This is a genomic window from Vibrio sinus (assembly GCF_023634645.1).
GTDB lineage: Bacteria > Pseudomonadota > Gammaproteobacteria > Enterobacterales > Vibrionaceae > Vibrio > Vibrio sinus.
The window spans coordinates 113633-228975 of the sequence record NZ_JAMKMR010000004.1 but is presented as its reverse complement, the minus strand read 5'-3'; the positions used below and the strand labels follow the sequence as shown (position 1 = coordinate 228975).

General features: G+C 43.8%; 95 protein-coding genes and 8 tRNA genes (2 of these 103 running past the window's edge). 36 read left to right on the top strand and 67 right to left on the bottom strand.

Features of this window, described 5'->3' with window-relative positions; all coding sequences use genetic code 11:
• Positions 1-662, bottom strand: the 5' portion of a protein-coding gene (gene tyrS / locus M9194_RS06530; protein WP_250611813.1) for a tyrosine--tRNA ligase. 526 nt of this gene lie to the left of the window's left edge; the window shows 662 of its 1188 coding nt (coding positions 1-662); its start codon is at positions 660-662; the stop codon falls past the left edge of the window.
• Positions 663-791: 129 nt separating this feature from the next.
• Here tyrS and shyC point away from each other — a divergent pair, with 129 nt between their 5' ends.
• The 3 genes from shyC (at position 792) to M9194_RS06515 (ending at position 6332) form a co-directional block, all read left to right on the top strand.
• On the top strand, positions 792-2084 hold the full coding sequence (gene shyC / locus M9194_RS06525) for a peptidoglycan DD-endopeptidase ShyC (RefSeq protein WP_250611812.1): 1293 nt from the start codon (positions 792-794) through the stop codon (positions 2082-2084).
• A gap of 185 nt (positions 2085-2269) precedes the next feature.
• Entirely contained in the window at positions 2270-5194 is a 2925-nt protein-coding gene (locus M9194_RS06520) for a PAAR-like domain-containing protein (protein WP_250611811.1), read from the top strand.
• Positions 5187-6332, top strand: a complete 1146-nt coding sequence (locus M9194_RS06515) for a hypothetical protein (protein WP_250611810.1) — start codon at positions 5187-5189, stop codon at positions 6330-6332. The genes M9194_RS06520 and M9194_RS06515 overlap by 8 nt, the downstream gene beginning before the upstream one ends.
• Before the next feature lie 4 nt (positions 6333-6336).
• Here the strand turns inward: M9194_RS06515 and M9194_RS06510 are convergent, their stop codons facing one another.
• The 3 genes from M9194_RS06510 to erpA all read right to left on the bottom strand — a co-directional run bounded on the left by M9194_RS06510 (position 6337) and on the right by erpA (position 10995).
• The gene (locus M9194_RS06510) at positions 6337-9447 is read right to left on the bottom strand and encodes an efflux RND transporter permease subunit (RefSeq protein ID WP_250611809.1); all 3111 of its coding nucleotides are present in this window, start codon (positions 9445-9447) and stop codon (positions 6337-6339) included.
• A 15-nt stretch (positions 9448-9462) separates the two neighbouring features.
• The gene (locus M9194_RS06505) at positions 9463-10557 is read right to left on the bottom strand and encodes an efflux RND transporter periplasmic adaptor subunit (protein WP_250611872.1); all 1095 of its coding nucleotides are present in this window, start codon (positions 10555-10557) and stop codon (positions 9463-9465) included.
• Positions 10558-10653: 96 nt separating this feature from the next.
• Positions 10654-10995, bottom strand: a complete 342-nt coding sequence (gene erpA, locus M9194_RS06500) for an iron-sulfur cluster insertion protein ErpA (RefSeq protein WP_250611871.1) — start codon at positions 10993-10995, stop codon at positions 10654-10656.
• A 249-nt stretch (positions 10996-11244) separates the two neighbouring features.
• Between erpA and hemL the strand changes: the two genes are divergently transcribed.
• The 3 genes from hemL (at position 11245) to rsmC (ending at position 14978) form a co-directional block, all read left to right on the top strand.
• On the top strand, positions 11245-12540 hold the full coding sequence (gene hemL / locus M9194_RS06495) for a glutamate-1-semialdehyde 2,1-aminomutase (protein ID WP_250611808.1): 1296 nt from the start codon (positions 11245-11247) through the stop codon (positions 12538-12540).
• Between the two features lie 220 nt (positions 12541-12760).
• Complete coding sequence (locus M9194_RS06490; protein ID WP_250611807.1) at positions 12761-13846, top strand: AI-2E family transporter; 1086 nt, start codon at positions 12761-12763, stop codon at positions 13844-13846.
• Between the two features lie 106 nt (positions 13847-13952).
• Positions 13953-14978, top strand: coding sequence for a 16S rRNA (guanine(1207)-N(2))-methyltransferase RsmC (gene rsmC / locus M9194_RS06485; RefSeq protein ID WP_250611806.1), 1026 nt, complete (start codon positions 13953-13955; stop codon positions 14976-14978).
• Here the strand turns inward: rsmC and M9194_RS06480 are convergent.
• The 9 genes from M9194_RS06480 to hrpB all read right to left on the bottom strand — a co-directional run bounded on the left by M9194_RS06480 (position 14975) and on the right by hrpB (position 28814).
• A complete protein-coding gene (locus M9194_RS06480) occupies positions 14975-16018 on the bottom strand; it encodes an ABC transporter ATP-binding protein (protein WP_250611805.1) in 1044 nt (347 codons plus the stop codon). The genes rsmC and M9194_RS06480 overlap by 4 nt on opposite strands.
• Positions 16018-17649 carry an ABC transporter permease gene (locus M9194_RS06475; RefSeq protein WP_250611804.1) on the bottom strand — a complete coding sequence of 544 codons (1632 nt, stop codon included), beginning with the start codon at positions 17647-17649 and terminating at the stop codon, positions 16018-16020. The genes M9194_RS06480 and M9194_RS06475 overlap by 1 nt, the downstream gene beginning before the upstream one ends.
• 32 nt (positions 17650-17681) lie before the next feature.
• Positions 17682-18692, bottom strand: a complete 1011-nt coding sequence (locus M9194_RS06470; protein ID WP_250611803.1) for a Fe(3+) ABC transporter substrate-binding protein — start codon at positions 18690-18692, stop codon at positions 17682-17684.
• Positions 18693-18830: 138 nt separating this feature from the next.
• Positions 18831-20066: an ammonium transporter gene (locus M9194_RS06465; RefSeq protein ID WP_250611802.1), complete on the bottom strand. Its 1236-nt coding sequence runs from the start codon at positions 20064-20066 to the stop codon at positions 18831-18833.
• Positions 20067-20097: 31 nt separating this feature from the next.
• On the bottom strand, positions 20098-20436 hold the full coding sequence (locus tag M9194_RS06460) for a P-II family nitrogen regulator (protein WP_250611801.1): 339 nt from the start codon (positions 20434-20436) through the stop codon (positions 20098-20100).
• A gap of 187 nt (positions 20437-20623) precedes the next feature.
• Positions 20624-20983 carry a YacL family protein gene (locus M9194_RS06455; protein WP_250611800.1) on the bottom strand — a complete coding sequence of 120 codons (360 nt, stop codon included), beginning with the start codon at positions 20981-20983 and terminating at the stop codon, positions 20624-20626.
• A gap of 157 nt (positions 20984-21140) precedes the next feature.
• Positions 21141-23738 (bottom strand): bifunctional aconitate hydratase 2/2-methylisocitrate dehydratase, encoded by a 2598-nt coding sequence (gene acnB / locus M9194_RS06450; protein WP_250611799.1) that lies wholly within the window; start codon positions 23736-23738, stop codon positions 21141-21143.
• 265 nt (positions 23739-24003) lie between these two features.
• On the bottom strand, positions 24004-26376 hold the full coding sequence (gene mrcB / locus M9194_RS06445; protein WP_250611798.1) for a penicillin-binding protein 1B: 2373 nt from the start codon (positions 26374-26376) through the stop codon (positions 24004-24006).
• Entirely contained in the window at positions 26376-28814 is a 2439-nt protein-coding gene (gene hrpB, locus M9194_RS06440; RefSeq protein ID WP_250611870.1) for an ATP-dependent helicase HrpB, read from the bottom strand. The genes mrcB and hrpB overlap by 1 nt, the downstream gene beginning before the upstream one ends.
• Before the next feature lie 93 nt (positions 28815-28907).
• Between hrpB and sfsA the strand changes: the two genes are divergently transcribed.
• The 7 genes from sfsA to panC all read left to right on the top strand — a co-directional run bounded on the left by sfsA (position 28908) and on the right by panC (position 34843).
• On the top strand, positions 28908-29627 hold the full coding sequence (sfsA, locus tag M9194_RS06435; RefSeq protein WP_250611797.1) for a DNA/RNA nuclease SfsA: 720 nt from the start codon (positions 28908-28910) through the stop codon (positions 29625-29627).
• Positions 29628-29760: 133 nt separating this feature from the next.
• Complete coding sequence (gene dksA / locus M9194_RS06430; RefSeq protein WP_250611796.1) at positions 29761-30207, top strand: RNA polymerase-binding protein DksA; 447 nt, start codon at positions 29761-29763, stop codon at positions 30205-30207.
• Positions 30208-30298: 91 nt separating this feature from the next.
• Entirely contained in the window at positions 30299-31168 is an 870-nt protein-coding gene (gluQRS, locus tag M9194_RS06425) for a tRNA glutamyl-Q(34) synthetase GluQRS (protein ID WP_250611795.1), read from the top strand.
• Between the two features lie 99 nt (positions 31169-31267).
• Entirely contained in the window at positions 31268-32626 is a 1359-nt protein-coding gene (gene pcnB, locus M9194_RS06420; protein ID WP_250611794.1) for a polynucleotide adenylyltransferase PcnB, read from the top strand.
• Positions 32623-33108, top strand: a complete 486-nt coding sequence (gene folK, locus M9194_RS06415) for a 2-amino-4-hydroxy-6-hydroxymethyldihydropteridine diphosphokinase (RefSeq protein WP_250611793.1) — start codon at positions 32623-32625, stop codon at positions 33106-33108. Before pcnB ends, folK begins: the two co-directional genes overlap by 4 nt.
• A 23-nt stretch (positions 33109-33131) precedes the next feature.
• Positions 33132-33926, top strand: coding sequence for a 3-methyl-2-oxobutanoate hydroxymethyltransferase (gene panB, locus M9194_RS06410; RefSeq protein WP_250611792.1), 795 nt, complete (start codon positions 33132-33134; stop codon positions 33924-33926).
• A gap of 11 nt (positions 33927-33937) precedes the next feature.
• Positions 33938-34843 carry a pantoate--beta-alanine ligase gene (gene panC, locus M9194_RS06405; RefSeq protein WP_250611791.1) on the top strand — a complete coding sequence of 302 codons (906 nt, stop codon included), beginning with the start codon at positions 33938-33940 and terminating at the stop codon, positions 34841-34843.
• Positions 34844-34922: 79 nt separating this feature from the next.
• Here the strand turns inward: panC and M9194_RS06400 are convergent, their stop codons facing one another.
• Both M9194_RS06400 and M9194_RS06395 read right to left on the bottom strand, forming a co-directional pair.
• Positions 34923-35693, bottom strand: coding sequence for an ABC transporter permease (locus tag M9194_RS06400; protein WP_250611869.1), 771 nt, complete (start codon positions 35691-35693; stop codon positions 34923-34925).
• Positions 35693-36619: an ABC transporter ATP-binding protein gene (locus M9194_RS06395; protein WP_250611868.1), complete on the bottom strand. Its 927-nt coding sequence runs from the start codon at positions 36617-36619 to the stop codon at positions 35693-35695. The genes M9194_RS06400 and M9194_RS06395 overlap by 1 nt, the downstream gene beginning before the upstream one ends.
• Positions 36620-36919: 300 nt before the next feature.
• Here M9194_RS06395 and can point away from each other — a divergent pair, with 300 nt between their 5' ends.
• A complete protein-coding gene (can, locus tag M9194_RS06390; RefSeq protein ID WP_250611790.1) occupies positions 36920-37567 on the top strand; it encodes a carbonate dehydratase in 648 nt (215 codons plus the stop codon).
• Positions 37568-37647: 80 nt separating this feature from the next.
• Here the strand turns inward: can and hpt are convergent, their stop codons facing one another.
• Positions 37648-38178 (bottom strand): hypoxanthine phosphoribosyltransferase, encoded by a 531-nt coding sequence (gene hpt, locus M9194_RS06385; RefSeq protein WP_250611789.1) that lies wholly within the window; start codon positions 38176-38178, stop codon positions 37648-37650.
• Positions 38179-38506: 328 nt separating this feature from the next.
• Here hpt and M9194_RS06380 point away from each other — a divergent pair, with 328 nt between their 5' ends.
• Positions 38507-39112 (top strand): LuxR/HapR/OpaR family quorum-sensing transcriptional regulator, encoded by a 606-nt coding sequence (locus M9194_RS06380; protein WP_250611788.1) that lies wholly within the window; start codon positions 38507-38509, stop codon positions 39110-39112.
• A gap of 185 nt (positions 39113-39297) precedes the next feature.
• Here the strand turns inward: M9194_RS06380 and lpdA are convergent, their stop codons facing one another.
• The 7 genes from lpdA to xerD all read right to left on the bottom strand — a co-directional run bounded on the left by lpdA (position 39298) and on the right by xerD (position 50181).
• The gene (gene lpdA / locus M9194_RS06375; protein ID WP_250611787.1) at positions 39298-40722 is read right to left on the bottom strand and encodes a dihydrolipoyl dehydrogenase; all 1425 of its coding nucleotides are present in this window, start codon (positions 40720-40722) and stop codon (positions 39298-39300) included.
• A gap of 224 nt (positions 40723-40946) precedes the next feature.
• Positions 40947-42830, bottom strand: coding sequence for a pyruvate dehydrogenase complex dihydrolipoyllysine-residue acetyltransferase (gene aceF / locus M9194_RS06370; protein ID WP_250611786.1), 1884 nt, complete (start codon positions 42828-42830; stop codon positions 40947-40949).
• Positions 42831-42858: 28 nt separating this feature from the next.
• Complete coding sequence (gene aceE, locus M9194_RS06365) at positions 42859-45525, bottom strand: pyruvate dehydrogenase (acetyl-transferring), homodimeric type (protein ID WP_250611785.1); 2667 nt, start codon at positions 45523-45525, stop codon at positions 42859-42861.
• 54 nt (positions 45526-45579) lie between these two features.
• Positions 45580-46347: a pyruvate dehydrogenase complex transcriptional repressor PdhR gene (pdhR, locus tag M9194_RS06360; RefSeq protein ID WP_250611784.1), complete on the bottom strand. Its 768-nt coding sequence runs from the start codon at positions 46345-46347 to the stop codon at positions 45580-45582.
• Between the two features lie 357 nt (positions 46348-46704).
• Positions 46705-48444: a single-stranded-DNA-specific exonuclease RecJ gene (recJ, locus tag M9194_RS06355; protein ID WP_250611783.1), complete on the bottom strand. Its 1740-nt coding sequence runs from the start codon at positions 48442-48444 to the stop codon at positions 46705-46707.
• Positions 48445-48502: 58 nt separating this feature from the next.
• Positions 48503-49243 (bottom strand): bifunctional protein-disulfide isomerase/oxidoreductase DsbC, encoded by a 741-nt coding sequence (gene dsbC, locus M9194_RS06350; RefSeq protein WP_250611782.1) that lies wholly within the window; start codon positions 49241-49243, stop codon positions 48503-48505.
• Between the two features lie 29 nt (positions 49244-49272).
• Positions 49273-50181: a site-specific tyrosine recombinase XerD gene (gene xerD / locus M9194_RS06345; RefSeq protein ID WP_250611781.1), complete on the bottom strand. Its 909-nt coding sequence runs from the start codon at positions 50179-50181 to the stop codon at positions 49273-49275.
• Between the two features lie 228 nt (positions 50182-50409).
• On the opposite strand from xerD, the gene fldB reads away from it, so the two are divergent.
• Complete coding sequence (fldB, locus tag M9194_RS06340) at positions 50410-50928, top strand: flavodoxin FldB (protein WP_250611780.1); 519 nt, start codon at positions 50410-50412, stop codon at positions 50926-50928.
• A gap of 4 nt (positions 50929-50932) precedes the next feature.
• On the opposite strand, the gene ampD is transcribed toward fldB, so the two are convergent.
• The gene (gene ampD / locus M9194_RS06335; RefSeq protein ID WP_250611779.1) at positions 50933-51502 is read right to left on the bottom strand and encodes a 1,6-anhydro-N-acetylmuramyl-L-alanine amidase AmpD; all 570 of its coding nucleotides are present in this window, start codon (positions 51500-51502) and stop codon (positions 50933-50935) included.
• A 129-nt stretch (positions 51503-51631) separates the two neighbouring features.
• Between ampD and nadC the strand changes: the two genes are divergently transcribed.
• From nadC to yacG, 8 genes are all read left to right on the top strand, one after another.
• Entirely contained in the window at positions 51632-52519 is an 888-nt protein-coding gene (gene nadC, locus M9194_RS06330; RefSeq protein WP_250611778.1) for a carboxylating nicotinate-nucleotide diphosphorylase, read from the top strand.
• 266 nt (positions 52520-52785) lie between these two features.
• Positions 52786-53190, top strand: a complete 405-nt coding sequence (locus M9194_RS06325; RefSeq protein WP_250611777.1) for a pilin — start codon at positions 52786-52788, stop codon at positions 53188-53190.
• 22 nt (positions 53191-53212) lie between these two features.
• On the top strand, positions 53213-54469 hold the full coding sequence (locus M9194_RS06320; protein WP_250611776.1) for a GspE/PulE family protein: 1257 nt from the start codon (positions 53213-53215) through the stop codon (positions 54467-54469).
• Complete coding sequence (locus tag M9194_RS06315; RefSeq protein WP_250611775.1) at positions 54463-55668, top strand: type II secretion system F family protein; 1206 nt, start codon at positions 54463-54465, stop codon at positions 55666-55668. Before M9194_RS06320 ends, M9194_RS06315 begins: the two co-directional genes overlap by 7 nt.
• A 48-nt stretch (positions 55669-55716) precedes the next feature.
• Complete coding sequence (locus M9194_RS06310) at positions 55717-56583, top strand: prepilin peptidase (RefSeq protein WP_250611774.1); 867 nt, start codon at positions 55717-55719, stop codon at positions 56581-56583.
• A gap of 21 nt (positions 56584-56604) precedes the next feature.
• Positions 56605-57213, top strand: a complete 609-nt coding sequence (coaE, locus tag M9194_RS06305; RefSeq protein WP_250611773.1) for a dephospho-CoA kinase — start codon at positions 56605-56607, stop codon at positions 57211-57213.
• 32 nt (positions 57214-57245) lie between these two features.
• Positions 57246-57986: a cell division protein ZapD gene (zapD, locus tag M9194_RS06300; RefSeq protein WP_250611772.1), complete on the top strand. Its 741-nt coding sequence runs from the start codon at positions 57246-57248 to the stop codon at positions 57984-57986.
• Between the two features lie 71 nt (positions 57987-58057).
• Positions 58058-58255: a DNA gyrase inhibitor YacG gene (gene yacG, locus M9194_RS06295; RefSeq protein ID WP_250611771.1), complete on the top strand. Its 198-nt coding sequence runs from the start codon at positions 58058-58060 to the stop codon at positions 58253-58255.
• A gap of 91 nt (positions 58256-58346) precedes the next feature.
• Here the strand turns inward: yacG and rplS are convergent, their stop codons facing one another.
• The 5 genes from rplS to ffh form a co-directional block, all read right to left on the bottom strand.
• The gene (gene rplS, locus M9194_RS06290) at positions 58347-58700 is read right to left on the bottom strand and encodes a 50S ribosomal protein L19 (RefSeq protein ID WP_237360921.1); all 354 of its coding nucleotides are present in this window, start codon (positions 58698-58700) and stop codon (positions 58347-58349) included.
• Positions 58701-58742: 42 nt separating this feature from the next.
• Positions 58743-59486: a tRNA (guanosine(37)-N1)-methyltransferase TrmD gene (gene trmD, locus M9194_RS06285; RefSeq protein ID WP_250611770.1), complete on the bottom strand. Its 744-nt coding sequence runs from the start codon at positions 59484-59486 to the stop codon at positions 58743-58745.
• A 24-nt stretch (positions 59487-59510) separates the two neighbouring features.
• On the bottom strand, positions 59511-60065 hold the full coding sequence (gene rimM, locus M9194_RS06280; RefSeq protein WP_250611769.1) for a ribosome maturation factor RimM: 555 nt from the start codon (positions 60063-60065) through the stop codon (positions 59511-59513).
• Between the two features lie 19 nt (positions 60066-60084).
• Positions 60085-60333 (bottom strand): 30S ribosomal protein S16, encoded by a 249-nt coding sequence (gene rpsP, locus M9194_RS06275; RefSeq protein ID WP_117233716.1) that lies wholly within the window; start codon positions 60331-60333, stop codon positions 60085-60087.
• Between the two features lie 224 nt (positions 60334-60557).
• Positions 60558-61964: a signal recognition particle protein gene (ffh, locus tag M9194_RS06270; protein ID WP_250611768.1), complete on the bottom strand. Its 1407-nt coding sequence runs from the start codon at positions 61962-61964 to the stop codon at positions 60558-60560.
• 191 nt (positions 61965-62155) lie between these two features.
• Between ffh and M9194_RS06265 the strand changes: the two genes are divergently transcribed.
• The 3 genes from M9194_RS06265 to M9194_RS06255 all read left to right on the top strand — a co-directional run bounded on the left by M9194_RS06265 (position 62156) and on the right by M9194_RS06255 (position 66037).
• Positions 62156-62950, top strand: coding sequence for a cytochrome C assembly family protein (locus M9194_RS06265; RefSeq protein WP_250611767.1), 795 nt, complete (start codon positions 62156-62158; stop codon positions 62948-62950).
• A gap of 126 nt (positions 62951-63076) precedes the next feature.
• Positions 63077-64336, top strand: coding sequence for an HlyC/CorC family transporter (locus M9194_RS06260; protein WP_250611766.1), 1260 nt, complete (start codon positions 63077-63079; stop codon positions 64334-64336).
• A 318-nt stretch (positions 64337-64654) separates the two neighbouring features.
• Positions 64655-66037, top strand: coding sequence for an exonuclease/endonuclease/phosphatase family protein (locus M9194_RS06255; protein ID WP_250611765.1), 1383 nt, complete (start codon positions 64655-64657; stop codon positions 66035-66037).
• Between the two features lie 361 nt (positions 66038-66398).
• Here the strand turns inward: M9194_RS06255 and M9194_RS06250 are convergent, their stop codons facing one another.
• The 7 genes from M9194_RS06250 to tssB form a co-directional block, all read right to left on the bottom strand.
• Positions 66399-67199, bottom strand: a complete 801-nt coding sequence (locus M9194_RS06250) for a ribonuclease T2 family protein (protein ID WP_250611764.1) — start codon at positions 67197-67199, stop codon at positions 66399-66401.
• A 19-nt stretch (positions 67200-67218) separates the two neighbouring features.
• Positions 67219-67626, bottom strand: coding sequence for a hypothetical protein (locus M9194_RS06245; protein WP_250611763.1), 408 nt, complete (start codon positions 67624-67626; stop codon positions 67219-67221).
• 2 nt (positions 67627-67628) lie between these two features.
• Positions 67629-68399 (bottom strand): type VI secretion system baseplate protein IglJ, encoded by a 771-nt coding sequence (iglJ, locus tag M9194_RS06240; protein ID WP_250611762.1) that lies wholly within the window; start codon positions 68397-68399, stop codon positions 67629-67631.
• Between the two features lie 9 nt (positions 68400-68408).
• Positions 68409-69587, bottom strand: coding sequence for a type VI secretion system baseplate subunit TssK (tssK, locus tag M9194_RS06235; protein ID WP_250611761.1), 1179 nt, complete (start codon positions 69585-69587; stop codon positions 68409-68411).
• A 79-nt stretch (positions 69588-69666) separates the two neighbouring features.
• Complete coding sequence (iglC, locus tag M9194_RS06230) at positions 69667-70341, bottom strand: type VI secretion system tube protein IglC (protein WP_250611760.1); 675 nt, start codon at positions 70339-70341, stop codon at positions 69667-69669.
• Between the two features lie 20 nt (positions 70342-70361).
• On the bottom strand, positions 70362-71915 hold the full coding sequence (tssC, locus tag M9194_RS06225) for a type VI secretion system contractile sheath large subunit (protein ID WP_250611759.1): 1554 nt from the start codon (positions 71913-71915) through the stop codon (positions 70362-70364).
• A gap of 15 nt (positions 71916-71930) precedes the next feature.
• Complete coding sequence (tssB, locus tag M9194_RS06220; protein WP_250611758.1) at positions 71931-72524, bottom strand: type VI secretion system contractile sheath small subunit; 594 nt, start codon at positions 72522-72524, stop codon at positions 71931-71933.
• Positions 72525-72920: 396 nt separating this feature from the next.
• Between tssB and M9194_RS06215 the strand changes: the two genes are divergently transcribed.
• The 8 genes from M9194_RS06215 (at position 72921) to M9194_RS06180 (ending at position 86983) form a co-directional block, all read left to right on the top strand.
• Positions 72921-75470: a hypothetical protein gene (locus M9194_RS06215; protein WP_250611757.1), complete on the top strand. Its 2550-nt coding sequence runs from the start codon at positions 72921-72923 to the stop codon at positions 75468-75470.
• A 4-nt stretch (positions 75471-75474) separates the two neighbouring features.
• Positions 75475-78813 (top strand): hypothetical protein, encoded by a 3339-nt coding sequence (locus tag M9194_RS06210; RefSeq protein WP_250611756.1) that lies wholly within the window; start codon positions 75475-75477, stop codon positions 78811-78813.
• Between the two features lie 68 nt (positions 78814-78881).
• Positions 78882-79370 carry a type VI secretion system lipoprotein IglE gene (iglE, locus tag M9194_RS06205; protein WP_250611755.1) on the top strand — a complete coding sequence of 163 codons (489 nt, stop codon included), beginning with the start codon at positions 78882-78884 and terminating at the stop codon, positions 79368-79370.
• A gap of 5 nt (positions 79371-79375) precedes the next feature.
• The gene (gene tssI / locus M9194_RS06200; protein WP_250611754.1) at positions 79376-79870 is read left to right on the top strand and encodes a type VI secretion system tip protein TssI/VgrG; all 495 of its coding nucleotides are present in this window, start codon (positions 79376-79378) and stop codon (positions 79868-79870) included.
• Between the two features lie 21 nt (positions 79871-79891).
• Positions 79892-81364, top strand: coding sequence for a type VI secretion system baseplate subunit TssF/IglH (gene iglH, locus M9194_RS06195; RefSeq protein ID WP_250611753.1), 1473 nt, complete (start codon positions 79892-79894; stop codon positions 81362-81364).
• Between the two features lie 15 nt (positions 81365-81379).
• The gene (locus M9194_RS06190) at positions 81380-82012 is read left to right on the top strand and encodes a DotU family type IV/VI secretion system protein (protein WP_250611752.1); all 633 of its coding nucleotides are present in this window, start codon (positions 81380-81382) and stop codon (positions 82010-82012) included.
• Between the two features lie 8 nt (positions 82013-82020).
• Positions 82021-83202, top strand: a complete 1182-nt coding sequence (locus M9194_RS06185; protein WP_250611751.1) for a type VI secretion system protein IglI family protein — start codon at positions 82021-82023, stop codon at positions 83200-83202.
• A gap of 19 nt (positions 83203-83221) precedes the next feature.
• Entirely contained in the window at positions 83222-86983 is a 3762-nt protein-coding gene (locus tag M9194_RS06180; RefSeq protein ID WP_250611750.1) for a DUF4280 domain-containing protein, read from the top strand.
• A gap of 156 nt (positions 86984-87139) precedes the next feature.
• Here M9194_RS06180 and iglC (M9194_RS06175) read toward each other — a convergent pair whose 3' ends face one another.
• The 21 genes from iglC (M9194_RS06175) to M9194_RS06075 all read right to left on the bottom strand — a co-directional run bounded on the left by iglC (M9194_RS06175) (position 87140) and on the right by M9194_RS06075 (position 105411).
• Positions 87140-87808: a type VI secretion system tube protein IglC gene (gene iglC / locus M9194_RS06175; RefSeq protein WP_250611749.1), complete on the bottom strand. Its 669-nt coding sequence runs from the start codon at positions 87806-87808 to the stop codon at positions 87140-87142.
• A 1035-nt stretch (positions 87809-88843) separates the two neighbouring features.
• Positions 88844-89461, bottom strand: coding sequence for a transglycosylase SLT domain-containing protein (locus tag M9194_RS06170; protein ID WP_250611748.1), 618 nt, complete (start codon positions 89459-89461; stop codon positions 88844-88846).
• Between the two features lie 44 nt (positions 89462-89505).
• Positions 89506-91077, bottom strand: a complete 1572-nt coding sequence (gshA, locus tag M9194_RS06165) for a glutamate--cysteine ligase (RefSeq protein ID WP_250611747.1) — start codon at positions 91075-91077, stop codon at positions 89506-89508.
• Positions 91078-91310: 233 nt separating this feature from the next.
• Complete coding sequence (locus M9194_RS06160; protein WP_250611746.1) at positions 91311-94169, bottom strand: M16 family metallopeptidase; 2859 nt, start codon at positions 94167-94169, stop codon at positions 91311-91313.
• Positions 94170-94179: 10 nt separating this feature from the next.
• On the bottom strand, positions 94180-94641 hold the full coding sequence (locus tag M9194_RS06155; RefSeq protein ID WP_250611745.1) for a YqaA family protein: 462 nt from the start codon (positions 94639-94641) through the stop codon (positions 94180-94182).
• Positions 94635-95585 carry an NADP-dependent oxidoreductase gene (locus M9194_RS06150; RefSeq protein WP_250611744.1) on the bottom strand — a complete coding sequence of 317 codons (951 nt, stop codon included), beginning with the start codon at positions 95583-95585 and terminating at the stop codon, positions 94635-94637. Before M9194_RS06150 ends, M9194_RS06155 begins: the two co-directional genes overlap by 7 nt.
• Before the next feature lie 127 nt (positions 95586-95712).
• Positions 95713-96843 (bottom strand): sodium ion-translocating decarboxylase subunit beta, encoded by a 1131-nt coding sequence (locus M9194_RS06145; protein WP_250611743.1) that lies wholly within the window; start codon positions 96841-96843, stop codon positions 95713-95715.
• 13 nt (positions 96844-96856) lie between these two features.
• Positions 96857-98635 (bottom strand): sodium-extruding oxaloacetate decarboxylase subunit alpha, encoded by a 1779-nt coding sequence (gene oadA, locus M9194_RS06140; protein ID WP_250611742.1) that lies wholly within the window; start codon positions 98633-98635, stop codon positions 96857-96859.
• 30 nt (positions 98636-98665) lie between these two features.
• Positions 98666-98923 (bottom strand): oxaloacetate decarboxylase subunit gamma, encoded by a 258-nt coding sequence (locus M9194_RS06135; protein ID WP_250611741.1) that lies wholly within the window; start codon positions 98921-98923, stop codon positions 98666-98668.
• Positions 98924-99104: 181 nt separating this feature from the next.
• Positions 99105-99181 (bottom strand) — tRNA-Arg (locus M9194_RS06130).
• Positions 99182-99201: 20 nt separating this feature from the next.
• Positions 99202-99278: transfer RNA gene (locus M9194_RS06125), tRNA-Arg, on the bottom strand.
• Between the two features lie 33 nt (positions 99279-99311).
• Positions 99312-99388 (bottom strand) — tRNA-Arg (locus M9194_RS06120).
• Positions 99389-99409: 21 nt separating this feature from the next.
• Positions 99410-99486, bottom strand: a tRNA-Arg gene (locus M9194_RS06115).
• A gap of 33 nt (positions 99487-99519) precedes the next feature.
• Positions 99520-99596 (bottom strand) — tRNA-Arg (locus M9194_RS06110).
• A gap of 100 nt (positions 99597-99696) precedes the next feature.
• Positions 99697-99789: transfer RNA gene (locus tag M9194_RS06105), tRNA-Ser, on the bottom strand.
• A 31-nt stretch (positions 99790-99820) separates the two neighbouring features.
• Positions 99821-99897, bottom strand: a tRNA-Arg gene (locus M9194_RS06100).
• A gap of 27 nt (positions 99898-99924) precedes the next feature.
• Positions 99925-100017 (bottom strand) — tRNA-Ser (locus M9194_RS06095).
• Between the two features lie 195 nt (positions 100018-100212).
• Entirely contained in the window at positions 100213-100413 is a 201-nt protein-coding gene (csrA, locus tag M9194_RS06090) for a carbon storage regulator CsrA (protein ID WP_250611740.1), read from the bottom strand.
• Positions 100414-100512: 99 nt separating this feature from the next.
• On the bottom strand, positions 100513-101691 hold the full coding sequence (locus tag M9194_RS06085) for an aspartate kinase (RefSeq protein ID WP_250611739.1): 1179 nt from the start codon (positions 101689-101691) through the stop codon (positions 100513-100515).
• A 217-nt stretch (positions 101692-101908) separates the two neighbouring features.
• Positions 101909-104491 (bottom strand): alanine--tRNA ligase, encoded by a 2583-nt coding sequence (gene alaS, locus M9194_RS06080; RefSeq protein ID WP_250611738.1) that lies wholly within the window; start codon positions 104489-104491, stop codon positions 101909-101911.
• Positions 104492-104607: 116 nt separating this feature from the next.
• Positions 104608-105411: a DUF535 family protein gene (locus M9194_RS06075; RefSeq protein WP_250611867.1), complete on the bottom strand. Its 804-nt coding sequence runs from the start codon at positions 105409-105411 to the stop codon at positions 104608-104610.
• Between the two features lie 524 nt (positions 105412-105935).
• Here M9194_RS06075 and M9194_RS06070 point away from each other — a divergent pair.
• A complete protein-coding gene (locus tag M9194_RS06070; protein WP_250611737.1) occupies positions 105936-106463 on the top strand; it encodes an outer membrane beta-barrel protein in 528 nt (175 codons plus the stop codon).
• A gap of 233 nt (positions 106464-106696) precedes the next feature.
• Here the strand turns inward: M9194_RS06070 and M9194_RS06065 are convergent, their stop codons facing one another.
• The 10 genes from M9194_RS06065 to recA all read right to left on the bottom strand — a co-directional run.
• Positions 106697-107353, bottom strand: a complete 657-nt coding sequence (locus M9194_RS06065; RefSeq protein WP_431769395.1) for a DedA family protein — start codon at positions 107351-107353, stop codon at positions 106697-106699.
• A 161-nt stretch (positions 107354-107514) separates the two neighbouring features.
• Positions 107515-107790 carry a hypothetical protein gene (locus M9194_RS06060; protein ID WP_250611735.1) on the bottom strand — a complete coding sequence of 92 codons (276 nt, stop codon included), beginning with the start codon at positions 107788-107790 and terminating at the stop codon, positions 107515-107517.
• Between the two features lie 438 nt (positions 107791-108228).
• Positions 108229-109044, bottom strand: coding sequence for a phospholipase A (locus tag M9194_RS06055; protein WP_250611734.1), 816 nt, complete (start codon positions 109042-109044; stop codon positions 108229-108231).
• A gap of 44 nt (positions 109045-109088) precedes the next feature.
• On the bottom strand, positions 109089-110276 hold the full coding sequence (locus M9194_RS06050; RefSeq protein WP_250611733.1) for a hypothetical protein: 1188 nt from the start codon (positions 110274-110276) through the stop codon (positions 109089-109091).
• A gap of 241 nt (positions 110277-110517) precedes the next feature.
• Positions 110518-110856: a hypothetical protein gene (locus M9194_RS06045; protein ID WP_250611732.1), complete on the bottom strand. Its 339-nt coding sequence runs from the start codon at positions 110854-110856 to the stop codon at positions 110518-110520.
• Entirely contained in the window at positions 110849-111364 is a 516-nt protein-coding gene (locus M9194_RS06040; protein ID WP_250611731.1) for a hypothetical protein, read from the bottom strand. Before M9194_RS06040 ends, M9194_RS06045 begins: the two co-directional genes overlap by 8 nt.
• Before the next feature lie 206 nt (positions 111365-111570).
• Positions 111571-112890: an ATP-binding protein gene (locus tag M9194_RS06035; protein ID WP_250611730.1), complete on the bottom strand. Its 1320-nt coding sequence runs from the start codon at positions 112888-112890 to the stop codon at positions 111571-111573.
• Between the two features lie 24 nt (positions 112891-112914).
• Complete coding sequence (locus tag M9194_RS06030; protein WP_250611729.1) at positions 112915-113634, bottom strand: response regulator; 720 nt, start codon at positions 113632-113634, stop codon at positions 112915-112917.
• A gap of 341 nt (positions 113635-113975) precedes the next feature.
• Positions 113976-114443, bottom strand: a complete 468-nt coding sequence (gene recX / locus M9194_RS06025; protein ID WP_250611728.1) for a recombination regulator RecX — start codon at positions 114441-114443, stop codon at positions 113976-113978.
• A gap of 64 nt (positions 114444-114507) precedes the next feature.
• Positions 114508-115343: the 3' portion of a recombinase RecA gene (recA, locus tag M9194_RS06020; RefSeq protein WP_250611727.1), read on the bottom strand. The gene runs 208 nt beyond the window's last position; the window shows 836 of its 1044 coding nt (coding positions 209-1044); its start codon lies off the right edge, out of view — the gene reads right to left on this strand; the stop codon is at positions 114508-114510.

The window sequence follows — 115343 nt, the reverse complement described above, 5'->3', positions numbered from 1 at the left end:
AAACCCACCAGCAGAGGCATCATCAATACAACCTGAGGTTTTTGCCCATTGGCTTTTTGCAGCTCACGGCCCATTAGCAGGTTGAATTTTTGATCTGTACCACCAAGCTCTACGTCAGTCTCCATTGCCACAGAATCGTAACCTTGCAGAAGAGGATACATAAATTCGTGAATCGCGATTGGCTGACCACCCGCATAGCGCTTTTTGAAATCATCACGCTCAAGCATACGTGCCACGGTTTGATTAGCCGCTAGACGAATCATACCTTCCGCGCCAAGATCAGATAGCCACTCAGAGTTAAACTGAATTTTGGTTTTCGCAGGGTCTAGGATCTTGAACACTTGCTGCTTATACGTTTCAGCATTGCGCAGCACATCTTCACGCGTTAGAGGTGGACGAGTCGAGTTTTTACCAGTTGGATCGCCCACCATACCGGTGAAATCACCAATTAGGAAAGTCACATCATGGCCTAGCTCTTGAAACGCACGCAGCTTATTTAAGATCACAGTATGGCCAAGGTGGATATCTGGCGCTGTCGGATCCGCACCCAATTTAATACGTAATGGACGCCCTTCTTTTAGCTTTTCAATGAGCTCTTCTTCTGGAATTAGCTCGTCTACGCCGCGTTTTATCTCGGCTAGTGCATGTTCAATGCTCGCCATTCTTGTTCACTCCCACAGATTTGGCAAAATTTTGATGATGCACATCTTACTTGAATAGCGAAGCTTTTTGAAACAAGTTAGACTAAACAATAGGACTTATTTATTTGTGATACTCAGAACGAACTTCAGATGCTATCAATTTTCGCTCGTTTACCATGGATGCACCGAGCACTAATCGCACTCTTCAGCGCTGTGATAATCATTGCGTTATTTTTTATCCCCGATTCAAAAAAGCTCAAACAAGAAAGCAACCGCTACAAACTGGGCGAAAATTACCCGCTTGATATAGATACCAGTAACCTTGGCTCTGGCCTTACTGCACCTTCTTTAAATCTGATCCGCTGGGAAAAATACACCGTTGAATCAGGAGAAAGCGCCGCACTTTTGTTTCAACGCATCGGCCTTTCCGCTCGGCTACTGTATAACCTAACCTCTGCCAGCAAAGAGATAAAAAGACAACTGACGCGTTTAATGCCCGGCGATATCTTGGAGTTTGGCTTTGATGATAATAACGAGCTGGTTCAATTTAAACGCCAACTCACGCCTTACGAAACCTTCCGTATATCCAAAACGCCTGAAGGCTATATCTCAGAGCTAGACAAAAAAGAAGTGCTGTATCAATACAACTACGCGGAAGCCAATATCACCTCAAACTTTTGGAATGCCGGTGTTAATGCAGGACTCACTGCTAATCAAATTATGGAACTGGCTGGCATCTTTGGTTGGGACATTGACTTTGCTTTGGATATTCGCAAAAACGACTCATTTAAAATCTTATATGAAGAAAAAGTAGTGGAAGGCCAAGTGGTAGGCCGCGGCAAAATTATTGCGGCGGTGTTTACCAATCAAGGTGACACCTTTACCGCTGTTTTGGATGACGTCACTGGTCACTATTACGATGAAAACGGCCGCGCTATGCGCAAAGACTTCTTGCGATCTCCGGTGGACTTTCGCCGCGTCAGTTCTAACTTTAACCCTCGCAGGCTTCATCCAGTCACAGGCCGAGTCAGGCCACACAATGGCACGGATTATGTCGCACCTGTCGGCACACCCATTTGGGCGGCTGGCGATGGTGTGGTTATCAAATCCAGCTACGGCCAATACAATGGCAACTATGTGTTTATTAAACACAGCAATACCTACGTAACCAAATACCTTCACCTTAAACGGCGCAAAGTCAAAACGGGTCAGCGCGTCAAGCAAGGCCAAGTCATCGGTACACTTGGTAGCACAGGCCGAGTCACAGGTCCTCACCTTCACTATGAATTTTTAGTCCATGGCGTACACAAAAACCCTAGAACGGTGAAATTGCCGCAATCCAAATCGCTTACTGGCAATGCCAAAGTTAATTTTGTCACCAGTGCGAAAGAGCGGATTGCCAAGTTGGATCAATACAGTAATTTGCTATTTTCAAGTAACTAAAGCACCCTGAGCTAAACCAGATTAAATAACAATTGATAAAAGAATTAATTAAATAAGGCTAAATTTTGTCCATGCTCGAAAAACAATGCTGACGGTGTTTTTCACTATTGTTTTTGGCAAAACGTGAGTCTTTTTCCCTATACCATGTGGGGTTCGAGCACAATAAAAGTACATGGTAAAAGGAAATGCCAGTCAGCATAAATGCGAATGGATTGAGTATTGTTCACAAAGGTTCAGAAGGCGTTGCGAAATCAACCCAAGCCGATGTCTGCTGGACCACCATTGGACCCGTTGTCGTCCCATTGCCCTATGATAATGTTGCCAAGTCCAAACACCTAGATAAAGGTAGCGCGACCGTGTTCGCCGATGGCGGTAACAGCATTGCCATTGATGGCTGCAACTTTAGTAAAAGCAAGGGTGATGAAGACGGCGATGCCAAAGGCATCGATTCTGACACCATCGAAGGCAAAGCGGAGTTTATCAGCTGTTCTCCCACAGTACTTATTGAAGGCCAAGGCGTCTGCCGTTTGTCTGATCAGATGAAAATGAACAATGGCAATACCATGTGTATGGGCGGCGTGCAGAACCCTTCGGTAGAAGTTGAAGCGCTTGCAGAAGAACTGTATGAGCTAGGTATCCATTGCCACTACCCTGATCGCGAACCCTTGGTACAAGCTGAATTTGAAATGAAGTCATCTCGAGGCGAATGGCTAGCTTCAGGCAAGCTTGATGCGACAGGTTATGTCAGAGTACGCCAGCTGCCAAATGAGCAAGCTGTGATTAACTATCAAGAGGATGCTCGACCATACACTGTTCACCTTGTCGCCAGTAAAAATATTCACCAGCAAGATTATAAGCACGAGGATTTTTTTGCGCTCTGCGCTGAATCTAAACAACCATTTTGGCGACCAACACGAGTCGACTCAAGTGTCAAAAGCTGGGGGCAATTCTCCATACCCGCCAAACAAGATCCTCAGTTTTGCCATATGGTTAGCATGCAATGGCTTGCCCTCCTTCCGCTAAAAACCAGCCTACAAGAGTGTCAAACTTTAACTAACCGGCTGCTATCTTTCTTGGGGCTAGAAACAGGTCAAAACAAACTGAATCAAGAGCAGCAGCACGCACTACTTGGCCTAATTCATCAGGCAGCCCCTTTGATTACTCTTGAAGGCAAGGTGCTGTCTATTTATGCAGAAATCGCCCCAACTGAGTCTTACAACACACTGATGGCCGCGCTGCGAGATATTGGTTATGGCAACCCAGTCAAGTTAACGGAACAATTCGATTGGCAAGGAGAGCGACTTAAGATCACTCGTCATCTCAATCAACTACTAGATAAGCTCGAATCCCGGCTTACCAACTTGAAATCACGCGCATCGTCGATGGGTTATGCCGAGCTAGAAAAACGCTATAAACAGATCATGAATCAATTGGCTGAATTGAAAGCCCAACTGCCTAATTGGATCAAACAAGCCAGTCGCGATATAAAAGAAAAACTGCAATCTATTAAAGCTACCGATCCGAGCGTTCATGTCACTAGGCCATCAAGTGTCGGTTTTTCTACGGCGGCCGGTACTCTATACCAAACGGTATATACCACCAAGCACTACAAAAAACTGACCTTTGACGATCCGAAAGAAAAAATACTGCGAATCGGGGTATTTTTCGATGGCACCGGACAAAACAATCGCAACGATGAGTATAAAGAAAGGCGTGGCAATAAATCTCGTTCCAATATTGCTAGATTGTTCGAAGCGTATCCTGTAGTCCCTGGTGAGTCTGATGCCATTTATATTTCTGGTGTCGGAACTGTTGATAATGCCTATCTAACCCCAGAGGTTATCGACAAGGGGGAGGATGAAGTGGATCTGGTTCAAGCCTTTGGTATCGCCATCGAAGATCTTCCTGAGCCTAGCCAGCAGACCATTGAGAAAATCGAAAAAACAGGCGCTTTCTATAAATGGCAATCTTTAATTACTCAGCTCCATGAACTCTGCAATGATGAAGAAAATAACTATAGCTCTGTGACTAAAATCGAGTTCGATGTGTTTGGCTTCAGTCGAGGTGCCGCGTTGGCAAGACACTTTGTCAACACAACAGAAGTGGGCTTACCAGACTATGACAAGCCAAGGCAAGGTCGCGATGGTCTGGCAATTACGCCTAATTTGCTAGGCACCAACAAGGCTAAACGCTTCAATCCTTATTCTGGCTTTGAAATTGACAGTAAAAGAAAAGCCAGCGTTCGGTTTGTTGGCCTGTTTGATACCGTTGGCTCATTCTACTGGCCAGGTAACGATGATGAAGGTAACTTTCAACTTTCGCTAAAGCCAGATTGCGCTAAAGCTGTGCTTCAGCTATGTGCCTATCATGAATATCGTAAAAACTTTCCTCTCACTTCCCTTAAAACTAATGGCAGCTTACCTGATAACTTCTTTGAAGAGATGTTCCCTGGCGCACACTCGGATGTTGGAGGGGGTTATGCCGCATTTGAACAATATGCTCAAAAAGGGCTGCCCGAGCGTTATCAGGTTCCGACACTCGATACGTATAACCGCGAGTTAGTCAAAACCCTTTCCTTTGAAAAAGAGTATAAAAGAGAAAGAAGTAAAGAGCATAAGCAGACTCAAGGTCACCTTAGAGCACAACGAATGATGGAACATACACGACAAGAAATGGAGCAGCAATGGAACCAGCAGTGCTTAGAGCAGCACCAGCAATATGGCCAGGTGAAATGCCAACACTGGCACCTGCATTTCTATCGCTTACAACCAATTAGCAACGCTTTATCCGGGCTAGCGCAGGAACGAATGAAGCAACAAGCCACGTTATTTGGTGTGAAGTGGAAACAAGATCTGTACACCCAACCGCATAACTTCGCCAAGAATAAATCTCTATCCCAATATTCTGTTGAGCTCAATTCCCAACCTCTGGGAGGGATCACAGAGTCATCTTGGGCAAGTTATATCAAGCCCCAAACTAAGACCCTCGTTCATCGACCCCACGATGCGCTGATTAACCCTGGATATTACTCGTTTGTTCAATATATCGTCAATCGACCCACTTATGATGCACACGACAAACTACAAAGGCAGGTATTCGATAATGCATAAATGGAGATTAAATGTAATTTGCTTGCCTGCTTTTTTTCTATTGCTATCTTGCTCTGCGAGCTCAAAACAAGAAGATATCTACCAGCAAACCGTCGCCACAATTGGTAACTCGGGCAGCACAACAGGCCCACATGGTGTGGCAAGTATGTGGCTGCAAGATACCCGTGGTAGCGCATCAGATTTTGGTTATGGAGCAATTCACGGATATCCAAGTAAGAGTTCAGGTATTAATATTGGCGTCCCAAAACACGTGGAGGGATACTGGATAAAATTCGATGACAACGATGAGAATATCGTGGAGTATTATAGGATTTCAGCACCTATAGATTACCAATTGGCAGCAAAGAAAATTGACACACTCAATCACTATTATCAAAACTTTGAGCGTCAGGATGGCACCATGCAGGTTATTGTGGACGGTCCAAGGGTAAGGGTGTTCTTCACTAAAAAGTGTTTTCGATCTCGCGCAGACTGTACCCCAAATAACAATGCAGATCCGCAAGGATATATTGAACGTTCACCCACAAATAGTACAGATGTAGTAAAACTGTTTGATGGGATGGGTGAAGCCTCCAACATTCCATTTCCTAATTCCCCTTTTGATCAACGCCAGATTAGCCAAAAGTTTCAGTTGGGGAGATCGGCTGATAGATTGATTATCAAGGACACCGCAGGAAATATTGAAACCTATGGTTCAGGCATCACGAGCCCGACTCAAATCACCGCTTTTTGGCGAACATTAGGCCAGGATACAAGTGGTAATTTTACGGGAAAAAACAAATATTTTCGCCTTATCGCATCTATAGATGGAGAACAAAGCGAAAAAGCCATTCAAACGCTGAGGAATTACTATAAACATTTTTTTGGTAAAGTGGGGAGCATTTATGTATTTGCTAATAATGGCCAACTCTCAGTGATTTATAGCAATTTTTGTTTTGAAGGAGTAAAAGACTGTCGTCCCAAGCAAGGCGCAGACCCAAACCATCTAATAAAGTATTCCGATGTTTTAGGCACTAACTACGTTACTCTGTACCAAGGAAAAGCCGAGTCATCCAACACCCCTTTCCCTGACGGCCCTGATTATAATGGCGATCCTCGTTACTGGAATATGCCAGAACACGACAGTGTTAAACATTAAGCGCTTAACTTGTTTCGCTCACTGCCGCGCTGGAAGCTTTTTTCTCTCTGGCCAACATCAGTAAGCAGGGAGTCAATACAAGCGTTAGTAAGGTCGCAAACGCCAACCCACCAGCGACGGCAGTGGCGAGCTGCGACCACCATTGGGTGCTGGGCGCGCCAAACTCAATTTTTTGATTGATTAGGTCGATATTCATTTCGAGCACCATAGGCAACAAACCTAGAATCGTAGTGATGGTGGTCAATAACACTGGCCTTAGACGCTGAACCCCAGTTCTCAATATGGCCTCACGTTTTTCCAAGCCGCGTTTTATCAACTGATTATAGGTATCAATCAGTACGATATTGTTATTGACCACTATACCTGCCAAGGCAATCACGCCTATCCCAGACATAATAATGCCAAACGGCTTTTGGAAAATAAGTAAGCCGGCAAACACCCCAACGGTTGAAAACACCACCGCACTTAAAATCAGGAAGGCTTGATAAAAGCTATTAAATTGGGTGATCAGAATTAATGCCATCACCGCCAAGGCAACGACAAACGCTTTTTGTAAAAAGGCGGAAGAGTTTTGCTGCTCTTCGTTTTGCCCGCGAATATTAAACGCCACACCTTGAGGAAGCTTAAGCTGCAATAGCGCTTGCTCAATCTTGGGCAGCTCTAACGCTAAGTTGTAGCCATCTTTTATGTCAGCGACAATTTTGATGACTCTTTGACCATCTCGCCTCTTGATGGTTTGTTGTTTAGGCTTAGCGATAACTTGAGCAAAGTTGGTTATCGGCACCATGCCTTGAGGGGTTTTGATGCGAAGTTGATCGAAACGGCCAATATCGCGTTTATGTTCTGGATATCGTACCAAAATGTCCACTTCTTCATCGGCATCGTCGGGCAGATAATCGCCTAACCTTAATCCATTTGTCACGAACTGGACGGTATTACCCACCAATGTGGCATCAGCGGCAAAGCGAGAAGCATCGTCACGACGTATATCGACTTGCCAGTCAATACCGCCTTTATTCGAGGTATCACTGATATTGGCCAGCGCTGGGAAACCATCCGCCCAATGGCGCACCATTTTAGCCGCTCTATCCAAATTGTTTGCCACGGTAGAAGTCATCTCAATTTCGAGATCGTGCTCAACGGGAGGGCCAGCATCGGGGAACTTATATTCGATTTCAACGCCAGCAAACTTATCGGTGGTTTGTTTTAACTCTTCAATGATGTCTTTCACTTTACGGCGATATTGCCAATCTACTGGCGTGATTTGTATTTGCCCTATTCCATCGTCTCCGCCCGTTTTGGTATAGACGCTTTCAAATTCCTTATGATTAAACATCACTTGCTCTATATCTCGCATGATGGCGTCTTTTTCCTTGATTGATAAATCCCCATGCGATCGCACTTTCACCGTAAAGTATGGAGGATCCACTTCTGGAAAAAACTCTGCGCCCAGGCCTGCTTTCACATACGTGACACCCACTCCGATGGCAAGCAAGATTGCCGCAAACAGTATCTTCCAAGGGTGATCAATCGCCAACGATAGAATGCGGTAATAGAAACGAGTTAGCCCGGTAGCTTTAGAGAAATCACCATCGTGAAGCGCTACCATTCTTACGCGATTTTCAGCGCTGACATTTTGCGGACGGCCAATAATGCTACCCAACACAGGCACAAATAATAGCGCCATCATTAAAGAAGCGGTGAGCGTTGCGATTAAAGTAATCGGCAAGTATTTCATAAACTCGCCCGTGGTATCTGGCCAAAACATGAGAGGGGCAAACGCGGCAAGTGTCGTCGCGGTCGATGCACTGATCGGCCACGCCATGCGTTTGGCTGCATCTCGATACGCTTGTTTCTTCTCTACCCCTTCTTGCATGCGCCTGTCAGCAAACTCCGTGACGACAATCGCGCCATCCACCAGCATACCCACAGCCATAATGAGCGAAAATAGCACCACAATATTAACGGTTAACCCAAATACTGACAGTACAAGCAGCCCAGTTAAAAACGACCCCGGAATCGAAATCCCAACAAGCAGCGCGGTGCGCACGCCTAATATTGCGATGATCACAATGACAACCAAAATGATTGCCGACAAAATGTTATTTTGCAGATCGTTCAACATGGTTTTGACATCTTTTGACTGATCCCATGTGTATTTCACTTGCAAATTACTTGGCCAATCCGGCAGGGTTTGCGCTTGAGCTAATATCTGTTTGACGATATCCACGGTATCGATAATATTTTCGCCCGCTCGTTTTTTTATATCGAGCACAATCGCTGATCTACCGTCCATTCGCGCGTAACTGTCAGGATCGCGAAATGCCCGTCGAACGGTTGCCACATCGGAAAATGAGACCACTTGTTTGCCATCTACCTTGACTGGCAAATCCAGAAGATCGGTCAATGAATCAAATACAGAAGGGACTTTGACAGAAAAGCGCCCGTAGCCTGTGTCAACATAACCGGCTGGTACAACACGGTTATTTAAAGAAATAAGGTTAAAAATATCCGCCTGATCTAAGCCATAACTCTCCATTAGTAATGGTTCAACTAAGACTTCGAGGATGTCTTCTCTATCTCCGGCGATCTCCACTTCCAGTACTTGCCGATAACTTTCCAGCTTATCTCTTAATTTGCGAGCTATTTGCACTATGGTGCGCTCAGGCACTGCGCCATAAAGCACCACAGACAACACCGGTTCAACAGAAGCTAACGTTATCTCATTGACGGTCGGCTCATCAGTGTCATCGGGAAGTTTCGGTTTGGCCAGATCCACGGCGTCTCTCACATCCGCCATCGCTTGTGCCAAATCCACGCCAACAGAAAATTTTAAAGTGACCGAAGCGTGGCCTTCAGCCGCGCTAGCCGTCATTTCCTTCACGCCTTCAATCGATCGCAACTCTTGCTCTATTGGCCGAACAAGTAATCTTTCTGCATCTTCGGGAGAAATACCTTGGTGAGTAACCGATACATAGATGATGGGGATGGTAATGTCTGGGCTGGACTCTTTTGGAATGGTGAGATAAGTCATCACACCCGCAATTAAAATCAAGATTAACAGCGTGAGCATGGTGCGCGTTCGAGAAAGTGCTGCATCAATAAGTGAGTACATACTATCTCCTTTAGCCTATGGCTTAATGCTATCCGATTTCACTGCAATCACGGCATCACCAGCTCGAACAAAACCTTGCCCCACCGTGATGATATCGGCGCTTTGTCCTAACCCAGCAAGCCAAACACCATCTTGGCTCGCTTTAACAAGATCGATAGGAACAAATTCAACGCGCTGGTCTTTTAATACCTTCACCCCCAAATTGCCATCACCGTCTAGCGCGAGCATGGCAGGAGTAATTTTTATCGCTGGGGTTTGTTTTAAATTGAGAGATACTTCTGTACTAACACCAGCTGGGATTTGTCGAGTATCGTTACTCACTTCGATATCGATAGGAAATGTGTTAGTGCTGGTTGAAGAGACTTTGGAAACATATCGAACACGGCCAGTCGCTTGCTTGCCATCAATAAAAGTGACGCTGGCTTGTTGCCCTGCTTTAATGAACTGAATATACCGCTCACTGACGTCGGCTTCGATCACCAGTTTTTTGATGTCGATAAGATGAGCAATTTGCTCACCAACCGATACATAATCGCCAAGTTCGACGGGTAATCTATCGACAATACCAGCAAATGGTGCTCTGACTTCGGTATTAATCAGGTCTCTTTTCGCGCTTTCTACATCGGCTTTGGCATCCACTAACGCCGCTTCTGCGGTGAAAAATGCGACTTCCCCTTGCAGGCCTCGATTGCGCAGTGATTTAGATGCTTTAAATTCCTTTTCTCTCACCTTTAACATGGCTTTGGCCTTGTCTAACTGAACGGCAAGATCGGCTTGGTCAACTTGTGCAATCAACTGGCCTTTTTTAACTAGTTCGCCTTTTTTGACCTTAAGAGCCACGATGCTACCAGGATATTCAGCGGCTAAATTGGCTTGCTTATTTGGAGCGGTGCGTCCGTATAGTTCGAGGATTTTATAGGTTGGTTGGGCTTGAAAGGTTTGGTACACCACTTTTGCTAGAGGAGCTGTGGTTGAGGTGGCAGGGCTAGAGGTATCTTCCGCTGACTTTAACGTGCCGAGGCCAAGCCATACTGCTAAAAGGACAACGACTAACAGCGACACCAACCACGGTCGAGAAGATATAAAGCCACCAATTCGTGACGCAAACATAGACAGTCCCTCGGGTTGCGTTGCTGGCTGTGGTGCCATTTACCCTGCATGACATCCTTCTATGCAGGGTCGATTTTACTCAGTGTAGTCTATACATTAAACGCTAAATGATGCACCACAACCACATGTTGTGGTTGCATTCGGGTTATCGACAAAAAAGCGAGCCCCTTCTAAACCTTCGGTGTAGTCCACTTTCCCGCCAAGCAAATATTGTAAGCTCATTGGGTCAACGACAAGTGTTACACCACTGTTTTCGATTTTCGTGTCACCGTCATTGACTTTTTCATCAAAGGTAAAGCCGTACTGGAAGCCACTGCAGCCACCACCAGTAATATATACACGTAGCATCAATGCTGGATTTTCTTCCTCTGCAATCAGCGTTTTAACCCTTGATGCTGCCGCATCTGAAAAAGACAAGGGGATGTTTGCTTCACTCACGACGACCTCTCTCATTCGTGCTTTTCCTGGTAAGTATGCAATAGGCTTAACAGGTCTTCATTTCAATCTGGATGATGCGATTATCTAATACCTTACTAAAACGTTCAAGTATTCACCATGTATTCGCCATTTTATATAGGATTATTGGTTGAAATTTGCTGCTTTTGCGCTCTGAAATGTTTTTTGTTCGCAATTTGAAGAGTACAATGCTGACCAACTTGGTCCGAGCAATCAACAGAGGATATTTCCATGACCAAATCATCAGATTTATATCAAAAGGCTCAACAAACCATTCCTGGCGGTGTGAACTCACCAGTGAGAGCCTTCAACGGAGTTGGCGGTTCTCCTATTTTCATTGAACGTGCAGACGGTCCGTTGATTTTTGATGCTGATGGCAAAGCGTACATTGATTATGTCGGCTCTTGGGGCCCGATGATCTTAGGCCACAATCATGCCGCTATTCGCAATGCTGTGATTGAAGCGGCTCAGTGTGGGTTAAGTTTTGGCGCGCCAACTGAAGTGGAAATTAAAATGGCAGAGCTGGTTTCTGAGCTAGTGCCATCGATGGAGCAACTTCGAATGGTGAGCTCAGGCACTGAAGCCACCATGAGCGCAATCCGACTTGCTCGTGGTTACACCAACCGAGACAAGATAGTTAAATTCGAAGGCTGCTATCATGGTCACGCAGACAGCCTGCTGGTTAAAGCTGGTTCTGGCGCGCTAACTCTTGGTCAGCCTAGCTCCCCGGGTGTTCCTGCCGATTTTGCCAAGCATACCCTCACTGCAACATTTAACGACTTAGCGTCTGTGCGACAACTGTTCGAAGCCAATAAAGATCAGATTGCCTGTATTATCGTCGAACCTGTTGCGGGTAACATGAACTGCATCCCTCCGGTTGATGGTTTCTTGCAAGGCCTGCGTGCGATCTGTGACGAATTCGGTGCGCTACTTATTTTTGATGAAGTCATGACGGGTTTCCGTATCGCACTAGGCGGCGCACAAGCGCATTATGATGTTCAACCTGACTTAACTACACTGGGCAAAGTCATCGGCGGCGGAATGCCAGTGGGTGCATTTGGCGGTAAAAAAGCCGTGATGCAACACATTGCGCCAACTGGGCCTGTCTACCAAGCAGGAACCTTATCTGGCAACCCAGTAGCGATGGCGGCAGGTTACGCATGCTTGAATATTCTAAAAGATGAAGGTAATCACAAACGCCTGACTGCGAAAACAAAACAGCTTGCAGATGGCTTTAAATCTCTCGCAGACAAACATGGTGTGCCTATGTTGGTGAGCCAAGTAGGCGGTATGTTTGGCTTCTTCTTCACTGAACAAGACAAAGTAACTTGTTATGAAGAAGTGGCAAAATGCGACGTTGAACGTTTCAAGCGCTTCTTCCACCTAATGCTAGAGCGCGGCGTATATCTTGCTCCATCTGCGTTTGAAGCAAGCTTTACTTCGTTGGCGCACAGCTCAAAAGAAATCGAAGCCACACTGGAAGCTGCCGATCATTGTCTGGCCGTTATCGCAGCCGAAAGTGTATAGGGATTTACCCGAACTTTACCGATAGCATAAGGGCTGGTAGCAGCCCTTTTTTGATCCCAACCGCTGTGAATGCCAAGTCAAATTTTCAACCGTTTGCTATTTTTTTGTTATTCCCACGACTCCTACGCAGTCTCTGTATTGCGCACACCTTCGTTACCATTCATTATACGTTTGGGGTCTGTTATCCCCAACTCCACAAGACTTCACGATGGATCAGCCAATGTCAAAAAGAGTCACGATTTCCCCAAGCCAATGGGTCATTATCATAGCTTTACTTGCCGCGGCTTTCGCTTGCTATTTGCTTGTTAAGCCTTATATCAATGCGATTGTTATGGCCTTTATTATTTCGCTTCTCATCTCCCCGCTTCACGCCTGGATAGAAGGAAAGCTGCCTGCACACAAAAATTCATCTGCACTTCTGAGCTGCATCATTTTAACCTTCATTATCGTGTTACCACTTTCGTTGGTGTTCGTTTCCATTGTCAATCAAGGGTCGATCTTTTCGCAAAACGTCTACAAGTGGGGTACACACGGCGGGATTGAGTCGGTCATCAACCACCCATTAGTTCTTAAAACCGTTTCACTCGTTAACAGCTATTTGCCTTTTGACAAAATCAACCCTCAAGACATTGCGCAAAAGCTTGGTCAACTGGCCGCCTCGTTTGGCACAAACTTAGTGGGTATTAGTGCGAAAGTGGTGGGCGATGCGACCAACTTTTTAGTGAATTTCTTTTTGATGCTGTTTGTGCTGTTCTTTTTATTGCGCGATCACGACAAAATTATTTGTGCAATGAGACACATTATTCCGCTGTCTCGCTCCCAAGAAGACAAGCTACTTGATGAAATTGAGCAGGTCTCAAAGTCGGCAGTGATGGGCTCATTTCTTACCGCGCTTGCCCAAGGCGTCGCAGGTGGCCTTGGTATGTGGGCTGCAGGCTTCCCGGGATTGTTCTGGGGCACAATGCTTGCCTTCGCTTCATTTATTCCCGTAGTTGGTACCGCATTAATTTGGATTCCTGCGGCGATTTATTTGTATTTTACTGGCGATACTGGATGGGCGATTTTCTTAGTTGTGTGGAGTGTGGCCGTGGTTGGTTCCATTGATAACTTGCTGCGCCCGTTTCTCATGCAAGGCAATTCTGGCATGAACACTTTGCTGATGTTTTTCTCGCTACTTGGTGGGCTTCAGTTCTTTGGCTTAATCGGGTTAATCTATGGGCCGATCATCTTTGCCGTCACCATGGTGATGTTTAAAATTTATGAGGAAACCTTCCATCATTTCCTCGATGATCAAGATAACACCTAAGGGCTGTTAGCTTTTCGCGATCTTTCCAACCTAGGAAAATACTTCAAGCGGTGCGTGGTTTGTGCGAAAATCACGCCTCTTTTTACTCAACTCATGGCTCTCATTTATGTCCGCTTATACTGCTCCTAGTCAAATTGCCCAACGCCAACTTGAATACTTTCACGGAAAACATGTTCTCGTTGCGGGAGAAGCGGAAGACAAGTTTCCTATTGAGCTGGCAGAGCATTGTGAGTCAGTGTCGATATTTACCACAAATTATGGCTACCACCGCCAATTCAATGAATCGAATGCGGTAAAGAGTGACTTTGGCGCAGAGTTTAGCGCTGATAGTAAAGCCAATATGGTTTTACTCTACTGGCCAAAAGCGAAAGCCGAAGCCGAGTATTTACTCGCGATGCTGATGAGCAAGCTGGGTGAAGGTACGGAAATTGTCGTGGTGGGAGAAAACCGCTCTGGGGTAAAAAGCATTGAAAAAATGTTTAAGCCATACGGTATTATCAAGAAATATGACTCTGCACGTCGCAGCTCGTTTTACTGGGGAGTATGCTCAGAAAGTGCACCTACTTTTGATTTGCAACAGTGGTTTAAAAGCTATCCAGTGCAATATAAAGGCGTTGATCTTGAGATCAAAAGCCTGCCTGGGGTATTTAGTCATGGTGAATTTGATGTCGGTAGCCGACTGCTACTAGACAACCTAGGCCAGTTAAGTGGCAAAGCGCTCGACTTTGGTTGTGGCGCAGGTGTGATTGGTGCGGTGGTTGCTAAGCTTAATCCGAACGTTGAGATCCATATGTGTGATATTAGCGCTCTGGCAATTGAGTCTAGTAAAGCAACGCTGCAGGCCAACGGCTTGTCTGGTCATGTCTTTGCCTCTGACGTTTTCTCAGATACCGATAAAGATTATCAATATCTTATCAGTAACCCACCTTTTCACTCTGGCCTAGATACCAGCTATCAAGCAACAGAGACCCTATTAGCGGATGCGCCCACTCACCTCGCCCCATCAGGTGAGCTGTTTATTGTGGCCAATAGCTTTTTGAAGTATCCGCCAATTATCGACAAGGCATTTGGTCAATGTCAAACCATCGACAAGACATCAAAGTTTGCCATCTATTACGCTAAGAAAGCTTAAAACGCTAGCACACCTGTTGCGTCAACTTGAACATAGACATCTTGTCCGACGCTGAGTGCCTCGGAAGAGTTGGCTAACAACTTGTTATTTTTTGTCTGAATCACGTAGCGGCAGTGATCGCCCATGAACTGCTGCTCAACAACCCGGCTGTCCACTGTGGGGACGTTGTGTGCTTTAATCGAATGCACTTGGATGTGCTGCGGCCGAATTAACAACTCACATTGGCTATCAATCGCAATGTCTCGCTGCGCCCTCGCTTCGATAAGCCCCAATTCCGTTTCAAAACCAAGCTCTGAAATACGTTTGGCGAGCAAGTAGCTTCCACCACCTAAGAAATTGGCCACAAAGCGGCTTGATGGCTGGTAATACAGTTCAGAGGCTTTACCAAATTGCTCTATCACGCCATGGTTCATAACCGCTAGTTTGTCGGAGAATGCAAAGGCTTCTTCTCGGCTGTGAGTTACAAAAATCGCCGTCACTCCTTGCTGCTTAAATAGCTTACGAATTTCGATAATCAACTGATGACGGACTTGCGTATCTATGTTGGAAAAAGGCTCATCCAGTAGCAAAAGATCAGGCTTGTAAGCGAGCGAACGCGCAATAGCAACGCGTTGTTGTTGCCCTCCCGACAGTTGATGTGGGTAGCGCTGGCCAAACTCAGTGAGGTGCACAAGCTCGAGCATTTCATTGACGCGGTTTTGCTTTTCAATGTGCGGGAGTTCACGCAAGCCAAAAGCAATATTTTGCTCAACGGTTAAGTGAGGAAATAGCGCATAATCTTGAAAGATCATGCCAATATTACGCTTTTCTGGAGCCAAACTCTGCACGCCGTTATCGACCGTGCGACCTTTCAGAACCATTTTTCCAGCGCTTAATGGCAATAAACCCGCAATGGCTTTAAGCAATGTGGTTTTGCCGCAGCCACTTGCGCCCAGCAAGCAAATGATTTCGCCCGGCTCAACATTTAATGACAAGGCGTTCAATACATTCGATTTCTCGTACTGACAGCTGAGATCTTGGATTGATAATAAGTCTTCCATTAACGTGCTTGCTCCAAGGTTTTATTTACCACAATTAATGGCACCAAGCCGACCAACACTAATAGAACAGCGGGCATGGCCGCGAGCTCCAATTGCTCATCAGAGGCAAAGTTAAATACATAGGTCGCTAAGGTCTCAAAATTAAATGGACGCAGTAATAAAGAGGCATTGAGCTCTTTCATCGATTCAATGAACACCAACAACCCAGCAATGAGAACGCCGCGCCTTATCAAAGGTAAGTGTATTTTCTTTATCATCTGATTGGCCGTACAGCCCAAGGTACGAGACGCCATGTCTAAAGAAGGCGGTATTTTCTTCATACTGCTTTCCACACTGCCTATTGCCACCGCAGAAAAGCGCACCACCAAGGCAAACACCAAAGCAAAAATAGTCCCTGAAAACAAAAGGCCGGGGCGCTGCCAGTTCATCGCTACTGCCAAATCATTCACACCGTGATCAAGTGTCAGCACAAAAACCATGACACCTATCGCTAACACCGTCCCCGGTACTGCATAACCCATTGAGGCCATCTTCTTTACGCTTTCGCTACGTAAGCTGGGTAATAAGCGATGGCGAAAATTCACCGTCAAAGCAACCATAATCGCTATCAGGGCGGCTGAAATCGACACGGTTAAGCTATTGATGGAATACAGGCGAAATTGTTCGTTCCAACTTTGCTCAAAGTAATGATAGGCGAAAGAGAGTAATTGAATCGTAGGAAAAATAAAGGCAATACTGACCAAGCCCCAACACCATGTCAGTGCCAACCATTTTTTCCATCCGCTCAAGGTTAATTTGGCTGGATTAGAGCTGGTCATATTGGGCTGAAACAATTTTTGTTTTCTTCGGCTGTACCCTTCTAAGCCAATAAATAGAATGATAAAAAACAGCATAATCATGGATATTTTGGCGGCGGCGTTAAGACTAGAATAACCAAGCCAGGTATCATAAACCGCTGTTGTGAGGGTGTTGACTGAGAAATAACTGACTGTGCCATAATCGCCAATGGTTTCCATCGCCACGAGGGACAAGCTGATTGCGATGGCGGGGCGAGCAAGAGGGAGAGAAATGCGATAAAAGCTTTGCCAAGTATTGCATTTCATCAAGCGGGCCGATTGCGTAAGCGAAGCGCTTTGCTCTAGGAATGTGGCTCGGCATAACAGATACACATAAGGGTAGAGAACCAAAGCGAGCACAATGATGGCGCCATACAATGAGCGAACATCAGGGAACCAATAGTCTTTTGCCCCCCAGCCCATGAAATTTCGCAACGTGGACTGCACTGGACCGGCAAAATCAAACCAATCAGTAAAAATATACGCCACAATGTAGCCAGGCATGGCAAGAGGAAGTACCAGCATCCATTGCAACACTTTTTCGGTCGGCAATTTGCAAGATGCCATCAACCAAGCACTCGGTACACCGAGCAGTAAAGAGAGCAGCATTACGCCAAGAGTAAGCAGAACGGTATTGAAAATATAGGTAGGCATCACGGTGGACATTAAGTGCGCAAAAATGTCATCCGTTGAACCTATCGAGGTGTAGGCAATGGCGATAATAGGCAGAAAAAGAGCAGCGGTGAATACCGTACTGCTCCATGTCCATATAAGGCTTTTTCCTGTTGGCTTCATACTACTTTGCCAGGGGCTATTCGCCCGTTAGGTTACAGATCAAATTGCACTTCATCTAACAACATAACCGCTTGCTTATGATATGAAGCAATCTCATCAAGTGAAATTTGATCGGCTTTAAAGTCTCCCCATGACGCGACCAGATCAGAGCGCTTCACACCTGGCTTGACAGGGTATTCATAATTCACTTCCGCGTACATTTTTTGCGCTTTTTCACCGGATAAATATTCCATCAACTTAAGCGCATTGGCTTGATTAGGAGAGAATTTTGCCATGGCCATGCCACTCACATTAACATGAGTCCCTTCCGCATTTTGATTTGGGAAGTTGATGTAAACCGACTCCGCCCAAGCTTTTTGCTTATCATCATTGACCATTTTTCCAAGGTAGTAGCTGTTGCCAAGTGAGACATCACACAGACCTTCTTTGATCGCTTTAACTTGTGCTCGATCGTTACCTTGCGGCTTGCGAGCTAGGTTGGCTTTTACCCCTTCCAACCACTCTTTGGTCGCCTTTTCACCATTGTGCGCAATCATTGCTGAGACGAGTGAAACATTGTATGGATGTTTGCCACTGCGCGTACAAATTTTACCTTTGAACTCAGGGCTGGCGAGATCGGCATAAGTAAAGTCTTCACCGAGCTTACCAGCGCGGTCGCGTGAAGAGTATACAGAGCGAGTTCGCGTAGTTAATGCAAACCATTGGTTTTCTGAATCTTGATACTGGCTAGGGATGTTTTCTTCTAAGACCACACTTTCAACTGGCTGAACTAACCCTTTCTCAGTGAGCTCGCTTAGTCGGCTGATATCTACCGTAAGGATGACGTCCGCTGGGCTATACTCGCCTTCTTGGGACAACTTTTCTGCAATGCCAGATTTAGCAAAGATCACATTGACTTTAATACCCGTGTCTTTGGTGAACTCATTGAACATAGGCTCCACTAAAAAGGGCTGACGATAGCTATAAACATTGACTTCTTCAGCCGCAAAAGCGGGAAAGGTAACGGAGCTCGCTGCAAGGGCTCCCAAAATCCATTTTTTCATTGTTGTTATCCTTTAACATCAAATGATAATACTTATCAGTTAGATTTATTATAAGATCGATGAATGAATTATCAATAGCGAGAATAAAAAAACCTGCTGGAGCCAGCAGGTTTTTGAGCAGTCAATTGTAAATATTTACTACTTCAGTGAGACAAACTCAGGGTAGGCGCCGACGCCACAATCATGCATATCCATGCCTTCCAGCTCTTCATCTTCAGAAACCCGAATACCTACCGTCGCTTTAAGAATCGCCCATACCGCTAAGCTAGCACCAAATACCCACGCAAAAATAACGGCTGCACCTAATAACTGAGCACCAAATGTCGCATCAGCATTGGTCAATGGTACCACCATCAATCCAAACAAGCCGCACACGCCATGCACGGAAATCGCACCAACTGGATCGTCTATTTTCAGCTTATCGAGTAGGATTATACTAAATACAACAATCACACCAGCCACAGCGCCAATCGCTACAGAATACAGCGGTGATGGTGACAATGGATCGGCGGTGATCGCCACTAAACCTGCCAGCGCACCATTCAAAATCATGGTCAAGTCTGCTTTACCCCAAGTGGTTTTGCACACAAACAGGGCTGCAATTGCGCCTGCTGCTGCGGCTGCGTTGGTATTGAGGAAGATTTCTCCTACTGCGGTGGCATTTTCGAAATCGGAAATCATTAACTGTGAGCCCCCGTTAAAACCAAACCAGCCAAACCAAAGGATGAAGGTGCCTAAAGTTGCCAGTGGCATGTTGGAGCCTGGGATTGGATGGATTTCTCCGTTAGGACCATATTTTCCTTTTCGAGCGCCGAGCAATAATACGCCAGCCAACGCTGCGGAAGCCCCAGCCATATGAACAATGCCAGAGCCTGCAAAATCGCTAAACCCAGCTTCGGATAAGAATCCACCACCCCATGTCCAATATCCTTCCATTGGGTAAATAAATGCAGTCAGCACAGCAGAGAAGATAAGGAAGGACCAAAGTTTCATTCGCTCGGCCACCGCACCGGATACCACTGACATGGCCGTTGCAACAAATACCACTTGGAAAAAGAAGTCCGAGGCAAGCGAATGATCAGCACCTTCAGCTTGAGTACCAATCAAAGTACCAAAGGAAGGTAACCAGCCGCCTTCTCCATTACCAACGTACATGATGTTGTAGCCAACAATGAGATACATTGTGCAAGCAATACAATATAAGCAGAAATTTTTCGTCAGGATCTCAGTGGTGTTTTTCGACCTAACTAAGCCTGCTTCTAACATTGCAAAGCCTGCCGCCATCCACATAACCAACGCGCCAGAAATAAGAAAGAAAAACGTATCTAATGCGTAGCGTAAGTCTATCACTGTTTTGGTTAATTCTAATTCCATGTATTTGTCCCCCTCGTCCTTTCAAAATCGGTTACAGCGCCTCTGCGTCCATTTCACCAGTGCGGATTCTCACCGCTTGGTCTAAGTCGTAAACAAAAATTTTGCCGTCACCAATTTTTCCTGTATGCGCAGCCTTGCTCACAGCTTCAATCACTCGCTCAACATTTTCTGCTTGAGTCGCTATTTCCAGTTTTACTTTTGGTAAAAAATCCACTTGATATTCAGCGCCACGATATAGCTCGGTGTGTCCTTTTTGACGACCAAATCCTTTTACTTCCGAGACCGTCATCCCTTCGACACCGACATCCGCAAGTGCCTCACGAACATCATCTAATTTGAAGGGTTTTATAATCGCGTTTATTAATTTCATCGTTTCCTCTCTGCGGCCAATTCCAGCAAGCAGAGAGATCCAAGGGATATGCCAAGTTTTTAACTATTTGAATAGCCTAAGGATTATTTTATTGAGAGGAGAAAATAGAGGAGATAAGCACAATCTTAGTGCATATCATTCACTAAAATAATGCAGGACACACTTACATTCACTAGATAAGTGCAAATTAAGCTATAAACTCCAGCCAGCTATCGATGAACTTTGCAAAATCGACCAGGCCGCAACTCGATTGGCTTTCACTTTCGTACAGGCAAAAGTCTTCTTCTAAATCCTCAGTCAGTCCAGTACCATGCTCCTGAACTTGCACCTCTTCGGATTCAAAAAACACACTGATCTCTTGACCAATATATTGGTATCTCTGATTGGGGTTTTGCTGCGCTAACTGAACAAGCTGCTTAATTTGGCTGATTTTGTCACCTGAAGTGCCAATTTCTTCTTGCAACCACCTTGCGACGACCTCATACCCCATTTCACATCGAACGTAGTATTCACCAAGGAAAATGTTGCGGGTAAATTCGTATTCCATATTGCCTATTTGCTGGCTAGTGAGCGGGCCGCAAGTATATACCCAAATCGCATCAATAAGCGAGCTTCAATAAAAGCCAAGTTACTTCATTCTGCACCGATAAAAAAACACCTGGCGGATGCCAGGTGCTTTATTTTCGTTAACCCTACGAAGAGGTTTAAGCAGGTTCTTGGAAAATCACTGTGTCTGCTTTTTTGGTGTAATCTGCCATTTTATGGAAGTTTAGGTAACGGTAGGTATCTGCTGCCGTAGCATCAATTTGCTTAGCGTACTCCATGTACTCTTCCTTAGTTGGGATTCGACCTAAAATAGCACCTACTGCTGATAGCTCAGCCGATGCTAAGTACACGTTCGCCCCTGTACCTAAACGGTTCGGGAAGTTACGCGTTGAGGTAGACATGACGGTCGCTTTATCAGCAACGCGTGCCTGGTTACCCATACAGAGTGAACATCCTGGCGTTTCGATTCTCACCCCAGCACGGCCAAAGATACCGTAGTAGCCTTCTTCCGTTAGCTGATCTTTATCCATCTTAGTTGGTGGAGCAACCCAAAGGCGAGTATCCAATTGGCCGCTATGCTTATCAAGCAGTTTACCTGCCGCACGGAAGTGACCAATGTTCGTCATACATGAACCGATGAAGACTTCATCAATTTGCGTGCCTTGAACATCTGAAAGCAGTCTTGCATCATCTGGGTCGTTCGGCGCACAAAGAATTGGCTGATCAATTTCTGCTAAATCGATTTCGATAACGTGTGCGTATTCCGCATCTTTATCAGCTTCCATCAGCTCAGGGTTAGCTAGCCACTCTTCCATCGCTTTAATACGACGCTCGATGGTACGACGATCGCCATAACCTTCAGAGATCATCCACTTAAGCATGGTCACGTTTGAGTTTAGATACTCTTCGATAGACTCTTGAGAAAGCTTAACGGTACAGCCCGCTGCCGAACGCTCTGCTGACGCATCAGACAACTCAAAGGCCTGTTCTACAGTTAGGTGCTCAACGCCTTCAATTTCCAGTACTCGACCAGAGAATTCGTTGATCTTGCCTGCTTTTTCAACAGTCAATAGGCCTTGCTTAATGCCGTAATAAGGAATCGCGTGTACCAAATCACGTAGTGTAATGCCAGGCTTCATTTCGCCTTTAAAGCGAACCAAAATGGACTCAGGCATATCAAGAGGCATCACACCCGTCGCTGCTGCAAATGCTACCAAGCCAGATCCCGCTGGGAATGAAATGCCTAGAGGGAAACGAGTGTGAGAGTCACCACCTGTACCAACGGTATCTGGTAGCAACATGCGGTTTAACCAAGAGTGGATAACACCGTCACCAGGGCGCAGAGAAACACCAGCGCGGTTCATAATGAAGTCAGGCAATGTGTGGTGTGTGTTGACATCCACAGGTTTTGGATACGCTGACGTGTGGCAGAATGACTGCATCACGAGATCAGCAGAAAAACCAAGACAAGCTAAGTCTTTTAGCTCATCACGAGTCATTGGGCCTGTGGTATCTTGCGAGCCCACTGTGGTCATTTTCGGCTCACAATACGTGCCAGGGCGTACGCCTGTTACGCCGCATGCTTTACCCACCATTTTTTGCGCTAGCGTGTAACCTTTGCCTGAGTCTTTCACTTCAGCTGGACGGCGGAAAATGTCAGAGGCTTCTAATCCTAGCGATTGGCGAGCACGGTCAGTTAAGCCGCGACCAATGATAAGTGGAATACGACCACCCGCTCTCACTTCATCAATCAGCACGTCTGTTTTTAGGCTAAATTCAGCCAGAACATCGCCCGTTTCGTGGTTACAAACTTTGCCTTGGAATGGGTAAATATCAATGACATCACCCATATTCAGCTTAGAGACATCCACTTCAACAGGGAGCGCTCCTGCATCTTCCATGGTGTTAAAGAAGATTGGCGCGATTTTTCCACCTAGGACATAACCGCCAGCGCGTTTGTTTGGTACGTTAGGGATATCATCGCCCATAAACCAAAGCACTGAGTTAGTCGCCGATTTACGCGATGAACCTGTACCTACCACGTCACCCACGTAAACCAGTTGGTGACCTTTTTCTTTTAGCGCTTCGATTTGCTTAATTGGGCCGATAGTGCCTGCTTGATCCGGTTCAATGCCATCTCTTGCGTTTTTCAACATAGCTAAAGCATGAACAGGGATATCAGGGCGCGACCATGCATCTGGTGCTGGAGACAAGTCATCGGTATTGGTTTCACCAGTGACTTTGAATACGGTTAAGGTAATTTTTTCTTGTAGTTCAGGCTTTGATAGGAACCATTCAGCTTCTGCCCAAGACTTCATTACTTGCTCTGCGTAGCTGTTGCCCGCTTTAACTTTCTCTTCCACGTCGTAGAAGGCATCAAACATCAGCAAGGTATGAGACAGTGCTTTTACCGCGATTGGTGCCAATGCACTGTCGTCAAGTAGTGAAATCAATGGTTCAATGTTGTAACCACCTTGCATTGTACCCAATAGTTCAGCCGCCTTTTCACGACTAACTAGTGGCGAAGAAACTTCACCTTTGGTGATTGCAGTCAGGAATCCAGCCTTAACGTACGCGGCTTCATCAACACCAGGAGGAATACGATTTTCAAGAAGATCAACGATAAACTCTTCTTCACCCTGAGGGGGATTTTTTAGCAGCTCAACAAGTCCAGCAACTTGTTCTGCATCTAATGGTTTAGGAACAACCCCTTCAGCTGCACGTTCGGCAACGTGTTTACGGTAGGCTTCTAGCACGACTTTTTCCTCTCATTGCGGTTCCTCCTTTACTTATTAATATTAGGAGTGAACATCTGTGGACACTTGGCTCTCATTTTGATGCCCTAAACGTAACATTTTGAGTAAAGCTGTGACTGCAGGGCAATGAAATAGAGACCAAACTGTGCTAAGGAGCATAGCAAATATAGAGCCAAAGTGAAATCTGCCCACTATGACCAACATATCAAGTTAGAGTTAAAATCGTGCGATATTGAGCAATTAAATAATACTTCCCCCTCTTGTCTTACCAATCAAATAGGTTTTTAAACCAGCCGCCGATGCCTTTTTCACATTCTCGTTTGACGTGCCCATCGGAATCCCACACAGGAAGCTTAAACTTTGCCGAGCAATCTGCCTCTAAGGCCCCTTTAGGTGATTTATCATAACCCAGTGTTGTCATCCCTTTTGGCCAAGGAAGAACCAGTTTTTCAGGAATACGATATTTTAGGTATTCGGCATACACGCGCAGGGCTCCACTAGAGCCAGTTAAATGTGTAGGTTTGTTATCGTCTCTACCGACCCATACCGTAGCGACTTCTCGCCCATCTATGCCAACGAACCAACTATCTCGAGTGTCGTTACTTGTACCTGTTTTCCCCGCCAATGCCGCCCATGGGAATTGTCGATTCAAATATTGTCCGGTGCCTTCCAATACCCCTTTTTTCATTGCGTAAGTGGTCAGCCAAGCCGCCTGCTGATTTACCGCTTGGGAAACACTAGGAATCGACTCGTACAACACATTGCCATTGAGATCGAGCACAGATCGAAGCGCCGATAAGCGGGCTTTTTTACCCGAGTTAGACAGGGTTTGATACATTTGTGCCACTTGCACTGGCGTCAAGGTAAACGAGCCGAGAAACATGGAAGGGACGGGGCGTATCTCTTGTTTATCTACGCCTAATTTAACAAATGTTTTCACGACCTTGTCGATACCCAATTGCATACCAAGCGCGACAGTCGGCACATTGAGCGATCGTGCCAGGGCCAAATATAAAGGCACGTCACCACGGAATTTCCGGTCAAAGTTTCTTGGGCTCCAAAGACTGCCTTTACTGCCTTTTAACGTGATGGGTTCATCGTGTAGTGTCGTGGCAAGAGTGTATTTTTCAGGCTCTTCGAGCGCGGTTAAATACACGGCAGGCTTGGCCAAAGAGCCAATCTGACGACTGGCATTCAAGGCCCGATTAAAGCCCTCATACCCGGTTCGCTTACCTCCCACCATAGCGCGGATTTCTCCGCTATGGCGGTCAACAATTACACCCGCCGCTTCTAAATTTTTGCCTGCTCTTTTTGCTAACCTTGGCACTACTCTGCCGACGGCTTTTTCTAAGTCATGCTGAGAGACAGGATCAAGAGAAGTAAACACTCGCACTCCTGACTCGGCCTTGAATCGAGTGCCTAACTTTTCTCTGAGTTCGAGTTTGAGTTGCTGGAAATAAGCAGGCTGCCTGCTAGCAATTCTTGGCGTTTTTTGTACATCAAGCGGCCGATTGACCGCCGCTTCATATTGGCGAACCGATAAAATATTTTGCTCCATCATGAGTCGCAACACCAAATCACGCCGCGCTCTGGCCCTTTTAGGAAAACGGACTGGATTGTAATAGGATGGTCCTTTGACCATGCCCACTAGTAGCGCTAGTTGATCGATGCGTAACTCTTGGATGGGTTGACCAAAGTAGTAACGTGATGCCAAAGCAAATCCATGAATGGCTTCTGCGCCGCTTTGGCCTAAGTACACTTCGTTAAGATAGGCTTGCAAGATCCTATCTTTGCTGTATCGATAATCCAATATCAAGGCAATATAAGCTTCACGCAGCTTTCTCCACAGTGTTCGATGACTCGAAAGAAACAAGTTCTTGGCTAACTGCTGGGTCAGCGTACTGCCCCCTTGTACGGTATGGCCCGCTTTAATATTAGCAACCAACGCACGAAGAATAGCCAATGGTGCTATGCCATCATGCTTATAAAAATTACGATCTTCGGTCACCAACAAAGCATCAATTAAAACTTCAGGGTATTGGGCTCGGCGTAAAAACAGGCGTTGTTCGTTGGTGTCTTTTTCCAGCATGCCCATCATTTTCGGATCAAGACGCAAATATCCCAGATCGCCGACTTGATCTAACGCCTTAATTTTCGTCAAACCATTGGCATCAAAATAGAGCATGGCATGTCGTTCAGGCTCAGGCCCATCGGAAAATTCAAATGGCCGACGAATGAGCTCTATTTTGCTTGAAGAAGAGGAATATTCCCCGGGGTAACGAGGGTTGCGCACTTTGCGATAGTTCAGAACATTAAGCTCATTGCGCAGCTCTTTAATCGAGATATTATCGCCAGGTGCAAGATAAAGTATTCTGGCATAGACAACGGTTGGTAAGGCAAAAAGCTGACCATCAAATTTTTGCTTCACTAGGCTATCGAGATAGACACCTGCAAAAACAACCAACACGATAGCGACCAAAGACAGCTTCCAGCCGATAGCCCAAAGCCTTTTCAAGCCGCTCTTTTTGTTGCTCGGCTTAGGGCTCTTTTTAGTCGGTTTTTTACGTGAGCGAAACTTCTGACGAGATTGAGCTTGTTTCGCTTCCTTGTCCGCTTTGGACGTCACTTTCTTTACCATTATTTTAGCTGTCGTTTTGTTTTCTTGGTTGCGATATGCTCAGCGGGATCATCAGGCCATACATGTTTGGGGTAGCGTCCTTTCATCTCCTTTTGCACCTCTTTGTAGGCCCCTTGCCAAAATCCGGCTAAATCTTGCGTCACCTGAAGTGGTCGTTGCGCTGGCGACAGCAACTCTAACACGATACTCTTTCGTCCAAGCGCGATATTAGGCGATTGCTTTTCACCAAACACTTCTTGCATTCTGACCGATAAAATTGGTTCGCTTCCTTGTTGATATCGAATTTTCTTTACGCTGCCAGTCGGTAACGTATACGTCTCTGGCAGCCATTCATTAATTTGCTGGTTTAAAGGCCATCCTAAACGAGCAAGCAAGGGTTGTTCTAGTGATAGGCTTTGAAGTTGTTGTAAACTAGTGACATTAGTCATATACGGTTCAAGCCAAATGTCTAATTCGTCAAGCAAATCGACATCTTGCATTGCAGGCCATTGTTGTTCTGGTAACCAGTCGATAGCGCAGCGGATCCGTTGCAACAGCCCCTCATCGCCTCCTGACCAGTTTAATACCGACAACCCTTGTTCTCGCACATAATTCAATAAAGCGCTTCGCATTTGCCCATCGGACAGATTGGTTAACACTTTGCGCTGCAATACCAGCTTGCCAATACTGTATCGCTCTTCTGCACTCAACTTCCCTTTGGACTCATCCCACTCTAAGGCCTCGCTTTTCTTGACAAACTCAGGGAACGTGCGCGTCAACTGTTCTACATCAAGTGAAGCTGCAAAAAAGATTTGGCTGGCGTGGGAAGAGATTCGCATTAAATCGACCACCACTAGGTAGTTATGTTGGGCCAATGGCTCTTCATCGCTGATCGTTGCGCCATGCCCATTAGCCAATACAAACTGACCTAAGCGCCCCGCTCTTTTTTGCGCGATTCGATCGGGAAAAGCCAAGGCCAAAGCCATCGCCAACTGTTTTTCTTCAACCTGTTCCAAGCGAAACGGATAACCAAAGCGAGACGCCAATTGCTTCGCCCTGGCTTGAATTTGTTTGGTGTAATACTGGTCACTAGAAGACAGCACTCGATGCAGTACATGACTGACATCCGTGATGCGCTTGGGTGGTTCTTCAACAATAGCGGCGGCGACAAGGGCTGTGTTAAATAATGCATCAGAGGTTGACTTCGCTTTGGTCAACATTGCGGCCAAACGTGGCTCAACCCCAAGCGAGTAGGCCTGTTTGCCGAATGTGCTGAGCTGCCCATTGTCTTCAATTAAACCTAAGGAACTGAGCAGCTGCTTGGCTTGCTTTAAAGCACTGACAGGCGGTGCATCAAGCCAGGTTAAAGATAACGCATCAGCAATGCCCCATTGAGCCAATTCCATGGCCAAATTGGATAAGTCCGATCTAAGGATCTCGGCCACTGGCACGATGGGTTGTTGCTGTAATTGACTCTCGCTATAGAGACGAACACACACACCTGGCTCGGTTCTTCCCGCACGGCCAGCCCGCTGCTTGGCAGACGACTGAGCAATGTTCGCTTGTTCTAACTTAGTCACGCCAGTATTTAGATCAAACTTGGCCACACGCTCTAAGCCAGAATCGATCACCACCCGGATACCTTCTATGGTAAGGGATGTCTCCGCAATATTGGTCGCCAGTACCACTTTACGCTGCCCTTGTTGACAAGGCGCTATTGCCTTTTGCTGCTCGTTGAGGCTCAGCTGACCATATAAAGGTCTGACTTGCACATCGTCGGGCAAGTCTGTCAATCGCTCGAAAAGAGATTGGATCAAACCAATACCAGGAAGAAACACCAAGATAGACCCAGATTCTTCACCAAGCACACGGTGAATTTGTTGAGTGAGCAAGCTAGCAAGGTTTTCATTCGGTTTGAGCGGTCGATATTGAAGTTCAATCGGGAACGATCTTCCTTTCGAGCAAACGTATTGAGCATCAGGCAGTAGCGTCTGCATGGCTATATCATCGAGTGTTGCTGACATGACTACAATCTTTAAGTCATCGCGTAATGCTTGCTGAATATCTAAACTCAACGCCAATGCCGTGTCAGCATGAATGCTGCGCTCATGGTATTCATCGAAAATGAGCATGCCCACTTCATCTAGCGTCGGGTCAGATTGCAACATTCTTGTCAGCACGCCTTCGGTGACAATTTCCAACTTGGTCGCCGGACCGGTACGATTTTCTCCTCGCACTCGATAGCCTATCGTGCCTCCGACTTGTTCATCCAACTGCGCAGACAAATAATGAGCAATCGCTCGGGCAGCCAAGCGTCTCGGCTCCAACATGATGATCTTTCCTTCCACTTTGCCTTGCTTGAGCAGAGTTAGAGGAAAAAGTGTCGACTTACCCGCACCTGGCTCGGCGCTCAGTATGACTTGATTCGATTTCGCAATCGCAGCCATGATCTCTGGCATGACCGCTTCGATAGGTAGTTGTGACAATATCTAGCCCTTGTGCTTAAATGGATGAATTGTACCTAAATTTGCAAAACAAAGTTTGTCAAAGAAATGCACTTCGATCCTCCTCTTGAACCTGCCATTTTAGAAAAGCGCTACAAGCGTTTTCTCGCAGATATTACCTTGCCTGACGGCTCGTCCCGAACCATCCATTGTGCCAATACGGGCGCAATGACAGGCTGCGCTGATCCGGGTAACCAAGTGTGGTATTCCACCTCAGATAACCCAAAAAGAAAATACCCTAATAGCTGGGAATTAACCCAAACTAAGCTAGGGCATCGCATCTGCATTAACACAACCAGAGCCAACCAGCTTGCGGTAGAAGCCATTAAAAATAACGTAATTGAAGAACTTAGCGGCTATACTGAAATTCAAACAGAGGTACGATACGGTGATGAAAACAGCCGCATCGATATTTTACTTCAGTCGGAAAATAAGCCAAAGTGCTATATTGAGGTGAAAAGTGTCACGCTATTAGGTGATGAAATGAGTGGGCAGGGCTACTTTCCAGATGCCGTAACCGTAAGAGGCCAGAAGCATCTGAGAGAGCTCACAAAAATGGCAAATAATGGAAACAGGGCTGTACTTTTATTCACAGTTTTGCATTCAGGCATTGAAAAAGTCTCCACTGCACACCATATAGACGCGAGCTATTCAGAATTATTGAATCGAGCACATGAACAAGGGGTAGAAATTTTGTGCTACAAGGCACAACTTTCGGATTTTGAGATGAAACTCGTCAAACGTGTTGATTTTGTCACCAATAAGTAAAAGTGTCGCTTTCTTCACAATGACAGTAAGTTTACGTTTTATGAATTGCCTCTATAACCTCTTTTTGTTATAGATACCCGCCTCAAATTAGCTGCTTAACGGCAGTTGACTAGGTGTTAGTAGGAGATGCTGCATGCCAGAATCGAAGAAAAAAGCGCTAGGCATCCTAGCCATAGCAGGTGTAGAGCCATATGTAGAACAACCAGGTGAAGAGTACATGTCACCTGAGCAACTGGCTCATTTTACGAAAATCTTAGAAGCTTGGCGTAACCAGCTCAGGGAAGAAGTTGACCGTACCGTTCACCATATGCAGGATGAGGCAGCCAACTTCCCAGATCCCGTTGATAGAGCCTCTCAAGAAGAAGAATTCAGCCTTGAACTTCGCAACCGCGATCGTGAACGTCGCCTAATCAAGAAAATTGAAAAAACACTCAACAAAATCGAAGAAGACGATTTTGGTTTTTGCGAATCTTGCGGTGTCGAAATTGGCATTCGTCGTTTGGAAGCGCGTCCAACCGCCGACCTTTGTATCGATTGCAAAACGCTGGCTGAAATTAAAGAGAAGCAGTTGCAAGGATAAGCACGTGTGTTTCGATGATAAAGGGAGCACAGGCTCCCTTTTTGCTTTCTAGCGTACACGTACCTAATTTAGCCCTGGCTTAGAGAGAAATATGAGTTACATCGGCCGTTTTGCACCTTCACCCTCTGGCCCTTTGCATTTGGGCTCATTAGTCGCAGCACTTGGCAGTTATTTTCAAGCTAAGTCCAACAATGGTAAATGGCTGCTCAGGATAGAGGACCTCGACCCGCCGAGAGAAGTTCCCGGCGCTGTGGATCAGATACTCCGTGCCTTAGAAGCTTATCATTTACCATGGGATGGCGAGGTGGTGTATCAAAGCCAGAGACATCCTATCTATCAAGGACAAATAGACCTTTGGCTTGAAAGTGGTCAGGCCTATTATTGTCAGTGTACGAGAAAACAAATCAAAGCCTCTGGTGGCTATTATTTAGGGACATGTCGAGATAAGCACATTGCAAATACTTCAGACTGCTCAGTACGATTGCATGTTGAGCATGACATTCGCTTCTTTAACGACCTCAAGCACGGGCAAATCGACATTCCCGATGCGTTGGCTAAAGAAGACTTTATTATCAAACGCCGAGACGGACTGTTTGCCTACAACTTAGCCGTTGTGCTCGATGATATTGAACAAGGCATTACCGAAGTCGTTCGCGGCGCAGATTTGATAGAGCCAACTGGCAGACAAATCAGCTTGTATCGTACACTGAACACCCCTGAAGTGAGCTATCTACATTTGCCCCTTGTCGTTGATGGTCATGGTAATAAGCTGTCTAAGCAAAATCGCGCCAGAGCGATTGATATGATTGAACCTAAGGTCGACTTGATCAATGCAATGCAGCTATTAGGCTTTAGTCTAGATAATGAAATGCGCGATGGCAGCGTTGAAGAGTTAATCCAATGGGGATGTGAAAATTGGAGTCTAAAACAGCTCCCGGCATCGATCGAAGTCACATCGTGATTCTCAAATGGCGTTACCTAAGTTATTATTAGCCAAATTTTGGCCTGAATTGCCGCCTAGCGTCAAAAAGAGCTAGCTCAACCAACAACTTTAGAGCACATGAACAAAAACGACTATACCTCATATGAGTCTAATGCTTATCCCGATTTAGCATTAAACATCATCACCCGCCAAGAGCACAGTGTTTCGCGCAAGCAAATCAGTGACAATGCCTTAAAAGTCTTATATCGCCTTGTTGGGGCAGGATTTAATGCATACCTTGTGGGTGGAGGTGTGCGAGACTTACTGCTTGGCGAGATCCCAAAAGACTTTGATATTGCCACTAATGCCACACCCGAGCAAATCAAGCAACTATTCCGAAACTGTCGTTTAATCGGACGACGTTTTCGCTTAGCGCACATCATGTTCGGCAGAGACATCATTGAAGTGGCAACGTTTCGTGGCCACCATCAAAAGCCATCAAAAAATGTCTCCGCGCAATCCAAAGAAGGCATGCTGTTAAGAGATAACGTCTACGGGACGATTGATGAAGACGCCGAACGTCGCGATTTCACCATCAATGCCATGTACTACAACATCAGCGATTACAATATTCATGATTATGCTGGTGGTATCGAAGATCTGGAAGATCGTCTGATTCGACTAATTGGTGATCCTGAAACTCGCTATCGAGAAGATCCGGTTCGAATGCTGCGTGCGATTCGCTTTGCCTGCAAACTGGATTTTGATATTGAGGAAGATACTGCTGACCCAATTGAGCATCTTGCCCCGCTTCTACAAGATATCCCTTCAGCCCGCCTCTATGAAGAATCGCTAAAGCTTTTGCAATCTGGCAATGGCTTAGAAACGTATCACTTGTTACGTGAGTACAACTTGTTCCAGCAGCTGTTCCCTCTATTGGCGGAGCACTTTACGCCAGATTACAGCTCAGCCACTGAGAAAATGCTTGATATCGTTTTAGACTCTACCGATCTAAGAATGGAAGAAGGTAAACGCATCAACCCAGCATTTATGTTTGCTGCCATGTTGTGGTATCCGATGACCTCACTGGCAGAAAAACTGGTTGAAGAGCGCCAACTGTCTTATTACGACGCGGTAATGGAAGCAAGTAATCTTATTATTGATCAGCAAGTTAAAACTATCTCTATACCAAGACGACATACGGCAACCATTCGCGAAATTTGGCAGCTTCAACTGAGACTGCCAAGAAGAAGTGGCAAACGTGCTTCGCGCTTGATGGAACTCAATAAATTTAGAGCTGGTTACGACTTCTTGGAAATGCGTGGTGAAATTGAAGGCGGGGAAACCGAGGCACTTGCTAATTGGTGGGAAACGTTCCAAAATGCGAGCCGCGAACAGAAGCAGGATATGGTTTCTGATGTCGGGAATGGTTCAAAACCTAACTACCGACGCCGGAAAACCTACCGTAATAAGAAAAAAAGTAAAGCAGCCGAATGATTACCACATACATAGCCATAGGTAGTAATCTCGCTGATCCAGTTGCTCAGGCTAAACAAGCCATTGAAGCGCTGAAAACGTTGCCAAAAACAGTGTTTGTCAAATCCTCGATGCTCTACAGTAGCACACCAATGGGGCCACAAGACCAACCTGATTACATTAACGCTGTGGTAGAAATATCAACCGAATTAACACCCATTGAGCTTCTCGATCAAACTCAGTCGATTGAGAACGCTCATGGTCGAGTCCGTAAGGATGAAAGGTGGGGCCCAAGAACGCTTGACCTAGATATCCTGCTTTATGGGGATCACGTAGTGAACTCAGAGCGATTGACCATACCGCATTATGGTATGAAAGAGCGTGAATTTGTGCTCTACCCGCTCGCTGAGATAGCTGCGGATCTTATTCTCCCTGACGGGACAGCTCTGCAGCACCTACTGAATGTTGTTGAGCAAAACGGACTCCATATTTGGCAACAATAGCCAACTCCTAATAAGGAAAAAGCATGAAAAAAATGACTATTAACGATCTTGTAAAGTGGAAACAAGAAGGTCGTAAATTTCCGACGTCAACCGCTTATGATGCCAGTTTTGCTCAGCTTTTCGAAAGCCAAGAGATGCCACTGCTGCTCGTAGGTGATTCGCTAGGCATGGTTCTACAAGGACACTCAGACACACTGCCTGTCACCATAGATGATATTGCCTACCACACTCGTTGCGTGCGTGCAGGTAGCCCAAACACTCTGCTGGTCGCTGATATGCCATTCATGAGTTTTTCAACGGTTGAGCAAACTTGTGAAAATGCAGCGAAGCTTATGCGAGCTGGCGCAAACATGGTAAAAATTGAGGGTGGCTCATGGCTGTGTGACACCGTTAAGGCCCTGACCAAACGTGCCGTGCCAGTTTGTGCTCACCTTGGATTGACCCCTCAATCGGTCAATATCTTTGGCGGTTTCAAAGTACAAGGCAGAGACAGCAACAAAGCCGATGAGATGGTTCATGAAGCACTTGCACTCCAAGAAGCTGGGGCTCAACTGCTTGTATTAGAATGCATTCCAGCCAAGCTTGCAGCTCGCATTAGCGAAACTTTAGATATTCCAGTCATTGGTATCGGCGCTGGAAATGGAACCGATGGTCAGATTCTCGTTATGCACGATATGTTTGGTATTTCAGCTAATTACATGCCAAAATTCTCCAAAAACTTCCTCGCTGAAACGGGAGATATGCGCAAAGCTGTAAAACTTTATATGGAAGAAGTAGAAAGCGCAGCGTTCCCCGGTGAAGCGCATACCATCGCCTAGAGGATTGAATTATGCATACTTTTACTGATATCTCTTCTCTTCGAGAGCAGATAAAACAGTATAAACGTGAAGGTCGTACAATTGGCTTTGTTCCTACCATGGGTAACCTTCATGATGGGCATTTGACCTTAGTGCGTGAAGCGCGCAAACATGCCGATATTGTCGTTGTCAGTATATTTGTAAATCCAATGCAGTTTGATCGTTCGGAAGATCTTGAAAGTTATCCAAGAACTCTTGAAGAAGACTCACAGAAGTTGGTTTCTGAAGCGGTAGAAGTTCTGTTTACTCCTACCCCTGAGCTAATGTACCCACAAGGATTGGAGACACAAACATCTGTTGAAGTACCTGGAATTTCTCATATTTTAGAGGGAGCGTCTCGCCCTGGTCACTTCAAAGGTGTCGCTACTGTGGTGACAAAGCTCTTTAATATTGTCCAACCTGATGTGGCTTGCTTTGGCGAAAAAGATTTCCAGCAGCTCGCCGTTATCAAACAGATGACCAAAGACTTGGCATTAGACATTGATATCATTGGTGTGCCAACTGTACGTGAAATGGATGGCCTAGCCATGTCATCACGTAACAACTTACTCACGATAGACGAAAGACAACGCGCACCTGTGTTAGCTCGCACCATGCGTTGGGTAAGCAGCAGCATCCGCAGTGGCCGTGATGACTACGCCTCTATTGTCGAAGACGCCAGTGATCAGCTGCGTGCCGCTGGCCTGCAACCGGATGAAATCTATATTCGCGATGCTCAAACCCTGCAAGCGATCACCAGCGATTCAGAGCAAGCTGTCATACTTGTTTCGGCATTTTTGGGCCAAGCCCGCCTGATTGACAACCTGATTGTCGAGCTAACAAGCGAGAGTAAAGAAGGTTCTGATGAAGCTTCTGAGACCGCTGAAGGTCACGAGTAACGGCTAAGCAATTCACTTGCTTCTAAAATAAAAATGGTCGACTGTGTCGACCATTTTTATTTGTCACCGAAAAAGGAAACTAGGTTCTAAGTCCAACGCCTCTCGAGACTAGATAATGTGCCACACCATAAAGGACAGCAACAAAGATCAGCAGCATCGAAAATGAAGTGCCAATCCCTACATCGGATATGCCCAAGAAACCATAGCGAAACGCATTCACCATATACACAATGGGGTTGAACTTGGACACCGTTTGCCAAAACTCAGGCAGTAAACTAATTGAGTAGAATACGCCGCCTAAGTAGGTCAAAGGTGTCAAAATAAAGGTCGGCACAATGGAAACATCGTCAAAGCTTTTTGCAAACACACCGTTAATCAGGCCACCTAAGGCAAACACGACAGAGGTCAAGAACACCGTCACGACAATCACCCACCAGTGATGTATTTGCAGTTTAACGAAGAACAAAGACACACAAGTGACGATGCTTCCCACCAGTAGCCCTCGCGCAACGCCTCCCATGATAAATCCGAAAATAATCACGTAAGTTGGCACAGGCGCCACCAGTAGCTCTTCGATGCTCTTGTTAAATTTCGAGCCAAAAAACGAAGACGAGACATTGGCGTACGAGTTGGTGATGACTGACATCATAATCAGTCCCGGTACGATGTATTGCATGTAGCTCACCCCATGCATTTGACCGATCCTAGAGCCAATTAGATTACCAAATATCACAAAGTACAAACTCATCGTGATGGCTGGCGGCACTAAGGTTTGCCCCCAAATTCGCATAAATCGATGAATTTCTTTACCCAGTAAGCTACAAAAGGCCGTCCAATAAATCTTATACATCATACCGCCTCCTTACTTTGTTGCTTGACGATATCAACAAACAACTCTTCTAATCGGTTGGCTTTATTTCTCATTGACAGCACATTGATGTTCGCTTCACTAAGCTGAGCAAACACATGATTTAAGCCGACCGACTTTTCAATTTCAATTTCTAATGAGCCGTTGGTTAACTGCTGTGAATTGACCCCTTGTAACTCGGGCACCGCTTCACTCTTATCCAGGTCTAGAATAAAGGTTTCCACATGTAGCTTGCCAAGCAGTGATTTCATTGAAGTATTCTCAATGAGCTCGCCTCGGTTAATGATGCCTATATTTCGGCACAACATTTCCGCTTCTTCTAGGTAGTGCGTGGTCAGAATAATAGTAATTGACTGCTCTTGGTTGATTCGCTGTAAGAAGTCCCACATCGAGCGGCGCAGTTCAATATCCACACCAGCCGTCGGTTCGTCTAAGATAAGTAGCTGTGGCTCATGAACCAGAGCTCTTGCGATCATTAATCGACGCTTCATCCCGCCGGATAAGTTTCTCGCCCTTTCATTGCGTTTATCCCATAAGTCGAGCTGGGTAAGGTATTTTTGCACCCTCTCTTTTGCTAGGCTTTTTGAAATCCCATAGTACCCAGCTTGTTGCAGCACTATCTGCTGCACCGTTTCAAATGGATTAAAATTAAACTCTTGCGGAACCAATCCCAACTGATGTTTGGCAAGTTCAAGATCTTTATCAATGTCGTAGCCGAATACTTTTACTTGGCCGGATGTTTTGTTGACCAAAGAAGAAATGATCCCGATGGTGGTTGATTTGCCCGCGCCATTAGGTCCTAAAAGTGCGTAAAAATCCCCTTTTGCGACTTGTAAGCTAATGCCTTTTAACGCCTCAAACCCTCCAGCGTAGGTTTTACGAAGCTGACTAATTTCTAATGCATGCATAATAGTTTTCACTATCCACCGCTAATTATGTTGATGATGGCCAGAACACCGTTCGTCAGTGGCTGGCATTGAAGGTAGGTCACCCAAGGGTCTGCAGGTTTTGTATGGCACTTGGGGGTCTTGTTATTCTAGCACTTGACTAGACTATCCTCTACGCATGATTTTGTTCTACCACCATTCAGCCCGATGATGAACCAACTAACGCATGTTGATTTAAGTAAACGAGGTTAATTTGCAAATTTTTACAAGCTTGCACTGATATCTTTGTGTATAGTGTTGCAAAATCGTGAGGAAAGTAACATGCCAGAAATTAAAAAGCTGTTTGAAAATAATTCTGAGTGGTCTGACTCGATTAAATCCGAGCGCCCTGAATATTTTGCTAAATTAGCTGAAGGACAAAGTCCAGACTTTCTATGGATTGGCTGCTCAGACAGCCGTGTACCAGCAGAGCGCCTAACCGGGTTGTACTCTGGAGAACTCTTTGTCCACAGAAACGTCGCGAACCAAGTGATTCACACAGACTTAAATTGTCTCTCTGTGGTTCAATATGCAGTTGATGTATTGAAAGTCAAACATATCATTGTCTGTGGTCACTATGGCTGTGGCGGCGTAAAAGCATCCATTGACAATCCTAAGCTTGGCCTTATCAATAACTGGCTACTGCATATTCGAGATGTATTCTTAAAGCATAAGAGCAGCCTAGAGCAATTTCCTGAGGAGCAATGGGCCGATAAGTTATGTGAGCTCAATGTCGCAGAGCAAGTATACAACTTGGGTAACTCGACCATTATGCAAAATGCGTGGGATCGAGGCCAAGAAGTGGAAATCCACGGTGTCATATATGGTATTGGAGATGGCAAATTAGAAGATTTAGGCATGCGCTGCGCAAGCTCTGAATCTTTACATGATGTGCATCAAACGTCGATTGAGCAAATACTCAAGCCGTAAAAAAATCTTGCCACCTATACAGAAGAACCTGCTCATTGAGCAGGTTCTTTTTCATCTAGCACTCGGTCAATGCTGACACATTATTCCTGAGGCACGACTTTACCAATGTACGGTAGGTGACGATAATTTTGTGCATAGTCGATACCCACACCGACCACAAACTCATCAGGAATTTCAAAACCCGCCCACTTCACATCCACCTCGACTTCACGACGAGACGGCTTATCAAGTAGCGTACAAATCTCAACAGACTTAGGCGCGCGCAGCGTCAGTATTTCTTTAACTTTGGTCAGGGTATTGCCGGTATCTATGATGTCTTCAACCAACAACACATCTTTACCCTGAATGTCATCATCTAGATCTTTCAAAATACGGACATCACGAGTACTTTCCATCGCATTGCCATAGCTTGATGCCGTCATGAAATCCACCTGATGGTTAACTTCAATGGCACGAGCTAAGTCCGCCATGAAGACAAAAGAGCCACGTAGAAGGCCAACCAGTACCAAATTTTGGCTATCTTTATAGTGCTCGGTAATTTGTTTACCCAACTCTTCAACTCGCTTCTGAACTTCTTGCTCAGAAATCATCACTTCAACTGTATGTTTCATTACGTTTCTTCGGTTAAATGCTATCTCTTCAGTACCCAAAATCGCAAAAGTACATTATGGGCGAATTTTATAAAGAATAGCCAAAAATAATGCGGCGTATTCTATCACTCCTACTAGTGATAGTTAAATTATTTACCCTTTCAACCCTTATTAAGAATTCAATGAGTTAAATATTAGAACATTTACTCGCATAACTGACCACAATATCGTGATAACACATTGACCTGAAAGATATGCACCATTACACTCATAGGGCAATATGTAAGTAATATAATAATTAATAGGGCAACAAGCCTATATAACAACTCAATTGGCAAGGATTTTATCTATGGATTCTATTACAAAGAGACCGCGTACGCGATTGTCCCCGCAAAAACGCAAACTTCAGTTGATGGAAATTGCTTTAGAGGTATTTGCTCGAAGAGGAATTGGCCGAGGTGGACATGCTGACATTGCAGAGATTGCACAAGTATCAGTGGCCACCGTGTTTAACTACTTTCCGACTCGGGAAGATTTGGTTGATGATGTACTTACTCATGTTGTCCGCCAATTTTCCAACTTCCTCTCTGACAATATCGACTTAGATCTGCACATCAAAGACAACTTGACCAACATCAACAATGAAATGGTGAAGCTCGTGATTCATGACTGTCATTGGCTGAAGGTCTGGTTTGAGTGGAGTGCCTCGACCAGAGACGAAGTTTGGCCGTTGTTTATGACCACCAATCGCACCAATCAATTGTTAGTACAAAACATGTTTAACAATGCGATTGAGCGTGGCGAAATAAGCAACCACCACAATGCTGAACACCTAGCCACCATGTTCCACGGTGTGTTTTACTCCTTGTTTGTCCAAGCCAATAGGCTGCAAGATGAGGAGAAATCTAGCAAGTTAATAGATAGCTACCTCAGCATTATGTGCATTTACAAATAGATGACCATATATAAGCTCTAACGTTGTGAAAATCCGCCAGAAGTTCTGGCAGCCTAAAGGCTTCAATGAGCACTATCAGAGCTTATCTATGCAGTACTAAACGTGTCTTAAAAATCACCATAAAAAAACCGCTAACATAACGTCAGCGGTTTTTTTTTCAGCCAAATAAGCTTAAAGATTAGATATTACTTCTTTTTAGCTTTTGCATTTGGTAGATCGGTAATCGTGCCTTCAAAGACTTCTGAAGCCAGACCAACAGACTCATGTAACGTTGGGTGAGCGTGGATAGTCAGTGCGATGTCTTCTGCATCACAGCCCATCTCGATTGCTAAGCCAATTTCACCAAGCAGCTCACCACCGTTAGTACCAACGATAGCACCACCAATCACACGGTGAGTGTCTTTGTCAAAAATAAGCTTAGTCATACCATCAGCACAATCAGAGGCGATTGCACGACCAGACGCCGCCCATGGGAACGTCGCCGTTTCGTAGTTGATGCCTTCTTCTTTCGCTTCTTTTTCAGTCTTACCAACCCACGCCACTTCTGGCTCAGTGTAAGCAATAGAAGGAATAACTTTCGGGTCAAAGTAGTGTTTCTTACCAGCAATAACTTCTGCTGCAACGTGGCCTTCATGCACACCTTTGTGAGCCAGCATTGGTTGACCAACAATATCACCGATAGCATAGATGTGAGGTACGTTAGTACGCATCTGCTTGTCAACGTTGATGAAGCCACGCTCATCAACGGCAACGCCCGCTTTGTCCGCATCAAGTGACAGACCATTTGGCACACGACCGATGGCAACAAGAACCGCATCATAACGCTCAGCTTCAGCAGGCGCTTTTTTGCCTTCCATAGAAACGTAGATGCCGTCTTCTTTTGCTTCAACAGCTGTGACTTTCGTTTCTAGCATTAGATTGAATTTCTTCTTAATGCGTTTAGTAAAGACTTTAACAATGTCTTTGTCAGCGGCAGGGATAACTTGGTCGAACATTTCAACCACATCAATCTGCGAACCTAGTGAATGGTACACAGTACCCATTTCAAGACCGATGATGCCACCACCCATGATAAGAAGTTTCTTCGGTACTTCTTTTAGTTCAAGTGCGTCAGTTGAATCCCAGATACGTGGGTCTTCATGTGGAATAAACGGAAGCTTGATTGGACGTGAACCTGCTGCAACGATTGCATTGTCAAAGTTGATGACAGTTTTGCCGTCTTCTCCATCAACTTCAATGGTGTTTGCGCCAGTGAATTTACCCAAGCCGTTAACCACATTCACTTTACGCATCTTAGCCATGCCGCCAAGACCGCCAGTCAATTGGTTAATCACTTTATCTTTCCACAAACGGATCTTATCGATGTCAGTTTGCGGCTCACCAAAGACAACGCCGTGCTCAGCGAGTGCTTTGGCTTCTTCAATAACTTTAGAAACGTGTAGAAGGGCTTTAGAAGGAATACAACCCACGTTGAGACAAACACCGCCAAGTGTGTTGTAACGTTCAATGATTACTGTGTCCAGACCTAAATCTGCACAACGAAACGCGGCGGAGTAACCAGCAGGACCTGCACCAAGTACAACAACTTGGGCTTTAATTTCTTTGCTCATTTTGACCTCTTGTAGTCATTATCCCAAACAGGCTAAGGTGGGTGACTTATTTCTTATGTCAGTTTGCTTTCAAACCATTTTTAGACCGCAATAGTCTACAGAGATGTACATGGCGTGAAAAGAAAATACATTTAGCCTGTGAGCTAGACAACAGTTCAATTAGGAATAATTAATGTTTTGTTCGTTTCAATCAGCAGAGGCGGCAAAGCCGCCTCTGAATCAAGTTATAGCACTAGGCGACGGATGTCGCTTAGACATGCATTTAGGTACGTAATGAAACGTGCACCTTCTGCCCCATCGATCACTCGGTGATCGTAAGACAGAGATAGAGGAAGCTGTAGTCGTGGCTCAAACTCTTTGCCATTCCATACAGGTTTCATCTCAGACTTAGACACACCTAGGATGCCCACTTCTGGTGCATTGACGATTGGGGTAAATGCCGTACCACCAATACCGCCCAAGCTAGAGATAGTGAAACAACCGCCTTGCATGTCAGCCGCAGTCAGTTTACCAGCGCGCGCCTTCTTCGATACTGCCATTAGCTCTTCAGAAAGCTCGTAGATGCCTTTCTTGTTCACGTCTTTGAACACAGGAACCACTAGGCCATTTGGCGTGTCTACTGCGATACCAACGTTCACGTATTTCTTCAGGATTAGGCTTTCACCGTCATCCGATAGAGAAGAGTTGAACGATGGGAAAGCTTCTAGTGCTTTCGCTGCCGCTTTCATGATGAACACAAGCGGAGTGATCTTGATGCCAGAGTCTTTCTTAGCTTCAATCGCATTCTGCTCTTTACGGAATTGCTCAACTTCTGTGATGTCAGCATTATCCCATTGAGTAACATGAGGGATCATCACCCAGTTACGGTGTAGGTTCGCACCTGAGATCTTCTTGATGCGAGAAAGAGGCTTAAGCTCAGTTTCACCGAACTTGCTGAAGTCCACTTTTGGCCAAGGTAGAAGACCAAGAGCTGCGCCATCACCTTTGCCTGATGCAGCTGCACCAGACTCAAGACGTTTAAGCGCTTCTTTCACATAGTTTTGTACGTCTTCTTTAACGATACGGCTCTTACGACCAGTACCTTTCACCTTCGCAAGGTTAACACCAAACTCACGTGCTAGACGGCGAACCACTGGAGACGCGTGAGCGTACTCGTTGTTTTCTTGGAAGTCGCCAGTTGACGCAGCTGGAGCCGCCGCTTTTGGCGCTGCCGCTGGCGCTGATGCAGGTGCCGCCGATTGAGCTGGAGCTGCTGCCGGAGCAGGTGCTGCACCCGCCACTTCAAACACCATGATAAGAGAACCAGTCGATACTTTGTCGCCTGTCGCAATCTTGATCTCTTTAACCGTGCCTGCGAAAGGTGCTGGTACTTCCATAGAAGCTTTGTCGCCTTCAACAGTGATGAGAGACTGCTCTTCTTCAATGCTGTCGCCAACCGCTACCATGATTTCAGTCACTTCAACTTCATCACCGCCGATATCAGGAACGTTGACTTCTTTTAGGGCCGGTGTTCCAGCTGCTGGAGCTGCAGCCGGTGCTTCAACTGCTGCTGGAGCCGCTGGAGCGCCTGAGCCTGCAACTTCGAACACCATGATAAGAGAGCCAGTCGATACTTTATCGCCTGCTGCAACTTTGATCTCTTTTAGCGTGCCTGCAAAAGGTGCAGGTACTTCCATAGAAGCTTTGTCGCCTTCAACAGTGATAAGAGATTGCTCTTCTTCGATGCTGTCGCCAACGGCTACCATGATTTCAGTCACTTCAACTTCGTCGCCACCGATATCTGGTACGTGAACTTCTTTAAGTTCTGCCGCGCCTGCTGGAGCAGGCGCAGCCGCTGGAGCCGCTTCTGCTGCAGGAGCTGGCGCTGCCGCCGCTCCTTCACCTTCAAAGACCATAATAAGAGAACCAGTAGAGACTTTATCGCCTTCAGATACTTTGATCTCTTTTACGATACCAGCTTGAGAAGCCGGTACTTCCATTGAAGCTTTGTCACCTTCAACAGTGATCAGAGACTGCTCTTCTTCAACCTTGTCGCCTACGCTGACAAGAATCTCAGTAACTTCAACTTCATCCGCACCGATATCTGGTACATTAATCTCGATTGACATTGACTTTTCCTATTTCTAAATCAAGCGCTTATGCGTAAAGTGGGTTTGTTTTTTCTGTATCGATGTCGAATTTCTTAATCGCTTCAGCAACTACAGATTTCTCAACATCGCCACGTTTCGCCAATTCTGTAAGCGCTGCAACAACAACATAACCTGCATTCACTTCGAAGTGGCGGCGTAGGTTTTCACGGCTATCTGAACGACCAAAGCCGTCAGTACCCAACACTTTATAAGACTCAGCAGGGATAAATGCACGAACTTGCTCTGAATAGTTTTTCATGTAGTCCGTTGCTGCGATAGCAGGCTCACTGCCCATCACTTGTGCGATGTATGGCACTTGTGGCTTAGCTTCTGGGTGAAGCATGTTATAACGCTCAGCAGCTTGACCATCACGAGTCACTTCGTTAAATGAAGTCACTGAGAATACGTCAGATGCTACACCATAGTCATCACTTAGGATTTGTGCCGCTTTACGTACTTCGTTCATGATAGTACCCGAGCTCATTAGCTGAACTTTACCTTTACCACGCTTACCTTTGTAAGATTCAAGCTTGTAGATACCTTTACGGATACCTTCTTCGGCACCTTCAGGCATCGCCGGCATGGCATAGTTTTCGTTCATCAATGTTAGGTAGTAGAAGACGTTTTCAGACTCACCATACATACGACGAATACCATCTTGGATGATAACCGCAACTTCATAAGCGAAGGTTGGATCGTAGGAAATACAGTTTGGAACCGTACCAGCCATGATGTGAGAGTGACCATCTTCGTGCTGCAGACCTTCACCGTTAAGTGTTGTACGGCCAGCTGTTGCACCAAGTAGGAAACCACGAGCTTGTTGGTCACCTGCCATCCACGCCATATCGCCTACACGTTGGAAACCAAACATTGAGTAGTAGATATAGAATGGGATCATTGGTAGATCGTTAGTGCTGTATGATGTTGCAGCCGCCACCCAAGAGGACATTGCACCTAATTCGTTAATACCTTCTTGAAGTACTTGGCCTGACGTCGCTTCTTTATAGTAAGAAACCACACCGCGATCTTCTGGTGTATATTCTTGGCCGTGCGGGTTGTAGATACCAACTTGACGGAATAGACCTTCCATACCAAAGGTACGAGCTTCATCAGCAATGATAGGAACAATGTTCTTACCAATGTTTTTGTTTTTCAAAAGTACGTTTAGCGTACGAACGAAAGACATGGTTGATGAAATATCACGCTTTTGCTCTTCAAGAAGTGCTTTGAACTCATCCAGTTCAGGAGCCACAAACTCGCCTGTAAAGTTAGGTAGACGTTGCGGAGTATAACCATGCAACGCGTTACGGCGTGCGTGTAGATATTCGTACTCTTTTGAGCCTTCTTCTAGCTTCAAGTAAGGCAGTGCCTTCACATCATCGTCAGAAACAAGATCTTGTAGGCCTAGACGATCACGTAGGTGCTGAACGTGTGTCATGTCCATTTTCTTAACTTGGTGCGCGATGTTCTTACCTTCAGCCGCATCACCCATACCGTAGCCTTTTACTGTTTTCGCTAGAATAACAGTTGGACGGCCTTTGGTTTCTTGGGCGTTTTTAAATGCCGCATAAAGTTTAGAAGACTCGTGACCACCACGCTTAAGTGCGAAGATTTCATCGTCAGTCATGTCCGCAACAAGTGCTGCTGTCTCTGGGTATTTACCAAAGAAGTGCTCACGTACGTATGCGCCGTCTTTAGACTTGAATGTTTGGTAGTCGCCATCGATAGTTTCATTCATTAGCTGAAGAAGCTTACCAGTGGTATCTTTAGCCAGTAGAGAATCCCAGTTGTTACCCCAGATAACTTTCACTACGTTCCAACCAGCACCTTTAAATAGACCTTCAAGTTCTTGAATGATCTTACCGTTACCCATAACCGGGCCATCTAGACGCTGTAGGTTACAGTTGATGAGGTAGCATAGGTTGTCTAGCTTTTCACGAGCGGCAAAAGAGATAGCACCACGTGATTCTGGCTCATCCATCTCACCGTCACCAAGGAAGGCATAAACACGTTGCTCAGAAGTGTCTTTTAGACCACGACCTTCAAGGTATTTCAAGAAACGTGCTTGGTAAATAGACGCGATTGGACCTAATCCCATAGATACTGTTGGGAATTGCCAGAACTCAGGCATCAATTTCGGGTGTGGGTAAGAAGGAAGACCTTTGCCATCGACTTCTTGACGGAAGTTATCAAGTTGCTCTTCCGTTAAACGACCTTCAACGAAAGCACGAGAGTAGATACCTGGAGAGATATGACCTTGATAGTAAACCAAGTCACCACCATCCTTCTCGTTTGGAGCACGGAAAAAGTGGTTAAAACAAGTCTCATAGAAAGCAGCGGAAGACTGGAAAGACGCCATGTGTCCACCGAGCTCTAAGTCTTTCTTAGACGCACGTAGAACAATCATGATTGCGTTCCAACGGATGATAGAACGAATACGACGTTCAAGAGTGGTATCACCTGGATAAGCGGGCTCTTGATCTGCTGGAATCGTGTTTATGTAGTTGGTAGTAATTCCGGTAGGCATATCAACACCATCTAAACGTGCTTTATCCAGTACCTGCTCTAGTAAGTACTGTGCACGTTCAACACCTTCTTCGCGCACTACCGACTCAAGCGCTTCAAGCCATTCTTGAGTTTCAAGTGAGTCTACGTCATGCTTCATATCAGACATGGAGAACTATCCTTCTGTTAGTTGGATCTACTTTATACAAGTAATTGGTCGAGGTTACGACTCATCACCGCGTTGAATTCGTCGTAAAGACCGCTCTCTACGCGACTCTTCTCGAGTCAAATCCAACAGTGTTTCTTCTATATAAGCTAAATGTGAATGGGACATTTCACGCGCCTTTTCCGGCTGACCTGAAACGATGGCATCCACGATATTAGCTCTGTGTTTGCTGACTTTCTCAACCACTTCTTCGCGGCGATGCAGTAGCTTTAAGTTCTGTAAGACATTTTGCTCGAGCAGCGGCAGCAGGCTGCGAACGATGTGTAGCAATACCACATTGTGCGCCGCCTCAGTAAGCGTGACCAAAAAGTGCATAACCGCAGAGGCTTCAGCCTCAACATTTTTGGTACTTTCGGCTTCCGCTATCTTATCCAAACAAGCTTGAATACGAGCAAAATCCTCTTTGGTGCCTCGTAATGCAGCGAAGTAGGCAGAAATGCCTTCCATCGCATGACGAGATTCCAATAAATCGAGTTGAGTTTCAGAATGGCTAGCGAGTAAGTTCAACAAAGGATCGGAGAACCCTTTCCAAATGCTGTCATTAACAAACGTCCCACCACCTTGTCGGCGAGTGAGTAAACGCTTAGCTTCTAGACGCTGGATGGCCTCTCGGATAGAAGGACGAGATACATCAAATTGCTTGGCCAGCTCGCGCTCTGGTGGAAGTTGTTCACCAGGGGAAAGCGTACCTTCCACAATCAAGCGTTCTATCTCTTGTTCTATAACGTCAGAGAGTTTCGGCTGACGAATCCTTTGATAAGCCATATTTATTATTCTTCTACTCTTACAGTTAATTGGTAATACCAATTTTAATTGGAGTAGAAACTACCACAAGTTATTGACAACTTCCAGACAATTATTGACCAAAGCCAATGAAACTAGATTCATTAAACGATAATGTCAGTAGTAAGTATAGATGATGAAAATAAAATGGTAAGACCAATTAGAATATCGACTAATTGATAGGAAATGTTAAGCTGGCGTGAACTTGATGGTCAGCATTCTATTGCATTAACCTTTAAAACTGAAATGATTTTTTTGTGACATTTCAATGATAAATAGCGATGTGCGCAATGATTTTTAGCGCACATCCTTTTAACGAAATGTTAATTTACCTTACTGCTATTTGGCCTCAATATGATCAATCAAAAGCTGCAAGGACTGATTGCCGCGGAATTCGTTAATGTCCAGTTTATACACCAAGCGTACAATTTTGCTCGCATGGTCCGGCCAACGGCGTAAATCAACATTGAATGCTATACCATCCAATGTGATATGGGTTGGATGGCCTTTGTATAATGGCTCAAGCATCATCTTGAGGTGCTTTTCACCGACCAGTTTTTGGTGCAAGATTTTAAACTCACCATCAAATAAAGGCTCAGGAAAAGCTTGTCCCCAAGGCCCGGCAGAGCGAAGCATCTCAGCGGTGTGCATCGAGTATTCCTCTGGTACTAATTCGCCATCGGTCAATACAACACCTCGTAGCTGCGCTTTATTGACTTCTTCACTGACGATCTGATCGAATAGCTGGGAAAAGCGCTCAAAGTTTTCTTCTTTAATAGATAGACCAGCAGCCATGGCGTGACCACCAAACTTGAGGATCATACCGGGATGCTGGGTATCCAACTTATCTAAAGCATCGCGCATATGCAGCCCAACAATCGATCGGCAAGAGCCTTTCAATACGCCATCACCACCATCAGCAAAGGCAATCACTGGACGGTGAAATTTATCTTTAATGCGTGACGCGAGGATACCTATGACACCTTGGTGCCAATCTCTTTGAAACAAGACCAAACCACATGGCAATTGCGCATCTTCGCCAAATTGAAGCCTCTCGCAAAAAGCCATTGCTTCTTGTTTCATGCCGTCTTCAATTTCCTTGCGAGTTTGATTCAGTCCATCCAATTCACATGCCATACGCCTTGCAGCATGGATGTTATTGCACATTAGCAGTTCAACACCAAAGGACATATCATCAAGCCTGCCAGCCGCATTTATTCGTGGTCCTAGCGAAAAACCAAAATCAGACGCGACAAGTCGCTTGGCGTCTCGTTTCGCCACCTCTATCAGTGCTTGAATCCCAGGCCGAGCTTTGCCAGCACGAATTCTTTGCAAACCTTGGTGTACCAGAATTCGATTGTTTTCATCCAACGGAACAACATCGGCAACAGTGCCTAGTGCGACGAGATCAATGAGCTCCATCAACTTGGGCTCTGGCATGCCTTGATGTTCAAACCAACCACGCTTTCTCATCGACACGCATAGCGCCATCATCAAGTAAAATACCACGCCAACTCCGGCAAGCGCCTTGGAAGGAAAATCGCATTCGTGCAGATTAGGATTCACCATAGCATCGGCATTTGGCAGCGTTTCTCCTGGCAAGTGATGATCGGTAACGATCACCGAAAGCCCTTGCTGCTTGGCATAACGAACGCCTTCAATCGATGAAACACCATTATCCACCGTCATGATAAGTTCGGCCTGCATGGCTATCGCCTGCTCAACCACTTCAGGGCTAAGCCCATAACCGTCTTCGAAACGATTTGGTACCAAATAGTCCACATTATGGCTGCCTAACATTCTCAATGCTAACACTGATACGGCAGAGCTAGTCGCGCCATCTGCGTCAAAGTCCCCAACCACAATGATGCGCTGATTCGATTGGATCGCATCAAAGAGAATATCGACCGCCGCATCTATACCATGCAGCGCTTTATAAGAGTGCAAGGATTTAGCTGCCGTTTCCAATTGGCGAGAAGAAGTAATGCCGCGATTAATGTATATCCGTTTAAGTAAGGGGGGGAAATCACCGGCTAATTGAGATAGATCCGGTTCGGGCCTGCGTTGAATTTCGATCATTGTTTATATTAAGTAGATGGCTGAAAGCATCGCCATCTACTTCCTTTATGTGTTTCGTTTATTGATTTTGTAACCGTTTCAGCAGCTCTTTAGGTGGTAGGTAACCCCCTATCATTTCTCCATTAGGCAGAAATATCGCTGGGGTTCCTTTTACGCCAAGCTGCACACCGAGTGCGTATTGCTCTGCAACGCTGGCCTGACACTGGGCAAAATTGTCACCCTTTTCAGGTAAACGGCGTTCTGTCTTAGCATCGTGCATGGCTTCTTTCGGATCTTTTGCACACCAAATGGCAGCCATTTGATCCGCGACAGGGCTTTGCGGGCCTTGACGTGGGAACGCTAAATAATCAATGGTAATACCTAGGTCATTGTACTCTTGAATTTGCTTATGTAGACGAACGCAATAACCGCATGTGATATCGGTAAAGACGGTTACCACGTATTTTTCATCTTTCGCTTTAAATACAATTGCCTTGTCTTTAAATTTAGCGATCTTTTCAGCGTTCAATGGCGCTTGCTTCTTTGCCAGTACATCTTCATATTTGCCACTTTTTCCCATGCTATACAATGTACCGGCAATAACATGCTTACCATCGGCTGAAGAATATATCACACCTCCCGTGGTATTGACCTGAAATAAGCCATTCATGCCAGTCGGTTCAATACTCAACACTTTGACACCCAAACTATGCACGTGTTGTTCAATCAGCTTAGCTTGGTAAGGCTTGGACTCAGATGCATGGCTGACGGCGACCAAAAATGGTAGAACACACAGAATGGCAATTCGTAATACTTTCATTAAACTTCCCTATCAAATAGTGTCGCGTGTTAAGCGCGTGGGTGATGCTCGTTGTGGATCTGCTTCAACCTCTCGGTGGCAACGTGAGTATAAATTTGAGTGGTCGATAAGTCACTATGCCCTAGGAGCATTTGTACGACTCTGAGATCTGCTCCATAGTTCAATAGATGTGTGGCAAATGCGTGCCTCAGCACATGTGGCGACAAACGTTCAGAATCAATGCCCGCAATCACCGCATAATGTTTGATGCGATGCCAAAACGTTTGTCGCGTCATCTGCCGTGCTCTTTTACTCGGAAAAACCACATCTGAGGTATTTTGTCCTAAAAGCTCACCACGGCCTTGCTTGATGAACTTTTCGATCCAATCTACTGCATTCTCTCCCATAGGTACGAGGCGCTCTTTGCCCCCTTTACCAGTAATACGAACCACGCCTTGTCGCAAACTCATGTTTTCCATGGTAAGACTCACCAGCTCGGTGACACGTAGCCCTGTAGCGTAGAGCAGCTCAAGCATGGCTTTATCACGTAGCTCCATCGAGTCATTAGGATTGGGAGCGTCAAGCAACGCCTCAACTTGCTCTTCGGTAAGATCTTTGGGTAAACGCTGGGGAAGCTTGGGACTGATCAGCAGAGCCGTCGGGTCGTCTGCGCGGATTTTCTCTCGGTGCAAATACTGGAATAAGCGTCGAATAGCCGAAAGCATTCTCGCTCTGGAGGTTTGTTTATATTCCTTATCTGCCAGCCAAGCTTGGTAGTCTTGTAGCCCCGATAAGCTAATAAAATCCAGTTTGTAATTGTTTTGTTCCATCCAGTTTAGGAGCTTGGCAAGATCAGTACGATAAGAAGCGACGGTATTTTCTGACAGCCCGCGCTCTAACCACATAGAGTCTAAGAACTGTTCCACTATACCTTGATCTGAAGACATCGTCATCGACATGGTAACCCTCTGTAATTAATGCATTAGCCAGACAAATTAAGGAAAGAAAGCACGATAAATGTACGCTCGATTTGCTTGGATAACACCCTGATAAACGAGTTCTCAGGTTAATGCACCTAGACACAGTATGCTATAAAAATTGCTATTCCTAACCGATTAGTGCTGACATAAAAATAGGTTTGTCGTTAGAATGGGCCCACAAAACCTAACCACTACGCGAAAATCACTATGAAAATTGGCTTATTTTATGGCTCAACCACTTGTTATACAGAAATGACCGCAGAAAAAATTCGCGCGTTCATTGGCGAAGATTTGGTGGATTTGCACAACGTAAAAGAAACGCCTCTAACGTTAATGAACGACTATGACTTGCTGTTAGTTGGGATTTCAACATGGGATTTTGGTGAAATCCAAGAAGATTGGGACGAAATTTGGCAAACCATTAGCGACGTTGATTTAACAGGTAAACCGGTTGCCCTATTTGGTCTTGGCGATCAAGAAGGCTATGGTGAATGGTATTTAGATGCGATGGGGCTTTTGCATGATGAGCTGGTCAAAGTTGGCGCGACCCCTATCGGTTATTGGCCAAACCAAGGCTATCAATTTGACGAATCGAAAGCGCTCACCGAAGATAAAAGCCATTTTGTTGGTTTAGCTCTGGACGAAGACTCCCAATACGAACTCAGCGAAGAGCGCATCGAAACTTGGTCGGCACAAGTACTTAATGAGTATAACGAGCTGCTTTAGCGCTTTACCCAACGTTGTAAACACTTTCGCTTTGCGTTAGTAACCCACGATATTTTTGCCAATCAAACACCAACCCCGGGTCTGACTTACGACCTGGGGCAATATATTGATGTCCAGTGATACGAGACAAGGTAATAGCAGGAAAGGTCTGCATAATCTCCCGGGTGACTTTGGCAAGGGATTGGTATTGCGCTTGTGTATAAGGCACAAAATCGCTTCCTTCTAGCTCAATACCAATCGAATAATCGTTGCACTGGGCGCGGCCTGCAAAACTCGATACTCCTGCATGCCAAGCTCTATCTTGAAACGACACAAACTGAATCACCTCTCCATCGCGCTTTATCAAGCAATGCGCGGATACTTTCATTTCGTGAATAAAAGCAAAATATGGGTGTGCCGTGCTATCGAGCTCCCCTTTAAAAAACTGCTCAATATCGTCGCCACCGAACTGCCCTGGCGGAAGGTTAATGTTGTGAATGACCAGCAGTGAAATGTCCTTGTCAGATTGACGGCTATCAAAATGTGGCGATGGCACTACTTTGACGTCGGTCAACCACCCTGTCTGATTGATCATAGTTAGTCGGATGCTCGTTTTTTGGCTACTCCTTGATATTACTCCCTTCAAACGAAAAAGCGAAATTTACACTCGGGATTCATTCACGTATTATTCTCCCCTCTTAATCCACTAACTACCGTACTTGCGATGAAAAACCCACACAATAGCACTGAACGCCTTGCCTATCTCAAGCAAATATTGCCTTTGGAAGTCACTCGATCTGTCTCGGACTCACTCAAAGAAGATTTAGGGGGAACGCTTGACCCGAGTGCTGATATCACCGCAAGTCTTATTCCTGCAGATAGTACAAATACCGCCACCATCATCACTCGTGAACAGGGTGTATTTTGCGGTAAAGCATGGGCTGACGAAGTATTCAAGCAGCTGGGAGGCGAAGTTGCAATTGAATGGCACGTCGAAGACGGTGATAAAGTCACACCAAATCAAACCCTGTGTACGTTAACAGGGCCATCACGAGCCTTGCTGACTGGCGAGCGTAACGCCATGAACTTCATTCAAACCTTATCGGGCTGCGCGACGTTAACGGCGACATACGTTGAAAAGCTACAAGGTACAAACTGCCAATTGCTCGATACCCGCAAGACCATTCCGGGCCTACGCAGCGCACTCAAATACGCGGTAGCGTGTGGTGGTGGTTTCAATCACAGGATCGGCGTATTTGATGCCTATTTGATAAAGGAAAACCACATCATTGCTTGTGGGGGTGTCGCCAAAGCAATCCAAACGGCGAAAGAGCTCAACCCTGGTAAACCGATTGAAGTCGAAACAGAAACGTTAGATGAGCTAAGACTGGCGATTGACTCTGGTGCTGATATCGTGATGCTCGATAACTTCACACTTGAGATGATGGCAGAAGCGGTAAACATTAATGCCGGAAGAGCTGCGCTAGAAAACTCTGGCAATATCACCCTAGATACCATTCGTGATTATGCCCTAACAGGGATTGATTATATTTCAGTTGGCGCGTTAACCAAGCATGTCCGTGCGATGGATTTATCCATGCGCCTAAAGTAATCCGTCGAAAGCTACTTTTGGTCAACTAAAAAGTATCTCCACGCGCATTCTGACTACGGCCCGTGGAGATTTTCCTCACTACACAATGTTAATCCACTGACGACACAAGGTTAACCCAGCTCATATTTCTCAATGTCGTTTATTTAACGCCTAGTCTTAGCCGCCGCTAACTCACTCTCAACTCCGATTAAAAGCGCTATACCTACTGTCGCGTGTTGCCTATTTTTTATCTGGTATATCAGACAATTAAATTAAGTAAGTGGATAATGCTCAGAACAATCCCAACACCTTGCCAAGGGTTTACCTTAATCGAACTCATGATAGTGGTCGCCATCATCGGCGCTCTGTCTTCCATGGCGATCCCAGCTTACAAGGACTACATCAAAAAAAGCGAAGTGGCTGCTGCGGTTGCCACCATGCGATCTTTAATTGCACCTGCCGAGGTTTATGTTTTAGAAACAGGGAAGCTTTCTGAATCCACCGCTTTATCAGATTTAGGGATCACGGCGAATGCGACTTCACTGGGCACCATTTCGGTTGGCTCATCTAAGCTTATACTCACACTAGCCAAGTATAATAACAGCGCCATCACCTTGACCAGAAGTGATACCACTGGCTGGAGCTGCAGCGCAACTGGCGAAGCGGCCAACCTAATCTCGAGTTGTCTCTAATGAAAAAAGTGCAGGTGTCCCAGTGAAGGAGCTTCCATTTATATATTCCCAATCCAACGCCAGCAGGCCGAGTCATAAAGACTCACCTCAAGCTGAGCGTTTCTTTGTACGTGAGGCAGAAAGCACCTCTGCCAATACTTTGTTTCAATCTTTGCTGCTCGCTTGCATCGAAAACAATGCCTCAGATATTCATTTCGAGCCATATGAAAAGTTTGCCCGAATTCGCTATCGCATCGACGGCATACTAAGGGAGTACCAAAGGCCCCAACTGCATGTATACAAAAAGCTCATCGCCCATATCAAAGTATTGGCAGATTTGGATATCTCTGAGCAAAGAAAACCGCAAGATGGTCGCTTCCATTTCCCGTATCAAAATGATCAAACCATTGATCTTCGTATCTCTACCCTGCCGACTCAATGGGGAGAGAAGCTGGTTCTTCGGATACTAAAAGGTAGCCATGATACTCTGCGTATTGATCAGCTAGGCATGCACCAACATCAACAGTCGATATTTATAAAAGCCCTACAAAAACCGCAAGGTTTGATTTTAATTACCGGTCCAACAGGCAGTGGCAAGACCGTTTCTCTCTATGCCGCACTACAACACCTCAATACCTCAGAAGTGAATATCTCAACCGCGGAAGATCCCATTGAAATAATCTTACCTGGTATAAACCAAGTACAAATTAAGCGCAAAATTGAATTGGGTTTCAGTGAAGCACTCAGAGCGTTTCTCCGCCAAGATCCTGATATTATTATGTTGGGTGAGATTAGAGATCTGGAAACCGCTCAAATAACAATAAAGGCTGCCCAGACTGGCCACTTGGTCATGTCTACCTTACACACAAATTCCGCCGCTCAAACCTTGATGCGACTTGTTAACATGGGAGTCGATCCTTATAACCTGGTTTCCTCGATCTCTCTCGTCATCGCGCAAAGGCTGGTAAGAAGACTCTGCCAGCACTGTAAAATACCGCAAGACAACACTAACAATATTAAACAGCACTTTGAAATAAGCTCTCAGTTGCAGCTTTATCAGGCTAGCCCCTCCGGCTGTAAACATTGTCAGAATGGATATTCAGGGCGCATCGCCTTATTCGAGTTGGTGGAAATAGACGAACACTTTTCTGCTCTCCTGTCAGATTCGCCCACCGCGGCTCAAGTTGAACAATATATGCAAAGCCAAGACATACCCACACTAAAAGATGCTGCGATGAAAACCGTTCTAAGTGGCCTAACCAGCTATCAGGAGGTGCAGCGCAAACTGGGGATATGTTAAGACGATACTACTGGCAAGCGCTGGATAGTCAGGGTCAGACTATATCTGGCGTGACATTATCTCTATCCGCTGATGAAGTTCGAGCCATTGTCCGAGACAACCAGCTTCGCATGAAAGATATGCATACTGGTGGTTTGACGATAGTAGACAAGAAGAAACACAGCATCCTAGTGAAAGATATCACTCATTTTACTCGTCAACTGGCCACTTTACTCTTGGCAGGACTCCCCATCGTCACCAGCTTAAAATTGATATCCAGTCAATCAAATAAAGCCGAGCTAAGATCCTTGATGTTCCTGTTAGTCGCGCATCTTGAGTCTGGGGACTCTCTCACTAATACCATGAAACACTACCCAGAGTATTTCAATCCACTCTATATCGCGACAATTCAATCAGGCGAGCTGTCTGGGCATTTGGAACAGGCATTACTTAACCTCGCCAGCCATCGAGAAAACATAGCCAAACTGCAAGGCAAATTGTGGCAAGCACTTCAGTATCCTTGCCTGATGCTAACGACCATCATTGCCGTCAGCTACATCATGCTCACTTTGGTTATCCCTGAATTTGATTCATTATTTCGCGGTATGAATGCCTCCCTTCCTTGGTTGACAAGAGAAGTCATCAAGCTGTCAGATCTTGTCCAATCAAGGGGTTGGCTAGTTATATTCATAATAGGAAGTTTGATTGGCTTTCTTATCTTTACTATCAAGCGCTCAGATTTTGCTAAACAAAAAATACACCAAGGGCTACTAAGCACGCCAGCCATTGGCCACATCGTTTTAAAACTTGCCCTTGCTCGTGCCTGTCGAACATTGGCAACCAACTACCGAAGTGGTATTCCCGTTCTGACTAACTTGTCCTTAGCCGCGCAGGTCTGTGGAAACCCGTTCATTCAGCAATCGTTAGATAGGTGCCATGAGAAGATTCTCCAAGGTCAAGCCATCCATTTAGCGCTTAGAGAAGAAGCCATTTTCCCCGAACTGATGTTGCAAATGGTGATGATTGGCGAACAAACGGGTCAACTCGATAACATGTTGGATAAGTTGGCAGACATTTACGATAGCGAGGCCAATCATTCCATACAGAGTTTTAGCAAACTCGTTGAACCAATACTTATACTTGTGTTAGGTATCATTGTTGGTGTGCTAGTTATCGCAATGTATTTACCTATCTTTAACTTAACCCGTTTACTGGGCTAGTATAGTGCCTCCACTATACTCTGAAATTAGGACAATAGAGTTCTTTGTATGGAAGCCATATATTATTACCCTTGGATGTTCACCATTCTTGCCACTATTTTTGGCCTGATTATTGGTAGCTTTTTAAATGTCGTCATTGCGCGCTTGCCCAAAATGATGGAACAAGAATGGAGAGATGAATGTGCCGAGTCGTTTCCAGAATATAAAATAACGCCTACTGCTAACCCAATTTCATTAAGTTCACCTCGTTCAAATTGCCCTAAGTGTGGGACGAAACTGCGTATTATCGATAATATTCCGATAATTAGCTGGCTAATGCTGAAAGGAAAATGTCACCATTGCCAGCAATCAATCAGTGCTCGATATCCTATCGTCGAACTGTTGTCGGCGGTGATGAGTTATGTTGTCGCGGTTCGGTTTGGTGCCAGTTGGTACGCTATCGCTGTAATCGTTCTCACCTTTGCACTCATCGCGGCGACGTTTATCGATTTTGATACCCTATTACTGCCCGATCAGATTACTCTACCACTGATGTGGTTAGGAATTATGTTGGCGTTATGGCATATTAGCCCCGTCTCTCTATATGACTCTGTACTAGGTGCGATCTCCGGCTATTTATTCTTGTGGTTTCTCTATTGGGCTTTCAAGCTTATTACTGGCAAAGAAGGCATGGGATATGGAGACTTTAAGCTACTCGCCGCGTTAGGTGCATGGCTTGGATGGCAATACCTTCCTATCGTCATTCTTCTTTCTTCTGTCGTCGGACTGATATTTGGCCTGATTCAATTAAGGTTACAAAGTAAAGGTCATGATCACGCCTTCCCTTTTGGCCCCTACTTGTCGATTGCGGGTTGGATTAGCATCGTATGGGGAGAGCAAATTATTCATTGGTATTTTGGTGCCGTATTTGGTTAACAGCATCACTAGGAAAAGATTATGACATATGTAGTCGGGCTGACAGGCGGTATCGCTAGTGGGAAAACCACCGTTGCAGACCTATTTAAAGCACATTTTAATATAGATATTGTCGACGCTGACCTCATTGCGCGTGAAGTTGTCGAGCCAGAGACTGAAGGCCTTAACGCTATTGCCAAAAAGTTTGGTCCACAGATTTTACAAGAGGATGGCACACTCAATCGTCCAGCACTACGAGAAAGAGTTTTCTCTCATTCAGACGATAAAGAATGGCTAAACAATCTGTTACATCCTATGATTCATCAAAGGATGCATACGAAATTGGATCAAGCAAAATCTCCGTACGCTTTGCTTGTCGCACCTTTATTAATAGAAAATAATTTGCAGTCCATGGTTGATCGAATCTTAGTCGTTGATACTGATAAGGAAACTCAAATAGAAAGGACAATGAATAGAGATAATGTATCACGCACGCAGGCAGAAACCATTTTAGCAGCACAGGTAAGTAGAAGTAACCGGCTGAAAAATGCCCATGATGTGGTGGTAAACAGTACAAAAATCGAAAAACTTTTGCCTCAAATCACAGAACTACATCAAAAGTATCTGGCAATTTGCGAGGAAAATCGGTGAGAATAAGCTTGAAGGAACGAAAGGTTGACTAGATGAGTACGCATTATTTCGAACATCCATTAAACGAAAAGACTCGTATTTATTTACGAGTAGAGGCTCTTCTCAATCAATTAGATATCTCGTCACAGTTTCAAGATGAACTGCAGCATTTGTTATTCTTTCGCTCTCTGTTTGATTTACTGGAAATATTTGAGCAAATACAACTCAAGTCTGAGCTCGCTAAAGATATAGAAAAACAAAGGCTCACCTATAAAAGCTGGCTTGATGTTGATGGCGTAGATCAAGATATGCTACGTAATATTTTGAGCGAAGTAGCAGATGTACATAGTGAATTGATGTCAGCGGAACGATTTGGCCAATCTTTAAAAGAAGATCGGTTTCTCAGTACGATACGGCAGAGATTCAACCTTCCCGGCGGCGCGTGCTGTTTTGATTTACCCGCATTACATCATTGGCTGCACTTGCCTCATGACAAAAAAAGCCATGATACGTCCAATTGGCTCAATACGTTACTTCCTCTGTCTAATGCCCTTAAGCTGTGGTTAAAATTAGCTCGCGAAACGGGTCGATTTGAGCAGCAAATCGCGGCCTCGGGGTTTTATCAAAGTGACGCAGAAGAGGCGAATATCTTGCGTCTCAATATACCGCTAAATTATGGCGTTTACCCCATGATTTCCGGACATAAAAACCGCTTCGCCATAAAATTCATCGAATTTCGTTCAGGACAAGCTTGCAGCCAAGATATACACTTCGAGTTGGCGGTGTGTAGTTGAGTTTATGCACAGTTCGATTTAGTACACACCTCTGGTATACTCTCCTATCACCTTTTTGAACCGATACCGCCATGAATAGTAAATTGACCATCGTAAAATGCCCACAATGCTCAACTGAAGTGATTTGGGATAGTAGCAGTGCTTTTCGCCCTTTTTGCAGTAAAAAGTGTCAGCTGATCGATTTTGGTGAATGGGCTGACGAGGAAAACTCAATTCCCGGAGCACCTGATATGTCCGATGCCGATGGTTGGTCGGAAGAGCAATACTAGCTCTATGCAGTGACTTCAGGATGTAAGATTCAGATAAAACAAACGGAGCCGATTGGCTCCGTTTGTTTTTATGAGAACGCTAGTAATAGCATTACTTCTTAGCAAGCTTCTCTTTAATACGAGCAGACTTACCAGAACGCTCACGTAGGTAGTACAGCTTGGCACGACGTACTGCACCACGGCGTTTAACTTCAATGCTATCAACCATTGGAGAGTGAGTTTGGAACGTACGCTCAACACCTTCACCGTTAGAGATCTTACGAACGGTAAATGCAGAGTGTAGGCCACGGTTACGTACAGCGATTACAACGCCTTCAAAAGCCTGTAGACGCTCACGGTCACCTTCTTTTACCTTAACTTGCACAGCAACAGTGTCACCTGGTGCAAATTTTGGTAGGTCTTGTTTCATTTGCTCTTCTTCAAGAGCTTTGATGATGTTACTCATTTTCTAAATTCCTAGAATAAACTGATACTCAAATAAATTAGGTTACTTTGCGTTATGTTCTTTAATGAACTCAGCAAGTAATTGTTCCTGTTCGTCAGTCAGAGCTAGGTTTTCCAGGAGCTCTGGTCTTCTTAGCCAAGTTCGGCCTAGCGATTGTTTTAATCGCCAGCGACGAATGTCCTTGTGGTTTCCAGACTTGAGCACACTTGGCACTTCCAATCCATCTAACACATCAGGACGCGTATAGTGAGGACAGTCTAATAAGCCATTAGCAAAAGAGTCTTCTTCTGCTGACGCTATATCGCCAAGTACGCCCGGTACAAACCGTGATATTGTGTCGATCAGTGTCATAGCCGGGATTTCTCCCCCTGTCATCACAAAGTCTCCAATTGACCATTCTTCGTCAACTTCAGACTGTATGATACGCTCATCTACCCCTTCGTAGCGACCACAAATAAGAAGCAAGTTCTCATTGTTTGCCAGCTCTTCCACTCCTTTCTGGTCCAATTTACGACCTTGAGGAGAAAGGTAAACAACCTTCGTCTTTCCCGGTGACTTATCCTTAGCTGCTTGGATAGCGTCGCGCAAAGGCTGAACCATCATGAGCATACCAGGGCCACCACCGTAGGGTCTATCATCGACTGTTCGATGTTTGTCGTGAGTGAAATCTCGAGGATTCCAAGTCTCTATCGACAAAAGACCTTTTTTAACCGCTTGACCTGTGACTCCATAGTCCGTTATTGAACGAAACATTTCAGGAAAAAGGCTAATTACGCCAATCCACATAGTTTTCTCGCCCTAACGGTGGAGTTAAAATCCAGGATCCCAGTCAACTTCGATCCGTTGAGCAGTGCGATCAACTTTCTTGATCACTTGCTCTTCAAGGAACGGAATCAATCGTTCCTTTTGGCCAAAAGCATCTTTCAAGTTTGCCTTCACTACCAAAACGTCATTGGAGCCAGTTTCTAATAGGTCAGTGACCTCACCAAGGTCATATCCCTTAGTGGTAACAACTTGCATACCAAACAACTCACGCCAGTAGAATTCATCTTCTGACAATTCAGGTAATGATGCTGGGTCTACTGCGATTTCAAAGTTCGTCAGTAAATGTGCGTCTTCACGCACTTCCAAACCTTCCAGTTTTACCACCATACCTTTGTTATGGCGCTTCCAACTTTCCACTTTGTACTCAACCCAATTGCCTTTTTGGTTTATATACCAAGGGCTATAATCAAAAATGCTCTCAGCATTGTCTGTAAAGGAAAAAACCTTGAGCCAGCCACGAATGCCATAGGTAGAACCAAATTTACCCATCACAATTTTTTCGCTTTGTTTGCTCATGGCGTCTTTACCTTTCATCGACATAGCTAATTACTAACTAGAATTAAGCCGCTTTTTGAGCGTCTTTAACTAGCTTAGCAACACGGTCAGAAAGAGACGCGCCTTGACCAACCCAGTGGTTAACGCGATCTAGGTCTAGACGTAGACCTTCTTCTTGACCAGTAGCAGTAGGGTTAAAGAAACCTACTTTCTCGATGAAACGGCCAGTTGCTGCATTGCGGCTGTCCGCTACTACGATTTGATAAAATGGACGCTTTTTAGCGCCATGACGTGCCAAACGAATGGTTACCATGTCGTCCTCTTTGCTTTCTCAAAAATAAAATTAACCCCAGAAGCCATCCAAAAAAAACAGCTTGGGGTCTCGTGCCAAAATAAAGCCCCGGAATTTTACTCTTATTCCAGGGCATTGCAAGGTTTTTAGCTACTTTTTAGCCATTGCATTTCCACTCGATTTAGCAAAACAGCGCTAACAGAATGAAAAATAACACATGACTAGAAAACGGCGAAAATCAGGGGTTAACGACCAAATGGATTAAATCCACCGCCTCCACCCATTCCGCCCATGCCACCTGGGCCGCCACCGCCCATCATGCCTTGCATGTTTCTCATCATGTTACGCATGCCACCTTTTTGCATTTTCTTCATCATTTTTTGCATTTGGGTGAACTGCTTTAGCAGTCGATTTACATCCTGAACCTGCGTACCAGAACCTGCCGCGATACGCTTCTTGCGTGAGCCTTTTATGATGTCGGGACGCTGACGCTCTTTCATGGTCATGGAGTTAATAATGGCTTCCATCTGCTTGAAGGCCTTATCATCTACATTATCCTTAACGCCGTCTGCTAGGTTATTCATGCCAGGAAGCTTATCGAGCATTCCCATCATGCCGCCCATGTTTTGCATCTGCCCTAACTGCTCACGAAAATCTTCCAGGTCAAAACCTTTCTTCTCTTTGAATTTCTTCGCCAGTTTCTCCGCTTTTTGCGCATCTACATTTTTTTGCAGATCTTCGATAAGCGAGAGTACGTCCCCCATGCCAAGAATACGTGAAGCGACTCGATCAGGGTGGAAGGCTTCTAATGCATCGGTTTTTTCACCAACACCTAAGAATTTGATGGGTTTACCAGTAATATGACGCACAGACAGCGCCGCACCACCACGAGCATCACCATCCACTTTGGTCAATATCACCCCTGTTAATGGCAGAGCATCGCCAAAGGCTTTCGCCGTATTGGCAGCATCTTGACCTGTCATGGCATCAACCACAAACAAGGTTTCAACCGGATTGATCGCCGAGTGCAAGTCTTGAATTTCAGACATCATCTCTTCATCAATCGCTAAACGACCTGCCGTATCGACAATCAATACATCAAAAAACTGCTTTTTCGCATGATCAATCGCGGCGTTGGCAATATCAATCGGCTTTTGATCTGGTGAAGATGGAAAGAAGTCCACTTCAAGTTCAGACGCGAGTGTTTCCAGCTGTTTAATCGCGGCAGGACGATAAACGTCTGCAGAGACTACTAATACCTTTTTCTTGTCTCTTTCTTTTAACAGTTTCGACAACTTGCCGACACTGGTTGTTTTACCAGCACCTTGTAAGCCAGCCATCAAAATAACGGCTGGAGGCTGGGCTGCGAGATCAAGAGCCTCATTGGACTCGCCCATTACGGCTTCGAGCTCGGCCTGAACAATCTTGATGAACTCTTGGCCTGGCGTCAGCGATTTCGATACTTCAACACCAACGGCTCTTTCTTTTACTCGCTTGATAAAATCACGTACGACAGGCAGAGCAACGTCGGCTTCTAACAAAGCCATACGCACTTCACGCAGCGTATCTTTAATATTTTCTTCGGTCAGACGACCTTTGCCGCTGATGTTCTTCAGCGTTTTGGATAATCGATCCGTTAAATTCTCAAACATAAGCTCTCTTCGCGAATTAGGCGACAAATTGTCACGAGTATACCTCAGCAAGGCATAGAGTCCTACTCTATCTAGTATTGCCTATTAACTCTGAAGTAACATATCTTAGATTTGGATCATGTTCAGCCGTGGCTCTGTGGCATGATACAAGGTATAATTCTTGACCAACTACTTTAAATATAACGAGAAAAATGGACGATATTATCGCTGTTATTGCAGCTTTGTTATATGTTTTAGCAATCGCAACCATTATTCCTGGCTTGGTGCATCAAACCGGGATTAGAACCCGCACCGTATTCATTAGCGCTGCCTTAGCGCTTGTTTTTCACGCTTGGCTTCTGAGCGACCTTATTTTAGATACCAGCGGCCAAAATTTAAGCATGCTTAATGTTGCTTCCTTAATCAGCTTTATTACGGCGCTTGTCATGAGCGTTGCCATGCTCAGAACAAAGCTTTGGTTTATCCTTCCGGTCGTCTATAGCTTTTCTGCAATCAACCTAACCGCAGCGGCGTTTGTACCCAGTGTTTTCATGACGCATTTACAGCATGATCCACGACTGCTTATCCACATTACTTTCGCCTTATTCTCGTACTCCACACTGACAATAGGCGCGTTATACGCTCTACAATTAGCTTGGCTTGACTACAAACTAAAAAAGAAAAAAGCCATGGCTATTAATCCAAACGTTCCTCCATTAATGATGGTGGAAAGGCAGCTTTTCAATATTATATTGATTGGTAATATGCTGCTCACTGGTACATTAATCACCGGGTTCTTTTTCGTGGAAGACATGTTTGCCCAAGGCAAGGGGCATAAAGGCATTCTTTCATTTATTGCGTGGATTATTTACTCCATCCTTCTATGGGGTCACTACCAACGAGGATGGCGGGGCAGAAAAGTCACCTGGTTTGCAGTAGCAGGCGCAACCTTGCTGACACTGGCCTATTTTGGCAGCCGTTTTGTCAAAGAAATCATTCTGACATAGTTTGCTGGCAGCATGTGCAATCAGAATCACTTTCTTTTACAATCAAAGTTTAGGACGTATTAGCCTAGACTTTAGCGAACAAATTGTTCAATATTCAAGCAGGACATAACAAGGAAACCTCTCACTTTGGAAGACATTTCAACGGGTATCTTATTTGCGCTTCTCGCGTGTTTCATCGTCATTTCAGCTTATTTTTCCGGTTCAGAGACGGGCATGATGTCTCTCAACCGCTATCGACTTCGCCACTTAGCCAATAGTGGCCATAAAGGTGCAAAACGAGTAGAAAAGCTGCTCAGCCGACCAGACCGCCTGATCGGTTTGATTCTCATCGGTAATAACCTAGTTAACATTTTAGCTTCCGCCCTAGCCACTATCTTGGGCATGCGTTTATACGGCGACCTAGGTGTCGCTATTGCTACCGGTGTCTTAACCCTACTTGTATTGGTGTTTGCTGAAGTGACGCCAAAAACCCTAGCGGCGCTTTACCCTGAACGTGTCTCTTACATCAGTAGTGTGCTGCTCATCGTTTTGATGAAGCTGTTCTCCCCTGTGGTCATTATGATCAACTTTATCACCAACGGTTTTATTCGACTGTTAGGTCTAAAAGTGAAACACGGTGGCGATGATCACCTTAGCTCAGAAGAGCTAAGAACGGTGGTCAACGAAGCAGGTAGCCTGATTCCGAGACGGCACCAAGACATGCTCATTTCCATCCTTGACTTAGAGCATGTGACCGTCAACGACATCATGGTGCCACGAAACGAAATTACCGGCATTGATATCAACGACGACTGGAAGTCGATTGTTCGCCAACTGACCCACTCTCCTCACGGACGCGCGGTGCTTTATCGCGATCAAATCGATGAAGTCGTCGGCATGCTGAGATTAAGAGAAGCTTACCGGTTAATGCTGGAGAAAAATGAGTTCAATAAAGAGACGCTTCTTCGCGCTGCAGACGAAGTCTACTTTATCCCGGAAAGTACACCACTAAATGTGCAACTGTTGAAGTTTCAAAGAAACAAAGAGCGCATTGGCCTCATCGTGGACGAATATGGTGATATCAATGGTCTCATCACGCTAGAAGATATTTTAGAAGAGATCGTCGGTGAATTTACCACATCCATCGCACCGAGTTTATCCGATGAAATTACCCCTCAGGGTGATGGCAGTTTCCTAATAGAAGGCAGTGCTAATATTCGCGATATTAACAAAGGGCTGAAATGGAAATTACCTACTGATGGCCCGCGAACACTAAATGGTTTGATCTTGGAACATCTAGAAGATATCCCAGAAAGCCATGTTAGTGTTCTAATTGCAGACCACCGAATGGAAATTATCGATCTTGAAGAGAATCGAATTAAGTTAGTAAAGGTGTTTCCTAAATAACCCTAGTTACACAAAAAGGCTGAAGCAGCTTTAGGTATTGAGATGTATTGCGCTGCTTCATTTCTCCCTCTTGCCAAGTTGCATCCTGTCCATTTTTCTTGAATACACCAAGCAAAAAGTATTATTTAAACTGATAAATGCTTCACTACCACCAAATATATTTACTATTTGAAGTAGCACACTATGCGATATTGGAATAAATAAAAATCTATTGGTTATAAATAATAAAAATCAACCACTTACAAAATATTCAATTTGTAATTAATCGTGTGCGTATTATTATTGCGTCTATATTAAAATGTGAATAGGACTGCATTTATGCCTAAGCTGCAATTTAACTGTATGGCACTTACATGGAATTTGGCAGGAGAGAAGCCCAGCAAATTTACCAACGATATTTTAGAATACTTTGCTGACTACATTGCTACCAACGGTAGCAATCCAGATATCATTTTTATTGGCTTACAAGAAGCCAAACACCAAACCAAAATAGATCAGACAGGTGGATACGTTTCTGGAAGAATAGTAAAGTCTTTGCACTACTCTACTCGAAGATATCAGGAAAACCACAAGTTAAGAGAAATTGGGCGCGCCCATATCAAAGCTGGCGGCAGATACTCTCAAACTGGCAAAGTTGGCTACAAAAAACTGACAAGAGAATATTTGTGGGGCTATTCCGGAAATAAATCTACTTCAATTGTTCTAGAAGTCTTTATTCGGGAAGATCTGGATTGTGGCAGGCTAACTCGAGCAGGACTCGAGTCCAACCCCGCGGTGGTTGAAAAAGTAAATAGTGGCACTTTCCGCGATGCCGGGATAAATAAAAACAACGATAGTTTATTTCGCAGTACTAGCCACATATGGAAAGGTGGATGTTATGCCGTTATCGATATTTTTGGTCAAAAGGTTGGAGTTATAAACGCCCACCTCGATGCCTACGATAGAGAAGGTAGAGAAGCCAGAAGCTACGAAATACAAAGGCTTGTCGATAAAGTTAAAAGCGGTCACGGTGACATACCCATGATATTCATGGGAGACTTAAATGAACGTTTAGCACCACGAGTAAACGAGACCAAACTAGAAGTGTTAGAAAGGGCCAATAGCTCACGCCGTGACTCCGCTTATATGATAAGCACCAATGACAAACTTTCAAACGGAAGAGTTGACGCTTTCACTAACAATGGATTTCAGTTTAAGCCTTTACTTCATATGAGCTATGAGCAACTTTACACGGAAAAAGACGTCACAAAGGCAAGAAAAAAAGGAAGACCACTACCAACCGTCAATACCATACGTCTAAAATCTAGCGAGCGACAAGGGCCAGATGTTGGAGCTCTAGATAATATAGGTTTTTCTGATGATCTGCTTGCACAGCAAGGCCCATATAATAGATTTGAGTTTGATGTCGCCAACCCAATGGTACACCGAACTTACACTAACCCAAGAACCTTGCTGCCACAAAACCTCAATGTTAGTGATCACTTTGCGGTGTCTATTCCATTTAGAATAAATGTAGACGTCCGTTACTCAAGCAGAGGAAAGGTGCCAGTGCGATATAATCCTGATTTTCAGCCCCTCATTGACAACCCAACGATTCGTCTGTACCAGTTTGAGCGCACTTATAGACACATACATAGTGATGATGTTCGTAGAAAACAAAGAGAAGAAAGATACGCACGCTTCGGTCGATATACAGATTGACCGTTAATAAAGCATAATCTCCAGTAACCCAATTAAGGCCCACTCATGTGAATGGGCCTTCATCTTCGATATGTTTATATACCCATATACCCAAATTACTTCGAGATGCGAGTTTCAGCGAGATAGATAAGGCTTCAATGCTAGGCAGGGATGTGAGGCGTAGTCATTCTACGTCGAGTATCCCTAACAACGCAGTGAAGCCTTATCTACTCGCCCTTCGGGAGTGGTGTGAGTGGCCCACTTTCGCGTCAAAGGCCTTTGAAATGGATGGCCATTCCTGCAGACCTTTTCCTTAAATTGGGCCACTCACACCACTCTGAATCCTGCATCTTGAAGTAACTTGGGTATATATGGATAAATATTACAAATAAAAGCTCTCAGGACACTCTTGCTGAGGAGGCCGACTCATCGTTCCAAACGGGGTGAACAATGGGAATACACTCAGATCGGTAAGATCGACACGCTTATTAATATAAAAATTAACATGTTCTAGATAAGAGCGATTCCCCACTACCGTGCATTGAAACTGGATTTTATTTAGAGTCTTAAACTCACGGTTGAAGAATTTTCTTATGTCAGTCAGCGTCACCGTGGTTTTTCGGTTCGCCTGAATATAAGCAGACACATCTGGATTATTGATGTATTTCGTTAAAGCCGCCGCCTTAGCAAAATAGCTGTTCGCATCATCACTGTCACTATTACAACTGCCCCATTTAAGCCATGCATGCCTCTGTTGATATACGCGAGTTTGTGGCATCACTTCATTGAGGGCTTTTGACGTTGGTTTGGTCAGGTTCAATACTGGGTTAAGTTTACTCCATTGCTTAGTTCGATCGAACTGCATCTGCCGAGGAGTGATCGATTTCGCACAGTACTGATAGTGATACCTTTTCCCTTGGTCACGCACAGGAATCAGCTCATTCAAGGTCAATAAAGGTGAATTCTTTAACACAGAGGTGCGACACGCCAAGCTGGATGGATTCTTCAGACAATATACAGGCTGAAGCGTCAATGACAGTTTGTAGTAATCAAATTGACCAGGTGCTGGCGTCACCCAATTTCTATATTGGGGAGAGGTAGTGTGCTGAGCAAACGCGTTAGTTGATACAAGGAACAATACGCTCAATGCTACGGACGTGAGCAATTTCATCTTCGACTTCATTAGATAAGTACCTAATAGATTACAGATACTTAGTCAAGAACATAAATAGTGCACCGACTGAGACAATATTAATTCCAGCCAATACGGAAAATAGAATCCAGATCAGCTTCTTTTGCTTCGCTAATTGCTTAGCTAGCTTAAACTCAGATTGCTTCACCTGACTAATAATCTGGGTGTGGTAATCTTTGCGATTATTCGAAGCGCGAAGACCATCGCCGCCCACTTGATTCTGCGATATACGGCTCAACTCCTTAGAGATAGAATCACGCAAAACATCAATTTTTGCATCTGACCGCCGATATAACTCTTCAATTTTTGCATCAGCACGCCTTGCCAGCTCTCCGGTCATTCTCAAAGATTCTTTATAGCGTCGATCGGCATGTTCATACACATCATCAACTGAGTGTATTAATTCTTTCTTTTCCATCGTTATACCTTTATTTCAAATTCAGGAGACAGCGTCAGCATTTCGGTACTAGCCAAACTTGATGATCTCTCACCATCCAACATTTTAAACTGCACAGAAATAGGAATAGTGGCGTTCAATGCCTGCACTGCTCTGTGGCTTTTAATCTCTTTGGCAGCTGTATCCACGAGGCTTTGACTGTAAGTCTCTAGATAAACTAATATTTCCAATGTGTTGCATGTATGTATTCTTTCGCCATGCAAATAGCAACAGCCCAATCTTGTGTCTTTATCTAAATGGTTGGCTAAAGCACTTGTCGACACTTCAGATCTCACCACATTAAGCACTATGCCTAGATTTGAATACTTGCTTTGCAAAAGCGACTGTAGTTGCGAAACGGTGATCTGTTCGGGCGCCATTAAATCATCCAAAAACGTCAAGTGGCTCGAATCGTTAAACCGAAAATGAACACCATAAAAATAGTGATGTAAAAGAGAGGATATCCCGTCTGATAAGACGTGGCTTAACGCTTCACCATCGTTGTGTAATAGATAGAAATAGTAATCATTCAACCTATAAAATATAGAAATCTTGGAAACGTTGACATGTAGGTATAATGAATGATTATCGTAACTGCAGTGAGAAATAATGGTGTTATCCGGAGCGAACGAAAAAATGGGTTCAAAGCTCACGGACGTAGGTGGTATTTCATAGGAGTGAATGATTGCCAAGGCCATGTTGACGGTAAGCTTGGCTTTATATTGCTCAATAAACTCTGCGCACTCTACGATCATACGTTACACTTATCTATAATAAATCAGATACTTATAGTTCTGATTTACTTCACTCGCTTCAAACATCATGTTCTTTTCTTTCAATATCGCATCAAGCTCATACCCTGGCAGAATTTTATACACTTTCGCATCTTTTATATGAGACAGCTGATGCACACCTGAGTCCGGCAGCGCTTCTAAATACGCTCCCGACAAAGACATCTGATTAATGTGAGTATTGCGAGAAACACTGGACAGTTTGATTTGACTTAAAGACAAATGAGCTTGATCGGGTTCTGTTTTTTGTACCACCAACAAATGTTCTTTAGCCTGAAGCATCTCCAATGGCAGATCGGTTGCGATGAAACTGTCCTCTATCTGCAACAACTCAACAAAATTTTTCTTCACTGGCATACTTAATAACTGATTGAAGCCATCGATGATCTTGTCAAAGCTTGCGATTGGATCATTATGTAAATACAAGATAGGCGCCGTATCTTCATGCGCTGAAGGTTTCATCAGTTCGAAAAGCAAATACAACTGGCGCATCACTTCAAATAAAGAGTATGGGTGAACATGCTGTGGAGACGCATCCACTTCTAATAACAGATGTTGTAAGTTTCGGTGTGCTAACATCAAATTCACCATCAAACTTTCCCCGACAATTTCATTTTCGAGAAGATGTTTAATGGACGAACAAATTCTTTTGATGCTCTCTATCGACTGATCCAGCAAATGAGTTGCACAAGTTAACAACGGTGGAGATTGGGGGTCTATCTTCCACATCCCATCGATTTGGCTAAGTTGCAAAATACGTACGGAATTCAACGCATTCGCTTGATAGCTTTCTGACAGGTAATATTCTGAGCGACAGGTGGGTACTTTCCCATCTTGTGTCGCACTTTCTGTGCGATTTAAATATATGGTTACAGAGGCTTTTTCCAATGCTTGTAGGTCCATAGCAACACTGTGGCTGTATGAATCAAAGAAGCCATAATATTTATCTTTGAAGTAAATCTCACATTGATTGATTCTTAGCTCACCTAAGTTAAGTAAGCCATAATCGATGTACAATTGGCTAATCCCGTAACTCACGTTAAACGGTAAATATGTGGCTTCAGATATTGCTTTCTGAGCCAAATTATCTTGTTTTACAAAGTGATTCGCAGTAAGCAACGCTCCCGGTTGCCAGTGAACACGATTAGCCATATTAGGACAAAAACTCAATGGTTATTAAAAAGTCGGCCATGATGAATCATCATGGCCATTCAACAATATGCACTACCTATTAAAAGGCGTAATTAAAAACGAACTCATCGATGTTAATTAACGCATATTGACCTCGCTCAGTACTGGATGCATGAACCACATCAAAGGCCGGGATTTTTAAACTAGTACGATCAACTTTAAAGTTATAACCAGAGATTGGCGCTAACTCATAATTTGCCGATGAGCCTCCCATAAAATGGCCTTCACCAATACTCAACTCAAAGAGCGTATCTGTCGCTGGTACCAACCTGAGTCCACAGGGTGGCTGCATTGCAGGTGCCCACACACCATCATCTTTTAGCTCTTGTTTCGAATTCCAATTGCCAAAATGAATGGTGTTGTCAGTCGATTCGCCACTGCGTACCGCTTCAATTGCTCTTTCAAGTTTGTCACGCAATTCGGCATTCATTGGACAGCGAATTGTAAAGCTCAGATTCGCTGTCTTATCAGGATCACAAAGGTGAAACTCAGTCAGAGTACAAGCTGCAGTCGGGGAAGTGACTGCTTTCGCATCTTCCCCACCATCAATGGCAAATAGCACTTTGGGAATCGTTACACCAAATACTGTGCAAGAATCAACAAACAACCTTGGTTGTTTGTGATTCCCAAATGCCGACCTATCTTCTGTCGAAAAAGCCAACGGCTCTCTATCAAGTACAACAGAACGATAAATTAAAGGCCTAATTGCTGTCATCTATACTACCTTAACTCGAACTATTCAGCGTCTTCTTCACTTTCTGCCGCTGCAAACAATCCAGGGTCTAGTCGAGTATCTACTTTTAGTGTGGTATCCATGCCTTCAAATTGAATATGAGGTAGCACACTAATACTACACTTGTACCAACCTGCTTTTCCTGGGATTTGCGTGACTTCAATCTCTGCTGCACGGAATGGATATTTCGCCATTTCCAGAGAAGTCGGTTGAGTAATCGTGGTCACATAACGGTTAATCCAGTTATTGAGCAAGTCGCGGATACTTTCTGTCGTCGAGAAGCCACCAATCTTGTCACGTATCACGCTTTTCACGTAGTGTGAGATACGAGATACACACAGGGTGTAGGAAAGGTTTGCAACCAACTGAGAGTTCATTGAATCAAAGTTGTCAACAAACTCTTCCACTTTCTTCACTGAGTTAACACTAAAGAAGCAGCAGTTTGATGTACCTTTCTCTTCAATTGCTGGAATCAGTCCGATATTAGATAACGACAGTTCCATAAAGTCAGGGAAAGAGATATTGAGTGCAGAGCGATACTCATCAAACCCACGTACGTTGTATACCGGACGAATAAGGTTCTCGACATAACCACCATTTTCTGGACCACGCAAATATTGGAACCAGCCTGTTTTACCAAATGAACGCATAATGTTCTTAGTAAACAATAAAGATGCAGGGCCCCACTGATAAGACTCGTTAGATTCGTAGCTTTGAACTTCTTCTACAAAGCCACTCATATTACGTTCTTGAACAGGGTTGTTTACCGGATGATATGGCTGTCTTAAGATGAAGTCGCCGATAGTCAAACCAATGTATGCAGCATGATCGGTTTTACGGAAAGCATTCCAATCTCTGTATCTAGGGTGCTCTAGCAGCGTCTCAAAGCTTTTGATTTGCTTAACATCTTCAATCGACTTAACACCAAAGAAGTTTGGATTAATGGAAGCAATAAACGGCGCATGAGTAGACTCGGCAATCATCCCCATTCCGGTTAGCCAAGTAATATCATCCATGGTGTTTTCGAAGTCGTACAAGCCAGTGATCATGCCATATGGTTCACCACCGTACTGATCGTACTCCGCAACATAGATTTTCTTAAACATTTCACTGCTAGAAATATCATACATGTTGCGCTCGAAGTCATACTGCAGCTCTTCTTTCTTAACATCTAAAAGAGTCACTTCGATGTTGTCGTACTCGTCTTTGACTAACTCTTCAAGTTTTAGCCATTGGTTTTCTAGGTAACGAAACTCTGGATGTTTGAGAATGCTGTTAACCTGCTCCTCGACCACTTCATTGATGCGCTCGATTGCACGTTGCACGTAAGATTTGTTGTAGTTGATGATGTCATCGTTGTTAGCTAGCACCATAGCTAACGCTGCAATATTACGAGAGTAGTAATCTTCGTATATCTCGTCGACGGACGTAAAGTCATCGGTGATATCAATATCGATCTTCGCTAGGCTGTTTTTTTGCTCTTGCTGGGTACCACCAAATAGCTGAACAATGCTATGAAGACAGCTATTTTCTTCAATTGTAATTGTCTCTGTCATAATAATACCCTGAAATTAAGCCTCGTTAGAGTCAGAGTCTTTCTGCTCTATACTATCATCGTGATTATTTGTTTCTGCTTCTGATTCAATTACTCCCTCTGTTTTTTTAAGTAGAGAGTAATTGTCTAGTTGTGGAATACTTTCTCTAAGTGCTTGCAGCTGAACCTTATCCGAAAATATGTTATCAATAGTTTTCTTTAGTGTTCTATTGTTATCAATATCTTTTTCAAAGCTTGATAGCATTTCCTTCAACTGCAATAGAGCATTAATTTCTGGAATTTTTTTCGCTAAATTTTCAGGTTTAAAATCTTTCATTGAATTTAGATCAAACTTTAAATTCAGCATTGGCGATTTTGATGGGTTAATACTATTAGGTACAGCGATATCAAGTGATATCCCCATATCTTTTAGGGAAGAGTTAATGCCATGCTTTAACGTTCGCACTTCTCTCTCTTCGAAAGGCACTTGAGCGTCTTTCGATTTACCTGCCGAAAAATCACCTAGAACCATAGTCCTGTAAGGAAGTTCTTTCTTCTTCTTTTCGCCTTCCACTCTAGTATCATATTGAATCATTAGCCTAGACTTAGGAAGCTTCTTATTGATAGCCATCAATTACCTCTTCACGATGCTTAATTTTCAAAGCATCCAACATCCACAATAAACATGTCGAAATTATATTCAAAGACAACGCAAATAAAACCTGATGGCTGGAATATATCACATCTATTTTCGAATAAATGGGCTGGATAAGGTGTGAAATCAGTAGCAACAACAAACCAGTGCGTATAAGCTTTGGTAATCAATCACAGACCATCATTTGAAGGATATTTTTTAAATAATGGTACTTGTTTCTGCCTATTTTAAGTGATATTTTAATTTTAATGATATTTGGCATAATTTTTTAACATTATCGTATCAAAGAAAAAACATCATTCACTTAGTGTTTCCATTCACATCTGGGCTATTTAACTATCAAATCCATCTTATACTCAATAATTAAATATTATGGCAAGTACAGAAAATATTAATTCTGAAATAGATACTAAATTAGGTTCTATAAATAAGAGCACTGATCTATCCATTTCTACCTTTGACACTTTCACTAATTCTTTGTACGAGATATTAATTAATCACTCAGTTGGCGAGCTCAGTGAAAGCAGTATCAGTAAAATTATTATTTTAAGCCAGAAAATTAATGAGTTCATTCAAGAGAATGAAAAAGGCCCTACACTACTTCAATGCCAGCACTGGAAGCTTTGTATTGAAAAAGTCGCCAATATTGTTTTATTTCCATCAGATACCTATGTATTTAGATCCTATTACAACGGACTAGTTATAATAGGTATTCTTGAAAAAATCATTACCATTACTCGAAACAAGCCTATTCAAGCGTTAATACGATCCCTTGGAGATGAATGCACTAAGTCAACACTGCTTTCCTTGAAAAATAGTCTGTTAGTTAAGATTCGAAACTTACTTAAAAAGTGTTTAAGTCTACTCGGCTCAAGTGGTCAAACCAATGCTGAGTACCTTATGCTATCCAAGTTTATAGAAGAAAAAATCAAGCCGATAGTGGGCTTCGATCCAGTATTGCTCGACCAAGAAATTTGGCTGGAGCTCAATACATTAAGTACATCCTTCGACAGGCAACCTATCGACATAAAAACAGCCCCAGATCAGAACGACATCGATGAATCAAGATTTCAAGGTTTGATGCTGAACAATTATCATATTAAAGATCTTAAGCTGGATCTTAACTGCTATGGCTTCACGGGTTCAGTGGTATTTGAACTTGGTTTTGATCAAGGTGAATTTCCAGAAGAGTATCAGTTTTTATATCAAAATAAGCCACTTGCAGTACGAGTGTTTCTGAAGCAAACCTATTCTTTTCCCGATCCTGAATCCGAAGATGAAGACGACAACTATCAAACAGAAGTTGAGTTATTGGGTGTCGCTCATCTTGGTGGCCAATCGCACCTTCGCTTAGATAACCCGGTGCCAAATATTGATTTAGAAAATGAAACAGAGAGTATCGATTCCGTTATTCCCACATTTTCACTGCAGTTTTCTGACCCATTAACATTGTGGAAACCCCATAAACCCAATTATTTTGCTAGCGGCAAATCATACGCTCAGATAGTCGATGATAACCTGTTCTTCCAGGCACTGGCTTCTATTGATTACCAACAATCTGACATACTAACCAAGACCAGAGCTCAACTTGCTATTTTTACCGAAGATAGAAGCTTTTATGATCTATTTATTGATATTTTAGCGCAATATCAGCTCTATCTTATCTATGATTATCAAGCCAGCCTTCAACAAGGCACATCCTGTTATGTGTTGCTAGACAAGTTAACCGATGACAATAGTGGCCAAGCAGAAACAGCCATAAAATTAACGGGTGACGACTTATCCGAGCTTCTGTCAATCGATGTATCGCTTGCTCAAACTTGGTCTCAGCAATCAGGCTGTTTAAATGCGTCTTTAGAACAAAATGATTTGACCCAAATTTCGAGCAGTGTGCCTGAGTTTCAAAACATGTTGCATCATCAACTGGATTTCGAAACAGATAACCAACTCAAGGCAAATCTGTACCAATCTAGGACAGATAGGGCAGAAAGGCGTGCAAGCTTGACCAGCAGTTTCGAACTCAACTTAAAAGCTCAAATGCCAAATATGGCCGCTTATCCAAGCTATTTTTACTACAACTTGGACAACGAGCAATGGGAAAGCACCATTGCAAACCTAAGCTCTTCGGTTCAATTTCGACGAGCCAAAATACATTTTCAACAAACTTTGTCTATCGAGAAATACGTCAGGCAACAAATTGATTCCAGCTCGTGGGACTCTGATGGCGAGGAAGTGCGCTACGAAAAAATTCGCCCAATCCGAAAAAGCCTCGGTATCAGCCATACAGCAAGCGTCCAATATCTATGGCAAGATAAAGATTCAGAGCTTAATGATCTGCCCCACTTTAGTCCCTTTTCGCCGCTGGAAATACCAGCTCAAATCGTAACGGCTGAAACTGTTGATGACAATGTCCGCTACGGGTATAAGTTTTTCTTGGGCCAGTCTGATACCGAAAGCAGTTATGCCGACGATCATCAAGCGCAAGATGCCGTATATAGTATCTCTGGTATATCTGAGAAGGCATTAACCTACGCCGTACGCTTTCCTGCAGCCCTCTTTACTGAAGAGCAAACTCCATTGTTTTACTTAGTTGCATCACCACAGCTGCAATCGCTTGCCAGGTTTGATCCTTTAAGAAACGGCGACAAAGTTATCGTCTCCATTTTTAACACAGAAAAAATGGAAATCAGCTATTCATTTGGCTCATCAGTGGTCATTCCAGATAAAGCCTCTGAGCAGCTTGTACAAACGTCAAAATTCGGCGCTCAACAAGAATGCGAGATTACCTGCTCTCAAAATGGTGACAAGCAAGCTTTTCAACTTAAACAAACCAATTCAAACGATGCTGGCAGTAACAGCATTTCTTTTAGTAACGACAACGACCAAGGCTTAGTAATCGCATTTAGCGATGAAAAGGAATAAACCAATGATGAAATTGTTAACTGGAAAATACGGCGTCGCAGCATTTGGCATGATTGGTCTTGCCGCTGCTTTCGCAATTTTCCTTATCATATATAAGCTATACAAGAAAAATGGTAAAAAGCTGGCGACTGCGGGTAAAGCGTTAGAGAAAGTTCGTCCGAGTAAAAGTGATATTACTAATACTATCAAGCAAATAAAATCACGCTTAACCGAACAACCGGCAGCAACATTTTTGTATCTGCATGACGGCTCAAACGATGCAGCCCTAGAACACATATTTCAATATTTGGATAAGAACAGCTGCGATGTTTATTTTGACGATCCACTCCAGCCCATCGTTGTCGGAGAACAACAAGTATTGCTACTGGCGCAGTTTAGCAACCTAGCGAAATTGGATGTCAGCCGACTAAATTTGCTGTTGGACAAACTGTATAAGCAAGGCGTAATTCAGATGCCTAAGGTCAGTGTCCATCTAAAACAAAAACCAATAGATCCTGGCCTATCCGCCTCAATGCTAAGATTTTTGCCAAGAGTGAATCTCCTTAGTAAACAAGACTATCAAGTGCATTTCCTCAGTGACAATGCACCCATTCAAAACACATTGCCTGAATTACTGAACCTAGATAACTCTGCGCCCTACATCGACTTCAGTGATTGCCAAAACTCAGAGGCTCTTGCTGAATCGGCCAAGCAGCATTTTCAAAGTTTGCACAATCAGTTTTCGTTCTTTATGACGACTGAATCAATAGACAGTAACGCACTCACTAAAGCGATGAGTGCCTCTCAGTATTTGGAAAAGTATTATAAGCAGATTGAAAGTGTCATTGCGGGTTTAATTGACCCCGAGCAACTGCGAAACAGACCGCAACAACTGACATTAAATTATGGCATCGATCCTAGTAACCTTCGAGATCAATTTTTCTATTCCGGTACGAATAAAGCGGGGAAAAGCCTGTCAGCAAAACATGTACTAGTCGGTGGCATATGCCTGCTATCTGCCGTGGTAAGTGGCGGTCTAATTTATAACGGGGTGCAAAAAATACAGTTAGATGAAGCCATTAATCAGGCTGCACCCTTTGTACCACAGACACTCCCGTTAGTGACCGCTGAGCAAAACTACCAGCGTTGGTCAGAGTTATATCATAGCCGCCTGATATTTGGTCGCTATTATCCAAACAGCCTAGAGAAAACGCTGAATTTACAATATGCTGGCTACTTGCTTTCACATTTAAACACCCAGTATCAAGAGACTACGGATCCTCTTAACAGGGCGTTGTACCTGATGATCTTTGCCGCAGGTCATGATGCAAAAATTCAATCTGAGTTAAGCCAATACCAAAGCTTACTCACTCAAATCACGGGATTCTCGAGTCAGCAACTTGAGTTAGTCTATCGATATGCTAAGCAGCCAATCAATCAAATCAGTACATTAGGCTTGAGTAGCAATCAAATTGACAACCAGCTTGAGGTATCGAATACCTTAATGACCAACGTCATGCCATCTGATCAAGTATTGGGGCAATTGTTCAGTAATATTCAGCTCAATATTACCAACGCACAACTATTGCGCTTACTAACACAAAGTGTGGTAATGCAGCAAAAGTTAGCGGTGCTGCACAACTCGATTCCGCAAGCATTGGCATCGGTTTATCAAAGCCGCGATGATATCTCTAGCTATTTAGGACAAATTGCTGATCATTTCCCAAGCTCGGCCAAAATGAGCTACAGCGATCTCAATAGTGCTTTGACCAACTTGCAAAATATTATTCCAAAGCAAGTACCTACAATCACTGGCTTTGATACCCTTGTCAGCAACGTTGCCACATATAACGAAAAAATTGGCGCTTATCTAAAACAACAAAAACGCCTAGATCCACAAGATAGCCGTCGTATCCATCAAGTATTGCTCGAAGCTGAATTGAACACTGTGCTTGATGCCATCATGAATTCTAACGACAGTGATCTCACCCTATTGAGCAGACAGAACTACTATAACTATACCTACAAAACGGTATTTTCTAGAAACGTCACGCAGGTTTCTTTGGTGTATTCTAAGTCGGTATTGCTTAGAACTGTGCTGCCTTTGATAGAGCAATATAAAGCACTATCGCAGACCCTCACTCAACTAAATATTCAGCACGATGCGTTTGATTACATTGAGTCGCAAACCTTGCTTCGTTATAGCGATAACTATGTACTGATGCTTAACAAGCTATTAAAAAATGCATTGCCGCATCAAGTCTCTTTGGACAACTTGCACTTGTTCTTGATGGATCTAACCTACGATGATACACCTTTGTCCAACATGCTGAAGTACATCAGTAAAAATACCACCTTTGGTAAGGATCAAATCACTCAACCTGAGCTACAGCAAATCCCTCAGCAGTTTGCTCAGCTGAACGCCTTTATCCGATCCAAGGGTTATAAAGATTATCAGAGCATTATCTCTTCGATCAGCAATAGTTTGTACAACAAGAGCCCTGAGACTTATCAAGCTCTGTACCTCCAGCTCAAACCAGGTACACAAGGTTCATTAATGGACAAACTTAACCAAATTTCGTCAAGCCAAAGTAACCCAGAGGTCTATCAGCTACTGAACTTCCCGGTCACGATTGTACGTCAAACGGTGGCGGACTACTTGATACAACAGCTTATCTCTCAGTGGCAACAAGATGTCACCACGAAAGTCAGCTATATCGAAAATGGTTTCCCATTAAATATGCATGCAAACTACAAGCTTGATGGCCAAGAGCTAACCAATCAAATCGGTATCAATGGTCAGTTATATTTGCAGATGAACCAGTTATTATCAGCATTCATCCATTTAAATGGACCTAAAACTCGCTGGCTAATCAATACTGACCTTACTGACACACAACAGTCTGAACTCGCACCATTGGTCACTCAGCTAAATAAAATATATCGCATACAACAAGCCCTATGGAAGCCAGACGGCACACCAAAAGCCATTAAAGTCAGCGTCAAAGCGTTACCTTTTGAACACGTAACCTTAGACGGAGAAAACAAGATGGCATTATCTTTCTTCCAACTTGGGCAAAAGAGCCGTGTTATTGGCTTAAATACGAATGATCAACCCATGCGAACCATTACCTACGATTGGCAAAGCCAACCAACCGTATCAGTGGGTTGGTTAAGCAACCAAAACCAATCTTATCAAGACTCTATCAACGGTGAATGGGCACTATTTCAATTGCTAAACGAAGGAAAATGTAAAAAGGACAATATCTGCCAGTGGGGCGTTAAAAGTGACAATACAAAGGTTGCACCTTATACGGTCAGCTTCAAGGTCACCACACCATTTCTTTCCGTATTAAATGGATAGTAAGTAAATATTAGCAATTGATTTGGGGAAGAAGCGCTTCCCCAAAGATGAACTTTGGATAATGTAACATGTTGAGAAAATTTAAATTTCTAGCCCTGATATTGACACTGCCACTAAGCGCCTGCTCTTGGTTTTCTTCATCGGGTCAAGTCGTCGCTCCAACAAATACATTGAATATCAATATTCAAATGGAAAAGACCTCGAACCAAGGCCATGCCATTACGGTGTTAATTGAGCAGCCTGCAGACATGCAATCATTTGTCGGCCAATCTTATGCATCCCTTAGCCAAGAAGCGCTAAATAAAAACATATCTCGATATGTGTATTTGCCGAAGTCTGAAAACCACCATTTGGTTCTGCCGGTGTCTGATACCCCTCTCGCGATCTACTTTATTTTGGATCACCAACCAGTCTCAGGGTGGAACTACTTGATCAATTCACCACAGGGGGCGGTTCAGTCTTTTACTGTGAATACTTCCAATGTAACGAGAACTCAAAATATTGAGTTGAAGAGCTTATCTAAAGATAGCAGCAAAAACAGCAGCGATAAGAAGTAACCACTATGCCAAAGCACAATATCGCTATGAATAGCGATGGTATTAACATACAAACCAATGGAAGCAGCGACGACCAAAACTGCCAAGTGAGTTATACCGGTGCAGGTCAAGCAACGCAGAAATTCAGCGATAGTTCTACCACTGAAGCTGTCAACGCCATCGACTTTAACTGCGGTGATTATCACCTACAGGTGCACAAAGATGGGTTACAGATCAAGAACAACAGTGCCACCATCGCGCTTGGCGATGACAGCATCACATTGAGCGTCGGCAATAGCAAAATAGAGCTATCCACTGATGGTATTACCATCAGCGCCAAAAGCGTCACCATCACAGGTACTGAAAGCCTTGAGGCCTCTTCATCTCAGACATTGAAATTAAGCGGAGGGACAACGGATATTGGCGCATCGACTGGCATGAGTATAAAAAGCAGCACCACATTAACCGCCGAAGCGAGCTTACAAGCAAGCTTTAAAGGCATGCCAACCAGCATTGGTTAACTCTATTAAGTAAAACAAATAATGAAAGCGACATTACAACACCCATTACCGGACAACAATAAAGGCGAACTTGAGGCTGAACCCATCGTTTTGACCGATGTCTTTAAACAATTGGGTGAACAAATCAATAATGAGATTCAGGCAAGCTTGCAACGAGAGAAGACGCTACATATTTCTCGTTATCATCAGCATTTGCTGACTCACTTGCCCAATCACTTATTGGTAAAAATGCAGTCGCATTTAAGCCGCGCTTGTCTACCGATCGCGGCAAACAGTCAGTTTTCGATAAAAGATGCGTTTAAGCCTCACGATGAGGCCGCTCGTTATTCCACCCAAAACTTGGTTCAGCTCACGGGCTTCGAGGTAGATAGCATCAGCTACCCTATGTCGTCGATGCAAATCACCATGTTGCCCAAATCACCACTGTCGATAGATCAATTCAGCTTCGACATATGGATCAATCCATCACTTTGGGGACAATTGGATTACCAACTTTCACGTTTAAAACAAGCATTACTTAAGCAATCTACTCTCAAGGTCACCGCTATCTTCGATGATGGTCGGCAGCAAGAAGTATTGGCAACTCTGACTGATATCAATGATTGGTTACTCGCCAGTAATGACGCAATAGCGCTGCGAGCCACTTCTCCAGAGTTTGACCTCGGTATGAGGTTAACCTTTAGTAAAGTGCCTCACAGAGAAAATACCAATCGAGTAACACAGCTCATCCTACACTTTGACTTTGATGGCGATGTTGCCCTGTCTCCGGCGTTGAAAACCGCTCAACAGCCATTGCTTGTCACCAATATTGTCCCGCTATTCAATTTGTATGAAGATCATAGCGTCTCAATGCCTTTAGATTTAAGACAAGAAAACATCCGCTTACATCACTCGGGTGATACCAAGGCTCGTCCGTTCTATGTCAGGCAGGTATTTATCAACCAAATCGACTATGAGCCTTTTCACCAGCATGGAGAAAGTGAATTTGTTTTTCACAAAGAGTCCGCTGCCTTGATATATACGCCGAACAACATTCGAGAGTCGATAACAAAAAAACAAAAGATCAGTGCTCGTATCTATTGGTATCAAGATATCCCTCTACCTGAGCTGGCTAAAATTTCCACTTCTGCTGTGAATACACAAGCTACAGATTTTGCGATTCTCAAAGCAGGTGAAGCCAAACAACAATTTGATACCAATACATTGGAAGCCGTGGGTATGGCACTGAAAAGTTTTTCTCAGTATCAATTGGCTAACCGAAGTCACTTTCTTTTCCTCGCCAAACACTTACTTGGCAGCTCAGATTCGTCAGTCTATCAACATTTCGAATCCGCAGTTAAAGATATCGATTTTTCGCCACAAACAAGTGAACTTAAAGTGGTATGCGGACAAGCACAACACTTGAACTTGGTTTGCACCCTAGCGGAACTACTTATTGAATTTATTATGATCAACACAGCTTTTGTCATCAAACTCGCTTTGATCATCGCTTAATAGGAACCTTATAAGATGTACAGTGAACACTACTTACTCTGTGAAATATCCTCTTTGCTAGATGAGGCAATGGCATTTACTGCTGCAATAGGATCAAACACGGCTGACCAAAACTCTGCTGCCCTCTTAACCTATCGCAATAAAGTAAGAAATGAACTCACGTTGATTCAAAACCAGTTGATACCGATTTATGGCGATAAAGTTGCTTCATACATTGTCTTTCCAGTGGTTGCCTTGATTGACGAGAGATGCAAAATTGTTATCGCTCAGAGCCAGCAAGGGTTGACTTGGACAAACCTACAGGTTGAGTTTTTTCAAATCAACAACGGTGGTGAATATGTATTTGAGATCATCGATGAAGTAGCGAAAAACCGCATATACCCTCGTATGGCTTATGAGTCTTTGCTATTAGTCCTAAATCATGGTTTTTTAGGAAAATACTTTGATAATCCAAATCATGCTGAACTGTTTAATAGTACACATCAGCTTAAGCAACGCTTGGCGGAAATCGTTCAAGAACATCCCATTATTACTAGACCTTCGCCAAGATCAGACTTAACCAACCACAATAATGGCTGGATCCAGTATGGCGTATATATGATTAGCGCGGCCATTATCGTTCCTATCGCACTCTTTTTTGCATTTTAAGGTATCACATGTCGGTTATTTTTTATCAAAGCTTTGATGATATTGTCCAAGTCGACAAAGCCAATCCAATGTTGATGAGTAGCATAATTCGCAGCTTTGAAAACGGTGAATATGAAAAAACTCAGTCTCTCCTAGAAGACTATCTTTATGACACACAAACACTCGATATTTACTGCCTGTTTTTAAGCTTCAGCTGCGATGTCTTTTTAAACGTCAAAAATATCTCGGAGTTAAGTGCAAGGCTTGAAGAATATCACGACATACTATCCAATCGCGCAAGTGTTCTGTCTCCAAAAGTCAATTTTGACGCCTCGTTAAATAGTGCGCTAGATGTACTTTGTAATATGCTGAGCGTGAAGTTTAACGAAGCTAAAAAGCAGAAGCCCATTTTTGATTTTGATGCTTTAAAGCTCAATTTCAGTAGGTTATTTACCCAAGCGGCATGCCTAAATGGTGAGGAAAGAAACCTGACCACACACACAGGTTTTCGAGAAGCACAAAAATCGATGATGGTTCTTGAACAATTGAGAGTCGAGCCAGAAAGTCTTGAGCCTGAGCCCGAAAGAGAACCTGAACCTTCGGTCCAGACACAAGCAAGAAAAAAGTCGAACAACAACAGCAATTTAGTGGATAAATACGCATCACCAAAATGGTATGCACTAATACGAAAGGCCTCAATTTTGCAAAAGCTATTGATTGAAGAGCGCCATTTTGAAGCTTCGATCATCTACAAAGACATTCAGTCAGAGATCAAAAACTTCGATCCTCTGGTTTACTTTCCCGGACTATTTTTTCCAATGATGAAATCAGTCGCTCCGAAAGCACAAACACTGCAAGCTCACATCGATAAACATCAGAATACCTTGGAATGGGATATGGCCAATAGGTTGTACCAGAGCGATCCTATGCGTTTTGCCACTGAGCTCCCACTAATGGCAATGAACCAGTATAAGGACGATCAGTTTTATCGCTCAGAAGAGGTACAAGAACCGCAGCCTAGCTATGAGCAAGGACCTAGCATGGATGATGACTACCCAGAAGATGATGAGTTTGGTGAAATGCCATTCAATGACGACTATCGTTTTGACGAAGGCGGACATGAAATGATCCCATCTGAGCATGGATCAGAAGGCGAGATCAGCGATTTAGTCAACGATATTGATGCGATGGCTGATGCCTTTGATTATTAGAAAATAACTGAACCTGAATATGACACAGTCAAGCTTAAGCCACTTAAATAACTATTTGTCTCAATTAGGTACATTGGAGCAACACTCTGCCCAACAAGCTACCCTGCAGCACACTGCACTTCAGCAGCAGATCTCAGTGCTCACGAGCATGTCAAGCGCTGACTATCAAGCGGACGGCAGTGAGCTGGAATACATCAATCAATGCCAAGCCAATATGGGGCAATATTTGTCGGCACCTGCAAGTGCCGACAATGCGTCTTTGGGACAAAGCTTAAGCTCTCAACTATCTATCGCATGTTCACAGCTGATATCCGATCCTGCTCAAGCTTCCACTTCACTGACAAACTTATCAGCGCAACTCACTCAATATCATACTGATCAACAAACGGCGCAGAGCGACGTAAATCAGCTCCGCCAGCAATACAACCGCGCAAGTTTAGCTCCCTCAGATGACTACTTATCCCATTTGGCTCGCTCACAACAGCAAATTATGGCGATCAGTTCTACCAATGAAGCGAATGAGTCTAGTCAGGACACCGATTTTGCACGTGAGACTAGTACTACTGGAGCTACTCGTTTTCAATCGCTCAATGATACTTCGCAGACGTTGTCAGAAAATAGCTCAGTACAAGAATGGGTTGACGCAACAAATCAACAATTTGAATATCAATATGGCCTGCGCGCTGAATTGTCATCGATGACTCTTGCTCCATCCAGTTCACTGTCTCTATCTGAGCTGACAAGTCATAGCTATTTGTGCGACTACTTGTCTTCTGGCACTCAACCGAGCCAGCAACTATATCAAAGCAATATTCAGCCGAGTGATTTTCAGACCGTATCTAACTATCTAGGTGCTAGCCAACAAGGTGATATCACCTTATCTGATGATCATTCGTATACCTTGAGCTCTATTTGGAAGCATACTAACCCCCAACCATATAACCCCGATTCCTCAAGCGCATTTTCATCAGAGCCTGAGCAAGCGCCGATCGACACCTCCAAAATGACGGCAGAGCAAAAGTCGGCCTATCAAGGTTACGTATCAAGCTTAACGGGTTGGTTACAAGTAGAACAAGAAGCGCAAGCCACTCCTGTCGCCACCGCATTTCAGCGAAAGTATCAGCAGTATCAGTCGCAATGGGCTCGCTGGAATACTGACAATTCAAGCCAGTACAGCAACTCAAGTGAGACCCTGGCCCCGACCACTGCAGAAAATGGCCAGGAAAACATGCCTTCGTCTCCAGGGAGTGAACTGCTAGCGACACTAAATAGTCACAACACTTTATTGGGAACCCCTCTGGCTACACAGCAGATGACACAAGCTAAGAATATGGCTTTTAACCAATACATGCAGAGCTTAACCAGCAATCAGCTGTATCAAACTCAGGCTCAGTATTTAGCGCAAGTGTCACAGTATACTCCGTGGCTTGCAATGGCATCAGCCAGCTCTGAGCAAGGGCAAAGTAGCGAATATTCGCCTATGTTGCAGAGCACTAAAGATACCGAAACTAGCCTCACTCAGTTGTATCAATACGCAGGTATACCTCCGGAACAAATAAGCCCGGAGATGAAGTCTGCCTATGATGCGCAATATCAACAGTACCAACAACATTTGTCTGAGTTGCAAGGCTACCAATCTCAGGCAATGGCAAGCCAGCAAGCGCTGACGGGGCAATGCCAGTGTTTACACAGTTATTTAAATGGCACGCAAAACTGCGATTATCAGCAAATTATTTCCCAAAGTGAGCAAATTAATCAGTTCACTTCCGCAATGCCTAACTACGCTCCGCTACAACAGCAGTATCAAAGCTATCAAAACGCGGCAAGCGGTTCTGACTATCTTCAACAGCAAGCGCAAAGCCACACGTCAAACTACACCAATCAAGCCTATTCGCAGTTAGGCCAAACCAGTGCTTACCAGCAATATCAGGCTTATCAAAGTTCAAATAGTGGTTCTGATTATTTGCAACAGCAGCTATCTAGCCAAACAGGCATGATGTCTAACCCAGTTGGGCCATATACTCAGATGCTGTCGCAGTTACCGTCACAGGATGATATACACACATCTAGCCAGGCGTTAATTCACGATCAGTTTAATCAGTTGAAAACACTGTCAAGCCAGCTCCCCACTGAACAGTACGCAAATACGTGCCTTTCTCCTCAATTGTGTTCAGAAGCGTTAGACTCACTTAACCAAATCAATAAAGCGATGAGCTCTGTGCTATCGAGCAGTAACACAACATCTACAACGGACTCTCTAGACAGTTTGGTGGCGAGCCTTTGCTCAAAAGGCCTTAACATGCTCCCCATTAGTCAAATCTCATCCTGGGTCGAAAGCTTGTCAGATGAGGTGGCATCTAAGTGTAAAAGTTGGGCAAGTTCACTGGTGTCAAACACTCCCACTCAGCTGTCTTTTACCAATTTGCCTGCCCTGACCAAAACCATGGAGCAAGAGTTTGACCACTTAAAAAGCCAAATAGGTGGTGTGGTTAACCCACTAAGCCAATCCATCGCGAGTGACATGTCAGACATCAAACATCACTTGCAACAGTGGCTAAGTAGCTCAGGAGAGTCACAAAGCTCCTTCAACCAAACACTGAGCCATATTTCGTCCATGGTTACTTCACTGGAACAAAAGCTGGATGGTTACAAACAAACGGCAATGAACGGAGTAAGCGATGAGTATGGCAAAGCCATTGCAGGAGCTGAGCATTTTTTTGGTCCCATGATAAGCTCAACAAAAGGTTATATAGATCAAGCTACTGCTTACCTTCAAGGCTACGCACAAAATAGCCAGCAAGGCATGAGCTTGTGGGGAGAAATCCAAAGTAAAGCTCAAGGCCTACTAAGCCAATTGCCAAGTAACCTTTCACTTAACCTCAGTGCCTTTAGCTCATTAAGTGCACTGCAAAGCAGCATCGAAAACATGCTTACGGCTCAGCAGCAATTTTACTCGCTCGACCAAGCTATGGCATTGAAAGACACTACCATGAGCAGCCTTCTGGGTGAGTATGACCAAATAAAATCGACGCTCACGCAGTTAACTAGTCAGCTTGCGCCTTGCCCAAACATCAATGAGATAACCCAAGCATCGGCGGAATTAGAGCAAAACATGCAAGCCTATAGCGACATGTCTACCTCGGTGTATGAGCAGCTGCAAGACGTTAAAGATGATCCGTATTCCGCCGCTAGCGCTCCTACGCTCGATCAAGCGATGGACAATGTCAGTCAATACCAGCAAAGCGTGCAACAACAGGCAGTAGGCAGCCCTTTGGGGGGACAGATTGTCAGCCAAGTTCAAGTATTGAATGAGCAAGTTACCTTGCTACAGCAAAATGTAGCCACACTAAAGACACTCAATGGTGAAGCGAATCAAATGGCATCTGCACAGGCGAGTGCGAGTGGCTGTGGCAATGCCAGTGTTACCTGTATGAACTCGATGATGATGTGCTCGTTTGCCGTCGCTCCTTCAACCTATATGTCTATCCGCCCAACGGTACTCATCAATAACAACCCAGCAACGACAATTAACGATTGCATTCCTATTGTCAACATTACCCCCTTTCCTGGTTGTATCGCACCTACCAACCCCGACTACCCAACCAACCCAACGGTGAACTCTTGCGTGCCTGAACTTAGTGAGTTTATTCCAACTAAGGTGTTGGTACAGATTCAAGGTGAGCCAGTAAACACGTTGAACAATATCGCCATGTGTGAATACGCCTCTGGTGGTGTGGTGCAGTTCGTAAACCCGGTACAAATGACGACGTTTACTCAATAACTCAGCGCTGCTGTATGGATTAGATTATCCGCAGCAGAGGTGACTAAAAAGCCGTGATTATTTGCTAATGGGAGAGTTTAGAGATAAGGGGCAGTAGAAGAGGTAGAATTTGTGAAGAAGTGCTTGATTGCTTTCAAGCACTTCTCAATCAGTTGATTAGCCTGCAGCCGAAACGTTATTGGTCGCGTATAAGCCTTTGTCTGAGCTGCTATCGTGTCCTACATCAATAGCCACTTCTTTCCATGTAGTGCCATCAATAACGAAGTTAAATCCAGTAATAGTCGTGTATGGTGCATCTGCGGTTGTACCACCTAGCAATTCACCATTTCCAATTTCAAGATCAACCGTTCTAGGATCACAAGGGATCAATGTTAATCCTTGTTTAGGCGCAAAGAAGAAGCTCCATTTGCCATCATTTTTCAGCTCTTGACTTTCATTTGGAGTACCGAACACAATGGTATTATCTGTCGCCTTACCTTTACGTACATTCGCTATCGCTGTTTTTAACGCGTTTTTGTTCGCAGCAGTCAGCGCCACATGAATTTCGAACATTACTGATCCCGTTTCATGTGGTGGCGCCATATCAAAAGCACTTAAGACTGCCGCTGCTGTTGGCGAATTACATTCACTTCTTGCCTGATCACCTTCTAATGCGAAAAGATCTTTGCCAAGCTCGACACCGAATATAGAAACTGTGTCAAACCAGCAACGAACGACTGCATCTTCAGAAAACGCATTTAAAGAATTGAATGTAAATGATAAGTTTTTCGATTCTTCTACTACAGAGCGATCGATCATTGGCTCCATATTCATGATTTGAGTCATAATAGTTTTCCTATTTGGTTATTCAATAAGAAAGGGGAGTCTTCTCTTCCATTCCAACACAACAAGAAGCACAGGCCAAAAGCGATACCATCTCGAGGTAGGTTGGGTGTTATATGATTTGAATGTATATAACAGAATGCGGATAGATTAACTCAGCACCTTAATTTATTACTTCACGCTAAAATTCTTAAGGTGTAATGTAACTCGGATCTAATGACAAGTGTTGGAATATGTGGATATTGTTTGAGAATAAATGCTGGCATAAGATGAATTGAAACCCTTCACTTAGGTATATATAACCTAGCTAAAATTAAATATATCTTTCTTAAAGTCTTCAGAAAGTAACATATTGAGTGACTTGATTGACACAAAACGATAATTAATCAATTGTACGAAAACACTTCCAGCCATTGCTATTATAGGCTAAAACCTCAGTCATTGTGCCAATAGCACTTAGAAGTAAAATATTTAATCATCATAAAAATTATAGCAAAAACACTGTACTATATATGGGTAATGCAGCAATAAACAACTTAGTGCTTAATAATTAAACCTCAGCTTAAAATAAGCTAAACTAGCCTGTACTTTATTCATTTGAAACACAAACCTTAAACAACAATTATGAAACATTTAATATACAAGATTCATAATACAGATAAATAAAGCGCATCTCGAAGCTAGCTTGGTATAGAATATTGCGAGATTAGCTCAAGATGCATAATTTAGAACCATGTGAGTACCTAGTTAAAGGAGCATATTTATACCCAAACTACTTCAAGATGCAGGATTCAGAGCGATGTGAGTGGCCCGATTTAAGGAAAAGGTCTGCAGGAATGGCCATCCATTTCAAAGTCCTTTGACGCGAAAGGGGGCCACTCACACCGCTCCCAAAGGGCGAGTAGATAAGGCTTCACTGCGTCGTTAGGGATGTTCGACGTAGAATGACTATGCCTCACATCCCTGCCTAGCATTGAAGCCTTATCTATCTCGCTGAAACTCGCATCTTGAAGTAATTTGGGTATACTGGTACGGTCATCACCAAAAAAACCAGCTGTGCTGCTCTTCCTCTAGCTCTTTTCTACATCGCCGCAGTTGCCAGCCATAAGTTTTTGCGTTTCTCTCTACTTTTCGAGCCACTTTCATTAGCCAAGGCTGATGTAAATAGGTCTTATGAGCATAGCCTGATCGGCCTTCATGATAGGCCAAATATTGTCGATAGGGGTCCCATAAAGAAATACCAAGGACACGGCGTGTATTGTGGGTATACCAACCAATAAACATGATGGAAGCTTTAAAATCCGTTCTAGAGCCGCTGTCACCTGTCGCTCGAACAAACTCATCCCAAACTGGATCTTGCGCTTGAGAGTATCCGTAAGCCGAGCTGGCCCTACCGGTTGGAATGAAACCTAGAAAATATTGCTCTGGAGGCTGAGCATCGTAATGAAAGTGGCTCTCTTCTTCTATAATCGCCATAGCAACATTAATGGGAGTGCCCCATTCTTTTTGCATTTGCACGGCGTCTTCATACCAGCTTGGTTCTTGTTCGAAAATAGCACAGATGTTGTTTTGATCTGTTGGAGTCGGTGTCGCACAACCTGCAACCAAGGCCGCGCAGCCCAACAAAGCTACGCGACGCAACCACTTGGTTATCATCTACTATTCAGTCCTTTAGTGTAGGACCTGTAGATCAAGTTCTATCAACGGTCCTTAAGATAAGAGAAATAGTCTGCTAGAAACTCATCAAATGACTGGCTATCGTTTTTCTCGATGTCCCGTTGAGCTTCTATAGACCTCGTCACTTCCTCTTCCATAAGGCCCTCAGAGTAGGTTTCGTATTCAGAAGACATACGCTGAGAATAATATTCGTCCCCTAGTTCACGGCCAACTTTACCTAATCCGCCCAGTTCTTTCGTCAGTTTAAGCAACTGACCTGAAATCGTTTGCTCCGGGTTATCAATTGATTGACGTAGGGTAAAGCAAGTGTTGGTATATTCCTCACCTGACACTTGGCTGTCCATCACCGAGGCAATCTGCTCCAATTCATCGAACACTTTATGCGCCCAATCTGACAGCTGTAATCTTTCGCCCTTACAGCCAATTTTTAATTCTAAACCTGGGTTACGACCTTCAATGATGACTTTGTTCCAGTTGTCTCGCCAACATTCTAACTCACTGTTATCCATTGAGTCAGAAGGTGTGAGTAAACACCAAGTCAAAAATAGGTCCAAAAAGCGAATTTGCTGCTCATTGATCCCTACAGGGCTAAACGGGTTCACATCTAACGAACGCACTTCGATGTATTCTACACCCGCACGCTCTAAAGCTTCCGACGGTTTTTCACCACTTTGAGTCACTCGCTTAGGACGAATCGGCGCATAAAGCTCATTTTCAATTTGCAGAACGTTAGAATTTAACTGACGATACTCACCGTCTACCTTCACACCTATCTTAGCGAACTCTTCTGAAGGTGTACGTATTGCCTTATTTAGCCCTTGTAAATATTCATCTATGCTGTTAAAACCAATTTTCAACGAACTTTGGGCGTTATTGGTGTACCCCAAGTCACTCAAGCGAAGCGAAGTCGCGTAAGGCAAATATAAGGTTTCGCCTAATTTTTCAAATTTTAGTAGTGATTCCCTCTCAGCAACAAACGAAGAACATAAAGCTGGAGAGGCACCAAAAAAGTACGGAATCAGCCAACCAAAGCGATAATAATTTCGAATTAGGCCGAAATACGCGTCTGACTTGCTTTCCTGTCTTTCTTCTTCAGTTTGCTCACCAAACAAACCGTCCCAAAGCTCTTCTGGGAAAGAAAAGTTGAAGTGCACACCTGAAATGATTTGCATCAGGCTGCCGTAACGATGTTTCAGCCCTTGGCGGTACAGCGTCTTCATTTTTCCAGTATTGGAACTGCCATACTGAGCCAACTCAATCGAGTCATCACTTTCGACATAACACGGCATCGACAGTGGCCACAACTTATCATCACCGATTTTCGTCTGAGAAAAGTGGTGAATATCATTAAGCTGAGAGATCGCGGTAGAAATACTCTGAGAAACTGGTGTGATGAACTCTAGCAGTGACTCAGAATAATCCGTCGTTATCCACTTATTCGTTAATGGAGAACCTAACCCTTTTGGGTGTGGTGATGTGGATAGCTTGCCTTGGTCGTGATACCTCAGTGTTTCTCGCTCTATACCGCGTCCCAGTTTTTTAAATACTTCACCGTGGTTTGCCACCAATTGAAGTCGAGAAGAAAAATCAGTCAAAATGAATTCACTTATGTTCTATGCCCACAACACGTGTGTCTTAAGGCTTGCTCGTCATTAACAAGCAGATAAACCTAGGCTAATGATTTTTATATCATTATCAAGCACTACAATTCCTTTTAAATTCAGCTTTGTAGAATATACCCTTACGGTTTTAATCCAAGTTCATCCATACAGTAAATGAATAAACCATGGCAAATCTGCATGCACCGTTTTGCTACTTAATGTGTACTCTAATGGATGATTTCAAGCTCTTCCATTGGAATCGATAACTTTTCCAACTTTGGACGTAATGATTTCGCATCACCTACCACGATAATTTGATAGTCACTCGGGTTAAACCACTTCTTCGCTGCCTTGTCTAGCGTCGACTTTGACACCGCTTCGACAATCTCATTTCGCTGCTGTAAATAATCAGCATCTAAACTGAAGGTCAATATATTGCTTAACAAACTGGCCTTTTTAGATGGCGTTTCATAGCTTAGTGCATCCTGCTGTCCAACAGCTAAGCGCATGAACCTGACTTCTTCGTTGGTGAGCCCAGACTGGCTGAACTTTCGCATCTCTTTTTCCATTTCTAAAATGGAAGGAATGGTTGCATTGGCTCGCACTTGAGCGGAAAAGACAATTGCGCCAACCTCTTTATTAGATGCTAAATAACCACTGGCTCCATACGTGTAGCCTTTATCTTCTCTCAGGTTTTGATTGATACGACTGTTAAAATTCCCGGCTAAGTTGAAATTTGCCAGCTGGGTGAGGAACACCTCTCCAGTGGCATCAAAAGGTAAGCCCTGACGAACAAATCGCACAATGGTTTGCGGTGAGTTTGGTTTATTGACGAGATATATTTTTTGCCCATGGAGACTAGGAATAGCCTGAGGTTGAATTAAAGGCGGTGCGTCGCCTTGCCAGTTGGAAAAAAACGCCATCGCCTTCATCGCCTGCTTTTTATCGATATCGCCAACCACAATAATCTGAGCGCCATGCGGCGTGTAATGCGCTTTGTAAAACGCCTTCACATCATCTAGGGTGAGCCCACTGATAGATTGCGCAGTGCCATCACTCGAACGAGCAAATACCGAGTCACCAAATAGCACTTGTCTGGTGGCTTGAGAAGCTAACCAGCTTGGCTTTTGATGTTGGTAGAGCACTCCCTCCAACAGCTGTTTTTTAGAGCGAGCAAAGTCTTGTTGATTAAATGCAGGTTCAAACAGCATTTCCTGCACAATTTGCATTGTTTCCGCTAAGTTTTTCTTTAAGCTTGAAATCGAAATCGTCGTCGAGTAGGTTCCAGCTTCAAAGCCAATATAGCTACCTAACTTATCTAGCTTTGCCTGTATCTGCTCCATTGTGTGCGTTTTCGTGCCGTCTTGCATGACTGATGCCGTCAGATCCGCAATCCCTTCCTGCCCATCTTTCACTTGCCGAGCACCTGCAGGAAGTTTTATTTCAATTTGCACGGTAGGCGTTTCCGTCGCTTTAGTGCCGAGTAACTCCGCCCCATTTGCAAAGTGCATTTGGTAAAGCTCTGGCATATGGGCCTGCACACTTCCTGACACCGCTGGCATAACCGAACGATCAAAATTATCGTGCACTTGACGATAGTTCAACTGAGTGTCGGAAATCTTGGTGTAATTGGGCAACGTGCGTTTTGGCGTAACAAAATTGGCGTGTTGTACTGCTTTTAGCTCGTCATTTTTTGGCACTACGCTCAACACCACTTTGTAGTGATCATCAACGAAGTCTTTGTACGCTTGCATAACCGAGTCAGGAGTGACCGATTTGATTTCTTTCAACCTGGTTTGAGTTCTATCGGGTTGATCATAAAATGTTTGGTTGTAAGCCAGCTGGCTGACTTTGCCCCGCACACTTTGTAAGCGGAAAATCGCATTTGCCTCTGCATTGCCACTGATTTGATCCAAGCGAGACTGATCCACGCCATGAGATTGAAAACTCTGTAGTGCCGCTTGAATATCGTTATATAAGGGCGTTAAGTTACCTTTGGCTCCAGATGGGGCCATCGCATAAATATAAAAAGTACAAGCAAGCTCCCCGCAATCTTGGTAAGCGCCAGCTTCAACCGCCTTTTGGGTTTTGACCAATTTCTGATACAGCACGCTATTGGGCCCACTTCCCAGCACTTTAGCTAATGCATCCACGGAAGCCTGAGATTTAGCGCCACGATATTCCGTTGGCCAGCCAATGAGCAGCATTGGCTGTTTGATGGAATCTTTTAAAGTAATGAATCGGTCTTCTGGTAGTGCCGCGGGTTGTTTCTGCGCGATTTGGACTTCTGGCCCTTTAGGGATAGAGCCAAAATATTTATTTACCCATTTTAGCGTTTGATAAACGTCGATATCTCCGCCTATAGTGAGAACCGCATTGTTTGGCCCATACCAACGCAAAAAGAACGCTTTCAGATCGTTAACATCAACGCGGTCAAGATCTTCCACATAACCTATGGTTTGCCAAGAATAAGGGTGCCCTTCAGGAAACAGAGCCTCAGCCATTTTTTCTCCGGCCAACCCATAAGGGCGATTATCGTAGTTCTGCGCTCGTTCATTTTTCACCGTATCACGCTGGATCTCGAATTTACGTTGAGACACCGCGCCGAGCAAAAAGCCCATTCGGTCTGACTCTAACCAGAGCACTTTCTCCAATTGATTGGCCGGAACGGTTTCAAAATAATTGGTGCGATCTCGGTTTGTTGTGCCATTTAACGTGCCACCAGCCTCAGTAATAATTTTGAAATGCTGCTGATCGCCAACGTGCTCTGAGCCTTGGAACATCATGTGCTCAAAAAAGTGAGCAAAACCCGATTTCCCCACTTGCTCACGCGCAGAGCCAACATGATAAGTGACATCAACATGAACCAATGGGTCTGAATGATCGGGAGAGAGTATGACGGTGAGGCCATTAGCTAATACGTATTTAGAATAGGGAATCATCGCTTTACCAGGTTCTGCCTTAACCTGTTCGATCAGCGTGACTCCCTTAGGCAACGAAGAAAAAAATGGAAGGGAGGAACTACGATGACTTGTGCATCCTGCAAGCACAAGTAAAACCAACATACCTAGCCATATTTTTTTCATTTTTCATCCTTTAAAAAAGTCCATAGAAGATTGCGGCTAGTAGACTGTATCTTATGGCTTTACCAACAAAGATCATAATGGTGCTGGGAATAAACTTCATCCTGAGCCAACCTGCCGCCAAACAAAGCGGATCACCAATAACAGGCAACCAACTAAACAGCAGTGTCCAATAGCCATATTTATTTAACCACAACAGAGCTTTATGACCATGTTTTTCTTTATCAGTTCGATTAGGGATCCATAAGCCCAACCAGTAATTGGTTAAACCACCCAATGTATTACCTATGGAAGCCACTAACACGACGCTGGAAGGGGAATATTGATGAAGGCTCAGTGTCGCAACTAATGTTGCTTCTGAGCCTCCGGGTAAAAGTGTGGCACTAAGAAATCCGACAATGAATAAAACCCATAATGCGGAATCGGAAAACCAATGTGCGAAAGTGTGAAAGGCAGCGTTAAACGCTTCTAACATTTCATATCAAGTAATACCTTGCCTCGAGTGTGTCCTGTTTCAATTTGTCTGTGAGCATCAGCCACATCAGACATAGGATACACTTTTTGGATCTCGGTTTTAAGTAGTCCAACACTGACCATATAAAGCATGGTATCTAATTGCTCGGGATCGGGCTCAACCAATATACCCATGGCTTGAAAGCCCAACATTTTGGCTTTTTCACAAATCATTTCGGCGCTAATCGTCGGCACAGTCACGATTCTGGCGTTATCTCTTAAGCACTTCATCGCATCGAGTGCTGCATCACCACCAACTAAATCGATCAGCACATCCACTTCCTCTAATCGTTCAGAAACAGGGGCAAACTCGTAGTTAATGGCATGTGCGCCTAATGTGGCCATATAATCAAGATTAGATTCACTACAAGTTGTGTAGACTTCCGCTTTCGCCGCCACCGCCACTTGCACTGCTAAGTGTCCGACTCCACCAGCACCGGCAAGAATCAATACTCGGTCACCTTCCGTCACCTGCGCTTTATCAAGCGCTTGCACTGCCGTTTGGCCCGCTAGAGGTAAGACTGCAGCCGCTTCCATAGTTACCGCATCAGGAATCAGACTCAATTCGCTCTCGGGTACAGCGACATACTGACTGTATCCCCCGCCAGATAAAGGAAAACCAATAAAGCCTACGACATTATCACCCACTTTAAACTTGCGCGTGTCATCGGCCACTTCAACGATTTCACCAGAAATATCATAACCTGGCACCCAAGGTAACTTGTCCTTATTTTGTGACGCCGCCCAGCCAACTCCTGAGCGAGTTTTAACGTCAATAGGGTTCACACCAGAAAAGGCTACCTTGACTAATACTTCGCCTGGCTGAGGTTTGGGTACGGGCGAGGATTGAATCGACAGTACTTCTGGTCCGCCAAATTGAGTAATCGCAATTTGCTTGTTTTCCATTGCATCTTTTCCCTATTAACCAAAACAGAAAGGGATGCCGTAGCATCCCTTTGAATATATAACATTTCTTGCAAATAAGTTAACTAATTGCCGATAATTTGCGCAATAAACATCGCATTGATGTGAGTTATCCAACTAAAGCCAATAAAATTCCAGCCGCTACAGCCGAACCTAGCACACCAGCCACGTTCGGTCCCATGGCATGCATTAATAAAAAGTTTTGTGGGTTAGCATCAAGACCGACTTTATTGACTACTCTGGCTGCCATAGGTACAGCGGACACGCCAGCTGCGCCAATCAATGGGTTAATATCCTCTTTCGACAACCAGTTGAGCATTTTGGCCATAATGACTCCCGAAGCCGTTCCAATGCTGAATGCTACAGCCCCAAGCGCTAGAATACCTAATGTCTCTAAATTTAAGAATTGATCGCCCTGCAATTTGGAACCAACACCCAAGCCAAGAAAAATCGTTACTATGTTAATTAATTCGTTTTGCGCCGTTTTTGATAATCGCTCTACCACCCCAGCTTCACGCATCAAATTACCCAAGCAAAACATACCCACCAATGGGGTTGCTGAGGGCAGAAATAGAATCGTCATCAATAGCACAACGAGAGGAAAAAGGATTTTTTCTATCTTGCCTACATGACGCAGCTGGGCCATTTTGATTTTCCGCTCAGAGTCGCTAGTTAGCGCTTTCATAATAGGCGGCTGAATAATCGGCACAAGCGCCATGTAGCTATACGCAGCCACCGCTATTGCACCAAGTAGGTCAGGGGACAACTTACTGGCTAAGAAGATGGCCGTTGGACCATCCGCGCCACCTATGATGGCAATCGAGGACGCATCAGCCATCGAAAATTCCATCCCAGGAACGAGGTTAAGTAGTATGGCACCAAACAAAGTTGCAAATATGCCAAACTGCGCGGCAGCGCCTAACCATAAGGTTTTGGGGTTCGCAATCAAAGCGCCAAAATCGGTCATCGCCCCCACTCCCATAAAAATCAGTAGTGGAAAAACGCCAGATGCGATGCCAACTTGGTAAACGTAATAAAGCAGCCCTCCCGGCTCGGTAAAGCCAGCATTGGGAATATTAGCCAAAATGCACCCAAAACCGATTGGCAGTAGCAATAATGGCTCAAAGCCTTTTTTGATCGCTAAGTAGATCAATATTGCCCCAACCAACATCATGCAGATCTGAGCAATTTGGAAGTTTGCAATTCCAGTTTCTAGCCATAAGGTTCTCAACGCATCCATTGCGATAGCCTCCCTACCCTATCGTTATCAAAGGAACGCCGACTGTCACCGAATCCCCTTCACTAACTGAAATACTCAACACTGTTCCAGTGACAGCCGCTTGTACCTCTGTTTCCATCTTCATCGCTTCGAGCACGAGCAGTACATCGCCCACATTGACTTGATCGCCAACTGAAACGTTCACTTTAAAAATATTGCCTGCTAAAGGCGCGAGCATGGCTTCCTGGGGTGGACTAGATGCGGTTATTTCTGAATGATGGGTATCCTCAAGAACAGATTTTAGCTGCCCTTGAGGCCCAACTTCCACTTCAAACACTTGTCCATCCACCCTGACGCTATAGCTTTCTATTTCACCGACCGTTGGGCTGTTATCACTGCTCAATACTGGTGACTTCTCATCTATAGTGCTCGGAGCGGGTTCAAAGGCGTCAGGGTTATTTCGGTTCTTTAAGAAATTCAAACCAATTTGTGGAAACAGGGCATAAGTCAACACATCATCAACCTGCTCCGTTGCTAGTTGAATGTTCTCTTCTGCGGCGCGCCTAGCCAATTCCGAGGAGAGAGCCTCTAGCTCGTCATCAATAAGATCGGCAGGACGGTATGAGATGGGTTCAGTTCCTTGCAATACCTTCTCTTGTAATTGCTTGTTTACTGGCGCGGGTGCTGTGCCGTATTCCCCTTTCAGCACCCCTGCGGTCTCTTTAGTAATTGTTTTGTATCGCTCGCCCGTAAGTACGTTTATCACCGCCTGAGAGCCCACAATTTGCGACGTTGGCGTAACCAGAGGGATATACCCCAGATCCTGGCGAACTTTTGGGATCTCATCTAACACTTCATCAATTCTATGTTCTGCGCCCTGCTCTTTTAGCTGAGACTCCATATTTGTGAGCATGCCACCTGGCACCTGAGCAACAAGAATGCGTGAATCTACCCCTTTAAGTTGCCCTTCCCACTTCGCGTACTTCTTCCTCACTTGGCGAAAGTACGCCGCAATCGGCTCCAATTGTGTGAGACTTAATTTGGTGTCTCGCTCTGTACCCTCGAGCATAGCCACAACCGTTTCGGTTGGCGTATGGCCGTAGGTGCAGCTCATCGATGATATCGCGGTATCCAGTATATCGACCCCAGCTTCAGCCGCTTTCACGGCTGTAGCGATAGAAAGCCCAGTGGTTGCGTGGCAATGTAAAGCTAGGGGGATGTTGCAAGCCGCTTTTATTGTTGAGATAAGTTCTTCGGCTTCATAAGGCTTTAGCAAGCCTGACATATCTTTAATGCATAATGAGTGGCAGCCGATATCTTCTAAGCGTTTTGCTAAATCGACCCAAGTTTGTGTGTTGTGCACCGGGCTAGTAGTGTAAGACAAGGTACCTTGAGCATGAGCGCCTACATCAATGGTCGCTTTTACGGCTGTATGGAAATTGCGGATATCATTCATCGCATCGAAAATACGAAATACATCCATACCATTTGTATGGGCTCGCTCGACAAATTTTGTCACGACATCATCAGCATAGTGCCGGTAACCTAATAGGTTTTGACCACGTAGTAACATCTGCATTGGTGTATTTGGCATCGCTTGTTTTAGCTGACGTAGGCGCTGCCACGGATCCTCACCGAGATAACGTATGCAGGCATCAAAGGTTGCCCCACCCCACGTCTCCAACGACCAATATCCCACTTTATCCAACTCAGCCGCTATGGGTAACATGTCTTCAATACGCATTCGTGTCGCAAACAATGATTGATGGGCATCGCGTAGTACAACGTCTGTAATCAATAACGGCTTTGACATGCTGTCTATTCCTTTTATTCCATTTACATGCTATTGACGATCTCTATTACGGTACTGATGAATAGCACTAGTGATTGCGGCTATGATTTTTGGATCAAGAGATCTTGATTTGAGAGGAGATGGTTCGTGTGTATTGGCTTGCGTCGACGACTCAGATATTTCTTTTGGCACCAGCTTCGCCATGATAGTAACCAAAAACACTAAAATGGTGAGAAACAGAAAAACAGCGAGCATTCCTGTCACCATGAGTGTGGCAGCACTTTCTAACAGACTTCCTATATCCGCCATGATGCCTCCTAGTAAAGATCATGCTTAGCATGGCGGCAGTAGACATCACCATTTACCAAACGTGATAGATGGAGTTAATGTATCCCGATGATTGAATTTTTGTCAATTTACTGAGAGTGAGATTGGGAATTAGCACTAGCCTGAAACAATAAAACCCCGCATAAGCGAGGTTTTAAGAAAATGGCGCGCTCGGAAGGATTCGAACCTTCGACCGCCTGGTTCGTAGCCAGGTACTCTATCCAGCTGAGCTACGAGCGCGCAGATAATATCTAAAAAAGTGGCGCGTCCTGGAGGATTCGAACCTCCGACCGCCTGGTTCGTAGCCAGGTACTCTATCCAGCTGAGCTAAGGACGCACTGCATTCCGATAATATCGAAATGTTGAATAATGGCGCGCTCGGAAGGATTCGAACCTTCGACCGCCTGGTTCGTAGCCAGGTACTCTATCCAGCTGAGCTACGAGCGCGCAGATAATATCTAAAAAAAGTGGCGCGTCCTGGAGGATTCGAACCTCCGACCGCCTGGTTCGTAGCCAGGTACTCTATCCAGCTGAGCTAAGGACGCACTGTGTTCCGATGATATCGAAACCTTAAATTATGGCGCGCTCGGAAGGATTCGAACCTTCGACCGCCTGGTTCGTAGCCAGGTACTCTATCCAGCTGAGCTACGAGCGCGCAATAGGGCGTGAACTATATCACACTGCTGATACTTTAAAAGCGTTTGCTAAAAAAATATAAGCTATTTGAAACAAAAATTGACCGAACGGTCAATGAATGGCGGTGAGGGAGGGATTCGAACCCTCGATACGGCTACAAACCGTATACTCCCTTAGCAGGGGAGCGCCTTCAGCCTCTCGGCCACCTCACCACTTGTTGTATCAAATTGTCGTTTTAGATAATGGCGCGCTCGGAAGGATTCGAACCTTCGACCGCCTGGTTCGTAGCCAGGTACTCTATCCAGCTGAGCTACGAGCGCACTGTATATCAAAACGTCTGCAAGACATGGCGGTGAGGGAGGGATTCGAACCCTCGATACGGCTACAAACCGTATACTCCCTTAGCAGGGGAGCGCCTTCAGCCTCTCGGCCACCTCACCGTCTTGCGGAGGCACATATTACGATTTACCGAAAATAAGTCAAATACTTTCTTGGCAAAAAACAATAAAAATTCTGTTAATTGTTGGGTATTTAATCAATGCGGTGAGAATTCACACTTTGTGTTGAAAAATGAAGCTTGGGAGAAATTTTGACGGGTAAAAAAAAAGCTAGCGATTTCGCTAGCCTCTTTGGATTTAGTAATTGCCACCTGAAGCAACATTACCATTTCCTTTTTCGGCTTGTATACGCATGTAGATTTCTTCACGGTGTACAGACACTTCTTTTGGGGCATTCACGCCAATACGAACTTGGTTACCTTTAACGCCAAGTACAGTTACTGTTACTTCATCACCGATCATTAGTGTTTCGCCTACGCGGCGAGTCAAAATTAGCATTCTTTGCTCCTTGAGTGATCTCTGTCTTTACTTGCTACGACGTTATTATCTACCAAAAATGACATTTTCGTAAACACTCTTTTCGGTGCAGTTACTGTATTATGCACGTTTTTGGTGAATTTCTAGGAATTGGTTCGTCGCAATGTATGAATCATGAAGCAAGTTAGCTGCTTTGTCGATAGATTCTGCTGACAAAAATAACATTAATGAACGATCATTAACATCAAAATGCGCGATTTTAATCATATGTCGCGCCAACAGTTCATTTGACATACTGATTAACTCCTTGGCCTGGTGACCAACAAGCGTCAGTGCAGTACTTGATTCAATATGAATAATCTTGTCTTTAAATAATAAGTTAAGTTTAGCGTATTGTGCTTCACTAATGATAACACTGCCAAACTGATCACCAGGAATTGTACTCCAAACCTGAATACCTAACATCTGACATTGCTGAACCACACTGGAAATATAAGTTTGCTCAAATCGAACCGAAATCAGGGCACGCTGAATCGCTAATCCACACACAGGTCTTGGACAAACTTCTCCTTTGACTAAACTTCCAGGGCCGTTGTCAAAAGTAGACAACACTCTTAAAGGCACATTATTGTTCCACGCATATTGAACCGAAGGTAGGTGCAGCACTTTTGCCCCTTTTCGAGCCATCTCTTCCATAGTAGGAAAGTCAATACTCGCTAACTTCTGCGCAGAGGCAACGACCCTAGGATCACAGGTGTAAATACCATCAACATCGGTAAATATCTGACACTCATCGGCACTCAATGCTCCCGCCAAGGTCACTGCTGTCGTATCCGAGCCGCCTCTTCCCAGTGTAGTGATGTCTCCGTTTTCGTTTACCCCTTGAAACCCAGCCACAATGACAATCAAGTCTTGGGCTAATAAATCGTCAATCACAGACGTGTCTATATGAGTAATCGTTGCGTCATTGTGCTGATTATTCGTCACAATATTCGCCTGTCCACCCGTTAATGAGCGCGCGGGATAGCCTAGTTTCCCTAGCGTCATGGCAAGCAATGCCATCGACACTTGCTCTCCGGCAGATAACAAAACATCAAGTTCTCGTGCTGGAGGAACATTGTCGATTTGATGAGCCAATCCCATCAATCGATTAGTTTCACCCGACATTGCAGAAACAACAACAACAACTTGATTACCATCATTCTTTGCTTTAATGATGTGCTTGGCAACCGCTTCAATTCTGTCGATTGAGCCAACAGAGGTACCGCCAAACTTTTGCACGATAAGGGGCTTTTTCACCAGTCTTCACCTTCCCGAGATCAATGTCTCATTAGTACTGCTTTGATTTTTCGCTAATACACTCAAAGCAGTAGTTAAAATAACAAAACCAAGTCGCTGAAATGTTAGGTAAAACACCAAACAATGACAGAACTTGGCTTTGAAAGAAATAAACCCTATGTCGCTTGGACATAGGGCTAACAGCCAATCACTAAATCAACTGACTCTTACAGAGCGATTAAAGGCGCTCTTCAATCCAACTGTCTACACTTGCAAGCGCAGCAGGTAACGCCGCAGCATCACTACCACCAGCTTGAGCCATATCAGGTCGGCCGCCACCTTTGCCACCCACCTGCTGAGCTACCATATTAACAAGCTCCCCGGCTTTCACTTTGCTGGTTAAATCTTTGGTGACACCAGCAATTAAACCAACTTTTTCACCGGAAACATTACCCAACATAATGATGCCGCTACCGAGCTGATTTTTAAGCTCATCAACCATGCCTCGAAGCGCTTTATTGTCTGCGCCATCAAGCTGGGCAACAAGCACTTTTACACCTGAGATTTCTTTTGTTTGGCTGGTTAAATTCGCGCTGGCTTGTGATGCTAACTTATCTTTAAGTTGAGCAATTTCTTTTTCTAATGCTTTGGCTTTTTGCGCCGCTTCTGACAACTTCTCTTCGTATCCAGCCTGTTGTGCATCTAACTCATCCAAAGCCGCTTCACCAGTTACCGCTTCGATACGACGAATACCTGCAGCAATACCACCTTCAGATGTTATTTTGAATAGGCCGATATCACCTGTGTTCGATGCGTGAATACCGCCACACAGCTCAGTTGAAAAATCACCCATAGACAATACTCGAACTTCGTCGTCGTATTTTTCACCAAACAGAGCCATTGCGCCTTTTGCTTTCGCCGCATCGATATCCATGATATTGGTTTCAATGGCGTGGTTGAGGCGAATCTGAGCGTTAACCAAACGTTCAACTTCTTTGATCTCAGCAGGTGTCATGGCTTCTAAGTGAGAGAAGTCAAACCTTAGGTTTTCTGCTTTAACCAAAGACCCTTTTTGCATTACGTGGTCGCCAAGGACTTTACGCAATGCCGCGTGAAGTAGGTGTGTTGCGGAGTGGTTCAATGAGATCGACTGGCGGCGCTTCTCATTGACTTTCGCATCAACCTCATCACCTTTAGCCAGCACGCCTTCAGTCATAACTCCATGATGAGCAATGGCGTTGCCCAGCTTTTGTGTGTCTTCCACAGTAAAGACACCAGCATCAGTGGTAATCACACCAGCATCGCCACATTGGCCACCAGACTCGGCATAAAATGGCGTTGAATCGAGCACCAAAATCGCTTTGTCACCTGCTGATAGTGCTTCAACGCTCTCGCCTTCAACAAAGATATCCGTGACTTTACTGCTTGATTGACTGCGCTCATAGCCACTGAAATCAGAGGTTGTGTCTACTTTAATTGCAGCATTGTAATCGGTACCAAACTGGCCCGCGTCACGTGCACGTTGACGCTGAGCTTCCATCGCACTTTCAAACCCTTGCTCATCAATAGTGAAGTCACGTTCACGAGCAACATCATTGGTTAGATCAGCTGGGAAACCGTAAGTATCGTAGAGTTTAAAGACTGTCTCACCGTCTAAGACTTTGCCATCGAGGTTGTCTAGAGCATCGCTTAGGATTGCCATACCACGCTCAAGAGTTCGGCCAAAATTCTCTTCTTCGATACGCAACACTTTTTCAACCACGGCTTGCTGCTTTTTCAGCTCTAAACCAGCACTTCCCATCACTTCAGCTAAAACGCCGACAAGTTTATGGAAGAAAGCACCTTGAGCACCGAGCTTGTTGCCGTGACGCACTGCACGACGGATGATACGCCTTAACACATAACCGCGACCTTCATTAGATGGCATCACGCCGTCAACAATTAAGAAGGCACAAGAGCGGATATGATCGGCGATAACACGCAATGATTGATTAGAGAGATCGTCAAAGCCAACTACATCAGCCGCCGCTTTTATCAACGTTTGGAAAACATCGATTTCATAGTTTGAGTGCACGCCTTGCATAATGGCTGAAATACGCTCGATGCCCATGCCTGTATCAACAGAAGGCTTCGGTAGTGGTTCCATTGTTCCATCGGCATGACGGTTAAACTGCATGAACACGTTGTTCCAAATTTCGATAAAGCGATCACCGTCTTCTTCTGGCGTACCCGGTTTTCCGCCCCAAATATGATCGCCATGATCATAGAAGATCTCAGTACATGGTCCGCAAGGCCCAGTATCACCCATTTGCCAGAAGTTATCTGACTCATAAGGCTTGCCACCTTTCTTGTCACCAATTCGAATGATGCTCTCGGCAGGTACTCCGACCTTTTTATTCCAAATCTCAAACGCTTCATCATCGGTCTCGTAGATGGTGACCAAAAGACGTTCTTTAGGCAATTTCAGTATTTCAGTTAAGAATTCCCATGCAAATGCAATCGCATCCTCTTTGAAGTAATCACCAAAGCTAAAGTTACCTAGCATTTCGAAGAAGGTATGGTGACGGGCAGTAAAGCCAACATTTTCTAAATCGTTATGTTTACCACCTGCACGTACGCAGCGCTGAGCTGTCGTCGCTCGTGTATAGGCACGCTTTTCCAATCCTAAAAAGCAGTCTTTAAATTGGTTCATCCCAGCATTGGTAAATAGCAATGTGGGATCATTAGCCGGAACTAATGATGAACTGTCTACAATTTGGTGCCCTTTACTTTCAAAGAACTTAAGGAACGCGTTACGAACCTCATCGGTGCTCATGTACATGCAGCTCTTCCTGAAATTAGTCTAATCAATCTGAAATTTGCCGTATTGTAGATCATGGTTAAGGCTTCGACTAGTTTTCTTAGACAAAACCCGTAAAGTTAATCAAACGGTAGGAATTAAAGGGGGATATGATGCAACTGCAATGCATCGAGAAACTCATAACGCTTGTTATACATTTTCCTCTTTGATCTAGACAGCGCCGCCAGATCTTTTCTTGGCTGAACTAATGGAATTTGATAAAAGTGCATGTCGAATACTGTGCCACCATGTTCACTCCAGAAAGTGTCAAAATCAAACTGTATACTCGCGTATCTTATTGATGCGTAGGTGTGTTGTTTGTTTTTCACTCCCAAAATAGCGTCAATACTATTGTTCGCTAACCACAAACGAAGCACTTCCAGTATGAGTGATTTTGGACGTAACCCAAACAGGCTCTTGGTCAATTTTTTGGAAAATCCATGATCGCGTTCTGGTCCTTGAACCCCACCGACATAAGCCACATTGTTAAATATGGTAAATGACAAGACATAAAAGTTCTCATCAAAGTTGGTCAGCCTCAGTGTCAACTCACCCTCTTTCCAATACCTTGGTTCATAGGATAAAACAAAATGGAGCTCTTCTTCGCCTAGCTTGACGTTTGCAATAGAGACTCCTTGTTTATACACGTCCATCAAATTATTGGTGTTCATCCAGTTATGATGACTTACTATCATTTCCATGGCAGATTTTCGCTTTAAACCTAAAGCCAAATATGGCCGCATGGATTTGGTCAGAAATTCAGGATGTTTATCCATAATTAGCTTGGATACTTGAGAATTCATAAATGTATGCAAGTGCTTGAGGGAACGATAGTAATATATTGATCTTATTGCGAACTTAATTTGTTTAAACGCATTGTTTGGGTAGGAGGCTTGTGACATACGACAAATATTCATAATTTAATATTTTCTCTAACTGCTTTTTCTGTAATTAAATCCCTCAATCTATAAATCATTCATCCTTAATATACTCAAACACTTGAATATCGTGCGTGAAAACGCCACCATATAAGCGTTGAAACAGGTATATAATATAAAGTAGCACATCAATAAACATCAATTCTGTCATGAATTGTCAGGGAAACACAGACAATTCATGACAGAACTTCTTCTATTCTCTCCCCAACACATACTCTTACGTACAAAAAGCAGACACAGTCATTATATTGTCATCGGCATTGATTTTGTACAGTGTTCGAAACTCGATTTAAAAAGGAAATGTACCCAATAAATATACTTAACGAAGGTAACTAAGAATGAAAAAACAATCTCAAGAATAAAATTAAGAGAAGTTTTATTCCTATTATTCAAGCGAGTTCCATTATGAAACTCACCAACTAACTCCATTACCGAAGCCTTCCATATTTATATAAAACAAGGCTAATATTTAAAACGTAGGTTTATCAATGAAGAAAATTATTACAACCGCTGCAATTCTTGCAGGTGTCGCTCTATCTAGTTCTGTATTTGCTGAAGGATATTATGCCGGTGGCAGCTTGGGCTACACCAAGCACTCCGGTCCGATACTGGATGACAACAAACAAAACAACTTCAGTGCTCGTACATTTGGAGGCTATACCTATGACATTAACGAAAAGTTCTCACTAGCTCCAGAGCTGGGATTGGGATATTACGGTAAATCGGGAACAACAAAAGTATGGGCTATGGATATGAGTGGGGTCGGCACTTACCATATAACTTCAGACTTTGATGTTTTTGGTAAAGCAGGCCTAGCCTATGAAAAACTCACTGGTTATGACAAACCTGAATCCCTCAACAAAAACAACCAATTCACACCACTTTTAGGTGTTGGTGTGGGCTACAATATTACATCAAATTTACAAGCTCAAGTGAGCTACGATCACTATTTCAAACGTGGTAAAGATAACTTTGCGCTAAGCACAGTGCAGGTCGGTATGAAATACAGCTTCTAGATAGAAAGTCATCGATTAGGCAGGTTTTCAATATGAACTCCTGCCGATTAATTCATAGTACATTCCACAACCTATTACTGAAAAATGAAAGTCATTTTGTTTTGTATATTATTCTTTAGCTTGTTTGGGTGCGCCATTAGTAAAGCCCCTAACTCTCCAATATGCCTTCCTACACCCTCGGGGATCTTTTGTGGTAATTGATTCGCAAGGCAAGGGTAAACAAAGCCGTTCGTTTAACTATCACCCCGTATGCGCTTCTTCAATCGCCAAATAACCACGCCTACCACTGTAATTATCAGAGTAAAGATAGGTATAACCATCAGTAATTGACTAAGTACTTTAGATATTGGATGTGGCAGCAGTGAAATGCTATAACCAGAGAGCACCAAAAGCAAAACCCAGAAAAAAGCACTAATAGGAGAGACAAGAATAAACCGGCCTGCAGATGTTACGCTACGCCCCCCAACTATCATTGGAAGCAACGCTCGGATAACAGGTATAAAACGAGCAATAAATGTAGCAAATACGCCATATTTCAGCATTAACTCATCAACAGTTTTCCAGTGCTCTTTATCCACAGAATTTAGCCACCGAGATACGATCTTCACTTCCTTCAGTCGTGATCCTTGATAAAAAGCAATAATGCTACCTAACCATCCAGCAAGCACTAAGATTGAGATCAATAGATAGACATTAAGTATTCCCACAGCTGCCAAACTGCCGCTTAAAACGATTACGCTATCACAAGGTAGTGGAGCCGCGGGTAGCAGCGCACTTTCAAAAAAGATTAGCCCTCCAATACATAAGTATAAAAGGGATAGATTCACTGCCTTTAGAGCAATGACATCCTGATTCCATAAAGCAGATACAACTGATAATACTTCATCCAAAATAATAGTCCTATATTTATCGACAATTCCGGGAACATTTCTTTTTCTCAACTAAATACGCCTCCGGGTAACCGGAGGCGATCCTTATCAGGAAAAAATCCTTCTTAAGAGTAAACCTGAAATACTTGACTACAGAGTATCAAGCCTTAACTCCTATAGTGTTAGCTGGTGACTAATTTCTTGTCATTCTTCTTGTTCTTATGCTTATTCTCCTTTGATTTTACAACCTTGTGTTTTGACGTGCCGTTATCTTTTTTCTTTACTCTATTCTCTTTTCTCTCTTTCTTTTCACTAACTATTTTTTTACTTTTATTAACTTGTTGGTTCTTAGTTTGTGCCTGTGAAGCCGATGATTGATATCCTGTTTGAGCAAACGCTGTCGAAGATATTCCAGTTAATAACGTAGCGCTTAATAATACCAATGTGATTTTTTTCATAGTTAATACCAATTAGTTAAATTTAAAGTGTGAGTTGATAATGAACAACATTATCAACGCCGAGGAATATAGCATAAGGTTTATTTAATCAATGTTGTTTTATTGTTCTTGTTTTGTCTGAAAAAAGTCAAATGACAAAAGCAATAAAATAGATTACAAAACAATACAAATTTATAGTTCTGAACATCACGAGGTTAATTAGATTTTATATATTTAATATAATCCAATTTAAAATATCCATTATCTTTTTTGTTACAGGAAATCACTGTTTGGTTCTACAAGTTGACAATAGTATTAATTTTATTATTAACAAAAAACATGAGCTCGGAATATGAAAAAACATTACTTTCTCATAATCAGAGCTCATGCGCGATAAGACAACTGGTATTTTCGTTAAGCGAAAATATATTCATTCGCTCAACTAACTGTCCTCAGAGACTACAAACCCAAAGAAATTCCTACGCCATAGGATGTATCTCTATGATTGTAATTGGAGATGGATGAGCCATATCCGGATTCGAGCTTTATATAGTAGCGAAAATCTTTGTACATGGGGTAACTGGCAGATATCGCATAGTACTCATGTCTAAATATATTTCGGGTTAAAAGTTTCATATTCAATCCCTCTGAGCCTTTAGGGCGATAATTGAAGCCAAACTCTCCATAACCCAGATATTTCACTATGTCTGGGTTATAGTCTTTTTTATCTGGAATACGAACCCAAGGCTTTATAAACAAATCTATCGAATGAAACTTATAATTTGCCTTTGCGTATGCTCTATTCCAACTTACTTCGTTTTCTCCACCCTCTCCATTGGACTGATGTTCCAAGCCGAAAGAAAACTTCAAGCTATTGTCTTGATGTATTTCATAAAATATCTCTGGGTTATAATCATTATCACGAAAGTAAGCAGAGTCACCATAGGTATCCCAGTTCGATTTCTGAGTATAAGCCACATATAGTGCTGCATTGCTTTGTTCAATGAGTGGATACTTGATACTAAACTGAAACTGAGTGAAGGTTGGCTTCGCATCTCCCCCATTGGGATTTGTACTGGCATATCTATTTTGGTTAGTATTCTCTTCATGATAAAGAGGGAGAATATAGTTATCCTTGTACAAACTTATATCTGATATAGCTGTCTCTGCCATCGATGAGAAAGCAACAAATAAAGTTGCTGAAAAAGTCAATTGATGTTTATTCATTTTAAAATCTACTAAATTATCAAATAGAAGTGATAGTTCTAGTTTCACTTCTACTTAAAGTCTTTAACATTTATTCACAAGATAAGCCAAGCTTATATAGCTTTGTCTCTCTTAACACCTATAGTGTTATCAGCTTCAGTTTTATCTCTATACAAATGAGACCAACTTTCATCTTGATGGGTACCCATTAGGTGAAATAAAATTCCAGAGCGCTTGAAAGCATAAATAAATAAAATAGATAACGAGCTTAGTAAGAATACAATCATGAAGTTGTTTACAAGATGAACACCCATTTTAGCGGTCACCAGGGTCATTATCGGCCCCCAAAAGAAAATGAAAATAGACTTATGGAATATAAATACGGTTAGAGAATACATACCTATCCAGTTGATGGGTTTCCAACTAATTTCAATCTTTTTTAAGTGCAACAATAGCAATACTGATATGACGAGGAATTCAGCTCCCCAGATACCTAAATGTCCGACAGTACTTTCTGCCAACGAATGTTCCTGTTCATACACATCGAACTTAGACACGTGCCCTAAATCACCTAACGTAAAGAAAATGAACAACGCCAGCGCAGACCACATCATCACGCCTTTGCATAAAATGTCTCTTAGTTGAGGCATGTGGTGCCATACCAAGCCAATAACAAAACCTAGACAACCGCTGGTTAAGAACAAATCCACTCTCGCATCCAATTCGAAGTTGGGGTGCACATGTTGACGGACAGTAGCTTCAACAGCTGATAACGCTTCTGGAACACCAATTTGGGAAACAAAAAAACTCATTACCGTCATCGCTAGCATGCCTTTAATACCACAATAGCTATATATGACTGACGAAAGGGCAAGAATTACCATCCATAGCATGACAGGATAAAAAGAAAGTGCTTCTCCAAAATTAGGAGCGATCACGAAACCTTCGATATAAAGCACGGCAATTATTGACGTATAAAGAAACAGATGCTTTTTAAGTTTCTCTTTGACCTGCAGCTGGGTCTTAGATGCCAAATTAAACATGGCCAATGCCAAATAAATCTGGCTAACCCAAGGCACCAACCATAAGCACATATTGGCTGTGATACCATCCATTGGAAGAAGTCTATTCACCATTGGCATATGAGAAGCATAGAGCGTCGCCCAACTGTCATGTTCTCGAATAAAAAAGTCTTTATACCAATAATTTAAATAGCCAGTGTAGTGCTCAAACACGGCCATAAAAATAACGATCCCTCTTAGAAAATCTAAGTTGCGGATTCTCTCTTTGTTTACTGTCATTTCTCTTACTCTCTAATATTTCAACGAGCAAATAATGAGTTATGATATAGAGTTCTCGCTAAATCTAGTTAGTGCTCCCCCTTTTACATAAACCCTCCGTATGCAAATTTCGTCATATTGATATGACCATCCGTTTAACAGCTGAATATTAGCGAAATAAAATTAGAAAGTTTGTCTGGTTATTGTAACAAGGTGTCATTCTCACAGTGACGTTATTGACAATATTAAAGTCAATTCTTAACTACAGCTCTTCCATTTTCTCTATATTATTAAACGAGCAAGACTCCATAGAAAGCGAGGAAGTGACAATCACTTTAGAAAACCCGATGGTCAAATTATGCCTAACCATGCCACTTTTATAGGTTATTAGCTCTGCACTTTCTATACGCCGAGCTTTAACATCTCTTTTTCCTTTATTGGATACACATACCATTGTACAACCACCCATTCCACAAGAGAGTTTTGTCTTGGATTCTACATTGCCGTTACTATCGGCAGCTGCAATTGAGACCATAGATGATAATAGAAGCCCCACAATTGATTTAGCCAGTAGCTTCATTAAACCGATAGAATTATACATTTTCTACACTCACATCTTTTATATGTTTTACAATGCGGATATACATAAAAGAAACCAAAGACAAGGGTAATATATTAAAAATATAAGATGTGATTACTTCAGGGTTTATGAGTGTATTTTCAAGAAAGGCACCTAATATCAAGATGGCAAGGAGAAAGATTACTAGCAACACTAAAAATCGAATACCGACAACAAAGCTGATACTAACAAATCGCCCTAAAAAATCATTTCCATCATTTAAGCTATTGACCCTATAGGAGTAATACGTACCGAGACATATTATCAAAGACAATAATGTACCGTTTATCATACTCCCGAACCAATTACTACTCTCATTATCCTGATCGGAGAAATCACTAATAAAATATGAATTAATGAACAGATCTACAAGATCAACCAATTCTCTGAGTAATATAATCCCAATGAAAAAATATAAAAACCGACCTTTTTCAGATAAGCCACCTGATATTATATCTCTTTTTAAGCTATGAATATCCCAAAAATACATTTTTCTACTACCTTAAAACATATGACTTCAATACTGGTCACAGTATCTTATATTCAAGGTAAAACTGATGTATCCACTTTGTATGACTTTGTCTGAATTTAGAGGAGTTCGATATATTTAAGGGCTTAGTTACTGTTTTACAATAGAGAATGGCTCTTACAATAAATTAGCTCGTTATCGTTAATAAAAAATCACAGTGATAAAAATCATAATGTGTCACTGTTTAAAGTAGAGTTCAGGTTGTTGCGCGGAAAAGAAAGTGTAAACTGGGCACCACCTAGCGGACTTTGTCCAACTTTAGCACTGCCATGGTGTCTTTTGGTGATTAGTTCAACGATGGCAAGGCCTAAGCCGAAACCACTCGTTTCCTTATTCCTTGAACTATCTGCACTATAAAAAGGTTGAAATATAGAAGCCCAATGTTGTGGTGGAATTCCATCACCATCATCTTCTACCTTTATAATAAGTTGGCTTTCACGCTCTTCTGTCGTGAGCACGACCTGACTATTCGCATACTTGCTGGCATTCGTCAGCAAATTGGTTATGGCTCGTTTTAACAAGGCTCGATCAGCATAAAACTCTGAAGTCACACTATTATTTAATTGAATATTAAGCTGCCGACTATTAGGGAGGTTGTGTACTATATCCTGGAAGAAACTGCTTGAATCTAAATATTCTAAGTCTAATTTGGTTTCTGTCCTTTCCATCTTGGCATAGTAAAGTAATTCATCCACCATCTGCTCCATTTCTTCAGTATCTTCTATGATACTTGCAATTTTTTTGTGTTGCTCTTCAGACAGCGCTTGAGCTTGGAGCATTTCAGCTTGCCATTGGATTCGAAAGATGGGTGTACGCAAATCGTGTGCGATGGCATTAGTTAAAAAACGATTTCCAGCGATTAGGTCAGATATTTTATCCGCCATATAATTGAAGTTGTGGCTAAGAGCACCCAATTTTTTGCCACTTTTAGTAGACGCGCGAACTTTAAAGTCTCCTTGTGCAAATTTCATTGTTACATCTTCAAGAAATCTCACCCGACGCCTTAAAATTAAAACAAAGAAAAACGTATGAACAAGAAAGCCTATTATCACAAATGGATAGCCCATATTGTCATCGAAATCGATTGCTCTTCTAAGATAAGTATCGGGATCGGGTTTAACCTGAAAAATAACATCGGGCTCAACGAGTTTAAACCAACAATCTCTATCATCATCAAAATACACTTCTGATTGAGATTTTTTACGAGAAAAAAACTCAACAACATCTTTAGGAGCCTGATTTGACTTATAAATGGTTAGTTCCTGAGCCGTTTTACGTGCATAGGTTTCCAAATTACTGACCGCAACCTTCTTTCCTTGAGCTTGGTAAACGTTAAACAATATTTGCCTTAACGCTTCCGCTTCTTTTTCCTCAAGCACGTAGTCATAATCGGTATTTAATTCAAATATGATATACACATAGGCAACCATGCTAAGCGTAAACCACAGCAATGCGCCAGCAAACGACTCTATGTATACTCGACGCATAAACTCACTTCCATAGTTGTATATTTACCAAGTATCAGGGACAAAGAGATACCCTTTGCCTCTTACCGTGATAATTCGTGTCGGCGTTACAGACGTATCACCTAGCTTTTTACGTAAACTGACGATCTTATTATCGACGGTGCGATCTAATCCATCGTATTCGATACCACGCAAAGTTTGAGTCAATTTATCTCGAGACAACACAACATCAGGTGAGGATGCCAAAGCCCATAACAAGTCAAACTCACTATCAGACATTTGCACTACTTTCCCCTGTAGCTCGCATACTTTACGAGTGTAGTTTAAGTGTAACTGTCCATATTCTAATGTTTCTAAGTTGCTATTGATTGTACTAGATTTAAGTATTTGCTCTTCTCTTCTGAGCAACATTCTGATTCGCGCTAAAAGAACTCTAGGTTTAATTGGCTTAGAAACAAAATCATCTGCTCCCACTTCCAAGGCCGCAACATGATCGAAATCATCATCACTTGCTGTCAACATGAGCACTTTTCCTGAGTACTGAGAGCGAATCTGTCTGCAAACAGATAGCCCATCTGTATTAGGTAACATTAGATCAAGAAGAACAGCATCTGGCTGGCTCTGCAAAATACCTTCTACCGCAGTTTCCCCGTCTTCAAAAGTCGTGACTTCAAATTCTTGAGATGTAAAATATTCGGCGAGCATTTGACGAAGTTTCGCGTCGTCTTCAACGATAAATAATGACTGACTGTGATTGGCTAGCATATGGGCTAAGTTATTGCTATTAATAATGTCTCATTATAACTTATCATTTATTTTTTTGCCTCTGCCGAGTGAGCGCCAAATCATCGTTGCTAGGTTTAACAGTAGTAGATTCACAATACCAACACTCGTAAATCACAGACATTAATACGTTTTCTTTCCAGTTAATTATTGAAAAACAAATAATTTTTCAATTATCCTTTACATATTAGATTCACAACGTGAAGATTTTCCAAGGCAATTATATAAATGTAACACTTTGAAAAGGATGTGATTATTTCAATTTTGATTTGTATTGTATCAAGCCTGAAAAGGGAAAAACTATAGGCACCTGTATCTATGGTTCAGATTTCTTTGATAGCACTCAAGGCATATTCAATTTGTTCATAACTGTATCCTCGATACTGTAGAAACCTGACTTGCTTGGCATATTCTCGGGCCTCCTTCGCCTTATGACCTTTGTATTTTTTCAGCGCTACTTGCCTTGCAAGTTCGAACCAATCTGTGGCTTCATCTGTTAAAGCTTGATCAATGGCACTTTCTTCTACCCTTTTTTGCATCAATTCTTGGCGGATTCTTCGCTCACCGTGACCTTTATATATGGCTTGCCTTACCTGACTTCTAGCGAAACGTAAGTCATCCAAATATTGGTGTTCGATACAAAACTGAAGGGCTTTCTCAACTTCCAACTCATCGTATCCCTTCATTTGAAGCTTTTGACAGAGTTCATATCGGCCATGATCTCGACGGCTGAGTAGTTGAATTGCAGATTCAATGGAAGAAAGTGAAGGCGTTTTAGGGGGATATGCCATGATTACCTCGCATACAATAAGGCCCTGCATTGCAGGGCCTTAATTAGTCATATTTCAAACGGCGTTATAGCTCTTCCTGTGGTGTAGCTGGCTCACCTTTCTCATCCTGCTCGACTTGGACTGGAGTCAACAATAATTCGCGCAGTTTACTATCAATCGTGCTGGCCGCTTCTGGGTTTTCTCTTAGGTACTTGCATGCGTTTGCTTTACCTTGGCCAATCTTATCACCGTTGTAGCTATACCATGCACCCGCTTTTTCAACCAGTTTGTTCTTAACACCTAAATCAATCAGCTCCCCTTCACGGTTAAAACCTTGGCCATAAAGGATCTGGGTGTCTGCTTGTTTAAATGGCGCCGCAATCTTGTTCTTCACCACTTTAATGCGCGTTTCATTACCCACAACTTCATCGCCTTCTTTGATTGAGCCTGTGCGGCGAATATCAAGGCGAACTGACGCATAGAATTTCAATGCGTTACCACCTGTGGTGGTTTCCGGGTTACCAAACATCACACCAATCTTCATACGGATTTGGTTGATGAAGATACACATACAGTTAGATTGCTTAAGATTACCAGTAAGCTTACGCATGGCTTGGCTCAGCATACGCGCCTGAAGACCCATATGGCTATCACCCATCTCACCTTCAATTTCTGCTTTCGGTGTTAATGCTGCAACAGAATCCACAACCATAACGTCAATCGCGCCAGAGCGTGCTAGTGCGTCGCATATTTCCAAAGCTTGCTCACCCGTATCTGGCTGAGAAACCAATAAAGCATCAATATCAACACCAAGCTTTGCGGCGTAAATTGGGTCAAGCGCATGCTCAGCATCAATGAAAGCACAGGTTTTGCCTTCTCTTTGCGCCGCTGCAATCAGCTCCAACGTTAATGTGGTTTTGC

What these genes read in the sequence shown, in the direction of transcription:
- shyC (WP_250611812.1), top strand. Translation starts at nt 792, where the DNA reads ATGCTATCAATTTTCGCTCGTTTACCATGGATGCACCGAGCACTAATC.
- M9194_RS06520 (WP_250611811.1), top strand. Translation starts at nt 2,270, where the DNA reads ATGCCAGTCAGCATAAATGCGAATGGATTGAGTATTGTTCACAAAGGT.
- M9194_RS06515 (WP_250611810.1), top strand. Translation starts at nt 5,187, where the DNA reads ATGCATAAATGGAGATTAAATGTAATTTGCTTGCCTGCTTTTTTTCTA.
- M9194_RS06510 (WP_250611809.1), bottom strand. Translation starts at nt 9,447, where the DNA reads ATGTACTCACTTATTGATGCAGCACTTTCTCGAACGCGCACCATGCTC.
- M9194_RS06505 (WP_250611872.1), bottom strand. Translation starts at nt 10,557, where the DNA reads ATGTTTGCGTCACGAATTGGTGGCTTTATATCTTCTCGACCGTGGTTG.
- hemL (WP_250611808.1), top strand. Translation starts at nt 11,245, where the DNA reads ATGACCAAATCATCAGATTTATATCAAAAGGCTCAACAAACCATTCCT.
- M9194_RS06490 (WP_250611807.1), top strand. Translation starts at nt 12,761, where the DNA reads ATGTCAAAAAGAGTCACGATTTCCCCAAGCCAATGGGTCATTATCATA.
- rsmC (WP_250611806.1), top strand. Translation starts at nt 13,953, where the DNA reads ATGTCCGCTTATACTGCTCCTAGTCAAATTGCCCAACGCCAACTTGAA.
- M9194_RS06480 (WP_250611805.1), bottom strand. Translation starts at nt 16,018, where the DNA reads ATGGAAGACTTATTATCAATCCAAGATCTCAGCTGTCAGTACGAGAAA.
- M9194_RS06475 (WP_250611804.1), bottom strand. Translation starts at nt 17,649, where the DNA reads ATGAAGCCAACAGGAAAAAGCCTTATATGGACATGGAGCAGTACGGTA.
- M9194_RS06470 (WP_250611803.1), bottom strand. Translation starts at nt 18,692, where the DNA reads ATGAAAAAATGGATTTTGGGAGCCCTTGCAGCGAGCTCCGTTACCTTT.
- M9194_RS06465 (WP_250611802.1), bottom strand. Translation starts at nt 20,066, where the DNA reads ATGGAATTAGAATTAACCAAAACAGTGATAGACTTACGCTACGCATTA.
- M9194_RS06460 (WP_250611801.1), bottom strand. Translation starts at nt 20,436, where the DNA reads ATGAAATTAATAAACGCGATTATAAAACCCTTCAAATTAGATGATGTT.
- M9194_RS06455 (WP_250611800.1), bottom strand. Translation starts at nt 20,983, where the DNA reads ATGGAATACGAATTTACCCGCAACATTTTCCTTGGTGAATACTACGTT.
- mrcB (WP_250611798.1), bottom strand. Translation starts at nt 26,376, where the DNA reads ATGGTAAAGAAAGTGACGTCCAAAGCGGACAAGGAAGCGAAACAAGCT.
- hrpB (WP_250611870.1), bottom strand. Translation starts at nt 28,814, where the DNA reads ATGCCAGAGATCATGGCTGCGATTGCGAAATCGAATCAAGTCATACTG.
- sfsA (WP_250611797.1), top strand. Translation starts at nt 28,908, where the DNA reads ATGCACTTCGATCCTCCTCTTGAACCTGCCATTTTAGAAAAGCGCTAC.
- dksA (WP_250611796.1), top strand. Translation starts at nt 29,761, where the DNA reads ATGCCAGAATCGAAGAAAAAAGCGCTAGGCATCCTAGCCATAGCAGGT.
- gluQRS (WP_250611795.1), top strand. Translation starts at nt 30,299, where the DNA reads ATGAGTTACATCGGCCGTTTTGCACCTTCACCCTCTGGCCCTTTGCAT.
- pcnB (WP_250611794.1), top strand. Translation starts at nt 31,268, where the DNA reads ATGAACAAAAACGACTATACCTCATATGAGTCTAATGCTTATCCCGAT.
- folK (WP_250611793.1), top strand. Translation starts at nt 32,623, where the DNA reads ATGATTACCACATACATAGCCATAGGTAGTAATCTCGCTGATCCAGTT.
- panB (WP_250611792.1), top strand. Translation starts at nt 33,132, where the DNA reads ATGAAAAAAATGACTATTAACGATCTTGTAAAGTGGAAACAAGAAGGT.
- panC (WP_250611791.1), top strand. Translation starts at nt 33,938, where the DNA reads ATGCATACTTTTACTGATATCTCTTCTCTTCGAGAGCAGATAAAACAG.
- M9194_RS06400 (WP_250611869.1), bottom strand. Translation starts at nt 35,693, where the DNA reads ATGTATAAGATTTATTGGACGGCCTTTTGTAGCTTACTGGGTAAAGAA.
- M9194_RS06395 (WP_250611868.1), bottom strand. Translation starts at nt 36,619, where the DNA reads ATGCATGCATTAGAAATTAGTCAGCTTCGTAAAACCTACGCTGGAGGG.
- can (WP_250611790.1), top strand. Translation starts at nt 36,920, where the DNA reads ATGCCAGAAATTAAAAAGCTGTTTGAAAATAATTCTGAGTGGTCTGAC.
- hpt (WP_250611789.1), bottom strand. Translation starts at nt 38,178, where the DNA reads ATGAAACATACAGTTGAAGTGATGATTTCTGAGCAAGAAGTTCAGAAG.
- M9194_RS06380 (WP_250611788.1), top strand. Translation starts at nt 38,507, where the DNA reads ATGGATTCTATTACAAAGAGACCGCGTACGCGATTGTCCCCGCAAAAA.
- lpdA (WP_250611787.1), bottom strand. Translation starts at nt 40,722, where the DNA reads ATGAGCAAAGAAATTAAAGCCCAAGTTGTTGTACTTGGTGCAGGTCCT.
- aceF (WP_250611786.1), bottom strand. Translation starts at nt 42,830, where the DNA reads ATGTCAATCGAGATTAATGTACCAGATATCGGTGCGGATGAAGTTGAA.
- aceE (WP_250611785.1), bottom strand. Translation starts at nt 45,525, where the DNA reads ATGTCTGATATGAAGCATGACGTAGACTCACTTGAAACTCAAGAATGG.
- pdhR (WP_250611784.1), bottom strand. Translation starts at nt 46,347, where the DNA reads ATGGCTTATCAAAGGATTCGTCAGCCGAAACTCTCTGACGTTATAGAA.
- recJ (WP_250611783.1), bottom strand. Translation starts at nt 48,444, where the DNA reads ATGATCGAAATTCAACGCAGGCCCGAACCGGATCTATCTCAATTAGCC.
- dsbC (WP_250611782.1), bottom strand. Translation starts at nt 49,243, where the DNA reads ATGAAAGTATTACGAATTGCCATTCTGTGTGTTCTACCATTTTTGGTC.
- xerD (WP_250611781.1), bottom strand. Translation starts at nt 50,181, where the DNA reads ATGTCGATGACGATGTCTTCAGATCAAGGTATAGTGGAACAGTTCTTA.
- fldB (WP_250611780.1), top strand. Translation starts at nt 50,410, where the DNA reads ATGAAAATTGGCTTATTTTATGGCTCAACCACTTGTTATACAGAAATG.
- ampD (WP_250611779.1), bottom strand. Translation starts at nt 51,502, where the DNA reads ATGATCAATCAGACAGGGTGGTTGACCGACGTCAAAGTAGTGCCATCG.
- nadC (WP_250611778.1), top strand. Translation starts at nt 51,632, where the DNA reads ATGAAAAACCCACACAATAGCACTGAACGCCTTGCCTATCTCAAGCAA.
- M9194_RS06325 (WP_250611777.1), top strand. Translation starts at nt 52,786, where the DNA reads ATGCTCAGAACAATCCCAACACCTTGCCAAGGGTTTACCTTAATCGAA.
- M9194_RS06315 (WP_250611775.1), top strand. Translation starts at nt 54,463, where the DNA reads ATGTTAAGACGATACTACTGGCAAGCGCTGGATAGTCAGGGTCAGACT.
- M9194_RS06310 (WP_250611774.1), top strand. Translation starts at nt 55,717, where the DNA reads ATGGAAGCCATATATTATTACCCTTGGATGTTCACCATTCTTGCCACT.
- coaE (WP_250611773.1), top strand. Translation starts at nt 56,605, where the DNA reads ATGACATATGTAGTCGGGCTGACAGGCGGTATCGCTAGTGGGAAAACC.
- zapD (WP_250611772.1), top strand. Translation starts at nt 57,246, where the DNA reads ATGAGTACGCATTATTTCGAACATCCATTAAACGAAAAGACTCGTATT.
- yacG (WP_250611771.1), top strand. Translation starts at nt 58,058, where the DNA reads ATGAATAGTAAATTGACCATCGTAAAATGCCCACAATGCTCAACTGAA.
- rplS (WP_237360921.1), bottom strand. Translation starts at nt 58,700, where the DNA reads ATGAGTAACATCATCAAAGCTCTTGAAGAAGAGCAAATGAAACAAGAC.
- trmD (WP_250611770.1), bottom strand. Translation starts at nt 59,486, where the DNA reads ATGTGGATTGGCGTAATTAGCCTTTTTCCTGAAATGTTTCGTTCAATA.
- rimM (WP_250611769.1), bottom strand. Translation starts at nt 60,065, where the DNA reads ATGTCGATGAAAGGTAAAGACGCCATGAGCAAACAAAGCGAAAAAATT.
- rpsP (WP_117233716.1), bottom strand. Translation starts at nt 60,333, where the DNA reads ATGGTAACCATTCGTTTGGCACGTCATGGCGCTAAAAAGCGTCCATTT.
- ffh (WP_250611768.1), bottom strand. Translation starts at nt 61,964, where the DNA reads ATGTTTGAGAATTTAACGGATCGATTATCCAAAACGCTGAAGAACATC.
- M9194_RS06265 (WP_250611767.1), top strand. Translation starts at nt 62,156, where the DNA reads ATGGACGATATTATCGCTGTTATTGCAGCTTTGTTATATGTTTTAGCA.
- M9194_RS06255 (WP_250611765.1), top strand. Translation starts at nt 64,655, where the DNA reads ATGCCTAAGCTGCAATTTAACTGTATGGCACTTACATGGAATTTGGCA.
- M9194_RS06250 (WP_250611764.1), bottom strand. Translation starts at nt 67,199, where the DNA reads ATGAAGTCGAAGATGAAATTGCTCACGTCCGTAGCATTGAGCGTATTG.
- M9194_RS06245 (WP_250611763.1), bottom strand. Translation starts at nt 67,626, where the DNA reads ATGGAAAAGAAAGAATTAATACACTCAGTTGATGATGTGTATGAACAT.
- iglJ (WP_250611762.1), bottom strand. Translation starts at nt 68,399, where the DNA reads ATGATCGTAGAGTGCGCAGAGTTTATTGAGCAATATAAAGCCAAGCTT.
- tssK (WP_250611761.1), bottom strand. Translation starts at nt 69,587, where the DNA reads ATGGCTAATCGTGTTCACTGGCAACCGGGAGCGTTGCTTACTGCGAAT.
- iglC (WP_250611760.1), bottom strand. Translation starts at nt 70,341, where the DNA reads ATGACAGCAATTAGGCCTTTAATTTATCGTTCTGTTGTACTTGATAGA.
- tssC (WP_250611759.1), bottom strand. Translation starts at nt 71,915, where the DNA reads ATGACAGAGACAATTACAATTGAAGAAAATAGCTGTCTTCATAGCATT.
- tssB (WP_250611758.1), bottom strand. Translation starts at nt 72,524, where the DNA reads ATGGCTATCAATAAGAAGCTTCCTAAGTCTAGGCTAATGATTCAATAT.
- M9194_RS06215 (WP_250611757.1), top strand. Translation starts at nt 72,921, where the DNA reads ATGGCAAGTACAGAAAATATTAATTCTGAAATAGATACTAAATTAGGT.
- M9194_RS06210 (WP_250611756.1), top strand. Translation starts at nt 75,475, where the DNA reads ATGATGAAATTGTTAACTGGAAAATACGGCGTCGCAGCATTTGGCATG.
- iglE (WP_250611755.1), top strand. Translation starts at nt 78,882, where the DNA reads ATGTTGAGAAAATTTAAATTTCTAGCCCTGATATTGACACTGCCACTA.
- tssI (WP_250611754.1), top strand. Translation starts at nt 79,376, where the DNA reads ATGCCAAAGCACAATATCGCTATGAATAGCGATGGTATTAACATACAA.
- iglH (WP_250611753.1), top strand. Translation starts at nt 79,892, where the DNA reads ATGAAAGCGACATTACAACACCCATTACCGGACAACAATAAAGGCGAA.
- M9194_RS06190 (WP_250611752.1), top strand. Translation starts at nt 81,380, where the DNA reads ATGTACAGTGAACACTACTTACTCTGTGAAATATCCTCTTTGCTAGAT.
- M9194_RS06185 (WP_250611751.1), top strand. Translation starts at nt 82,021, where the DNA reads ATGTCGGTTATTTTTTATCAAAGCTTTGATGATATTGTCCAAGTCGAC.
- M9194_RS06180 (WP_250611750.1), top strand. Translation starts at nt 83,222, where the DNA reads ATGACACAGTCAAGCTTAAGCCACTTAAATAACTATTTGTCTCAATTA.
- iglC (WP_250611749.1), bottom strand. Translation starts at nt 87,808, where the DNA reads ATGACTCAAATCATGAATATGGAGCCAATGATCGATCGCTCTGTAGTA.
- M9194_RS06170 (WP_250611748.1), bottom strand. Translation starts at nt 89,461, where the DNA reads ATGATAACCAAGTGGTTGCGTCGCGTAGCTTTGTTGGGCTGCGCGGCC.
- M9194_RS06160 (WP_250611746.1), bottom strand. Translation starts at nt 94,169, where the DNA reads ATGAAAAAAATATGGCTAGGTATGTTGGTTTTACTTGTGCTTGCAGGA.
- M9194_RS06155 (WP_250611745.1), bottom strand. Translation starts at nt 94,641, where the DNA reads ATGTTAGAAGCGTTTAACGCTGCCTTTCACACTTTCGCACATTGGTTT.
- M9194_RS06150 (WP_250611744.1), bottom strand. Translation starts at nt 95,585, where the DNA reads ATGGAAAACAAGCAAATTGCGATTACTCAATTTGGCGGACCAGAAGTA.
- M9194_RS06145 (WP_250611743.1), bottom strand. Translation starts at nt 96,843, where the DNA reads ATGGATGCGTTGAGAACCTTATGGCTAGAAACTGGAATTGCAAACTTC.
- oadA (WP_250611742.1), bottom strand. Translation starts at nt 98,635, where the DNA reads ATGTCAAAGCCGTTATTGATTACAGACGTTGTACTACGCGATGCCCAT.
- M9194_RS06135 (WP_250611741.1), bottom strand. Translation starts at nt 98,923, where the DNA reads ATGGCGGATATAGGAAGTCTGTTAGAAAGTGCTGCCACACTCATGGTG.
- csrA (WP_250611740.1), bottom strand. Translation starts at nt 100,413, where the DNA reads ATGCTAATTTTGACTCGCCGCGTAGGCGAAACACTAATGATCGGTGAT.
- alaS (WP_250611738.1), bottom strand. Translation starts at nt 104,491, where the DNA reads ATGTACATGAGCACCGATGAGGTTCGTAACGCGTTCCTTAAGTTCTTT.
- M9194_RS06075 (WP_250611867.1), bottom strand. Translation starts at nt 105,411, where the DNA reads ATGTCACAAGCCTCCTACCCAAACAATGCGTTTAAACAAATTAAGTTC.
- M9194_RS06070 (WP_250611737.1), top strand. Translation starts at nt 105,936, where the DNA reads ATGAAGAAAATTATTACAACCGCTGCAATTCTTGCAGGTGTCGCTCTA.
- M9194_RS06060 (WP_250611735.1), bottom strand. Translation starts at nt 107,790, where the DNA reads ATGAAAAAAATCACATTGGTATTATTAAGCGCTACGTTATTAACTGGA.
- M9194_RS06050 (WP_250611733.1), bottom strand. Translation starts at nt 110,276, where the DNA reads ATGACAGTAAACAAAGAGAGAATCCGCAACTTAGATTTTCTAAGAGGG.
- M9194_RS06045 (WP_250611732.1), bottom strand. Translation starts at nt 110,856, where the DNA reads ATGTATAATTCTATCGGTTTAATGAAGCTACTGGCTAAATCAATTGTG.
- M9194_RS06040 (WP_250611731.1), bottom strand. Translation starts at nt 111,364, where the DNA reads ATGTATTTTTGGGATATTCATAGCTTAAAAAGAGATATAATATCAGGT.
- M9194_RS06035 (WP_250611730.1), bottom strand. Translation starts at nt 112,890, where the DNA reads ATGCGTCGAGTATACATAGAGTCGTTTGCTGGCGCATTGCTGTGGTTT.
- M9194_RS06030 (WP_250611729.1), bottom strand. Translation starts at nt 113,634, where the DNA reads ATGCTAGCCAATCACAGTCAGTCATTATTTATCGTTGAAGACGACGCG.
- recX (WP_250611728.1), bottom strand. Translation starts at nt 114,443, where the DNA reads ATGGCATATCCCCCTAAAACGCCTTCACTTTCTTCCATTGAATCTGCA.